Annotated in this window: 109 protein-coding genes, 1 tRNA gene and 1 pseudogene (2 of these 111 running past the window's edge); 70 read left to right on the top strand and 41 right to left on the bottom strand. The window is 47.5% G+C overall.

Going from position 1 to position 114,571, the window contains the following annotated elements; all coding sequences use genetic code 11:
• Positions 1-566: the beginning of an acyl-CoA dehydrogenase gene (locus JYJ62_RS01845; RefSeq protein ID WP_205340482.1), read on the bottom strand. 1,225 nt of this gene lie to the left of the window's left edge; 566 of the gene's 1,791 nt are visible here — the first part of the coding sequence; it begins with the start codon at positions 564-566; its stop codon lies beyond the left edge, outside the window.
• A 61-nt stretch (positions 567-627) separates the two neighbouring features.
• On the opposite strand from JYJ62_RS01845, the gene JYJ62_RS01840 reads away from it, so the two are divergent.
• Positions 628-969 (top strand): helix-turn-helix domain-containing protein, encoded by a 342-nt coding sequence (locus JYJ62_RS01840; protein ID WP_205340481.1) that lies wholly within the window; start codon positions 628-630, stop codon positions 967-969.
• Between the two features lie 29 nt (positions 970-998).
• Here JYJ62_RS01840 and JYJ62_RS01835 read toward each other — a convergent pair whose 3' ends face one another.
• Positions 999-1,577 carry a class I SAM-dependent methyltransferase gene (locus JYJ62_RS01835; protein ID WP_205340480.1) on the bottom strand — a complete coding sequence of 193 codons (579 nt, stop codon included), beginning with the start codon at positions 1,575-1,577 and terminating at the stop codon, positions 999-1,001.
• A 340-nt stretch (positions 1,578-1,917) separates the two neighbouring features.
• On the opposite strand from JYJ62_RS01835, the gene JYJ62_RS01830 reads away from it, so the two are divergent.
• From JYJ62_RS01830 to JYJ62_RS01815, 4 genes are all read left to right on the top strand, one after another.
• The gene (locus JYJ62_RS01830; RefSeq protein ID WP_205340479.1) at positions 1,918-2,388 is read left to right on the top strand and encodes an EamA family transporter; all 471 of its coding nucleotides are present in this window, start codon (positions 1,918-1,920) and stop codon (positions 2,386-2,388) included.
• Positions 2,388-3,512, top strand: coding sequence for a cell division protein ZapE (gene zapE / locus JYJ62_RS01825; protein WP_205340478.1), 1,125 nt, complete (start codon positions 2,388-2,390; stop codon positions 3,510-3,512). Before JYJ62_RS01830 ends, zapE begins: the two co-directional genes overlap by 1 nt.
• A gap of 50 nt (positions 3,513-3,562) precedes the next feature.
• Complete coding sequence (locus JYJ62_RS01820) at positions 3,563-4,093, top strand: C40 family peptidase (RefSeq protein ID WP_205340477.1); 531 nt, start codon at positions 3,563-3,565, stop codon at positions 4,091-4,093.
• A gap of 71 nt (positions 4,094-4,164) precedes the next feature.
• The gene (locus JYJ62_RS01815; RefSeq protein WP_205340476.1) at positions 4,165-5,106 is read left to right on the top strand and encodes a putative 2-dehydropantoate 2-reductase; all 942 of its coding nucleotides are present in this window, start codon (positions 4,165-4,167) and stop codon (positions 5,104-5,106) included.
• Here the strand turns inward: JYJ62_RS01815 and JYJ62_RS01810 are convergent.
• Entirely contained in the window at positions 5,086-5,706 is a 621-nt protein-coding gene (locus tag JYJ62_RS01810) for a DNA-J related domain-containing protein (protein WP_205340475.1), read from the bottom strand. The genes JYJ62_RS01815 and JYJ62_RS01810 overlap by 21 nt on opposite strands.
• A 108-nt stretch (positions 5,707-5,814) precedes the next feature.
• Here JYJ62_RS01810 and JYJ62_RS01805 point away from each other — a divergent pair, with 108 nt between their 5' ends.
• From JYJ62_RS01805 to JYJ62_RS01745, 13 genes are all read left to right on the top strand, one after another.
• Complete coding sequence (locus JYJ62_RS01805; RefSeq protein WP_205340474.1) at positions 5,815-6,198, top strand: MliC family protein; 384 nt, start codon at positions 5,815-5,817, stop codon at positions 6,196-6,198.
• Between the two features lie 74 nt (positions 6,199-6,272).
• The gene (gene ttcA / locus JYJ62_RS01800) at positions 6,273-7,097 is read left to right on the top strand and encodes a tRNA 2-thiocytidine(32) synthetase TtcA (protein ID WP_205340473.1); all 825 of its coding nucleotides are present in this window, start codon (positions 6,273-6,275) and stop codon (positions 7,095-7,097) included.
• Positions 7,098-7,232: 135 nt separating this feature from the next.
• Positions 7,233-8,648 (top strand): flagellar hook-length control protein FliK, encoded by a 1,416-nt coding sequence (locus JYJ62_RS01795; protein ID WP_232365690.1) that lies wholly within the window; start codon positions 7,233-7,235, stop codon positions 8,646-8,648.
• A 66-nt stretch (positions 8,649-8,714) separates the two neighbouring features.
• Complete coding sequence (locus JYJ62_RS01790; protein ID WP_205340472.1) at positions 8,715-9,224, top strand: flagellar basal body-associated FliL family protein; 510 nt, start codon at positions 8,715-8,717, stop codon at positions 9,222-9,224.
• A 23-nt stretch (positions 9,225-9,247) separates the two neighbouring features.
• Positions 9,248-10,219, top strand: a complete 972-nt coding sequence (gene fliM / locus JYJ62_RS01785; RefSeq protein WP_205340471.1) for a flagellar motor switch protein FliM — start codon at positions 9,248-9,250, stop codon at positions 10,217-10,219.
• A 32-nt stretch (positions 10,220-10,251) separates the two neighbouring features.
• A complete protein-coding gene (gene fliN, locus JYJ62_RS01780) occupies positions 10,252-10,713 on the top strand; it encodes a flagellar motor switch protein FliN (protein WP_205340470.1) in 462 nt (153 codons plus the stop codon).
• Positions 10,714-10,717: 4 nt separating this feature from the next.
• Positions 10,718-11,188, top strand: a complete 471-nt coding sequence (fliO, locus tag JYJ62_RS01775; protein ID WP_205340469.1) for a flagellar biosynthetic protein FliO — start codon at positions 10,718-10,720, stop codon at positions 11,186-11,188.
• Positions 11,185-11,946, top strand: a complete 762-nt coding sequence (gene fliP / locus JYJ62_RS01770; protein ID WP_205340468.1) for a flagellar type III secretion system pore protein FliP — start codon at positions 11,185-11,187, stop codon at positions 11,944-11,946. The genes fliO and fliP overlap by 4 nt, the downstream gene beginning before the upstream one ends.
• A 9-nt stretch (positions 11,947-11,955) precedes the next feature.
• Entirely contained in the window at positions 11,956-12,225 is a 270-nt protein-coding gene (gene fliQ / locus JYJ62_RS01765; RefSeq protein ID WP_205340467.1) for a flagellar biosynthesis protein FliQ, read from the top strand.
• A 12-nt stretch (positions 12,226-12,237) separates the two neighbouring features.
• The gene (gene fliR, locus JYJ62_RS01760) at positions 12,238-13,014 is read left to right on the top strand and encodes a flagellar biosynthetic protein FliR (protein ID WP_205340466.1); all 777 of its coding nucleotides are present in this window, start codon (positions 12,238-12,240) and stop codon (positions 13,012-13,014) included.
• 12 nt (positions 13,015-13,026) lie between these two features.
• Positions 13,027-14,163, top strand: coding sequence for a flagellar biosynthesis protein FlhB (gene flhB / locus JYJ62_RS01755; RefSeq protein WP_205340465.1), 1,137 nt, complete (start codon positions 13,027-13,029; stop codon positions 14,161-14,163).
• A gap of 154 nt (positions 14,164-14,317) precedes the next feature.
• Positions 14,318-14,995, top strand: a complete 678-nt coding sequence (locus JYJ62_RS01750; protein ID WP_205340464.1) for a response regulator — start codon at positions 14,318-14,320, stop codon at positions 14,993-14,995.
• Between the two features lie 17 nt (positions 14,996-15,012).
• On the top strand, positions 15,013-16,380 hold the full coding sequence (locus JYJ62_RS01745) for an ATP-binding protein (protein ID WP_205340463.1): 1,368 nt from the start codon (positions 15,013-15,015) through the stop codon (positions 16,378-16,380).
• An 18-nt stretch (positions 16,381-16,398) separates the two neighbouring features.
• Here JYJ62_RS01745 and JYJ62_RS01740 read toward each other — a convergent pair whose 3' ends face one another.
• Positions 16,399-16,896: a SprT family zinc-dependent metalloprotease gene (locus tag JYJ62_RS01740; RefSeq protein WP_205340462.1), complete on the bottom strand. Its 498-nt coding sequence runs from the start codon at positions 16,894-16,896 to the stop codon at positions 16,399-16,401.
• A gap of 155 nt (positions 16,897-17,051) precedes the next feature.
• Positions 17,052-18,686, bottom strand: coding sequence for a methyl-accepting chemotaxis protein (locus JYJ62_RS01735; RefSeq protein ID WP_205340461.1), 1,635 nt, complete (start codon positions 18,684-18,686; stop codon positions 17,052-17,054).
• Positions 18,687-19,057: 371 nt separating this feature from the next.
• Between JYJ62_RS01735 and JYJ62_RS01730 the strand changes: the two genes are divergently transcribed.
• The 5 genes from JYJ62_RS01730 to JYJ62_RS01710 all read left to right on the top strand — a co-directional run bounded on the left by JYJ62_RS01730 (position 19,058) and on the right by JYJ62_RS01710 (position 23,028).
• Positions 19,058-19,891 (top strand): undecaprenyl-diphosphate phosphatase, encoded by an 834-nt coding sequence (locus tag JYJ62_RS01730; RefSeq protein WP_205340460.1) that lies wholly within the window; start codon positions 19,058-19,060, stop codon positions 19,889-19,891.
• Between the two features lie 155 nt (positions 19,892-20,046).
• Positions 20,047-20,727, top strand: coding sequence for a TetR/AcrR family transcriptional regulator (locus tag JYJ62_RS01725; RefSeq protein ID WP_205340459.1), 681 nt, complete (start codon positions 20,047-20,049; stop codon positions 20,725-20,727).
• A gap of 24 nt (positions 20,728-20,751) precedes the next feature.
• The gene (locus JYJ62_RS01720) at positions 20,752-21,294 is read left to right on the top strand and encodes a L,D-transpeptidase (RefSeq protein WP_205340458.1); all 543 of its coding nucleotides are present in this window, start codon (positions 20,752-20,754) and stop codon (positions 21,292-21,294) included.
• On the top strand, positions 21,279-22,277 hold the full coding sequence (gene nagZ, locus JYJ62_RS01715; protein ID WP_205340457.1) for a beta-N-acetylhexosaminidase: 999 nt from the start codon (positions 21,279-21,281) through the stop codon (positions 22,275-22,277). Before JYJ62_RS01720 ends, nagZ begins: the two co-directional genes overlap by 16 nt.
• A gap of 10 nt (positions 22,278-22,287) precedes the next feature.
• On the top strand, positions 22,288-23,028 hold the full coding sequence (locus JYJ62_RS01710; protein ID WP_205340456.1) for an S-methyl-5'-thioinosine phosphorylase: 741 nt from the start codon (positions 22,288-22,290) through the stop codon (positions 23,026-23,028).
• Between the two features lie 49 nt (positions 23,029-23,077).
• Here the strand turns inward: JYJ62_RS01710 and JYJ62_RS01705 are convergent, their stop codons facing one another.
• A complete protein-coding gene (locus tag JYJ62_RS01705) occupies positions 23,078-23,800 on the bottom strand; it encodes a 4'-phosphopantetheinyl transferase family protein (protein ID WP_205340455.1) in 723 nt (240 codons plus the stop codon).
• A 123-nt stretch (positions 23,801-23,923) separates the two neighbouring features.
• Here JYJ62_RS01705 and cysB point away from each other — a divergent pair, with 123 nt between their 5' ends.
• The 3 genes from cysB to JYJ62_RS01690 all read left to right on the top strand — a co-directional run bounded on the left by cysB (position 23,924) and on the right by JYJ62_RS01690 (position 27,573).
• Complete coding sequence (cysB, locus tag JYJ62_RS01700; RefSeq protein ID WP_205340454.1) at positions 23,924-24,898, top strand: HTH-type transcriptional regulator CysB; 975 nt, start codon at positions 23,924-23,926, stop codon at positions 24,896-24,898.
• Positions 24,899-25,032: 134 nt separating this feature from the next.
• Positions 25,033-25,893: a polyamine aminopropyltransferase gene (gene speE / locus JYJ62_RS01695; protein ID WP_205340453.1), complete on the top strand. Its 861-nt coding sequence runs from the start codon at positions 25,033-25,035 to the stop codon at positions 25,891-25,893.
• Between the two features lie 201 nt (positions 25,894-26,094).
• Complete coding sequence (locus JYJ62_RS01690) at positions 26,095-27,573, top strand: carbon starvation protein A (protein WP_205340452.1); 1,479 nt, start codon at positions 26,095-26,097, stop codon at positions 27,571-27,573.
• A gap of 158 nt (positions 27,574-27,731) precedes the next feature.
• Here JYJ62_RS01690 and JYJ62_RS01685 read toward each other — a convergent pair whose 3' ends face one another.
• Entirely contained in the window at positions 27,732-28,046 is a 315-nt protein-coding gene (locus JYJ62_RS01685; protein WP_205340451.1) for an SCP2 sterol-binding domain-containing protein, read from the bottom strand.
• Between the two features lie 53 nt (positions 28,047-28,099).
• Positions 28,100-28,810, bottom strand: a complete 711-nt coding sequence (locus JYJ62_RS01680; RefSeq protein ID WP_205340450.1) for a histidine phosphatase family protein — start codon at positions 28,808-28,810, stop codon at positions 28,100-28,102.
• Between the two features lie 293 nt (positions 28,811-29,103).
• Here JYJ62_RS01680 and sohB point away from each other — a divergent pair, with 293 nt between their 5' ends.
• Together sohB and JYJ62_RS01670 are read left to right on the top strand one after the other, a co-directional pair.
• A complete protein-coding gene (gene sohB, locus JYJ62_RS01675; protein WP_205340449.1) occupies positions 29,104-30,123 on the top strand; it encodes a protease SohB in 1,020 nt (339 codons plus the stop codon).
• Between the two features lie 34 nt (positions 30,124-30,157).
• Entirely contained in the window at positions 30,158-31,141 is a 984-nt protein-coding gene (locus JYJ62_RS01670; RefSeq protein ID WP_205340448.1) for a YhdH/YhfP family quinone oxidoreductase, read from the top strand.
• A gap of 75 nt (positions 31,142-31,216) precedes the next feature.
• On the opposite strand, the gene fabB is transcribed toward JYJ62_RS01670, so the two are convergent.
• The 5 genes from fabB to JYJ62_RS01645 form a co-directional block, all read right to left on the bottom strand.
• The gene (fabB, locus tag JYJ62_RS01665; RefSeq protein ID WP_205340447.1) at positions 31,217-32,434 is read right to left on the bottom strand and encodes a beta-ketoacyl-ACP synthase I; all 1,218 of its coding nucleotides are present in this window, start codon (positions 32,432-32,434) and stop codon (positions 31,217-31,219) included.
• 12 nt (positions 32,435-32,446) lie between these two features.
• On the bottom strand, positions 32,447-32,962 hold the full coding sequence (gene fabA / locus JYJ62_RS01660) for a 3-hydroxyacyl-[acyl-carrier-protein] dehydratase FabA (RefSeq protein ID WP_205340446.1): 516 nt from the start codon (positions 32,960-32,962) through the stop codon (positions 32,447-32,449).
• A gap of 315 nt (positions 32,963-33,277) precedes the next feature.
• Positions 33,278-34,756, bottom strand: coding sequence for an ATP-binding protein (locus tag JYJ62_RS01655; protein WP_205340445.1), 1,479 nt, complete (start codon positions 34,754-34,756; stop codon positions 33,278-33,280).
• Positions 34,753-35,547: an ABC transporter substrate binding protein gene (locus JYJ62_RS01650; protein WP_205340444.1), complete on the bottom strand. Its 795-nt coding sequence runs from the start codon at positions 35,545-35,547 to the stop codon at positions 34,753-34,755. The genes JYJ62_RS01655 and JYJ62_RS01650 overlap by 4 nt, the downstream gene beginning before the upstream one ends.
• A 115-nt stretch (positions 35,548-35,662) precedes the next feature.
• Positions 35,663-37,798 carry a TonB-dependent receptor plug domain-containing protein gene (locus tag JYJ62_RS01645; protein WP_420042814.1) on the bottom strand — a complete coding sequence of 712 codons (2,136 nt, stop codon included), beginning with the start codon at positions 37,796-37,798 and terminating at the stop codon, positions 35,663-35,665.
• A gap of 137 nt (positions 37,799-37,935) precedes the next feature.
• On the opposite strand from JYJ62_RS01645, the gene JYJ62_RS01640 reads away from it, so the two are divergent.
• The 13 genes and pseudogenes from JYJ62_RS01640 to JYJ62_RS01580 all read left to right on the top strand — a co-directional run bounded on the left by JYJ62_RS01640 (position 37,936) and on the right by JYJ62_RS01580 (position 49,737).
• Positions 37,936-38,958: an NAD(P)H-dependent glycerol-3-phosphate dehydrogenase gene (locus JYJ62_RS01640; protein ID WP_205340442.1), complete on the top strand. Its 1,023-nt coding sequence runs from the start codon at positions 37,936-37,938 to the stop codon at positions 38,956-38,958.
• A 14-nt stretch (positions 38,959-38,972) separates the two neighbouring features.
• Positions 38,973-39,305, top strand: a pseudogene (locus JYJ62_RS15790) (DUF4389 domain-containing protein); the annotation flags it as partial.
• Between the two features lie 215 nt (positions 39,306-39,520).
• Entirely contained in the window at positions 39,521-39,982 is a 462-nt protein-coding gene (gene sixA, locus JYJ62_RS01630; RefSeq protein WP_205340440.1) for a phosphohistidine phosphatase SixA, read from the top strand.
• A gap of 48 nt (positions 39,983-40,030) precedes the next feature.
• A complete protein-coding gene (locus tag JYJ62_RS01625; RefSeq protein WP_205340439.1) occupies positions 40,031-40,894 on the top strand; it encodes an alpha/beta fold hydrolase in 864 nt (287 codons plus the stop codon).
• A gap of 55 nt (positions 40,895-40,949) precedes the next feature.
• Positions 40,950-41,612 (top strand): glutathione S-transferase family protein, encoded by a 663-nt coding sequence (locus JYJ62_RS01620; RefSeq protein ID WP_205340438.1) that lies wholly within the window; start codon positions 40,950-40,952, stop codon positions 41,610-41,612.
• A 2-nt stretch (positions 41,613-41,614) separates the two neighbouring features.
• A complete protein-coding gene (locus JYJ62_RS01615) occupies positions 41,615-42,430 on the top strand; it encodes a DUF4892 domain-containing protein (RefSeq protein WP_205340437.1) in 816 nt (271 codons plus the stop codon).
• A 26-nt stretch (positions 42,431-42,456) separates the two neighbouring features.
• Positions 42,457-43,509 (top strand): AI-2E family transporter, encoded by a 1,053-nt coding sequence (locus JYJ62_RS01610; protein ID WP_205340436.1) that lies wholly within the window; start codon positions 42,457-42,459, stop codon positions 43,507-43,509.
• 28 nt (positions 43,510-43,537) lie between these two features.
• A complete protein-coding gene (locus tag JYJ62_RS01605; protein WP_205340435.1) occupies positions 43,538-43,819 on the top strand; it encodes a hypothetical protein in 282 nt (93 codons plus the stop codon).
• 104 nt (positions 43,820-43,923) lie between these two features.
• A complete protein-coding gene (locus tag JYJ62_RS01600; protein ID WP_205340434.1) occupies positions 43,924-44,841 on the top strand; it encodes an AAA family ATPase in 918 nt (305 codons plus the stop codon).
• Complete coding sequence (locus tag JYJ62_RS01595; RefSeq protein ID WP_205340433.1) at positions 44,841-45,809, top strand: DUF58 domain-containing protein; 969 nt, start codon at positions 44,841-44,843, stop codon at positions 45,807-45,809. Before JYJ62_RS01600 ends, JYJ62_RS01595 begins: the two co-directional genes overlap by 1 nt.
• A complete protein-coding gene (locus JYJ62_RS01590) occupies positions 45,806-47,785 on the top strand; it encodes a transglutaminase TgpA family protein (protein ID WP_205340432.1) in 1,980 nt (659 codons plus the stop codon). The genes JYJ62_RS01595 and JYJ62_RS01590 overlap by 4 nt, the downstream gene beginning before the upstream one ends.
• Complete coding sequence (locus JYJ62_RS01585) at positions 47,785-48,492, top strand: SGNH/GDSL hydrolase family protein (RefSeq protein ID WP_205340431.1); 708 nt, start codon at positions 47,785-47,787, stop codon at positions 48,490-48,492. The genes JYJ62_RS01590 and JYJ62_RS01585 overlap by 1 nt, the downstream gene beginning before the upstream one ends.
• A 69-nt stretch (positions 48,493-48,561) precedes the next feature.
• Positions 48,562-49,737: an MFS transporter gene (locus JYJ62_RS01580; protein WP_205340430.1), complete on the top strand. Its 1,176-nt coding sequence runs from the start codon at positions 48,562-48,564 to the stop codon at positions 49,735-49,737.
• 441 nt (positions 49,738-50,178) lie between these two features.
• Here JYJ62_RS01580 and JYJ62_RS01575 read toward each other — a convergent pair whose 3' ends face one another.
• A complete protein-coding gene (locus tag JYJ62_RS01575) occupies positions 50,179-50,937 on the bottom strand; it encodes a YggS family pyridoxal phosphate-dependent enzyme (RefSeq protein WP_420042811.1) in 759 nt (252 codons plus the stop codon).
• A 439-nt stretch (positions 50,938-51,376) separates the two neighbouring features.
• Positions 51,377-53,431 carry a TonB-dependent receptor gene (locus JYJ62_RS01570; RefSeq protein ID WP_205340428.1) on the bottom strand — a complete coding sequence of 685 codons (2,055 nt, stop codon included), beginning with the start codon at positions 53,429-53,431 and terminating at the stop codon, positions 51,377-51,379.
• 230 nt (positions 53,432-53,661) lie between these two features.
• Between JYJ62_RS01570 and tusD the strand changes: the two genes are divergently transcribed.
• The 5 genes from tusD (at position 53,662) to JYJ62_RS01545 (ending at position 56,135) form a co-directional block, all read left to right on the top strand.
• The gene (gene tusD / locus JYJ62_RS01565) at positions 53,662-54,054 is read left to right on the top strand and encodes a sulfurtransferase complex subunit TusD (RefSeq protein WP_205340427.1); all 393 of its coding nucleotides are present in this window, start codon (positions 53,662-53,664) and stop codon (positions 54,052-54,054) included.
• Positions 54,054-54,413 carry a sulfurtransferase complex subunit TusC gene (tusC, locus tag JYJ62_RS01560; protein WP_205340425.1) on the top strand — a complete coding sequence of 120 codons (360 nt, stop codon included), beginning with the start codon at positions 54,054-54,056 and terminating at the stop codon, positions 54,411-54,413. Before tusD ends, tusC begins: the two co-directional genes overlap by 1 nt.
• Positions 54,413-54,715, top strand: coding sequence for a sulfurtransferase complex subunit TusB (gene tusB, locus JYJ62_RS01555; protein WP_205340423.1), 303 nt, complete (start codon positions 54,413-54,415; stop codon positions 54,713-54,715). The genes tusC and tusB overlap by 1 nt, the downstream gene beginning before the upstream one ends.
• Complete coding sequence (locus JYJ62_RS01550) at positions 54,712-55,053, top strand: TusE/DsrC/DsvC family sulfur relay protein (protein WP_205340421.1); 342 nt, start codon at positions 54,712-54,714, stop codon at positions 55,051-55,053. Before tusB ends, JYJ62_RS01550 begins: the two co-directional genes overlap by 4 nt.
• 116 nt (positions 55,054-55,169) lie before the next feature.
• The gene (locus JYJ62_RS01545; RefSeq protein ID WP_205340419.1) at positions 55,170-56,135 is read left to right on the top strand and encodes a glycosyl transferase family protein; all 966 of its coding nucleotides are present in this window, start codon (positions 55,170-55,172) and stop codon (positions 56,133-56,135) included.
• Between the two features lie 60 nt (positions 56,136-56,195).
• Here JYJ62_RS01545 and JYJ62_RS01540 read toward each other — a convergent pair whose 3' ends face one another.
• The 6 genes from JYJ62_RS01540 to hemN all read right to left on the bottom strand — a co-directional run bounded on the left by JYJ62_RS01540 (position 56,196) and on the right by hemN (position 62,805).
• Positions 56,196-56,900, bottom strand: a complete 705-nt coding sequence (locus tag JYJ62_RS01540) for an ABC transporter ATP-binding protein (protein WP_205340418.1) — start codon at positions 56,898-56,900, stop codon at positions 56,196-56,198.
• 3 nt (positions 56,901-56,903) lie between these two features.
• Entirely contained in the window at positions 56,904-57,671 is a 768-nt protein-coding gene (gene livG, locus JYJ62_RS01535) for a high-affinity branched-chain amino acid ABC transporter ATP-binding protein LivG (RefSeq protein WP_205340416.1), read from the bottom strand.
• Positions 57,668-58,921 (bottom strand): high-affinity branched-chain amino acid ABC transporter permease LivM, encoded by a 1,254-nt coding sequence (locus tag JYJ62_RS01530; RefSeq protein WP_232365689.1) that lies wholly within the window; start codon positions 58,919-58,921, stop codon positions 57,668-57,670. The genes livG and JYJ62_RS01530 overlap by 4 nt, the downstream gene beginning before the upstream one ends.
• On the bottom strand, positions 58,921-59,847 hold the full coding sequence (livH, locus tag JYJ62_RS01525; RefSeq protein ID WP_205340414.1) for a high-affinity branched-chain amino acid ABC transporter permease LivH: 927 nt from the start codon (positions 59,845-59,847) through the stop codon (positions 58,921-58,923). Before livH ends, JYJ62_RS01530 begins: the two co-directional genes overlap by 1 nt.
• A gap of 69 nt (positions 59,848-59,916) precedes the next feature.
• Positions 59,917-61,041: a branched-chain amino acid ABC transporter substrate-binding protein gene (locus JYJ62_RS01520; protein ID WP_205340412.1), complete on the bottom strand. Its 1,125-nt coding sequence runs from the start codon at positions 61,039-61,041 to the stop codon at positions 59,917-59,919.
• A 375-nt stretch (positions 61,042-61,416) separates the two neighbouring features.
• Positions 61,417-62,805: an oxygen-independent coproporphyrinogen III oxidase gene (hemN, locus tag JYJ62_RS01515; RefSeq protein WP_205340411.1), complete on the bottom strand. Its 1,389-nt coding sequence runs from the start codon at positions 62,803-62,805 to the stop codon at positions 61,417-61,419.
• Between the two features lie 173 nt (positions 62,806-62,978).
• Here hemN and JYJ62_RS01510 point away from each other — a divergent pair, with 173 nt between their 5' ends.
• The 7 genes from JYJ62_RS01510 (at position 62,979) to JYJ62_RS01480 (ending at position 73,141) form a co-directional block, all read left to right on the top strand.
• Positions 62,979-64,532 (top strand): phospholipase D family protein, encoded by a 1,554-nt coding sequence (locus tag JYJ62_RS01510; protein ID WP_205340410.1) that lies wholly within the window; start codon positions 62,979-62,981, stop codon positions 64,530-64,532.
• A 114-nt stretch (positions 64,533-64,646) separates the two neighbouring features.
• Positions 64,647-65,975 (top strand): trigger factor, encoded by a 1,329-nt coding sequence (gene tig / locus JYJ62_RS01505; protein WP_205340409.1) that lies wholly within the window; start codon positions 64,647-64,649, stop codon positions 65,973-65,975.
• Positions 65,976-66,095: 120 nt separating this feature from the next.
• Positions 66,096-66,737 (top strand): ATP-dependent Clp endopeptidase proteolytic subunit ClpP, encoded by a 642-nt coding sequence (clpP, locus tag JYJ62_RS01500; protein WP_420042810.1) that lies wholly within the window; start codon positions 66,096-66,098, stop codon positions 66,735-66,737.
• 106 nt (positions 66,738-66,843) lie between these two features.
• Positions 66,844-68,127 carry an ATP-dependent Clp protease ATP-binding subunit ClpX gene (clpX, locus tag JYJ62_RS01495; RefSeq protein WP_205340408.1) on the top strand — a complete coding sequence of 428 codons (1,284 nt, stop codon included), beginning with the start codon at positions 66,844-66,846 and terminating at the stop codon, positions 68,125-68,127.
• A gap of 144 nt (positions 68,128-68,271) precedes the next feature.
• Positions 68,272-70,674: an endopeptidase La gene (lon, locus tag JYJ62_RS01490; protein WP_205340407.1), complete on the top strand. Its 2,403-nt coding sequence runs from the start codon at positions 68,272-68,274 to the stop codon at positions 70,672-70,674.
• A gap of 140 nt (positions 70,675-70,814) precedes the next feature.
• A complete protein-coding gene (locus JYJ62_RS01485) occupies positions 70,815-71,087 on the top strand; it encodes an HU family DNA-binding protein (RefSeq protein WP_205340406.1) in 273 nt (90 codons plus the stop codon).
• A 185-nt stretch (positions 71,088-71,272) separates the two neighbouring features.
• Entirely contained in the window at positions 71,273-73,141 is a 1,869-nt protein-coding gene (locus JYJ62_RS01480) for a SurA N-terminal domain-containing protein (protein WP_205340405.1), read from the top strand.
• Positions 73,142-73,200: 59 nt separating this feature from the next.
• Here JYJ62_RS01480 and fabI read toward each other — a convergent pair whose 3' ends face one another.
• From fabI to gloB, 8 genes are all read right to left on the bottom strand, one after another.
• A complete protein-coding gene (gene fabI, locus JYJ62_RS01475) occupies positions 73,201-73,998 on the bottom strand; it encodes an enoyl-ACP reductase FabI (RefSeq protein WP_205340404.1) in 798 nt (265 codons plus the stop codon).
• A 32-nt stretch (positions 73,999-74,030) separates the two neighbouring features.
• Positions 74,031-75,659, bottom strand: a complete 1,629-nt coding sequence (locus JYJ62_RS01470; protein WP_205340822.1) for an ABC transporter ATP-binding protein — start codon at positions 75,657-75,659, stop codon at positions 74,031-74,033.
• A complete protein-coding gene (locus JYJ62_RS01465) occupies positions 75,637-76,656 on the bottom strand; it encodes an ABC transporter permease (RefSeq protein ID WP_205340403.1) in 1,020 nt (339 codons plus the stop codon). The genes JYJ62_RS01470 and JYJ62_RS01465 overlap by 23 nt, the downstream gene beginning before the upstream one ends.
• A gap of 1 nt (position 76,657) precedes the next feature.
• Positions 76,658-77,746, bottom strand: coding sequence for a microcin C ABC transporter permease YejB (locus JYJ62_RS01460; RefSeq protein ID WP_205340401.1), 1,089 nt, complete (start codon positions 77,744-77,746; stop codon positions 76,658-76,660).
• 2 nt (positions 77,747-77,748) lie between these two features.
• A complete protein-coding gene (locus JYJ62_RS01455; protein ID WP_420042813.1) occupies positions 77,749-79,524 on the bottom strand; it encodes an extracellular solute-binding protein in 1,776 nt (591 codons plus the stop codon).
• A gap of 41 nt (positions 79,525-79,565) precedes the next feature.
• Complete coding sequence (locus tag JYJ62_RS01450; protein WP_205340399.1) at positions 79,566-81,392, bottom strand: extracellular solute-binding protein; 1,827 nt, start codon at positions 81,390-81,392, stop codon at positions 79,566-79,568.
• A gap of 131 nt (positions 81,393-81,523) precedes the next feature.
• A complete protein-coding gene (locus tag JYJ62_RS01445; protein WP_232365707.1) occupies positions 81,524-83,098 on the bottom strand; it encodes a LysM peptidoglycan-binding domain-containing protein in 1,575 nt (524 codons plus the stop codon).
• Positions 83,099-83,181: 83 nt separating this feature from the next.
• A complete protein-coding gene (gloB, locus tag JYJ62_RS01440) occupies positions 83,182-83,964 on the bottom strand; it encodes a hydroxyacylglutathione hydrolase (RefSeq protein ID WP_205340398.1) in 783 nt (260 codons plus the stop codon).
• Between the two features lie 88 nt (positions 83,965-84,052).
• On the opposite strand from gloB, the gene JYJ62_RS01435 reads away from it, so the two are divergent.
• The 5 genes from JYJ62_RS01435 to nudC all read left to right on the top strand — a co-directional run bounded on the left by JYJ62_RS01435 (position 84,053) and on the right by nudC (position 88,058).
• Positions 84,053-84,835: a methyltransferase domain-containing protein gene (locus JYJ62_RS01435; RefSeq protein ID WP_205340396.1), complete on the top strand. Its 783-nt coding sequence runs from the start codon at positions 84,053-84,055 to the stop codon at positions 84,833-84,835.
• A complete protein-coding gene (gene rnhA / locus JYJ62_RS01430) occupies positions 84,825-85,265 on the top strand; it encodes a ribonuclease HI (RefSeq protein WP_205340395.1) in 441 nt (146 codons plus the stop codon). Before JYJ62_RS01435 ends, rnhA begins: the two co-directional genes overlap by 11 nt.
• A complete protein-coding gene (gene dnaQ / locus JYJ62_RS01425) occupies positions 85,262-85,978 on the top strand; it encodes a DNA polymerase III subunit epsilon (RefSeq protein ID WP_205340394.1) in 717 nt (238 codons plus the stop codon). Before rnhA ends, dnaQ begins: the two co-directional genes overlap by 4 nt.
• A gap of 311 nt (positions 85,979-86,289) precedes the next feature.
• Positions 86,290-87,102, top strand: a complete 813-nt coding sequence (locus JYJ62_RS01420; protein WP_205340393.1) for a crotonase/enoyl-CoA hydratase family protein — start codon at positions 86,290-86,292, stop codon at positions 87,100-87,102.
• Between the two features lie 128 nt (positions 87,103-87,230).
• Positions 87,231-88,058 carry an NAD(+) diphosphatase gene (nudC, locus tag JYJ62_RS01415; RefSeq protein ID WP_205340820.1) on the top strand — a complete coding sequence of 276 codons (828 nt, stop codon included), beginning with the start codon at positions 87,231-87,233 and terminating at the stop codon, positions 88,056-88,058.
• Here the strand turns inward: nudC and JYJ62_RS01410 are convergent.
• Positions 88,026-88,811 (bottom strand): TSUP family transporter, encoded by a 786-nt coding sequence (locus tag JYJ62_RS01410; RefSeq protein ID WP_205340392.1) that lies wholly within the window; start codon positions 88,809-88,811, stop codon positions 88,026-88,028. The two genes, nudC and JYJ62_RS01410, sit on opposite strands and share 33 nt — an antisense overlap.
• 236 nt (positions 88,812-89,047) lie before the next feature.
• Between JYJ62_RS01410 and JYJ62_RS01405 the strand changes: the two genes are divergently transcribed.
• A tRNA-Arg gene (locus JYJ62_RS01405) sits at positions 89,048-89,124 on the top strand.
• 171 nt (positions 89,125-89,295) lie between these two features.
• Here JYJ62_RS01405 and JYJ62_RS01400 read toward each other — a convergent pair.
• Positions 89,296-89,583, bottom strand: coding sequence for a DUF1330 domain-containing protein (locus JYJ62_RS01400; RefSeq protein ID WP_205340391.1), 288 nt, complete (start codon positions 89,581-89,583; stop codon positions 89,296-89,298).
• 467 nt (positions 89,584-90,050) lie between these two features.
• Between JYJ62_RS01400 and JYJ62_RS01395 the strand changes: the two genes are divergently transcribed.
• The 3 genes from JYJ62_RS01395 (at position 90,051) to JYJ62_RS01385 (ending at position 93,931) form a co-directional block, all read left to right on the top strand.
• Positions 90,051-90,707 (top strand): glutathione S-transferase, encoded by a 657-nt coding sequence (locus JYJ62_RS01395; RefSeq protein WP_205340390.1) that lies wholly within the window; start codon positions 90,051-90,053, stop codon positions 90,705-90,707.
• Between the two features lie 204 nt (positions 90,708-90,911).
• Positions 90,912-92,981: a TonB-dependent receptor plug domain-containing protein gene (locus JYJ62_RS01390; RefSeq protein WP_205340388.1), complete on the top strand. Its 2,070-nt coding sequence runs from the start codon at positions 90,912-90,914 to the stop codon at positions 92,979-92,981.
• A gap of 125 nt (positions 92,982-93,106) precedes the next feature.
• Positions 93,107-93,931 (top strand): Crp/Fnr family transcriptional regulator, encoded by an 825-nt coding sequence (locus tag JYJ62_RS01385; RefSeq protein ID WP_205340387.1) that lies wholly within the window; start codon positions 93,107-93,109, stop codon positions 93,929-93,931.
• A 151-nt stretch (positions 93,932-94,082) separates the two neighbouring features.
• Here the strand turns inward: JYJ62_RS01385 and JYJ62_RS01380 are convergent, their stop codons facing one another.
• Genes JYJ62_RS01380 through JYJ62_RS01365 form a run of 4 tightly spaced genes read right to left on the bottom strand, consistent with a single transcriptional unit; the run spans position 94,083 to position 97,913 of the window.
• Positions 94,083-95,318 (bottom strand): NnrS family protein, encoded by a 1,236-nt coding sequence (locus JYJ62_RS01380; protein ID WP_205340386.1) that lies wholly within the window; start codon positions 95,316-95,318, stop codon positions 94,083-94,085.
• Complete coding sequence (locus tag JYJ62_RS01375; protein ID WP_205340385.1) at positions 95,315-96,103, bottom strand: ABC transporter ATP-binding protein; 789 nt, start codon at positions 96,101-96,103, stop codon at positions 95,315-95,317. Before JYJ62_RS01375 ends, JYJ62_RS01380 begins: the two co-directional genes overlap by 4 nt.
• Positions 96,100-96,894 (bottom strand): ABC transporter permease, encoded by a 795-nt coding sequence (locus JYJ62_RS01370; RefSeq protein ID WP_205340384.1) that lies wholly within the window; start codon positions 96,892-96,894, stop codon positions 96,100-96,102. The genes JYJ62_RS01375 and JYJ62_RS01370 overlap by 4 nt, the downstream gene beginning before the upstream one ends.
• Entirely contained in the window at positions 96,891-97,913 is a 1,023-nt protein-coding gene (locus JYJ62_RS01365) for an ABC transporter substrate-binding protein (RefSeq protein ID WP_232365705.1), read from the bottom strand. The genes JYJ62_RS01370 and JYJ62_RS01365 overlap by 4 nt, the downstream gene beginning before the upstream one ends.
• 593 nt (positions 97,914-98,506) lie before the next feature.
• Here JYJ62_RS01365 and JYJ62_RS01360 point away from each other — a divergent pair.
• Together JYJ62_RS01360 and JYJ62_RS01355 are read left to right on the top strand one after the other, a co-directional pair.
• Positions 98,507-99,958, top strand: coding sequence for an MFS transporter (locus tag JYJ62_RS01360; protein WP_205340383.1), 1,452 nt, complete (start codon positions 98,507-98,509; stop codon positions 99,956-99,958).
• Between the two features lie 266 nt (positions 99,959-100,224).
• Positions 100,225-101,013: an IclR family transcriptional regulator gene (locus JYJ62_RS01355; protein WP_205340382.1), complete on the top strand. Its 789-nt coding sequence runs from the start codon at positions 100,225-100,227 to the stop codon at positions 101,011-101,013.
• A 43-nt stretch (positions 101,014-101,056) separates the two neighbouring features.
• Here the strand turns inward: JYJ62_RS01355 and JYJ62_RS01350 are convergent, their stop codons facing one another.
• The 5 genes from JYJ62_RS01350 to JYJ62_RS01330 form a co-directional block, all read right to left on the bottom strand.
• Positions 101,057-102,553 (bottom strand): CoA-acylating methylmalonate-semialdehyde dehydrogenase, encoded by a 1,497-nt coding sequence (locus tag JYJ62_RS01350; RefSeq protein WP_205340381.1) that lies wholly within the window; start codon positions 102,551-102,553, stop codon positions 101,057-101,059.
• 32 nt (positions 102,554-102,585) lie between these two features.
• Complete coding sequence (locus JYJ62_RS01345; protein WP_205340379.1) at positions 102,586-103,746, bottom strand: iron-containing alcohol dehydrogenase; 1,161 nt, start codon at positions 103,744-103,746, stop codon at positions 102,586-102,588.
• Positions 103,747-103,785: 39 nt separating this feature from the next.
• Positions 103,786-105,174, bottom strand: coding sequence for a GntP family permease (locus tag JYJ62_RS01340; protein ID WP_205340378.1), 1,389 nt, complete (start codon positions 105,172-105,174; stop codon positions 103,786-103,788).
• Positions 105,175-105,345: 171 nt separating this feature from the next.
• Positions 105,346-106,503, bottom strand: coding sequence for an iron-containing alcohol dehydrogenase (locus JYJ62_RS01335; protein ID WP_205340377.1), 1,158 nt, complete (start codon positions 106,501-106,503; stop codon positions 105,346-105,348).
• Positions 106,504-106,547: 44 nt separating this feature from the next.
• Positions 106,548-108,068, bottom strand: coding sequence for an aldehyde dehydrogenase family protein (locus JYJ62_RS01330; protein WP_205340376.1), 1,521 nt, complete (start codon positions 108,066-108,068; stop codon positions 106,548-106,550).
• Between the two features lie 321 nt (positions 108,069-108,389).
• On the opposite strand from JYJ62_RS01330, the gene JYJ62_RS01325 reads away from it, so the two are divergent.
• The 3 genes from JYJ62_RS01325 (at position 108,390) to JYJ62_RS01315 (ending at position 111,214) form a co-directional block, all read left to right on the top strand.
• On the top strand, positions 108,390-109,010 hold the full coding sequence (locus tag JYJ62_RS01325) for a hypothetical protein (RefSeq protein ID WP_205340375.1): 621 nt from the start codon (positions 108,390-108,392) through the stop codon (positions 109,008-109,010).
• Positions 109,011-109,383: 373 nt separating this feature from the next.
• Positions 109,384-110,184, top strand: a complete 801-nt coding sequence (locus JYJ62_RS01320; RefSeq protein WP_205340374.1) for a crotonase/enoyl-CoA hydratase family protein — start codon at positions 109,384-109,386, stop codon at positions 110,182-110,184.
• Positions 110,185-110,560: 376 nt separating this feature from the next.
• A complete protein-coding gene (locus tag JYJ62_RS01315) occupies positions 110,561-111,214 on the top strand; it encodes a DsbA family oxidoreductase (RefSeq protein ID WP_205340373.1) in 654 nt (217 codons plus the stop codon).
• A gap of 83 nt (positions 111,215-111,297) precedes the next feature.
• Here the strand turns inward: JYJ62_RS01315 and JYJ62_RS01310 are convergent, their stop codons facing one another.
• Positions 111,298-111,798, bottom strand: coding sequence for a nuclear transport factor 2 family protein (locus tag JYJ62_RS01310; protein ID WP_205340372.1), 501 nt, complete (start codon positions 111,796-111,798; stop codon positions 111,298-111,300).
• A 185-nt stretch (positions 111,799-111,983) separates the two neighbouring features.
• Between JYJ62_RS01310 and JYJ62_RS01305 the strand changes: the two genes are divergently transcribed.
• From JYJ62_RS01305 to JYJ62_RS01295, 3 genes are all read left to right on the top strand, one after another.
• Positions 111,984-112,868, top strand: a complete 885-nt coding sequence (locus tag JYJ62_RS01305) for an SDR family NAD(P)-dependent oxidoreductase (RefSeq protein ID WP_205340371.1) — start codon at positions 111,984-111,986, stop codon at positions 112,866-112,868.
• A 147-nt stretch (positions 112,869-113,015) separates the two neighbouring features.
• Positions 113,016-114,194, top strand: coding sequence for an MFS transporter (locus tag JYJ62_RS01300; protein ID WP_205340370.1), 1,179 nt, complete (start codon positions 113,016-113,018; stop codon positions 114,192-114,194).
• 91 nt (positions 114,195-114,285) lie between these two features.
• Positions 114,286-114,571, top strand: the 5' end (the start) of a protein-coding gene (locus JYJ62_RS01295; protein ID WP_205340369.1) for a methyl-accepting chemotaxis protein. The gene runs 1,751 nt beyond the window's last position; the window shows 286 of its 2,037 coding nt (coding positions 1-286); its start codon is at positions 114,286-114,288; its stop codon lies beyond the right edge, outside the window.

Genomic DNA, 114,571 nt, shown 5'->3' with positions numbered 1-114,571 from the left:
ATCCGATAGCTACCATCCTTTGCGAGTACAGCCTTACTACTGATATCGCCCAAAGATGAACCCACATCAGGCTCAGTTAATGCCATGGTTCCGGCAAAACGACCACTGAACAGCGCGGGGATAAACATGGCTTTTTGCTGGTCATTGGCAAAGGTGTGAATCACATTGGCTGCCGCGCTGGTAAGAAAAGGGTAACCCGCGCTGGCGGGGTTCGCCGACATAAAGAAGGTGTTCGCGGCCATCTGCAGCAGTGCGGGCAGTTGCATGCCACCTGCGGCGTAGTCGTGTTTGGCACAGAGCAAACCGGATTCGGCAAAGTGCCGCCAAGCGTCTTTGACTTCGCTAATGGTGGTGACTGTTTGACCATCAAACTGTGGCTCGTTCGCATCGGCTTTAGCGTTATGTGGCGCAAAGTAGTCAACGGCAATGCGTTCTGCGGTATTTAAAATGGCGTCAAACGTGCTGCGATCATGCTCAGCAAAACGCGGCAGTTCAGTCAGTTGTTCAGCGTTAAATACCTGATAGAGGAGAAACTCTAAGTCTTTATTGTTGATGATTTTTGACACTGTAAACTCCAATCAAGCAAAAGAGGTGGGCTTTACCTGAGTATCTTATTCATTGATGCGTATGGCTAGGCCACATAAAGATGAACTGGTTAAGCAGGTGCAGGCTTGGTTACAGGAAAACTATGCGCAGACGTTTACCCTAGACCAGTTGGCGCAACGTTTTAGTGCCTCGAAAGGTACTTTAATTCACCGTTTTAATGCGGCTTTATCTTGTCCGCCGAATGTTTATCTGCAGTCACTACGGATAGAAGCCGCGCAAAAGTTATTGGAAGAGACCCGTCTGAGTGTGGATTTGCTCGTGAACCAACTGGGTTATGAGGACGCCCGTTCTTTTCGACGCTTGTTTCGTCATAAAACCGGTGTAACGCCGACTGAGTATCGGCGGCGCTTTAGTCGGCGCTAAATTCGGCCCGTGAGCTGCATTCAATCAGATTATTGGGCGACCAGTAATGCATTAAGCCATTGATCATCCTCACGACCTAAACGTTGGTCGGTGCTGATCCAGAAGCTGTCTAAGGTTAATCCTGTACCTTTCAGAAAACCTTCTAAACGTTGTTCGCTGCAGTTAGTAAATTTACGACCATCGCGTTCGGTATCGTCTTCGCCATATTTAAATGAGACATAGATGACGCCTTGCGGCAGTAACAGTTGGCTTAAATGACGTAGTGTGGCGCTCATTTGTGCGGCGGGTACATGCAATAAAGAGGCGCATGCCCAAATGCCGGCAAAGAGTTGTTCACTCTCAAAAGCCAAAAAAGTGCTGTGTTGAATATCAATGCCGCTGACCTTGCGGGCAATCTCTACCAGCTTGGCGCTGGCGTCAAACGCCTCGACTGGGTAGCCGAGCTTTAAAAATGCAGCTGCATCACGGCCGGCACCGCAGCCGGCATCTAAAATTCGACCGGCTTGGGGCAATGCTGCTAAAAAGCTTTCATACAACGGACTCATATCGACATCCAAGGTATTGGCAGCAAATTGCTCAGCATTATCATCGTAGAATTTAAGTGTCATATGTGTTTTCCTAAATTACAGTCAGCATTCAATACGCTGGTGTCGGTGAGGGGTGCACAGCACAACAGCAGGTAACTTATTAAAAGCTAGGCAATGTTTATGTGCTGATATTGTAAACAGTTTATCAGCTTGTATAGCGAGTAGCTGTCTGTGTGTTGTTAAGTATGATTTATAACGTTAGCCTAATTAACCTTGCCGCGACGTGAGGCAGAACAAGTACAGGTTTGCTCTTATGTTATGCGGTCTGCGAACATAGCTGTCATCTGCTGAATAGACGTTGACAATAGGTTTAACGTTATAGCTCTGCTGCTCTGGCGTGTACGATTATAAGTGCGCGCTCATGCAGCCTAAACTGAATGATCAAGAGGGAGTTGCTGTGCCTTATCTGTTGCTGGGGTTGGCTGCGGTTATGTTTGGCTTATATAACGTATTTATTAAGTTGTCGGCCGATCATATTCAAGCGGTATTAGGTGCTGTAATTCTACAGTTTGTCGCGGCATTTTTAGGTTTAGGCTTATTGGTTTACTTTAAGCATGTCGATAACCTCACACTGCATGTTAGTCCGCGCGGTGTCATCTTAGCCGTACTCGCTGGCGCTGCGATTGGCGTGGTTGAGATACTCACCTTTATCATTTACGGACGCGGTGTGGCTGTTGCGGTCGGCAACCCCTTGATTGTCGGTGGCTCTTTAATTGTGACCAGCGGTATTGGCTGGTTATTTTTGCGCGAAGTATTAAACCCGTGGCAAGTTGCTGCGGTGTTTAGCATTATCGTTGGTGTTGCTATATTGGCTTGGCAGGCAGGACGTTGATGATGGCGGATACACAACACACACCGATGCAAGCCTATAGCCAGGCCCTGAACCGTGGTTTTGTTGATGATCCTGCTCAACGCCATGCCGTAGAGGCGTTAGAACAGTGCTACCAAGCGCTGCAGAAACGTTCAGCTATAGCGCGCGGTGTCTATTTATATGGGCGCGTGGGTCGAGGGAAAACCTGGTTGATGGATCAGTTTTATCGCAGCTTAACAGTGCCTGCGCGACGGCAGCATTTTCATCATTTTATGCAGGATGTGCATCAGCGCTTATTTCGTCTAATGGGCAGTGCTAATCCTCTGGCAAGGATTGCTGATGAGCTGATGAGTGAAATTCAAGTGCTGTGCTTTGATGAGTTATTTGTCAGCGATATTGCTGATGCAATGATTTTAGGCGGTTTGTTTCAAGAATTGTTTGCCCGTGGCTTAATCATCGTAGCTACCTCAAATCAGCCACCTGCCGAACTTTATAGTGAGGGCTACAATCGCCAGCGTTTTTTACCAGCGATTGCCGCGCTTGAGCAGTACATGGAATTGGTTAATGTCGACGGTGAGCAGGATCATCGTTTACACCAAGGGCCCGCCCTACAGCGTTATTGGGTTAAGAGTCCTGAGCATAATAGTATTATGCCTGAGTTGTTTGCCGAGCTTAGCAGTGGCGACACGAGCGAACATGGCAGCTTTAATGTAGGCGCACGCAAGTTAATAACCCATGCGTACAGTGCAAGGGTGCTGTGGTGTGATTATGCAGCGCTGTGCGAACAACCTTTTGCTGCAGTGGATTTTATGGCGTTATGTGACCGTTTTCAGCTGTTGTTGTTGAGTTCAGTACCGCGCTTAGGTGGACAGCAGCGCCTTGCTAAAATTGCTCGTGGTACTGAAGATGCGGTACATAGAGTGGATGCCGGCGATCGACAACTGCCGATGCTGGCGCAGAGTGATGACAGTGTGCGGCGTTTTATTGCTTTAGTTGATGAGTGCTATGATCGCCGCGTGCCGCTTTATATTGAAGCAGATGTGCCACTTGAAGCGCTTTATACTGAAGGCTATTTAGCATTTGCATTCCGACGTACTTACAGTCGATTAAAAGAAATGCAGCTCGAGCGTTTTGCAAAAGACTAAGCTATGCTTTGCGAAATAATTATTTATCATTTTATTAAGGGACGCGTCACATGCCTGTGAGTATCCGCCTACTGGGTTTAGTTGGTTTTATATTTTTAACCGCGTGCTCATCGCGTACTCCGATTATTGAGCCTGTTGCAGCGCCTAAAGCGCCTGCATCAGTCATGTTTAATCCGGCGGCTGATGATGTGTTGTTTCGTGCCATCGGCTTGGTGGGCACCCCGTACGTCTGGGGCGGCAATACCCCCTCTTCAGGGTTTGATTGCAGCGGTTTAATTGGTTTTGTATATAACGATGTAGCGGGCATCCGCTTACCAAGAACCACCCAGCAAATGATTGAAATGAAAGGACCGATTGTGCCACGCAGCAAGTTGCGCAGCGGTGATATTATTTTCTTTAGCACAGCTGGGCATGGTCGTGTCAGTCATGCCGGTATTTATGTCGGTGATGGTCGCTTTGTACATGCGCCCTCGAGCGGCGGCACCGTGCGCTTAGACAGTGTTAATGCTAAGTATTGGAGTAGCGCATATCTACAAGCTAAGCGTGTATTGAACAGTGAAACTGTAGTGTCTAACCCTTAACTATAAAGAGCTCCACGGCGCACTGCTAGTCATCAGGCCGGCGCTGGGCTAAACAATAATAGAGAGTTGATATGAGCGAGCAACAACCACCACGCATTGGTGTTATCGGTACTGGCGCCATTGGTGGCTTTTATGGTGTGATGTTAGCGCGGGCTGGCTTTGACGTGCATTTTTTATTGCGCAGTGAATATGCTGCGGTCAGCCAGAATGGTTTACGGATCAATAGCGCTGTGCATGGTGAGCTGCTCTTGCCGCACGTGCAGGCTTATAGTGACGCGGCGCAGATGCCAGCCTGTGATTGGATTTTGGTGGGCGCAAAAACCACCAGTAATGTTGAGCTTGCAGCCATTATCAATCGAGTCGCTGCACCTGGCGCTAAAGTGGTTTTGCTGCAAAACGGTTTCGCAGTTGAAGAGCAAGTACGTCCACTGCTAGATCCAGGTCTGCACTTATTAGGTGGGCTATGTTTTATTTATATCAATCGTATTGCGCCTGGTATTATCGAACATCAGGCCAGTGGTGCTGTTAATCTTGGTTATCATAGTGGACCGTCGAACGCCGAAGAAGGGTATGCCATTGCTCAACAAGGCGCGGCATTTTTTCAACAGGCAGGTCTCGACTCAAAGGCCTTACAGGCATTACAGCAGGCGCGCTGGCAGAAGCTGGTATGGAATATTCCTTACAATGGTTTGTCGGTATTGCTCAACAGTAATACCTCACAACTCATGGCCGAGCCACATAGCCGGGCACTGATTGTTGAGTTGATGCAGGAAGTGATAGCTGGCGCGGCCGCTTGTGGTTACCCTCTATCAGATAAATTGCTGAATGGCATGCTTAAGTCAACCGAGGCAATGCCGGCTTATTTACCCAGCATGTACCATGATTTTGCGCAAAAACGCCCTATGGAGTTGCTGGCTATTTATCAAGCCCCGCTGGAAGCGGCTCAAGCAGCGGGCTGTGCTATGCCTAAAGTTAGGATGTTATGGCAAATGCTAGAGTATGTGTCTGCTTAAAGCCTGATGTGTGCGCAATGTATCCATCGCTTGATTGATACGTTGTAAACGCTCGGTACAGCCGCCTCGATCAGGGTGATGGCGGCTGACGAGTTGGCGATAGTGATGACGCAACGTCTGAGCATCGAGGCTGTGTAAAGACTGTTTAATACCCAGCTCAGTTAACGCTTCGGTAACGTGTTGCGGCTGCACAACATGACTGAGCCCCTGATAGAGTAAGCGTTCAACCTCATTGCGATCGGTACCGCTCAGATGCTCTAAATTTAGATAGTACGTACGCAGCGGATCGTTGATGTCGATTGCTTGAGCTGCCGTTGCTGCTACTGCGCTGGTTGCTTGTAAGCGAATACACAGGGGGCTGATCTGCAGATCGTATTGTCGCGCTGAGCGCAGAGTATCACGTAGCGAATAGAGCAAATGAAATAGCACAAAATGGCTACGAAACAAGCTTAATGCATCGCTGAGATTAGCCTGAATAAACAATGGCCACTGTTGCTGTTTAAGCTGGGTGATTAACTGATACTCGCTGAGCCCTGTCGGGTGGTCCCGCAGTCGTTGCTCTAGGCTTACTAGGAGCTTGAATTTATCTAAGGTATGCACAGCACTAAACTCTGTATTTATCGCGAATGTTGAAACGAAAAAAGGCTCTGCGAGTCTATGTTGGACACTATGTTTAAGCAATTCAACAGACCCCGCTGGAGTATAACAATGCGCAAAACCATAACTCAGACAATTCTTTTATGTGCGTGCTTTAGCAGTCACTGGGCTATAGCAGAGACAGGTGATCAAGTACAACAAGTGTTGTATCAGTGTGAGCGTAATGTATCGTTGCCAGTGACTTATTTGAATACAGCCAATGGTGGTGCATATGCGGTGTTGCAGGTTGATGGCCAGCAGATAGCGCTGCGTAATACTGTTAGTGCATCAGGCGCTCGTTATCAATCCATTGACGAGACACGCGGTTACAGTTGGCATAGTAAAGGCGATAGCGGGGTTTTATCCTGGCAGCCTATACATGAGCCCGATAAAAATATGATTGTTTTAGCTGAGTGCGCAAGTGGTGAAGCAATGTTTGCTAAAAATACCGATTGAGTTGTAAGACACCGCTAGGGTTTGTTGGAGGCAACAGGTAAAATATTATTTTTTTATCTGTTGCGGATCATGCTATGAGTACTTTGTCAGTCGTTCAGAAGAAATTACAGAAGCGTTTATACCGGCTTGCGGGGGAGGCGGTCACTGATTTCAATATGATCGAAGAGGGCGACAAGATCATGGTCTGCTTATCTGGCGGAAAAGACAGCTATGCCATGCTCGATGTACTTCTACACTTGCAAAAAGTTGCTCCTATTCGATTTTCTTTAGTTGCCGTGAATATGGACCAGAAACAACCTGGTTTTCCTGAGCATGTGTTGCCCGCTTATTTAGAGTCTGTTGGTGTTGAGTATCACATTATCGAAAAAGATACCTACTCGGTGGTGAAAGAGAAAATTCCTGAAGGCAAAACGACCTGTTCGCTTTGTTCACGTTTACGTCGCGGTACGCTATACACCTATGCTGATGAGATTGGTGCGACCAAAATGGCGCTTGGTCATCATCGTGATGATATTTTAGAAACATTTTTCTTAAATATGTTTTTTGGTGGCACCCTGAAAGCCATGCCGCCTAAGCTGCTCTCGGATGATGGACGTAATGTCGTCATTCGGCCTTTAGCTTACTGCAAAGAAAGTGATATTGCTGAATATGCCGAGCTGCAAGGTTTTCCGATTATTCCGTGTAATTTATGTGGCTCGCAAGAGAACCTTCAGCGCCAAGTGGTAAAAGGCATGCTGCAAGAATGGGAAGAGAAAACCCCAGGTCGTTTAGATATCATGTTCCGCGCCTTACAAAATGTTGTGCCGTCACAATTAGCGGATCGGCAGCTGTTTGACTTCGCCAGTTTAACCATCGATAACCAAGCTCAACCGCGCTATTTAGATGTGATGAGCCTGTAACGGTCAAATTAATGGCAGTCAGCGGCATGTTTTGCTTGATTACTGTGCCAAAGTGCAGATAAAGCGAGCACTGCTTGTGTTGGCTTGAATATTGCTTTGAATATAGCAGTATTGGTTTATGGTAGGAGCAAGACTATGGCATCCACGGATTTTCTTTTGCGATCTTCTGCGCAACCCTCGCGTGTGCAGCCGGCTGTGCCAGAAAAAACGGTATCTCAACGTAGTGCTCCAGCAGCAGGGCCAAACTTTTCTGTGCTCTATGCGCAACAGCAGCAAACGACTAAGATCCAGCAACAGCAACAGCAACAGCAACAGTCACTGCAAGCCAAGCAGCGCCAAGAGGCTGTTCAGCAAAACAAGACACCAGCAGCATCGACACCCGCAACTGCACCAGCCGCAGTGGCAAGCAACACTGATCCGTCGAATAAAAATACGTCTGCCACGGTAAGTCAATCATCTGTGGATATTGAAAAGACAGAGACAGACGCCAAGCTAAGCGATCTAGAGCAACTGCACACGCCGACTGATGGCGATAGCGAAATCCTCGAAAGCGGCAATTATTTGCCGCAAGACGAAGCATCAGCGTTGGACGCACCTGAGGAGGATTTGCTCGATCCTTTACTGTTAATGGCGATGGCGGTTATGCCCCAAGAGCCCGTAAAGGACATGGCCGATGTCGAAGCAGCTATTGATACTGAGGCAGCAGGCACTGCGGTGATCGCCACATTACAATCTGATCTTGAAGCTGACGCTAAGCCGTTGCTCAGCACAATAAAAACTCATTTAGAGCTAAGCGGTACTGCCGCAGACAATGCTGAGCTGCCCGTGACTGAAGATGCTAGCGAGATCGAGCAGAAAAACATGACTAAGGACGCTACTTCGCCCGCAGCAGAAAAGGCTGCGGGGCTTTTGAATAATGTCTCCGAAAAAATTGCAGGGGAAGGTCTTGAGAAAGACGTCTCTAATAAAAACAAAATAGCCTCTGCGCTTGAGGGCACTAAGGTTGCTCCGGAAACCCTGCTTGACGCCAAAGCGGTAACAGCGCCTGAAAGTATTCGTACAGATTTACAGTCGCGTCCCGACTCTTTAATGGCTGCGCAGTCGGTGCGTCAAGTCCCAGGCGCGGCAGTCGCGATGCAACAGCCAGGCTGGACGCAAGACGTCACTGATAAAGTCATGTGGATGTCTTCTCAAAACCTAAGGTCTGCAGAAATCAAGCTTGATCCTGCCGAACTTGGGCGCTTGGATATTACCGTCAGTGTTAATCAAGAACACACTCAGATCACCTTTAACAGCGCTCATGCCGGTGTCCGAGAGTCATTAGAAGCGCAAATGTATCGCTTGCGAGAGCTGTTTGCCCAACAAGGTATGCAGAGTGTTGATGTGAATGTTTCAGATCAATCTCGGCAGCAGGCGCAAGCCCAAACGCACACTGCAGGGCAGGGTCGTAGCGGTTCAGCGCTAGAGAGTAACGATGAAGCACTGTCACCGCTGACCTCCATTCGAGAGCAGCACGATGGTCGTCTAGGTTTAGTTGATTATTATGCATAATCAATCCTGCAGAGCATGTTTAGACTGCTAAACTGTCGGATGTGATTTTTAAGTGATGGTAGGAACATGGCCAAACAAGCTGAGATGGCTGAGCAAGCAACAGTCGCACCAAAAAAAGGCAAGATGAAAGTGATCATCTTAGCCGTTACAGCCTTAATCGTTGCGATTGTATTATCTGTTGCAGCAACATGGTTTGTCTTAGGACGTTCGAATACTGACTCGAATGCTGAGCCGCTGCAAGAAAGTTTAGCCAAGCAGCCCGCTATTTATGAAGTGTTGACCCCAGCCTTTGTTGTGAATTTTAAAAGCCAAGGCAAGCCACGTTATTTACAGGTCAGTGTGGCATTGATGGCGCGTAATAAAGCTGATCTTGCTGCGTTGATCGTGCATATGCCGACGTTACGTAATCAATTAGTGATGCTGTTTTCCAGCCAAGCATTCGATGAGCTCAATACGCCGCTAGGGGTGGAGTTGTTGAAACAAAAAACCACTATAGCTGTGCAAGAGTTAGCTTTGATTGAAGTGGGTAAGCCGGTAGTAGAGCAAGTATTATTTACTAATGTTGTCATGCAGTAAAACCTTGATAGGAACGACTTAAAATGGCCGTACAAGATTTACTTTCACAAGATGAAATTGATGCGCTGTTGCATGGCGTTGATGATGGTCTAGTGGACACTGATGACGATGCTGTACCCGGCGCGGTTAAACAGTATGACTTAACCAGCCAAGATCGTATTGTGCGCGGACGTATGCCGACACTAGAAATGATCAATGAACGCTTTGCTCGCTACACGCGCATCAGTATGTTCAATTTGCTGCGTCGTTCTGCTGATGTGTCAGTAGGTGGCGTGCAAGTGATGAAGTTTGGGGAGTATGTGCATTCTTTGTATGTGCCGACCAGCTTGAATCTAGTCAAAATGAAACCTTTGCGTGGCACCGCGTTGTTTATCCTTGATTCACGTTTAGTTTTTAAATTAGTTGATAATTTTTTTGGCGGCGATGGTCGTCATGCGAAAATTGAAGGGCGTGAGTTTACTCCCACAGAGCTGCGCGTGGTACGCATGGTCTTGGATCAAGCGTTTGTTGATTTAGAAGAAGCGTGGCATGCCATTTTGGATGTGAGCTTTGAATATATGAACTCAGAAGTTAACCCTGCTTTAGCGAATATTGTCAGCCCCAGTGAAGTCGTAGTGGTCTCCACTTTCCATATTGAGTTGGATGGCGGCGGCGGCGATTTGCATATTACCTTGCCTTATTCAATGATCGAACCTATTCGAGAAATGCTTGATGCAGGCTTTCAGTCGGATGTCGATGATCAAGATGAGCGCTGGAGTAAAGCCATCCGTGAAGACGTTTTAGATGTGAAAGTACCGCTGCGTTCTACCGTCGTGCGTCGACAACTTAAACTGCGCGATATTTTAAATATGCAGCCAGGCGATGTGATTCCCGTGGAAATGCCGGAAACAATGTTACTGCGCGCTAATGGTGTGCCAACCTTTAAGGTTAAACTTGGTGCTCAGCACGGCAATCTTGCTTTGCAAGTGGTCGGTCCTGTGCAAAAAAACCGCTGATTTTTGGTTTTACTTGGTAGTTGAGAAAAAATATGAATGACGAAAATGAGCAGATTTCAGCTGAAGATCAAGCCCTCGCTGATGAGTGGGCAGCCGCTTTAGCTGAGGCAGATACCGCTACCGATCAAGATGATATTGATGCCATGCTGCAGCAAAGCAGTGGCCCGGCAAAAGCGCCGATGCAGGAGTTTCCTGATCAGCAGCGCACTGACGATGTAATGACCACCTTAGGTGGACCTAATTTAGATGTTATTTTAGATATTCCTGTCAGCATCTCGATGGAAGTCGGTAGTGCTGATATTAGTATTCGCAACTTGTTGCAGCTCAATCAAGGTTCTGTGGTTGAGTTGGATCGACTGGCTGGGGAGCCATTGGATGTTCTGGTTAACGGTACTCTGATTGCGCATGGTGAAGTCGTGGTCGTGAATGAGAAGTTTGGTATTCGTTTGACTGATGTCATCAGCCCAAGCGAGCGTATTAAGAAATTACGGTAACCCTATGCGCCTTTTAATCATCCTGATGTTGGCTTCCTGTCGTGCTTGGGCAGATGAAGTCGCGGTTGCAGCAAGCAACAGTACGCCTAAAGTGGCTGCAGCCCATTCAGGCATGCTGGAATCCAGTCAAGTGAGTGGCCAATTATTGCAGCTGGTGTTTGGCTTGCTGTTGGTGATAGCTTTGATTTTTTTGCTGGCTTGGGTGGTGCGCCGTATCCAACAAAGTTTGCCGGTCACAGGTTCACCGCAGGTGATTTCATTATTAGCCAGCCAAGCATTAGGACCACGCGATCGACTCTTGCTGGTGCAGGTGGGGAAGGAGCAAATATTGCTGGGTTTAACGCCTGGCACTATTGTGCCTTTGCATGTCTTGCAAGAACCAGTCGATATCCGTGTGCCGGAAGGCAATCTTTCTTCGGCTTTTGCTCAGCGTCTGGCTAAAGTGCTAAAAACGACAACAAAGGATAAGCCATGATCGCCTTGCTGGCACGTTTGGTCTTGGCGGTGGGCCTGCTGTTTTGCGCAACAGGGGTGTTTGCTGCAGATGACCCTTTATCCATTTCAGCGATTAAACTGACCACCGATGCCGCTGGTCAGCAAGAGTATTCGGTTAATTTACAGATTCTCTTGATCATGACTGCGCTGGGTTTTATCCCCGCTTTTGTGATGTTAATGACTTGTTTTACTCGGATTATTATTGTTTTTTCGATTCTTAGGCAAGCATTGGGCTTACAGCAGACACCCTCCAATCAGATCTTGGTTGGCCTGACTATTTTTTTAACCCTATTTATTATGGCGCCTGTATTTGAGCGCATTAATAATGATGCTTTACAGCCTTATATCAATGAGGAAATCAGCGTCCAGCAAGCATTAACTGCGGCAGAAGAGCCGATACGTGGCTTTATGCTGGCGCAAACTCGCGAGTCGGACCTAGAGTTGTTTGTCCGGTTGTCTAAGCGCACCGATATTGTTTCGGCAGAGCAAACACCGCTGGTGATCTTGATTCCTGCGTTTGTCACCTCAGAGTTGAAAACCGCATTCCAAATTGGCTTTATGATTTTTATTCCATTTTTGATTATTGATCTGGTGGTGGCCAGTATTTTAATGGCGATGGGGATGATGATGCTGTCGCCCTTGATTATTTCTTTACCGTTTAAAATTATGTTGTTTGTATTGGTGGATGGCTGGGCGCTGATTATCGGCACCTTAGCCAGTAGTTTTGGCACGCTATAGGATAATGATATGACCCCAGAAGTCGCTGTAGACTTATTTCGCGAAGCCTTGTCGCTGACCGCCTTAGTGGTCGCCGCTATTATCGTGCCGAGTTTATTGGTGGGATTACTGGTGGCAATGTTTCAAGCCGCCACCCAAATTAACGAACAAACCTTAAGTTTTCTACCGAGGCTGTTGGTCAGTTTTATGACCTTAATTGTGCTAGGGCCGTGGCTGGTGGCGCAGTGGATAGCCTTTACAACACGGCTGATCCATAGCATTCCCTTCGTCATTGGTTGAGCGGTGTAGCCCATGCTAGAGCTCAGTAGCGAACAAATTGCTGGCTGGATCAGCAGCTTTTTGTTGCCGCTGTTTCGCATCTCTGCGGTCTTAATGGTGATGCCCATTATAGGGACTCAGTTGGTTCCGCAGCGTGTACGCTTGTATATGGCGTTGGCGATCACTTTATTATTGGTGCCAGTCTTGCCTGACATGCCGCAAGTGGATGCCTTGAGTTTGCGTAGCATCTTGTTAATTGCTGAGCAAATCTTAATTGGCGCTATGCTGGGTTTTTCGCTGCAATTATTTTTTCATATTTTTGTTTTTGCCGGACAACTGATTTCGATGCAAATGGGACTGGGCTTTGCCTCGATGATGGATCCGGCCACAGGGGTATCAGTGCCGGTGTTAGGGCAGTTTTTGCTGATGCTGGTCAGTTTGCTATTTTTAGCGATGAATGGCCATTTAGTGGTTTTTGATGTGCTGGCAGAAAGCTTTGTGACCTTGCCAGTGGGCCAATCCCTAGAAATCGGCAATTATGTTATTTTGGCTGGACGTTTGAGTTGGGTGATTGGCGCCGCATTACTGCTGGCCTTACCAGCGGTCAGTGCGCTGTTGGTGATTAATATAGCCTTTGGCGTGATGACTCGCGCCGCGCCGCAGTTGAATATCTTCACCATCGGTTTCCCCTTGACTCTGATTATGGGTTTAATTATTTTTTGGATCTCCACCGCTGATATTTTGGCGCAGTACCACAGTATTGCCAGTGATGCGTTATTTATGCTGCGCGGCCTCGCGCAAGTGCCATAGGAGAAATAGGCTATGGCAGAAAATGAGAATGGTGCAGAAAAAAGTGAAGATCCTACCGAAAAGCGCAAACAAGACTCGCGTAAAAAAGGTGAAATAGCCCGTTCCCGCGAGCTCAATACCTTGGCCGTTGTTTTGGCTGGCACTGGCGGTTTGCTGATCTTTGGTGGGGCGCTGGGGCAAAGAATTATGCAAGTCATGCATAAAAACTTCAGCCTGCCGCGTGAACTGCTGCTTGATGAACGCTATATGGCGATTAGCTTATTGCAATCAGCGCAGATGGCCGGTGATGCCTTGATTCCGCTGTTTATTATGCTGTTGATGGCAGCAATTATAGGTCCTGTGGCGTTGGGCGGTTGGCTCTTTTCCATGGAAGCTCTCGCGCCTAAGTTTAGCCGGATGAACCCGTTTTCTGGTCTGAAACGGATGTTCTCAAAAAAGTCGATTGTTGAACTGTTAAAAGCCTTAGGTAAGTTTTTTATTGTTTTAATCATCGCTTTATTTGTTTTAGCGCGGGCGCGTGAAGACTTGATGAAGTTCGCCAGTGAGCCGCTGGAAATGGCAATCTTGCATAGCATGCAAGTGGTGGGCTGGAGTGCGTTATGGCTGGCGTGTGGCTTGATTATTATTGCTGCGGTGGATGTGCCTTTCCAAATATGGGAAAGTAAAGAAAAGCTAAAAATGACCAAGCAAGAAGTGCGTGATGAGTATAAAGACAGCGAAGGTAAGCCTGAAGTTAAGGGTCGTATTCGTCAATTGCAGCGTGAAATGGCTGAGCGACGCATGATGAGTGCTGTACCCGATGCGGATGTGATTATTACTAACCCCACGCACTTTGCTGTCGCACTGAAATATGATGCAGAAAACGGGCAGGCGCCGATCGTTTTAGCTAAAGGTGGCGATCATTTAGCATTGAAAATTCGTGAGATTGCTAACGAGCACAAAATTACCTTGTTGGAGTCGCCTGCCTTGGCACGAGCAGTGTATTACTCGACTGAAGTGGATCAAGAAATTCCTGCCGGTCTATATTTGGCTGTTGCGCAGGTGCTCGCCTACGTTTATCAAATGCGCCAATACCATGCGGGTAAAGGTAAAAAGCCTTCGCTGCTAAAAGATCCCGATATTCCCGTTGATTTGCGCAGGGATGAGTAGTTGGGACTGAATGCCATACAGGCCATCTGTCAGTTCAGCTGATGTTCAGATCGGGTTTGGCATGATAGTCAAGATAAGTGGCAGGTGTTATGCACAGGCATACCTTATTTTGCGGTTTTTTATAAAATCAATAATTTATAATTGAGGACCCTGCATGAAGCTGTTAGTCGTTGAAGATGAAGCGTTATTACGCCACCACCTTTCTACGCGACTGGGGGAGCATGGCCATGTTGTTGATGCAGTGGCTGATGCCGAAGAAGCACTGTACCGAATCCGCGAATACAATCATGATTTAGCTATTGTTGATTTAGGGCTGCCGGGTATGAGTGGCTTGGATTTAATTCGCGAGTTACGCAATCAAGGTAAGCAGTTTCCTATTTTAATTTTAACCGCACGCGGTAATTGGCAGAATAAAGTTGAAGGCTTAGCGGCTGGCGCTGATGACTATTTGGTTAAACCTTTCCAATTTGAAGAGTTAGAAGCGCGACTTAATGCGCTATTGCGCCGTTCTTCTGGGTTTGTGCAGCCAACTATTGGCGCGGGCCCTTTAATTTTAGATTTAAATCGCAAGCAAGCGACGTTGCTTGATGAGCCATTGGCCCTAACTGCGTATGAATATCGCATTCTTGAATATTTGATGCGTCATCACCAACAAGTGGTGTCTAAAGACCGCTTAATAGAGCAGCTCTATCCTGATGATGAAGAGCGCGATCCGAATGTGATTGAGGTGCTGGTCGGACGCTTGCGACGTAAGCTTGAAGGTGATTCAGGTTTTAAACCCATTGAAACGGTACGTGGTCAAGGTTACTTGTTCACTGAGATATGCCGTTAAACGAGCCTCTTTTCAACATGCGAACACGCAAAAAAAATAAAGCATCATCTTTACGCATGCGCTTAATGTTTGGTGCGGCAGTCACCGTATCCGTGTTTATGTTGGCTTTATTTCCAGCCTTACAGCAAGTCTTTACTGCAGCCTTAGAGGAGTCCATTGAGCAGCGTTTGGCGGCCGACGCCAGTGCTTTGATTTCTGCGGCAGGCATTGCTAAAGGGCAGTTGCGCATGCCAGAGAAACTACCCGATGAAGAGTTTGATATTCTCCCTGCGCGGCAACTGGGCTTTATTTATGATAATAATGGCGCCTTATTGTGGCGCTCACGCAGCTCCAAAAACGTCAAAATCAACTACCAGCCTAAATACGATGGGCGCGGTCATAAGTTTCTACGGGCCAAAGATAGTGATAACCGTGAGTTTTTTATCTATGACGTGGAGGTTGACCTATTAAGAGGGCAGAGCGCTCATTTTAGTATTGTCACCATGCAGCCGGTCAGTGATTATCAAGTGATGTATGACAATTTACGCCAGCAATTGTATGTCTGGTTGGGTTTGGCGCTATTACTGCTCTTGGGCTTTTTATGGTTGGGTTTAGGTTGGGGTATCCGCAGTTTACGCAGTTTAAGCGCTGAGTTAGATGATGTAGAGATGGGTAAGCGAGCCTCATTAAGCGATGAGCATCCGCGAGAGTTATTGCGCTTAACTCGCTCGTTAAACCGCTTATTAGAGAGTGAGCGGCAACAAAGTGAGCGCTACCGCCATTCATTAGACGATTTGGCACACAGCTTAAAAACCCCATTGGCAGTTTTACAAAGTGTTGGCGAAGTCTTATCAGCACAGCCCAGCAATACTGAACAAGCGCGCACCTTGCAGGGCCAAGTCAATCGTATGAGTCAGCAAATCAGTTATCAACTGCAACGTGCCCGTTTACGTAAAAGTGGACTGTTGCGCTATCAAGTTAAACTCAAGCCTCTATTGGAAAGCTTGCTTGAGGCGTTAGATAAAGTGTATCGCGATAAGCGTGTGCGCGTCAGCCAAGTATTTTCTGCTGAGTTACGTGTGCCAGTCGAGCAGGGAGCGTTGTTGGAGTTGTTGGGTAACGTATTAGAAAACGCCTATCGCTTATGCATCAATGAAATACGGATTAGTGCGCAACTGACTGAAAGCGGCTGCGAGTTGATTGTCGAAGATGATGGCCCTGGAGTGCCCAAGCATCAGCGTGAACGTATCTTACAGCGTGGTGAGCGCTTAGATACCCAGTACCCAGGACAAGGTATTGGTACCGCAGTGGTGAAGGATATTATCGATAGCTACGGTGGCGAGCTGTTTGTGGAAGACTCTGTATTAGGCGGTGCACAATTTCGTATTATCTTCCCGCTAAATTAGTTTTTACGTCATTGATAGCTAACGCTTAATATTTTTATTGGTATAAGTCAGCGTGGCGCGACAGGCTTTGCACAGATAGTGCATGCCTTTGTTGACCCGTGCATGACGCTGAGCACTGAGGGCAAAAGGCTCACGCTCAGGGCAGTGGCAGCGATACAAATAATGTGTTTTTGCCGTTCTGTTGACTGCATAGGTGTGACAGCGTTGCGCAGGTAACTTATACACAGTTTGCATGACTGCCTGCCATTCTGCGCCGTGCGCACGAATGCGATTGCCGTACAGCTGATAAGTGACTAGATGTGCTACTTCATGGGCGACGGTATGCAATAAAAAGTGTTCACGGTTTTCTTTATACAGCACAGGGTTAAAGCGCAGACGATTTTCACTAATATGCGCGACGCCAGCTTTTTGACCACGCAGCTGAAAACTGATCTCTGCTCGCTTGAAGACGCAATTAAAGTGGCGTTCAGCTGTTTGGTAGCACGCTTCAACGCGTTGTTTGAGAAGGTCTGGCATAGTTCAGTCAAAGAGTGCAGATGTTATCGTAGTATTTAGCGCTAAATACTAGCAGATTGCAGCAGAGGATAGTGATCCACAGATGACACAAAGCTAAGCCTGTAGCGCAAAAAAACCTCTTCTCTAGTGCTTTGCTAGAGAAGAGGGTGGATGACTTAAACTCTAAACTGCCCCAGTTGGCGGTTGAGGTCTAGAGCCAGTTGATTGAGCTGTTCGCTAGAATGACTGAGCTGGTGCGCCGACTCGTTGCTTGATTGCGATAACCCAGCCACCTGAGTGACGTTCTGATTGATTTCTTCAGCAACATGCGATTGCTCAAGTGTCGCGCTGGCAATTGAAGCGTTGAGACCATTAAGAATCTGCAGCGCATGACTGATGCTGGCTAAGCTTTGTTGTGCTTGATGTGCTTGTTCAACCGTTGCTTGCGCGGTGCTGCTGCTTTGACCAATCACTTGCACGGCTGCTTGTGAATTGTGCTGTAGGCTTTCAATCATTTTTTGCACTTCATCAGTTGATTGCTGCGTGCGTTGTGCTAGCAAACGAACTTCGTCCGCCACCACGGCAAAGCCGCGTCCTTGCTCGCCGGCCCGTGCCGCCTCAATCGCTGCGTTTAACGCCAGTAGGTTGGTTTGTTCAGCGATGGAACGAATAACATCCAGTACGCGGCCAACCTGACTGCTTTCCTCAGCGAGGGTTTGCATGACGTTAACCGCTTGCGCAATGGTCGACGACAATTTGTCAGTTTGCTGCAGGCTATTGTCGATATTGGCTTGGCCGGCAATGGCTTGCTCAGTGGCTTGCGATACTTCTGATGCTGCTTGTTCGGCATGCTTAGCAACATCTTGCACGGCGTACGTCACCTCGTTAATGGCGGTGGCTATTTGCTCTGTTTGTTGCGATTGATCTTCGCTAATGCTCAGTGATTGTGATGCTTGTTGTCCCAGTGCTTCGGCAGAGTGCTTGAGTGTTGCCGCGCTACTTAAGAGGTGGCTGATAGTGGTGCGTAGCTTTTGAGTAAAGGTATTGAAGTGCAGGCTGAGTTCGGTGATCTCATCTTTGCCGTCGCAGCTCAGCTCTTGCGTAAGGTCACCCTCAGAGCTGGAAATACTCTTCATCGCACCAACGATATGCTCCAGCGGCGCGACAATACTGCGCATAATGCCGATAATCAGCAGAGCAATAAAAATAATAACCACTAGGCTTATGATGCTGACATTAATCGCGGTCGAGCGAAATTCAGCATGGATGTCGTCGAGGTAAACGCCAGAGCCAATCACCCAATTCCATGGTTTAAACAGCTGCACAAAAGAGATTTTATCAACGGGTGCGCTGGCGCCCGGCATGGGCCAGCGATAGCTTAAAAAGCCTGAGCCTTGTTGTTTAGCAATATTGGCAAATTGGGTGAAGATGTCTTTGCCATCCGGATCTTTGTAACTGGAAAGGTCCTTGCCATCCAGTGCGGGAGATATCGGATGCATAATCATCGTCGCGCTGAGGTCATTGATCCAAACATAGTCATTACGATTATAGCGAAGCTTGCTTAATGCGTTTTTAGCCTGCTCTTGCGCTTGCGCAGTGCTCAGTTCACCGCTTTTTTCTAGTGCATGAAAGTATTCCAGCGTGCCGAAGGTGCTTTCGACAATGTGCTGCGTTTTTACCGCTTTTGCTGAGTGCATCAGATCATAGGATTGTTTTAGAGCCAGAGCGCCAAAAACAAAAAACATACCGACAGTTATCAGAAAAATCAGCCAAAGACGATTACTGATCGATATTTTACGAAGAAAGGACATCGTGCAACTCCTGAGAGAACACAATCGCAGTGTGCTGGGCGATTGCTATCAATATGCTGTGTGATTGTATGGCTGTATCGGACATATTAAGAAAATGTTTAGGGTCATTGTCATCAGAGTGATTAACTGGCTATATGCACGGCTGAATGTGGCCGTAATGAGCTGACTGTAACCCGCAACAAGCATCAACTATCTTGCATTATACTGTCGTACAGCGGTTTGATTTTAAGTGTTTTTGCTTAATTAAACCATGCGACTAAGCGCTGGAGTGCTGCGCTAAGTGATTCATTAGCAACAATATTCAGTGAAAAGACAGCAGCACAGCGGTAATATGCACGGCTGTGTTATAGATAAAAAATTAATGGGAATTTATGGATATCTGGTTAGCGGTACAAGCGTTTATTTTAGGTGTGGTTGAAGGATTAACTGAGTTTTTGCCTGTTTCCAGTACAGGCCACCAAATTATTGTCGCAGATGCGCTTGGTTTTGATGGGCAGCGCGCCAAAGCTTTTAATATTATTATTCAACTGGCCGCTATTTTAGCGGTGATGTGGGAATATCGACGCAAAATTATTGAGATTGTCGTGGGCTTGCCACGCGAAGCGAGCGCACAACGTTTCACATTCAATTTATTGGTGGCTTTTCTGCCCGCGGTGATTTTAGGTTTAAGCTTTGCAGATCTGATTGAGAAGTGGCTCTTTAATCCAATTACGGTAGCGACTGCTTTAGTTGTAGGCGGTTTGGTGATGTTGTGGGCGGAGAAACGCCCGCATAAGATAGCAGCAGAAACCGTCGATGATATGAAGTGGCAGCAGGCGTTAAAGATTGGTTGTGCGCAATGCTTAGCATTAGTACCGGGTACTTCACGTTCGGCTTCAACTATTATTGGTGGTTTGTTTTTTGGTTTATCGCGCAAAGCAGCCACCGAGTTTTCGTTTTTCCTCGCCATGCCGACCATGATCGGTGCAACGGTGTACTCAGTGTATAAGCACCGAGAACTCTTTGCAGGTGGCGAAGATTTGTATGTTTTTGCGATTGGCTTTGTGACCTCTTTTATTTTTGCCATGCTAGCCGTACGTGCTTTATTGAAGTTTATTGCTAATAACAGTTATGCGGTATTTGCCTGGTATCGTATTGTCTTTGGCATCTTGATTTTAGCGACTTGGCAACTGGGCTTTATCGACTGGACATCGGTCGGTGATTAATTCTTGTGACGGCATTTTAGTCGTTTTGTCAGCTCAGTAAAAACAAGGCACATCAGCGATGCTGTGTGGCAAGTGCTTTTGCTGGGTGAATAAGCTTGACAGTAAAGGTGTTTAAAACGTAAGTTTGAAACACCTTTACTTGGAGTGAAATTTGCATGGCTCAGTCAGACACCGTAGAACGAATTTTAGATGTAGCAGAGATTCTGTTTGCGGAGAAGGGCTTTGCAGAAACGTCTTTGCGTCTGATCACCAGTAAAGCCCAAGTTAACTTAGCGGCGGTGAACTATCATTTCGGCTCAAAAAAATCCCTGATTCAAGCCGTTTTCTCAAGATTTCTTGGGCCGCTGTGTGTCAGTTTAGACGAAGAGTTAGAGCGCCGTTCTGCCGCTGATCAGCCGGCGTGGACAGTTGAGTTGCTGCTGGATGTATTGGTTCAACAAACCCTCGCGGTAAAGCCGCGCAGTGGTAACGACTTATCTATTTTTATGCGTCTATTAGGTTTGGCTTTTAGCCAAAGCCAGGGCCATTTGCGTCGCTACCTAAATGATATGTACGGTAAGGTTTTTCATCGTTATATGTTGTTATTACATGAGGCCGCGCCTGAGGTCCGGCCGATTGAATTGTTCTGGCGTGTACATTTCATGATTGGTGCCGCGGCGTTTAGCATGTCGGGTATTAAAGCCTTGCGCGCGATTGCCGAGACCGAATATCAAGTGCACATGACCACTGAACAGGTGTTGCGCTTGATGGTGCCATTTTTAGCCGCAGGCTTACGCGCCGAAAGTGTGATTGATGTGGTGGGTATGCAACCGGCGATTAAAAAGAAAACACCTTAATCCTTAGCTCAGTGTGGTGAATTCATGTTTGATTATCTGCATGTGTCCATTGCAGAACAACGACTGTATGCTTTTTCTAAGCAGCAGTTGCAGCGCACCTATACGATTTCCACTGCCTTAAATGGCCCAGGTGAGCAAAATAACTCAGGATGTACACCACGTGGTATGCATTATATTCGAGCCAAAATTGGTGGTCATTTGCCGCCAATGGCGGTGCTGCGTGGTCGTCGTTGGACAGGAGAAATCTGGTCGCCTGAACTGCAGCAACGCTATCCACAGCGTGATTGGATTCTGAGTCGTATTCTATGGCTTAGCGGCTGTGAGCTGGGACGCAACCGCTTAGGCGATCGTGATACTTTTCGTCGCTATATTTATATTCACGGCACTGCCGATGAGGCGCTTTTAGGGCAGCCGTATTCGCATGGCTGCATTCGTATGCGTAACCAAGACATTATTGAACTCTATCAGCAGATAACCGATAGCTGTCCGGTAGAAGTCAGTGAACATGTTTTAGAAACACAAATACTGCACGCAACCCGTAAGGATTCGTTATGCAAGGCTCGTTAATGTTGGATATTGGTGGCACCTATCTAACCGCTGAAGACCGCCATCTATTACGTCAACCGCAAGTCTGCGGGATTATTCTATTTGCTCGTAATATTGAACACCCACAACAGGTGCGTGAATTATGCCGTGCGATTCGTGATGTACGCAGTGATCTATTGATTGGTGTTGATCAGGAAGGCGGTCGCGTACAGCGTTTACGCCAAGGTTTTACTACGTTACCAGCAATGGGGCTGTTACAGACCGCAGAGAATCCGGCCTATGTTGCCCAAGAGTGCGGCTGGCTGATGGCGTGGGAAGTGTTAGCCATGGGCATCGACTTTAGCTTTGCGCCGGTTTTAGATTTGAATTATGGCCGCAGTAGCGTGATTGGTTTGCGCTCCTTTGGCGCAGATGTCGAAACGGTTAGCAGATTGGCCGCCGCTTTTCTACAAGGTATGCAAGCCGCTGGCATGCCGGGTGTCGGTAAACATTTTCCGGGACATGGCTGGGTGACGGCTGACTCGCATGTGGATATTCCAGTGGATGAACGCAGCTTGGCAGAGATTCAGCGTGCTGATTTATTACCCTTTAAGCATTTACAGACGTATTTAGCTGGAATCATGCCGGCGCATGTTATTTATCCACAAGTGGATGCTGCACCAGCAGGCTTTTCTAAAGTTTGGCTGCAAGATATTTTACGTCAACAGCTCAACTACACAGGCGTGCTGTTTAGTGATGATTTATCCATGGCCGGTGCGCATGTGGCGGGTGATGCAGCGCAACGTGTGTTAGCAGCACTTACCGCCGGTTGCGATGTTGGGTTACTATGCAATGATCGTGCAGCAGCAGAGCAGGCATTAAGCACCTTGCAAACAGAGCAGGTGATACCCTGTACACAATTATCTGCTATGTATGGACGTTATACAGCGCAGCATGATTTTCAGCAGCATCCGCGTTGGCAGACTGCGCGGCAGGCGCTAAAAACCATTACAACCAACATATAAGAGGTGGTCAATGAATAAATACGCGATTATTGGCGGTACAGGATTAACTCAGCTGGAAGGTCTAACAATTCGCGATGCGATGTTTATTGACACCCCTTACGGTGCGACTTCTGCTGATATTTTGCGTGGTGAGTATGCCGGACGCGAAGTGTTATTTTTGGCCCGTCACGGTCATCCACACCGTATTCCTCCACACCAAGTGAACTATCGCGCCAATTTATGGGCGCTGCGTCAGGCAGGAGCCAATGCGATTCTGTCGATTAATGCCGTGGGTGGTATCACTGATAATTTAAAAACAGGTTGTTTTTGTATTCCCGACCAAGTGATTGACTACACCTCTGGCCGCCAACATACCTTGTATGAAGGCGAACTGGACCATGTGACTCATGTTGATTTCAGCTATCCCTATGATGACGCTTTACGCAAACGCTTAATTGCGGCTGTAGCAGCCTGTGGTTATAGCTGTAACAATCATGGGGTCTATGGTTGTACCCAAGGCCCACGTTTAGAAACCATTGCTGAAGTGAAGCGTATGGAGCGTGATGGCTGCGATATCGTTGGGATGACGGGTATGCCTGAAACTGTTTTGGCTCGTGAGTTAGGTTTGAGTTATGCCTGTTTGGCCTTGGTGGTCAACCCTGCTGCTGGTAAATCGAATGGGGTTATCACTATGGCGCAAATTGATGCTGCGTTAAACGTTGGCATGTCAAAAGTTAAAATTATTTTGGCGCGGATGTTAAGCCAAGCCTAAGTGTTATAAAGCCATAAGCCGCGTTGTGACGTGAGCTTATGGCGCAACCCTAAGTCGCAACAGCCACTAGGGTCAGAGCGCTGTTGTGCAGACGCGCAAACTGTCCTTCTAGTTCGCAACCGGCTTGCCAAATGGTCGATAAATCTTTGCACAAGCGCAAGCGTGCATGGCCAGTCTGCGCAACCTCCAAGTCCAGCACCTGGGCGTCGTGAAAACTAAAGTATGTTCCCGTCAGTGGATTGAGTGCTTTAAACAAACTCTCTTTAAATGAAAACACCAAGGTCAAGTACATGGCTTGCCGATTGTTATCTAAACGCAGGTAAGTGCTGTACTCCGCAGGCGTTAAAATAGTGTGTGCTAAACGCTGTGCACGCTGATTCGAGATTGGTTTTTCGATATCCAGGCCAAATCCTTGCCAGCAGTTGTTAGTACCGACAATCGCTGCGCAAATATTATGGCTGTGCGACATCGAACCACAACTGTGCGCTGGCCAACGAGGTATACGGCTCTTGTTTTGCGCAGTGGGTAGGTCCGCGTGACCGGTTTGTAGACGTAAAGCTTCGCGAGCACACAAACGCGCTGCTAAAAACTCAGCTTGACGCTTGATGGCTGCTTTAGGTGCAGTAATAGCGTAGTGAGTCAACAGATCCGGACTTAATGCTTGCTCGTTAAAGCGTGTCGATACCAACGTGCACGCGGCTAAGGGGGTAGGGAATGGCCAGTGTTGTTGGAAATCGTTTAAAAATTCTGCAGGTGGTGCTGCATTGATCATTAAATACACCTGATGTCAGCTTACTTTATAAATATATGGTTATAACGCTGGAATAAATTTACTGTTGCAGTTATAAGTAGTCGAATATTTTTAGGTTCGCTGCACTGACTGCTGAGGTGTTTAATGAAGCTACAACAACTGCGTTATATCTGGGAAGTCTCCAGAAACGGTTTGAACGTTTCTGCAACCGCACAAGCCCTTTATACATCGCAACCAGGCATAAGCAAACAAATACGTTTGCTTGAAGATGAGTTGGGCGTAGAGATTTTTGCCCGCAGTGGTAAGCATTTAACCCGAGTAACGGCGGCCGGTGAGCGCATTATTAAGACAGCAGGCGAAATTCTGCGCAAGTGTGAAAATATTAAGCAAATTGGTCAAGAGTTTTCCAATGAGCGCGTGGGTACGTTATCGATAGCCACCACGCATACGCAAGCACGTTACGCGCTGCCTACGGTGATCAGTAGTTTTATGCAAGAATATCCTGATGTTGCCCTGCATATGCATCAAGGTACGCCGACACAAATTGCTGAGATGGCCGCCGATGGCACAGTTGATTTTGCCATCGCCACTGAAGGTTTAGATCAGTTTGGTGATCTGATTATGATGCCCTGCTATCGCTGGAACCGTTGTGTGGTCGTACCTAAAGGGCATCCGTTAGCCAGTGTGGCAAAACTCACCCTAGAAGCGTTAGCTGAATACCCTATTGTGACCTATGTGTTTGGTTTTACCGGTCGCTCTAAACTGGATGAAGCTTTTAGCCAGATTGATTTAGAACCGAAAGTTATTTTTACTGCGGCTGATGCGGACGTGATTAAAACCTATGTACGCTTAGGTTTAGGCGTGGGGATTGTTGCGGGTATGGCGGTCGATGCACTGCAAGATCAAGACCTCGTTGCTTTAGATGCGAGTCATTTATTTGAGTCCAGCGTGACTAAAATTGGCTTCCGTCGCGGTACTTTTTTACGTGGTTTTATGAGCGATTTTATCGAGCGTTTTGCCCCGCACTTAGATCGCGAAATTCAAACTAAAGTGATTCAAGCGCGCAGTAAAGATGAAGTGGATGATCTGTTTAAAAATATTGAGTTACCGGTGTATTAGAAACCAATAATCAGCCCCATGTTAGTTGAGAAACGGCTTGCTGTCGGCCAGTCTTAATCGGCTAAACATGCCTTATTAGCCGATGATTGCCGTATAATCGTCGCAGGTTTTTATTTGACACATTGAGGATCACCATGACCGATTACCGCGAAACGTTGCATGATAATTATGGGCAGTTTTTTAAGATTGAAAAAATGCTACATGAAGTACGTACTGAGCATCAGCATTTAGTCATTTTTGAGAGTGCGCGAATGGGGCGCGTGATGGCACTCGATGGAGCGATTCAAACCACTGAAGCGGATGAGTTTATTTATCATGAAATGCTCACTCACGTGCCCATTCTCGCGCACGGTCTCGCGCGTAATATTTTAATTATTGGCGGTGGCGACGGTGGTATGTTACGTGAAGTGTGTCGTCACTCTAGCGTCGATCGCATCACTATGGTGGAAATTGACCAAGCCGTTGTTGATATGTGCAAAGAATACTTACCCAATCACTCCAGCGGCGCCTACGATGATCCACGAGTGAATTTGGTGATTGATGATGGCATGCGATTCATTGCCAACTGCACAGAAAAATTTGATGTGATTATCAGTGACTGCCCAGATCCTACCGGTCCTGCACAAGTGTTGTTCTCAGAAGACTTTTATCATGCCTGTCATCGTTGCTTAACCGATGACGGTATTCTGGTTGCGCAAAATGGTACGCCATTTTTGCAAATCGATGAAGTGCAAACCACAGCTAAAAATATTCAAGGTTTATTTGCTGACTGGCATTTTTATCATGCCGCCGTACCGACGTATATCGGTGGTAGCATGACTTTTGCATGGGCGGCTAAAAACCGTGAGACACGTCATACCAGTTTAGATGTTTTACGTCAGCGTTTTGCTGGCAGCGGTATTGTCACGCGTTACTACAATGCGGATATCCATCAAGCCGCTTTTGCTTTGCCACAATATGTGCTGCAAGCGATTGGTAAACCGAGCAACGATTAAAGCGTTCATCATAAAAAAGCCCCACTTTAGACGCTAAAGTGGGGCTTTTTTATGTGTTTATGTGGTTATCTTTCATTAGGCACAGGGCCAAGCATATAAAGCTATGTTGAGTTGATATTTAACATGCTATCTTGCCATCTGCGTGCAATGTCTTGCGACGACTTACATCAACATAACTAAAATAATTTAGGAATTTGCTCTATGCTAATTTTCTTTATCAGTATCACCATACTTATTCTCGGATATAAGTTCTACAGCCCATTTGTTGAAAAACAAGCGGGTATCGACCCTACAGCTATAACCCCACAGGAGCGTTTACATGATGGCGTGGACTACGTTGCCATCCATCCAGCTAAAGCGTTTTTAATTCAGTTCTTAAACATTGCCGGTGTTGGTCCCATTTTTGGCCCGATCCTTGGTGCTTTATATGGACCGATTGCCTTGGTCTGGATCGTTATTGGTAACGTGCTCGGTGGCGCGGTACATGACTACTTCTCTGGTGTGATGAGCCTGAAAGAAGACGGTAAAAGCTTGCCTGAAATTGCCGGACATTATTACAACGTGGTTTTCAAAGGCATTATGTTGATCTTTACCGCCATGCTGCTGTTTTTTGTCGGTGTGGTCTTTATTATGAGCCCTGCAGGGCTGCTGAGTAATTTATCCTACTTTGAGGGTACTTTTTTAGCAGGCAATACCTTTTGGGTGTTGGTGATCTTAGGGTATTACTTTTTGGCGACATTGTTGCCAATTGATAAGATCATCACCAAACTTTACCCTGCATTTGGTTTGTTGATGATTATCATGACAAGCCTTATTGCCGTTGCTTTATTGATGAATGCACCGCATTTGCCAGAAATAACGGATATTTTTGCTTACTTCGATGGCCACCATGAACATGATTTCTTAACCCCAAACCCTGGTGGATTACCAGTCTGGCCACTGTTGTTTGTAACTATCACTTGTGGGGCGATCAGTGGTTTTCACTCGACGCAATCGCCGATGATTGCGCGTTGTCTAACCAATGAAAAATATGCGCGTCCAGTGTTTTATGGTGCGATGGTCTGCGAAGGTATCGTTGCTTGTGTGTGGGCATTGGCAGGTATTGCAGCCTTCCCAGAAGGTTATGTCGGCTTAAAAGCGATGCTCGACTTAGGTGGGCCTGGTTTAGTGGTCAATCATATTGCCACCAGTTATCTTGGTGTGTTCGGTGGTGTGATGGCGATTCTTGCTGTAGCAATCTTCCCGATCACCTCGGGTGATACAGCATTCCGTTCGTTGCGTTTAACGATTATGGATGCGTTTAATATCTCACAAACAACCTTACACAGACTGGCATTGTCAGCGCCAATATTGGCTATTGCCTATTTAATGACGTTCCTCGACTTTGCGTTGATTTGGCGATATTTCGCCTTCTCAAACATGTTGCTGTCAACCAGTGTGCTGTGGTTAGCCACTAAGTACTTGTTCGATCGAGGCACTTTCCACTGGATTGTTAGTATTCCAGCGGTGATCGGTACAGCTGTCACTGTGTCGTATATTGCTACAGCGGGCATAGGTCTGAATTTACCGATGGAATACAGCAAGATAATTGGTGTTGTCACGGCTGTTATTTGTTTAGTCGGATTGGTATTGCAGAATCAAAAACACATTGCCAAGATTAAAATAAAACCAGCAGTATAGTAAAACTGGACGATTGCTATTCTGACTGAATATAAATGGGCACTTGGTGAATAATGCTGGGTGTTCCGTTTAGAATTAAGAAAGACTATCTCTAGACAATTTTATGAGACAAAAAAAGCCGGATAACAATCCGGCTTTTTTTGTTGCTAGCTTGTCGCTTAAACGGGGAACAGTTCGCTGAGTTTCATCGCTAACATCATGTCGCCTTCAGTGCGCAGTTTGCCGCCCATAAAGGCCTGCATACCATCAGTCTCGCCTGTAGCGATACCTTTGAAGGTTTCGCTGTCCATGATCAAGGTGACGTTAGCATCATCATTGTCACCGGCTTGTACATCGCAGGTACCGTCTTTAACAGTGACGTAGTAGTTTTCAGCATCTTCAATATTGAACTGAAATACTAAATCTAAGCCAGCAGCAGCTGTAGCGTTAAATTTAGCGGTTAGAGTATTAATGATATCGGCGGTAGAAGACATAGTAGGTCCTTTTTAAGGTTTTTGTGCGGTGTAGACCGCGTGATATTAATAACTCAACGGTAGGTGATGAGTTTTTTATTCTTTAACAGGTCAAGGTGTGCATGACTGTTAAAAGAAGTCAGTACCACTGAGTCGTTGCGAAACTTTAGACGACTCAATGAAGTGTTTACAATTTGCCAATTAAGATCAAAGGCTCTATCTGCGCTGATGCCCGTCAGGAGGTGTAGAAAAGCAGTAATGGTGCCACCTGAGGTGAAAATACCGATCTGCGCATCCGCGCCTGCATTGCTGAGCACACGCTCTAAGCCGGCCTCTACATTCTGGATAAATCTCGACCAGCGCAAGTACTCAGGAATATCATCAATATCTGCGGCCCAGCGCTGCATAATCATCGCAAATAAACGCTGAAACTCTGCTCTATTTTGTAAAGGGTTGCGCAGGCTGTTAATCGCATTGGGCTCTTGTTCGATAATGTGCGGAACAATTAAACGAATTACACGGTCGGCATCAATTTCATTAAAGGCGCTATCAATATTTAGAACAGGTGCAGATAAGTTGGCCTCAGAGTAACGACTGAGCGTGGCCAGAGCAGTATCTTGCTGGCGTTGCATCTCACCACTAAAGCACGCGGTAAGAGTAACCCCAGTCTCGATTAAATAATCGCCAAGGATCTCTGCTTGCTGCATACCAAGGGTGGAGAGTACATCGTAGTTCTCTGCACCAAACGAGGCTTGCCCGTGTCGAATTAAATAGATGCTGCCCAAATCAATACACACCTGTTGCTATGCGAACCATGGAGATTATTGTGAAGCTGCTAAGCTGTCAAATGAAATTCATACGATTGTTTGAAAACGCAGTAAAAAAATATCTGTTTAACTTAAATTTATGTGCCCGTGCTTATGCTGCAGCGAAGTCTAGTATTGTGCCGGCATCGTGTGCTGACAGCGGTTGTTGCTGGTCTAGTAATGCGGCTGGTGCTGTGCATGTTAGATAAACGTTATGAAGGCGGGTGCAGGCTCAGGTAAGATAACAATCACTATCGTTTAAGGAGTTTACAGTGGATTTTTTACTTGAATATGCTGGTTTTCTAGCACGCGCCGTAACGGTGCTGGTTGTTATTGTGGTGGTGCTGTCTGTGGCTGCGTCTTTACGTTCGCGCGGTCGTAGTAAAGGTGGTGAGTTGCTGGTTAGCAGCATGAATGAGTTTTACGAAGAGCTGAAACAAACTGTTGAATATAGCGTATTGGATAAAGCTCAATTAAAAACATTAAAAAAAGCCAATAAAACCAAGTTACAGCAAGATAGAAAAGCTGGCATTGAAAAAAACCGCGTTTATGTTTTAGATTTTGATGGCGATATTAAAGCCTCTGCAGTAGAAAACTTACGTCATGAAATTACTGCGCTGTTAGGCGTCGCTAAGTCGACTGATGAAGTGGTGCTCCGTTTAGAAAGTGGCGGCGGTATGGTCCACAGTTATGGCTTGGCATCATCACAGTTAGCACGTATTCGAGATGCGCAGATTCCGTTAACTGTCTGTGTTGATAAAGTTGCTGCCAGCGGCGGTTATATGATGGCTTGCATTGGCGATAAAATTTTGAGTGCGCCTTTTGCGGTACTCGGTTCGATTGGCGTGGTGGCGCAACTACCTAATATTCATCGTCTACTGAAGAAAAATGATATTGATGTAGAGGTACTCACCGCTGGCGAGTACAAACGGACGATGACCGTGTTAGGTGAGAATACCGAGGCTGGGCGACAGAAATTCTTGCAAGAGTTACAAACCACGCATGACTTGTTTAAGCAGTTTGTCGCACGTTTCCGCCCGCAGTTGAATATTGATGCCGTTGCCACCGGTGAGGTTTGGCTGGGTAGCGATGCGCAAGGTTTAGCGCTGGTCGATGTGCTGCAAACCAGCGATGAGTATTTGTCAAAACGGGCTGAAGAAGCAGATGTTTATCTGCTAGAGTTTATTCAGAAGAAAACACTGCAAGAGCGTATTGGTTTAAGCGCTGGTGCAGCGGTAGAGCATATTGCTGATAAGGGCTGGGAACGTTTACAGCAGCGCTTTATGGGCTAACAGACGATAAAAAACATCTATTGAGGGGATTTTAATGAGTACATACCAAGCATTATGGGTCACTGAAACACCACAGTTTGCGCAAAAGGTGATTGAGCGCTCGCTGGATGATTTACCCGAAAACGAGGTGTTGATACGGGTACATTATTCTTCCTTGAATTATAAAGATGCATTGTCCGCCACCGGTAATCGTGGCGTCACACGCCAGTTTCCACATACGCCAGGGATTGATGCGGCAGGTGTGGTTGAGCAGTCCAATGTGGCTGAGTTTGTTGCGGGCGATGAGGTGATTGTTACCGGTTATGACCTCGGGATGAACACTTATGGTGGTTTGGCACAATATATACGTGTCCCCGCCAGTTGGCTGATTAAACGGCCCAGTGGTTTATCGCTGCGTGAGTCGATGATCTTAGGCACTGCAGGCTTGACGGCGGCATTATGCGTCGACAAGCTACTGTGTGCAGGGGTTGTTCCAGAAGACGGGCCAGTGTTGGTTACAGGTGCCACCGGTGGCGTTGGTTCTGTGGCGGTGGTGCTATTGACTAAGCTTGGTTTTCAGGTAACTGCTGCGACTGGTAAAGCCGAGCAAGAAGGTTTTTTACGTCAGCTCGGCGCGAGCGATGTGATCTCTCGTGCAGCGTTGTTGGAAGGCATGGATAAAGCGTTGCTTAAACCTAAGTGGGCAGGGGTTGTTGATACGGTCGGTGGCGATCTGCTGTTCAATACACTGAAAGCCTTGCAGCCAGGTGCGAGTGCTGCGTGTTGTGGATTAACGGCAGGAGTTGACTTTAAGGGTAGCGTGTTGCCCTTTATTTTACGCGGAGTGAACTTGCTGGGTGTTGACTCAGTGGAGTTGCCTTTGGTTAATAAGGCTTCGATGTGGGACAAGCTGTCGCTACAGTGGAAGCTCGATTTAGAGGCCTTGGTGCATGAAATAAGTTTAACTGAGGTGCCTGAGGCGATTATTGCGATGTTGGCCAGCCAGCAAGTAGGCCGCACCTTAGTGCGTATTGATTAGGTTGATCTATTTATAGGCAATAAAAAACGGCCGCGCAATCTCTTGCAGCGGCCGTTTTTATTAACGGAAGCTAAATTACTTGGTAAAGCGCTTCAGTACTAAGGTGGCGTTAGTGCCGCCAAAGCCAAAGCTGTTGCTCATTACGGTATTTAGAGTCACGTTTTCTTGAGTTTCCTGCACGATAGGTAAGCCTTTGGCTTCTTCGTCCAGCTCATCAATGTTGATTGAGCCAGCAATAAAGTTGCCTTCCATCATCAGCAGTGAGTAGATGGTTTCTTGTACGCCAGCAGCGCCCAAGGAGTGGCCTGACAAACTTTTCGTTGAGCTGATCGGTGGTGCCTTATCGGCAAACACTTCACGTACTGCACGAATCTCAGCCACGTCACCAACCGGTGTTGATGTGCCGTGGGTGTTGAGGTAGTCGATAGGGGTGTCAACCGTGGCTAAGGCTTGCTGCATGCAACGTACTGCGCCTTCACCGCTGGGTGCGACCATATCGTAGCCGTCAGAAGTGGCGCCGTAGCCAACGATTTCTGCGTAGATTTTTGCGCCCCGTTTTAGCGCATGCTCGAGTTCTTCAACCACGACCATGCCGCCGCCGCCAGCAATGACAAAACCATCACGTTTACTATCGTAAGCGCGTGACGCTTTTTCTGGGGTGTCGTTGTACTGAGTCGACAAGGCGCCCATCGCATCAAACAGGCAGCTTTGGCTCCAATGTTCTTCCTCACCACCACCGGCAAACACAATGTCTTGTTTACCCAGTTGGATTTGCTCAAGCGCTTGACCAATACAGTGAGCACTGGTTGCACAAGCAGAAGACACTGAGTAGTTCACCCCTTTAATTTTAAAAGGTGTGGCTAAGCAGGCTGATACGGTACTGCCCATAGTACGGGTCACGCGGTACGGGCCAATACGCTTAACGCCTTTTTCGCGCAGGATATCAATGGCCTCCATTTGGTTAAGCGTGGATGCACCACCGGAACCGGCAATTAAACCTGTACGTGGGTTAGAGACATCTTCTGGGCTAAGGCCGCTGTCTTCTATGGCTTGTTGCATGGATAGATAGGAGAATGCCGCTGCTTGCCCCATAAAACGTAAAAATTTACGGTCAATTAACGCTTCTAGATCAATATCAACAGTGCCTGAAACCTGACTGCGTAAGCCCATTTCAGCGTAAGACGGATTAAAACGAATACCAGTACGGCCTGCACGTAAATTAGCAGCTACGGTATCTTTGTCATTACCTAGGCAAGAAACAATGCCCATTCCGGTGATTACAGCACGACGCATACTGGTCATCCTTTAGAAAGAGTCTGTGGAAGTAAATAAGCCGACACGTAAGCCTTCGGCGCTATAAATTTCGCGGCCATCAACGCTAACGGTACCGTCAGCAATCGCTAAAATTAAAGAGCGATTGATGGTGCGCTTAATGTCAATTTGGTAAGTGACTTTTTTGGCAGTAGGTAACACTTGACCAAAAAACTTCACATCCCCTGAGCCGAGTGCACGTCCACGCCCAGGGTGACCTTGCCAGCCGAGGTGAAAACCGACCAGCTGCCACATGGCATCAAGGCCTAAGCAACCAGGCATTACCGGATCGCCTTCAAAATGGCAGGCAAAAAACCATAAATCAGGGGTGATATCCAGCTCGGCAGTGATTTCGCCTTTGCCGTATTTACCGCCTGTCTCACTGATGTGCACAATGCGATCGATCATAAGCATATTCGGTGCGGGCAATTGCGCGTTACCTGGTCCGAAGAGCTCTCCTCGACTGCATTTGAGCAAATCTTCGTAGGTGAAGGCGTTTTGTTTGGTCATGCGGGCTCCTCAACGTGCCTAATCGTGTACTGCATGGACGATGGATATCCATCTGACTAATGGTTTTGTTTAATGTATTGCTGTGTTTTTAACACATTTAATAACGCTTAACAAAAAAACTCTATTCAACTTAAGCCTTTTATCAAGCTGCGCTACTCAACACTGCTGCAGGATAAATGGACGCTTTAAGTGTAATTGCATGGTTAGACAGCACTAACTACCCGCAAGTCACAGCTGTAAAGGGTTGAAATACGGTCTAACAGTGAAATATACCCTATGGTACTGCTATTACGCGTGTCGCGTCGCTCAATCTACTTATAAATGATGCAAGGGGATTTGTAGGGTAAATATAGAACCTTGCTTGGCTTCGCTGATAACGCTCAATTGGCCACCCATCTGCTCGGCTAATGTATGGGCAATAGATAGGCCCAGCCCTGTGCCACCGTAGTGTCTTGAAATACTTTGATCTGCTTGATGGAATGCATCAAAAATAGAACTGAGTTGTTCTGCTGGGATACCGATGCCTGAGTCGATAATCACACACTTTAACAGCAATTGTGAGGCGCTTAGTAAAGACCAGTCGACCTCTAGGCTGATTTTTCCCTGGTCAGTAAATTTCAAGGCATTGGCTAATAAGTTGACTAAAATTTGTCGTAACCGTGTTGGATCCCCTTCAACCTTTAAGCAGGTCAACTCTACTGGCAGAACAAACACCAGTTCGATGCCTTTTTGCTCGGCGCTGTATTTAAAAACGTTGTGCAGAGACGAAAACAGTTCGTCTAAAGAAAAAGGTATGCATTCAAGTTGTAATGCATCGTGCTCAAGACGAGCGAAATCTAAAATATCATTAATTACCCCAAGCATTTGTAGGCTCGACGTATGGGCGATATGGGTGTATTCGGTTTGCTCTTTGCTCAGCTCCGTTTGTTCAAGTAGCTGCAACATGCCCATGACACCATTCATGGGCGTGCGTAACTCATGACTCATCATCGCTAGAAAGTCTGATTTAGCGTGGTTGGCACGTTCCGCATCTTGCCGTGCTTGTTGCAGTTCTGCTGTGTACTTTTGCTGTGTCCACTGCGCGTGTTGTAGGGTTTGGCTGAGCAAGTTGATATGTTTACCCAGCTCGCCTAGCTCGCCAGTCTTGATGTCAGTAAGGACGGGCGTGTGGTAGATGCCTTTGTCGAGGGCTTGCAGTTTTTGCCGCATTTCTCGGATAGGGGTGGATAAGCTACGCGCTAGAAAGTAAGCCAGTGTCCAAATTAAAATCAGGGTTAGAAAAACCAGCCAGAGCGCCCTAAATAAAACATGCAATTGTTGCTTTTTCAGGGTGCTGTCGGTCATACCAACCAGCACATGGCCGATCACATCTTCTTGATTTTGTGTTTGTGCAAGAACGCTAGAGGATAAAAATAGCGGATCAAGCTCAATGATTTGCCGAGTTATTTTAGCTTGGAAAGACGGGCCTGAGCTGATCCTTGAGCTGTTTTTTTCGCTGCGCGTTAAACGTTGCTGTTGATAGTCATAAATTTCAATAAAAGCAATATGCGGATGCTTTAGTAAGCCTTGTAATAAAGGTTCTAATACCTCCAAATTACCGGAAATAACACTGAACTCTGCTGCGGGGGCCAGCTGATTGGCAATCAGTTGACCGGCATTTGCCAGTTCCTCTTGTAAAATTTGTAAACGCGATAAGGTAAAGTAACCGGTCAGTAAAAAAGCGATCAGCACTGCAGGCAGTAGGCTGACAAATAGAGTGTGGCGATGAATGCTGCCGCCCAGTATCTTTTTCATGGTTCAGGCCTGTTCTGTTGAAGTTGTTCAGTTAACTCGCTGGGACGACTTTTTTGGATGCCGAGTGAACGCGCGACTTGCTGATTAACGATGACTTTAAAACCATCAGGATAAAGACTTGCAGGCCAAGTGTTAACTGGCGTTTGTAAAAGTTTTTGTAACGTGTTGATCCAATTATCTTGGTCAGTATAAGTTGAGGCTAGACTGCCTGCTTTTATAAAAGCTGCAGTTGGACCAATCAATGATTGTTTGCGAGCATAGCTGCTGAGCAGGATACTTTTAATGGTGGTGGGGTTGTAAATTCGCGCATCATCCACTCCGAGTAAAGCATCGGTTTGATTTAACAAGTTGGCCAGGCTGCGCGCATCATAGCTGTTAGGCCAGTAATATTTATGCAAGATCAGTTGTTCAGCTTGTAGGGCCTGTTCGATCTCTTTTAATAGGAATTCGCTGTGATCGCCGTACAGTACACCAATATGCTTTACGCCTGGCAGCATGGCTTTTAACAAGGCGATTTGCCGATCAAGTGGTGGATCGCTCCACAAAAAAGTCAGGTGCTCGGGTTGTCGATTGCTAAAGCGCTTATGCGCTTGGACGCGACTGACTTGCATAATTAATGTGGGTGGGGCGCTTTGTGTCAGCTGTAAACGCCAATCCAGCAACTTTGGTCCGAGCAAAATAAGTTGTGTATCTTCCGCAAAGCTGGTGTGTGTTTCTAGCTGAGAGCGGGGCATATAGTGAATGGCGTGTTGAGGCAGCGCTTGTGCCAGTTGTTGAGCAAAATTACGCACTGCAGGGCTATCTTGTTCTGCGCTGAGAATAACTTGCGCATAGACAGGCAGATTAAGGCAGCAAAGTAAGCTGCATACGCATATTAGGCGCCATCCGTAAGCCAGCATATTCCGTTTAAAACTCCAGCTGCACAGTAGCGTAAGCAGTGTCATGGGAGTTGTCCTTATTGTTGGTGCGTCCTATTGGCTGGTTATTTAGCGTTTTTTGTAAATGACCCGCCACTGTCAGGCGTTTGTCAGCTAAATCAAATTGTTTGGCAACACGTAGCGTCATCAGCTGCAAGTCATTGCTATTGAGCTGCTGCGCGGCAAAATACATCAGACTGCTGTTCCAGTTGTTCTCCCAGTTGCGTAACCAAGCAAACGAGCCGCTATGGGGTGGTGTGACCTGTTGATCGAGCGTATTGCTGGCACGGTCTTGAATATAAGCATAGCTAAAACGCAAACGGTCCTTACTTGAGGCTTGCCAATTCGCTTCAAGTTCACTGCCGTAGAATTTTATATGATCATTGTTGTTCAAATTGAAAGATTCTAAGCGCGGTGTATGACTGATCATACGACTGATTTTCTCTTCGAAGACCTTGAGATCAAACGAGATACGTTGTTGGGCGAAGTGGCCGTTATAGCCAAGCTCATAGGCACGAATCTTTTCTTGTTGAAGCTTGCCGCTGCTTTGGGCACTGATAAAAAAGTCACCTGTGCTGTTTTGGCCAATCGTTGGGCGCAAATCATGTACGCGATAGCGCCAGTCTGCACTGTTTTCAAACATATCAGGTGAGCGCACTGCTTCACTGTATACCGCACGCAAACCATGCGCCGGAGTAAATAAGTAGTTGACTGCTAAACGAGGCGAGAACGAGTCACCATTGCTGCTGTCGTGTTCGAGCATACCGCCACCTTGTAGTAGCCAATGCTCGGTTGTGTACCATTCAAATTGGCTAAAGCCTCTGACAATATCTTTGCGCTGGCGGCCATTTAAAAAAGTTTTCGAGCGAGCTTGGTCGTAGCGGTAGCTGAGGCCACTGATCAGGCGTAAGCGCTCAGAAATGCTGTAGGTGTCTTGTAACTCGAGATCAGCCCGTGATTCACGACTGTTTTCGTTAATTAAGCCACAGCTATGTTCTATAAATTGTGGTGACAAGGCATTAGCCAGCCACCTTTGTAAGTCCAGTTGACGAGCTGTGGCATTGTTGAAAAATTTGCCCCGACTCAATGCTGCACGTTGTGCGGGAGAGGAAATATCCCATAATTCATTTAACTCAGCACTAAAGCTGATTTGTGCTTCACAGCCACGCCATTCACGTAAGCGTTGCCACTGCTGTGCGTTGGCTTGTAAAGAAAGACTGTGTTGCGAATTGACTGCTGTAGTCCAACGCAAACTGGCGGCGTAGTCTTTGGCTTGCCCATCTGAGTTAGGGTCTTGCTCGCTAGGCTTGGGCTGGATTTTATTGGCAAAAATTGAGTGGTAGTTATTGTTAACTTGGTTGGTGCCTTCTTTAAATGCCAGTTGCCAATCAATACTGCTTTTTTCATTCAGTTGGTGATTGGCACGTAAGTTAAAACGGCTAAGACGGCGGCCATCACGAAAATGTGTGCCATCCGTGCGGGTGTCAAAGCCATCATCCGCTAAGCCTGACAATGATAAACGCATATCTGAACGATCACTGTGCCAAGCCTGTCTAGCATACCAATCGCGAATTCCGTTTTCACCTAGGGTGCTTTTTAACAGGGTGCCGTGTGTGTCTTTAGGACTCTCAGTGATGATATTTATTACGCCTAGTAACGCGTTGGCACCATAGCTGACGGTATTCGGGCCACGAAACACTTCAATACGCTGAATATCTTCGATAGCCACAGGTAGATCAGACCAATCCACTTGAGCAAAACCGGCACGGTACACTGAACGGCCATCAATCAACACTTGTAAGCGCCGCGCTTGGCCAGGGCTGCTGCCGTGGTAGTTGACTGTGCCAAGATTGGCACTATCGGGAACCACCAGCATGCCGGGTACTAAACGCAATAGATCGGTAATATTACGAGCACCACTGGCGGCAATTAACTCTTGGTCAATTGTGCTGATGCTGCCTGGTACTGCCGCAGGAGGCTGATAGAGGTGTGTCGCAGTCAGCACTTCGGGCAAGGCAAGGTCACTAATAAATAGGTCGTCTGCATGGGCAAAGTGGCTCAAGCTTAGCGTCAGTATGGATGGCAACAGTATGCTGAACTGCACACGCGACGGCTTCAAATCTATGCGCTGCAAGAGCTCACCTCATAATTTGATAAATAAAAATAGGCGATAGTTTACCCGAAAATGTTAAACACTGGTTATGCTTGAGTAGCCCCGTATAATGGCGCAATCGCCGACCTGCGGCAGAAGAGAACAGAAGCATGCTGATGAAAAAAACAATCGCTGTATTAGGGGGAGGGAGTTTTGGTACTGCCGTAGCTAATTTATTGGCCAGTAACCAATACCCTGTACGTTTGTGGATGCGTAATGCAGAGCAAGCGCTAGCGATTAATGACAATCGACAAAATCCGCGTTATTTAAAAGGTGTGCCGATTCTTGAGGAGGTCGTTGCGGTCACTGATTTAGCCGCGACCTTGGCTGAGTGCGAGTTGGTTTTTGTCGCGTTGCCATCGACGGCGCTACGCTCGGTGCTGAGCCCTTATGCCGAGGCGCTGAGCGGTAAAATGTTAGTGAGTACTACCAAGGGTATTGAAGCGCAGACCTTTATGCTCATGAGTCAAATCCTAGAAGATATTGCACCTTTGGCTCGAGTGGGTGTGTTGTCGGGGCCTAACCTCGCGCGTGAAGTCGCTGCGCATGCGTTAACTGCGAGCGTCGTGGCGAGTGAAGATGAAGACTTGTGCCGTACGGTGCAAGCTGTCCTGCATGGCCCAACGTTCCGAGTGTATGCCAGTCGCGATCGCTTTGGTGTGGAGTTGGGTGGTGCGTTAAAAAATGTCTATGCCATTATTGCCGGTATGGCTGCGGCGATGGGTATGGGTGAAAATACTAAAAGCATGCTAATTACCCGAGCACTAGCAGAAATGACCCGTTTTGCCGTTAAGCTAGGTGCTAATCCTATGACGTTTTTAGGCTTAGCCGGCGTTGGTGATTTAATCGTTACTTGCACTTCACCGAAAAGTCGTAATTATCAGGTTGGCTTTGCTTTAGGTGAAGGCTTAAGTCTTGATGAGGCGGTTGAGCGTTTGGGCGAAGTGGCTGAAGGGGTCAATACCTTAAAAGTACTGAAGGCTAAATCACAAGAATTAGATGTGTATATGCCGCTGGTTGCAGGGTTGCACGCTATTTTATTTGAAGGCCGCACGCTAGAACAGATTATTGGCGGACTAATGACTGGCGAGCCAAAAACCGATGTTGATTTTATTTCAATTGATGGCTTTTAAAAGAGGATTAGACAATGGCAACACCTGAGAAAATTATCCGCCGCGAATCATTGGTATTGCGCGTGCTATGGATGCTGTTGTTTTTATTAGTATGGCAAGTTGCTGTGCCGCTGCTGGGTATTCTGGCGGTAGCGCAACTGTTTTATCGTTTGTTTTATGGTGCGCCCAGTGCTCACTTTATGAATTTTGGTGACAGCTTAAGCCAGTATTTAGCACAGATGGGTCGATTTGCCGTTTTTCATACCGATGAAAAACCCTGGCCGATGGCTGATTGGCCGCAAGCGCGTGCTGCTGATGGTGAGGCTGCGCACACGCCTAAAAGCACCGCGCCGGTTGCCGCTCCAGTTAATACAGCCGCGGCAGCAGTTGCTCCAGCTGAATCAACGCCTGACACTGAACAAGTATCAGAGGTATCAGAGGTATCAGAGGTATCAGAGGTATCAGAGGTATCAGAGGTATCAGACGTAGTGGAAGTAGTGGAAGTAGTAGAGTTACAGGATGCTCAAGCAGGAGAGAACACACCTGTTACGCTTGATCAATCGCAGCCTGATGAGCCTAAGCTATGAAGCTGTGGTTGTTAAGGCATGGTGCAGCAGAACCCTACCAGCGTCATGATGCAGAGCGTCAGTTGACTGAACAGGGCCGTCAGCAAGTTGTGCAGGCGGCTAAGTTATTGCGTAACGAGCGATTTGATCGTGTCTTATCCAGCCCCTATATACGTGCGCGACAAACGGCTGAACTGCTCTGTGCAACTTTACAGCACTCTGGATCTATCAATATTGTGCCTTGGCTGACACCTGAGGACGATGTCCGCGAAGTAACGCGTAAATTGGATGGCTATGCTGATGAGGATTTATTAATTGTCGCTCATCAGCCCTTACTGGGCACTTTAGTCAGCTGGCTCACCGATGCGGACCGTTCACACGGTTTACCGATGGATACTGCTAGCGTAGCGTGCTTGGAAGGTGAGTTTATTGGCGCGGGCACGATGCAGCTCTGTTCCGTGCAGCATGTACAGTCATAATTAATACACTCGCCCTTATAACAACATTTAAAACTTAAGGAGTACAGCGTGTCTGCTTTTGCTCAAGAAATACGTATACAACTGCCTCACATTGATTTGGCCGCACGAATCTACGGGCCGGAAGATGGCAAGCCGGTACTAGCGTTGCATGGCTGGTTGGATAATTCGATGACCTTTGATTTGCTGGCGCCAAAGCTGCAAGGGTTACGTATTGTCGCCATTGATATGGCTGGTCATGGTCATTCAGGCCATCGCGCACCTGGTGCAGGCTATCAACTCTGGGATTATGCCTTGGATGCGTTAATGGCCACGCAGCAATTGGGTTGGGAAAAATTCTCTCTGCTAGGGCACTCATTGGGCGGCATTATCAGTGTGTTAATTGCTGGCGCGGTACCTGAGCGCGTTGAGCGTGTCGCTTTGATTGACGGGTTAGTGCCAGAGACTGGTGAGGCAGATAAATCACCACGAAAGTTGGGAGAGGCGTTGCTGGCGCATATTGATCTAGCAGCAAAAAAGAAAAATATTTACACCTCGGTTGAGCAAGCAGTACACGCACGTATGCGTGGTTTTATGCCGGTTAGTCAGTTGGCCAGTGAGTTATTGGCACAGCGTGGCTTAAGCCCTGTGGCGGGTGGTTATTGCTGGAATAGCGATTCACGTTTAACCCTGCCTTCGCCATTGCGTTTGACTCGAGCGCATGCCTTGGCTTTCGTACATGCGGTGCAATGTCCGATGAGCTTGGTCTTGGCTGAGCAAGGTATCTTGGTTCAGGAGCCTGAGTTTATAAAGTTTTTAAGCACTTTAAAGCTAGATGTGCAACGCTTACCGGGCGGCCACCACTTGCACCTTGATGATGAGTCAGGTGCACAAGCGGTCGCGCAATGCGTGCAAGAGTTTTTCTCTAGGGGTTAAATACTATTAAGCAGCGTCACAACGTACGCTAAAGCTGTCATTCACAGGAGTCATTATGATTGATTTATATACTGCAGCCACACCCAATGGCCATAAAGTATCCATCGCTTTAGAAGAGTTGGCGTTGCCTTACCAACTGCATGTTTTATCGTTTGATCAGCAAGAACAAAAATCTGCTGACTATCTGAAAATCAATCCCAATGGTCGCATACCGGCCATTGTTGATCGTGATAATGATAACTTTGCAGTGTTTGAGTCAGGGGCCATTCTTTACTACTTGGCTGAGAAGACGGGGCAACTGTTACCCCAAGACGCCAAAGGTCGTTCAGTGGTATTGCAGTGGCTGATGTTTCAAATGGGTGGCGTGGGCCCAATGCAAGGTCAAGCGAACGTGTTTTACCGTTACTTTCCAGAGAAGATTCCAGCGGTGATTACTCGCTATCAAAATGAAACTCGGCGCCTGTATGAAGTATTAAATACACGCTTAGAGCAGGTTGAGTACTTAGCAGGTGATTACAGTATTGCTGATATTGCCACCTATCCATGGCTGTCCGTGCATGATTGGGCAGGCGTAAGCGTTGAAGGTTTAAGCGCTTTACAACGTTGGATGCAAGCGATGTCTGCTCGTCCTGCAGTACAAAAAGGCTTACAAATACCTGTCCGCGCTGATGCGGATGAGCGCTCCATACAAACTGCACAGACTATGTTGGTAAAGTGATAATGCACAATTGGATGTTAAAAACGGCGCTGACCGTGTTACTCACCACGTTAGGTTCTGTGGCTTGTGCTGATGATTTTTCAGCACTACTAGGTCTTGAGTCTTTGCATGATGCGAAGGTTGTTACTCAGGAACATCATGACAGTCTGGAGAAAATCTATCCGCAAGGGTCGGTACGCCGTATCAGTGGCAAAATGCGCTATAGCGGTGAGGTGTTGGTACGTGGCTCAGTGGATGTGTTGACTGTGCAATTGGCGTCAACTCATGATGCTTTAGATGCATTTTCAGCTACTCGCAAACTTTTGCAAAGCCAGCATGCGGAGATGTTGTATTGGTGTGCAGCGCGCGAATGTGGTCCAAGTAATCTCTGGGCCAACCAAGTTTTTGCTAATGCTCGACTCTACGGACCCGATGATCGTCAAGCGTATGCGCTATTTCGTTTAGGGGGCGACGCGCAGTCAAGTTTAATGGCTGTGTATGCGATCACTCGTGGCAATGGCCGAGGCTTTTTGCATGTTGAGCAATTTCAAGCTGAACAGCTGCCCAGTGATTTGCTACCGACCGCGACGACTTTAGAGCGCCAGTTACGCACCGATGATCAGTTGTTTTTACCACGCTTAACGGGTCTGCCTGATTCGGTTTGGACTCAGCGACTGGTGCGAGCTTTAAATCAGAACAGCACCATGCGTGTCAGTATGGCGGGTGAGCAGGCTCAAGCTTGGCGCGATGCAATGGTTGACAAAGGCGTGCGAGCGTCTCGTATAGAACTTGAAGCTGACTATGCTCAACCTGGATTACTGTTACAGCGCTTACCTTAGTGACGCTTTTTAAATGGATATAAAGCATGTTCAGTAATGATCGCTTATTAGGACAAATTTTACTGTTGACCTTACTGGGCGCCTGTTTATGGGTATTAACGCCTTTTGTAACCGCATTGTTTTGGGCTGCGGTACTGGCTTTTGCCAGTTGGCCGCTGATGCAGTTCTTAACCCGAGTGCTTAAGGGCAATGTCTCCTTAGCTGCGGGATTATTAACCGCAGGTTGGGTGTTGATTGTTGCAGGACCTTTAGTGTGGTTAGGCTTTAATATTGCCGACAATATTAAAGCCGGTACTGAGTTGATTAAAGACTTACGTATTACCGGTCTGCCTGCAGCGCCAGAGTGGTTGATGAATGTGCCAGTGCTGGGTGAACGTTTGGTTGAGCTCTGGCAAACCATTGACCAGCAAGGGGCGGCATTGCTGGTGGCGATAAAGCCTTATATGGGCGATATGGGTAATTGGTTGTTGGCACGCAGTGCCAGTATAGGTGGGGGCATTCTTGAGCTGGCGCTGAGCTTAGTGCTGGTATTCTTTTTTTACCGTGACGGCCCACGTCTTGCTCTTTTTGCTAAGGATTTAGTCCAACGTTTGATTAAAGAACGGGCTGATTATTACATTGATTTAGTGGCTGGTACGGTGCGTCGCGTAGTCAATGGCGTCATTGGTACGGCGGCGGCACAAGCAGTTTTCGCGTTATTTGGCTTTCTAGTGGCAGGTGTGCCTGGCGCTTTACTGTTAGCTGCGTTGACTTTTATGTTGAGTTTGATCCCAATGGGCCCGCCTTTAGTGTGGGGGCCTGCTGTCGTTTGGCTGTTTTTTCAAAATGAATATGGCATGGCGATCTTCCTCTTGTTATGGGGCTTTTTGGTGATCAGCAGTGTTGATAACTTCCTCAAACCTTATTTGATCAGCCGTGGTGGGAACTTACCCCTTGTCGTGGTTCTAATGGGGGTGTTCGGTGGTTTATTTGCGTTTGGTTTTATGGGGCTGTTTTTAGGCCCGACCTTGTTGGCGGTCGCTTACAGTTTAGTCAGCGATTGGATTGCAAGTAATCATCCGAGAATCGAACGGCTTTAATTTACAATCAATAAGAAGGATAGAAAATATGCGCTTATCATGGTTGTGTTTGCCTTTAATGGCAGTGATATTGGTGGGTTGTGCTGCTAAAACTAATCACCGCAGCAGTTGTGGACAAGAGTTGGATGCCGCTTGGGCTGAGTTGGATTTGGCTAAAGCAGAAGGTTTTGCAGGTACAGTCAGCTATTCAAAAGCTTTAACGTTAATTACCGGTGCAAAAACTCAACAACAGTTTGAGGCCTATGAGGGTTGTACCCGTAAAGCTAAAAAAGCACGCTTTTATATTCGTGAGTCACGCGCCGGACGATAAAACCGATACTGCGCAGTATCTTATTGCGCAGACTTCTAGTTTTGGCTTTGCGTACTGAGTCATTGCTGGCTAGCATAGCCATACACTAGAAATGGAGTTTGACCATGCGCAATCAGTTAGAAACCTGCATTGATGCAGTGAATCAGGTTGTCTTAGGCAAAGAACATGCCGTGCGGCTTGCGATGGCTTGTTTGTTAGCACGTGGTCATTTGCTGATTGAAGACTTACCCGGTATGGGTAAAACCACTTTAAGTCATGCGCTGGCGCAGGTGCTTGGCTTAAACTATCAGCGTATTCAGTTCACCTCTGACTTATTGCCTGGTGATATTCTGGGTACTTCAGTGTTTGATCGCGAGACCGGGCAGTTTGTTTTCCATGCTGGGCCGATATTTACTGAACTGCTACTGGCCGATGAAATCAATCGGGCCATGCCTAAAAGCCAAAGTGCTTTACTTGAGGCCATGGAGGAAGGGCAGGTGACCATTGAGGGTGCGACGCGGCCCTTACCCGAACCTTTCTTTGTGATAGCTACACAAAATCCAGTCAGCCAAGGCGGTACGTTCAACTTGCCTGAGTCGCAGTTGGATCGATTCTTAATGCGCCTTTCGTTAGGCTACCCCAATGCCAACGCTGAACGGCAATTGCTGCAGGGCGGGGCACGTAGACAGTTGCTCAACCAGTTACAACCACTGATTGAGCGCGCAGTTTTATTAGCTGCGCAGCAGCAGGTCAGTGAGGTGCGTGCCAGCGAGGCCTTAATCAGTTATGTGCTGCGTTTGGTGGAAGCGACGCGCACGCATGCGCAACTTGCTTTTGGTTTATCCCCGCGTGGTAGTTTGGCATTACTGGCTGCGGCTAAGGCTTGGGCATTTCTAGCTGGCCGTGATTATGTTATTCCAGAAGATGTGCAGGTGGTTTTGCCCGCTGTCGTCAGTCACCGCTTACGTGAGCAAAACGGTCCACCGGGTTTAGCCAGTGCCGCGGTGGTACAAAGTTTACTGACTGACGTACCGGCGCTGTAATGCTGGAAAAGCTATCGAGCAAACCTCGACAGTGGTTTGCCACATGGCTCGCGCGACGTTTACCGCCTGTACAACGTATTCGTTTACAGCAGCGGCATATTTTTATTGTGCCCACTCTAACCGGTGCAGCGTATGCGGGCTCCTTAGTATTGATGTTGTTGGTCGCGATTAATTATCAAAACAGCTTGGCCTATGCGCTAACTTTTCTATTAGCCTCGTTGGGGCTGCTGACTATGTTTCATACTTGGCGTAATCTGGCTGGCTTAACTTTATCGGCGGCCGGCAGTACGCCGTGCTTTGTCGGTGAGCAGGGTAGCTATCGACTGCGCTTAAACAGTCATAAAAGAGATTATCAAGCCATTGCTGTGGGCTGGACTAGCACACAATTACAGCTGCTTGATGTGCCTTTTGATACTGAACAGTACGCTGAGTTAACTGCGCAAGGACTGCGTCGAGGTTGGCAGCAGGCACCGCGTTTACGCATTGAAACACGCTTTCCATTAGGTTTATTTGTCGCTTGGAGTCAGATTGATTTGGCGCAAACCCTGCTGGTCTATCCGCAGCCATTGCACGATGTTGTGTTGGTGACTGCAGGTCAGGGTGATAACGATGAGAGTGAGCACGCAAACATGTCAGCTGGCGTCGATGATTATCAAGGTTTGATTGCTTGGCAGCCAGGGGATTCGTTGCGGCGTATTCATTGGAAAGCGTGGTCAAAAGGACAAGGTTTATTGGTTAAACAATTTACCGAGCAACAAGGGCAGCAGCTGATATTGGACTTTGACCAGTTACCTGGGGCTGTGGAGTGGCGTTTATCAGTACTGTGCGCGCAGGTGCTTAAAGTCAGTCAAACGGATCAAAGCTATAGTCTGCTGCTAACAGGGCAGACAATCGGACCAGGTGTTGGCACTGAACACCTCAAACACTGCTTACGCGCTTTAGCATTGTACGGGGTCAGTACGCCATGAATGCTGCGCATATTCGTAAGGTCGCTGAAGATATCCCGCGTATCAGTCTTGTGTGGTTATTAGTCGCACAAGTACTAGTAATTATTCCTCATGTGTTGCATGTGCCGTTGTGGTTGCTTGGCCTTTGGCTCGGATGTGCTGTCTGGCGTGTGCAAGTGTTCCGGATGCGTGTGCCATTCCCTAACAGTTGGGTGAAAGCGGCGTTAATGCTCAGCAGTGGCTTTGCCGTGTATTTAAGCCGAGGCAGCTTGGTGGGTTTGGATGCGGCTGTGGCGTTATTGATTACCGCATTTATTTTAAAGCTGTTGGAAATGCGTACACGTCGCGATGCGTTGGTGCTGATATTTCTAGGCTTTTTTGCGGTGGTCACCAGCTACTTATTTGCTGATGGCTTGCTTGCTGCCCTGTACAGTATTTTACCGGTGATCGCTCTGCTCGCAGCGTTGTTAGGTTTACAGCAAAGCAGTTTTGCCGCGCAGCCTTTGCTCACTTTAAAGTTAGCCAGTCGTTTATTTGCTCAAGCCATACCCTTGATGGTATTGCTGTTTGTGTTATTTCCACGTTTGGAGCCGCTCTGGAGTTTGCCGCAAGCGAAAGAGCAAGGCACCGTTGGTTTATCGAGCAGTATGACACCCGGTGACCTCGCTGACCTTGGACAGTCGTCAGCATTAGCGTTCCGTGCTCGATTTGATGGTGCTATTCCGGCGCAGTCACAGCTGTATTGGCGAGCGCTGACTTTGCCGCATTTTGATGGGCGTAGTTGGTCGATCAGCCAGCGATTAGCGACGCAGGAGCCGCAGTGGCAGGCACAAGGTGAGGCTCTGAGTTATAGCATTATTATGCAGCCCAGCACGCAACCATGGTTATTTGCTTTAGATGTTGGCAGCAGTGAGCAGGCTGATATTCGCTTGATGAGTGATTTTCGCTTGCAGCGCAGCACACCGGTCAATCGGGCGTACCAATACCAAGCCACTTCGTGGCCAAAGGCGTTGCGACAACCGCAATTGAGTCAGATGCAGCAACACGAGTTTTTACAGTTACCGCGCGCAGGAAATCCACAAACCAGAGACTGGGCGCAAACGTTGCGTCAGCAATATCCTGATGACAATGCTTTGGTTGCAGGGTTGCTGCAGCACTTTAATCAACAGCCATATCACTACACACTCAAGTCACCCTTGCTTGGTAAAGACAGTGTCGATGAGTTTCTATTTAGCAGCCGACGTGGTTTTTGTGCACACTATGCTGGTGCTATGGTGTTTACTTTACGCGCGGCAGGCATTCCTTCACGAGTCGTGGCAGGCTATCTAGGTGGCGAAACCAATCAGGCTGGGCAATTTGTGCAGGTTCGTCAATTTGATGCCCATGCTTGGGTTGAGTATTGGCAACTCGGGCAGGGGTGGCGCAGTGTCGATCCAACCTTTCAAGTGGCGCCAGAACGTATTGAGCGTGGCGTACAAGATGCTTTAAAAGATGAAGTTGATCTGTTTCAAGGTGATTTTTTATCGCCTTTACGCTACCAGCATATTGCTTGGATTAATCAGCTACGCATGAGTTGGGAGCGTCTTAATCACAGTTGGCAAACGCAGATCCTTGGTTATCAGCGCGAACGACAACAGGCTTGGCTCAAGCAGTGGTTTGGTCAGGTTGATTGGCAGACGATAGGGCTTTTTCTAGTGCTCAGTGCTGCATTGATTATTGCGTTATTGGTTTTATGGATGTTCAAACCTTGGCAACGGCAAAGCGATCCGCTACAGCGTATTGTTAATGAGTTTCAGCGCGTGCTGCAACGTCGTGGTTTTACCCGGCAGACGGGTGAAGGTTTACGCAGCTTTTGGCAACGTATTCGGACTGATCTGCCCGAAGAGCAACAACCAGCGGTTATCCGTTTTATCGAGCTTTATGAACAGCAACAATATGCCCAGCAGTTGCCTGATTTAGTCGTGCTGCGCAGAGCTTTGGCTGAGATTAAAAAGTAATGCGCGGTACCTTGATATTAATGGCTTTAGCACCGGTTTTGCTCTGGCAAGGGCGCCAGGTGCGACGCAGCACGTTGCGTTTGCCAGAAGCGGCAGGTTCTCGGCATGGCTGTCTTGGGCGTGGCCAACCTTTACGGTTACTGGTTTTGGGTGATTCAGCGGCGGCTGGGGTGGGTGTTGCGAATCAAGATCAGGCGTTAGTCGGGCAGTTGATCGCGCAGCTGAGCACAGATTACCAAGTCAGTTGGCAACTGTTGGCAAAAAGTGGTTTAACCAGTCAGCAATTGCTGCATACTTTGGACAGTTTATGCGGGCAACAGTATGACAGCGTTGTGCTCTCTATTGGTGTCAATGACGTCATTGCAGGTACGTCAGATACACTCTGGTTGGCACAATTACAGTCACTGCGTGATAGATTGAACACAGAGTTTAAAGTGCAGCATATTATTATTTCAGCAATTCCACCGATGCAGCACTTTGTTGCGCTGCCATGGCCTTTAAATGATTATTTGGGGCGGCGCGCGCGGCGCTTAAATAGACTGACTGAGCAGATGGCTGATAATTGTGGTGATCTAACCTTTCTGTCGGTCGACTTAGGTATCAGTTCGCAGATGCTCGCTGCTGATGGCTTTCATCCCAGTGCGCTGGCTTACAGCGTATGGGCGGAACATTTAGCGACACAGATTCTAAATTTCTCACCGCAGTAAGCGATTAATACTGGGTGGTATTTTCATATAATATGTTGGCGCATATTCATTGGGTTTTGGAGGCTTTACATGCCTATTAGCGTGTGGGGGTTAGCCATTGCACAAGCATTGCTCACCACCGGAAATATTTTATTAGTGGCGGTTTCAGCGTTAATTGGTAAGCAGTTGGCCAGTCATCCAGCGCTCATCACTCTGCCCGTTGCTCTGCAGTTTTTAGGTCTGGTTATGGCCACCTTGCCGGCTGCGCATTTGATGCAAAAGATGGGGCGCAAGGTCGGCTTTATTTTAGGTAACTGCATTGGCTTGGTGGGAACCTGGGTGGCGTTACAAGGTTTAGAGGCCAATAGTCTGATGCATTTTGCCAGCGGCACATTCTTGATCGGGATGGCGATTGGTACGGGTCAACAATACCGTTTTGCTGCTTTGGATGTCTGTTCAGTTGAGCAGCGCCCACGTGCCATTAGTATGGTCATGGCCGGCGGTATTCTGGCAGCGATTCTGGGGCCTAACTTAGCGATTTGGTCACGCCAGTGGTACGACGGTAACGTCTTTGTTGGTGCGTTTTATGGGCTCTTTGTTATCTATGTCTTGGCGTTATTGCTGATCAGCAGTTTACCATTAGCTGTCCCCGCTAAAAGCACTGTTGCACGTGTTACGCGCAGCTACCGTGAGTTGTTTCAGCAGCCGTTATTAGTGGCTGCTATAGCGTCCGGTGCGATTGGCTATGCGGTGATGGTGTTGTTAATGACGGCTACACCGATCGCCATGCAGAACGATGACTTTCCATTTAAAAACATTGCTTGGGTTATTCAGTGGCACGTGTTGGGTATGTATGTGCCGTCATTTTTTACCGGTGGGTTGATTCGACGTTACAGTTCGCGCCGAGTCATTTTATGGGGCTGTGCGGTATTAGCTCTGTGTGTGCTGGTCAATGTGCTGGGTAATAGCTACTGGCATTACTTACTTGGTTTGCTGTTACTGGGTGTGGGGTGGAACTTTACGTATATTGGCGCCACGCATTTACTGACCTTTACCTACGAGCCAGCTGAGCAAGGTAAAGTACAGGGCATCAATGAGTTCATGGTGTTTACTGCTGCAGCAATGGGTAGCTTATTGGCCGGAGTAGGGGTCGATAAGTTGGGATGGACATGGCTAAACTTGGTTTCTTTACCGCCGATCATCTTCGTGGCGTGGTGGATTTTGCATCTGGCAGACCATCGTGCTCGAGTGCGTGAAAAAAAGTAATCGTTTAATCTAACCCTATGCTGGGTGATGGTCTCAACGGCATAGGGTGTTTGTGATATGAGTGATATCTACGCTGGCCCACAGCATGCTGAGCCTCCACTTGATCCAGCGCTGCGGGATATGCGCTTTATTGAAATCCCGTAGGAAAACTACCGAGTGCAGGCTTAATTATCACCATTGATACAGCAGTGTTTTAAACCATCATACAGCTATGTGTAGCAATAATTAAACCAAACATCTCCTGCAGACCTCAGTCATTAAAAGTTGGGGCACGTTATGGTCAGCAACAGGTTATTGCAGAGGGAAAGATGAGAGGGTGGGCGTGCAATGCGCATGGCTTCACGCATTGCAGCTTTGATATCAACGTAGCAACAACATTTTTGAGGGCGATAACAACCGTCTAACTGTCGATGTTTTTGCTGGTTAAAGTGGACGAGGCTGTTAGCTGGGCCAGTAGTAGCTGTCTGGCTGTTCACGTGCGCCGAAGATGGCTTGGCCAATGCGAACAATAGTTGCTCCTTCAGCAATGGCCAATTCAAAGTCGCCTGACATCCCCATTGATAGCTCAGTCAGTTGCATGCCTTCGGGCGCTGTGGCTTGTAAGCTATCGCGCAGTTCGCGTAATCGAATAAAACAGCCACGTACCGCTTCGTTATTCTCTGAGTTCATCGCTAATGTCATTAAACCGCGCACGCGTAAACGTGAGAACTGTGCCAGTTGGGCAATCAGCTCAGGTGCCTGTTCAGGGATGATGCCGTATTTGCTTTCTTCTTCTGAAGTGTTGATTTGTACCAACACATCTAAATAGCGGTCTTCTATTGCTAAACGCTGATCAAGCGCTTGCGCTAAACGTACGCTGTCGAGCGCATGAAATTCACTGGCAAAGCGTGCGACATATTTGGCTTTATTGGTCTGTAGGTGACCGATAACGCTCCATTCTAAGTCGTTTAGATCTTCTAGTTCTTGCCACTTTTGGTAGGCTTCTTGTACTTTGTTTTCACCGAGCATGCGACAACCAGCGGCATAAGCCAAACGTAAAAACTCAGCAGGATGGGTTTTACTAACCGGCAATAAACGTACCTCTTTTGGATCGCGTCCGGCTTGCACGCAGGCTTGATCAATACGCGCACGCACGCTAGCTAAATTCTGACGCAATTGTTCGATGGTTTCGGCTTGAGGAAAAGTGCTGCTGTCGTTCAAGGTAGACTCCTGTAAACACATAACAAATATGCCAAGCAGTCTATCAGGCTTGGCGGGTTTAGTGATGTGCAACTGACTCGTGTTGCTTTAGCGCAGACCCTGCATAAGGTCAACGAGTACTTCGGGGTAGGTGTGACGAGCGGAGCCATGGATGGCGCAGCGCCGGAGTTGAACCGCGGATGGGTTCATCGACGGATAAACACCTACTTCGAAGCACGACATGCACTCATACTGACGCTTTTAATAAAGCAAAGCATCTAGGACGCTTTGCGCATGTCGCAGCTTGTTCGTCTCGCTTTTCCCTCAACGAGGCATCCTGCCTCGATTCAGGCGCTGCGCTATCCCTAGCTACGCTTGTCGCGACACGAACAAGCTGCTCATTGAGCGGCTGTGTTGTCTTTTAGTACAGCATGCGCAAAATTAAAGTTACGAGAGACTGTTAAAAGCTGAACTTAACACCCGCAGTCAGATTACGGCCGGGTAATTGCACATCATCTTTAATAAAAGAGCTGTGCTCACGCGCCTTAACGTTTAACAAGTTATCGGCACGCAGATACAGGGTGTAATCACTGCTGGACAGCTGGCCTTGATAGGTCAGTGCGGCACCCAGCATGTTATAGCCTGACGTTTGAGTCTCGTAATCAGCAGTATTGTTTTGCTGTTGTACCCGCCAAAATTCAACCTGAGCATCGAGTGCAGAGGTAAAGGCTTGCTGTAAACGTAGACCCACTCGATCAGCAGGGATACGTGCTAAATCACCACCTTTACCGCGTAATTTTCCGCGTACATGGTCAGCCAATACTGTACCAGTGAAGCCATGCTTGAATTGATAGGCCATTTGACCTTCGGCACCACGAAACACTGCATTGTCTTGCTGGTAGGAAATAACTCGATAATCAGCACCGGGGCGTTCTCCGGTATCTTTGCCGTAAATATAATCATTGATACGGTTTTGATAGAGACTCAAACTATAGGTTAAAGCGCCTTGGTGTTTGCGTAGAGTCAGCTCAATGTTGTGCGATGTTTCTTTCTCAAGCTGGGTATTTCCTTGTTCAATAGTACGACTCGCTGCGTGCGGACCAAAGGCATATAACTCTTCAGCTTCAGGTAAACGTTGTGAACGAGAAAAAGAAACACCGAGGTTGTAATCATCAGCAAAATCCCAAACTGCACCTAGAGAGGCTGAGGTTCCATTATGGTTTTTATCAGGCTTGCTACCTTTGCGCACGTCAATGCTTTGCCATTCATGACGTAAACCCAACTCATAACGTAAGGTATTCCATTGATATTCCTCTAAAACAAACAACGCATGGTTTGTGGTTAAGGTGGCGGGCACATAGGCTTCTTCACCCGACGCTTTAAAATCACGTCGATTGCTTTGTCCACCGATGGTGCCACGCCAGCCAAACAACGGATCATGGGTCAGCTCTAAACGCGCATCAGTGGCTTTGTTATCAAAGCGAGTGGCGACATCCTGACCTTCAATTTCTTCGTGCTGATAATCGCTGTGCGCTAAACGCAATTTAGCCAAGCTAAAACCAGCAACAGGATTGTTATATTCACCACGCACATCCCAACGTTTTTGCACCATATCAATATAAGGTGTGCCGTGCTCATGCTCATCATCGTGTCCATGCCCGCCGTGGCTGCCGCAATGCCAGCTTAGCTTTGCGCCATGTCCGTGCGTGTGACAATGACCTTCTTCGTGAGCGAGTAAGCCGTACTCATTAGCTTGACGTGTATAGGCCACCCCTAAATAACCCTCATCACCAATCCAACTTAAGCCTAGAGTGCCGGTACTGGTGTCGTTGTACGATCCCGTTTGTTTTTTCGAGCGTGAACCGTCTTCATGACTGGCTAGACGATAGGGATCAGCATCGCGTTTTAAGCCCTCGACTCGCAGAGCAAAATCACCTAAGCCTAAGGTTGCACCAGCGATTGCCGTACTTTCCTTAGCCACCGTATTACCTTGCCATGCGAGATCGACTTGATGGCCATTTTCCGGTTGTTGGGTAGGAATTTTTTTATCGATCAGATTCACTACGCCGCCAATTGCACCGCCACCATAGAGTAGAGTCGCAGGACCTTTAAGGACCTCGATGCGTTCCAGTAACAACGGTTCGGTAGTCACCGCATGGTCAGCGCTTAGGGTTGAAGCATCTAGCATGCCTACGCCATCCGACAGCACTTTGACACGTGCGCCATCCATACCGCGTATCACCGGACGGCTGGCACCGGCACCAAAGGAACTGCCACGCACACCCGGAATATTTTTCACGGTGTCACCTAAGGTGGCTTGACGCTGCAGTAAGAGTTGCGAGCCTTCGAGCACTTCTGAAGCGTTGACCATTTGTGTGGCCGATTGAGCCAGCGGGCTTGCACTAACAATAGTGGTCGGCAGTTGTGCTGTGTTGTCGTTTTGCGCATGAGCTTGAGCTAAAGGGAGCGACGCTAGACTGATAGCGAGCACAAGAGGGTGTCTATTTAGCAACATCTTAAAACCTATGTGATTTTTATAAGAGAAAGGATGTTTCTGGCCAGAAACTGCGTAATGATCAATATGTTATACTATAACGCTTATGTTTGAGTAGTTTTTGTTGTGAATAAATTATTAGTATTGAAAATGCGCCTAAGTCACTTTTAATAAGACTGACTTAGTGCCGTGAGCGGACTGTGCTTTAGCTAATCTGCTAAACTTCAGAAAATTTAGCATGATGACCAGCTATGAAATTTGTAATCAGTGTGTTGTCTTCAAGTCACGCGCCTTCGACACGACGAGCGTTGCGCTTTGCCCAAGCAGTGCTGGCAGCAGGGCATGAAATTATTCGAGTGTTTTTTTATCAGGACGGTGTTTTAACCGCATCGAATAATCTTGTGGTCGCGCAGGATCAGCAGGATATTGCCCAGCAATGGCAGGCATTTATTGCTGAAAATGAACTGGATGCTGTGGTGTGTATTGCCGCAGCTTTACGTCGTGGTGTGCTTGATCAAACAGAAGCCCAGCGCTATGGCCGTGAGGCTGCGAATCTAGCTGAGGGTTATCAATTGTCTGGCTTAGGGCAATTGCATGATGGCTTGCAGCAAGCCGAGCGCTTGATTAGTTTTGGAGGTCAATGATGGCTAAGTCAGTGTTATTGATCAGCCGCCAAGCACCTTGGGCCGGTATTGCCGCTGCGGAAGCGTTGGATATTGCTTTAGCTGCTGGGGCTTTTGATTTACCGCTGAGTATCTTATTTATGGATGACGGCGTGTTGCAGTTGTTAGATCAGCAACAGCCACTCGCGCTGCAACAAAAAGATCTGTCGGCTAATCTACAAGCGTTACCCATGTTTGGGATTGAGCAGCTGTATGTCGCTCAGCACTGCTTAACGGAACGTGGTTTAGCTGAGAGCACTTTAGTTATGACTGCAGAACGCTTAGATGATCAGCAAATACAACAACTTATCCGTGAATATGATTATGTGGTGACGCTTTAATGACGACCCTACACATTTTAAACGCCTCACCTTCGACTGCAACACAGCTAAAAAGCTGCTTACGAGTAGTATCCATCGGTGATGGTATTGTCCTCTGCGGTGAGGCTGTGCAAGCCTTGCGGCCAGGCAGTGCAGCTGCTGAGCAGTTGCTCGCTTGTCAGCAGACGTATCATTTGTACGCTTTACAGGAAGATGTACAAGCGCGAGCCATTGACACCACAATGGTGTCAGTTACTCTGCTGGATTACCCCGCTTTTGTTGCCTTGTGTGTCGATTATGCGCGAGTGAACAGTTGGACATGAGTGACGAGAAACTAGTGATTGATGGGCGTGAAATCGCTCTCGATCAAGATGCCTGTTTGTGCTGTCTGGATGATTGGTCGCCGCAGGTTGCACAGGCATTGGCCAAACGTGAAGGCATTGAGTTAACTGAGGCTCACTGGGAGATTTTGTCTCTGGTGCAACAGTTTTATACAGAGTTTCAATTATCACCGGCGAATCGAGCCTTGGTTAAATATGTCGCGCTTAGCTTAGGCAAGGACAAAGGTAACAGCCTGTACTTAAATGGTTTGTTTAACGGCATGCCAGCTAAGTTGGCCGCGCGCTTAGCTGGATTACCCAAACCGGCTAATTGCTTTTAAACAGCCCTTTGCGTAAGAACACTGGATCTATGTTAAGAGGCAAGTGCCTGCTGGCCGCTGACAAACAACGTATGCTGCATCAATAATAATTAATTTTACCGGTTTGGAGTGCTGTGATGAGCGAATCAATGGAACACCCTTTTGCCCCTTTTGTGCGTATTTTAGGTAAAGGGCAAAAAGGCTCACGGGGCTTAACTGAACAAGAGGCTTACCAAGCCATGGGTATGCTGTTGGATGGTCAAGTTGAAGACACGCAACTGGGTGCTTTTTTGATGTTGCTGCGTTTTAAAGAAGAAACTCCTGAGGAGTTGGCTGGCTTTACTCGAGCAGTGCGTGAACGGGTGACGGCACCGGCCATTGCGGTTGATCTTGATTGGCCGGCGTATGCCGGTAAGCGTCGGCAATTACCTTGGTTTATGTTGGCCGCCAAAGCGTTGGCCAATAATGGTATCCGTATTTTGATGCATGGCGGGGGACGCCATACGGCAGGGCGCATGTACGCTGAAGACGTTTTGGACGCCTTAGCTATCCGTTCTTGTGCGTCTTGGGATGAGGTTGCTACGCATGTGGATAGCGACAATATCGCTTTTATTCCATTAGCCGTATGGATGCCACGCCTGCAGCGCATGATTGATTTACGTAATACCTTGGGTTTGCGTTCGCCCGTACATTCCTTGGCACGCTTACTCAATCCGTTAGCTGCGCGTTGTGGCCTGCAGAGCATCTTTCATCCGGGTTATCAGCTGGTGCACCAACAAGCCAACGTTATCCTTGGTGATCATGCTTTAGTGATTAAAGGCGATGGCGGTGAAATTGAGGTACGCCCTGAGGTGACTGATCAGCTACTCGGTGCTACTGACGGCCATGCATGGAGCGAAGAGTGGCCGGCGCAAATTGGCCGACAGGTCAAAGCACCGACTCTAGAAATCGAACGTTTAATGGCGGTCTGGCAGGGTATCGAGCAGGATTTATATGGCGAAAACGCTATTTTAGCGACGATGGCCTTAGCCTTACGTGGCTTAGGTCGCGAGCGTGAAGAGGCGTTTAGCGAGGCGGCGAAGATGTGGGCAAACCGCCACTAACATTGAGCGATAGCGCTGCGCAATCAAGATAAGCTTGTGCAGCGCTATAAAGCCTCAAGGCTAGCCGCCCAAGTAGGCCTGACGCACGGCTTCATTGCTAAGCAAGTTCGCCCCAGTATCTTCCAAAACGATACGACCATGCTCCATCACATAACCACGATCTGCCAGTTTCAAGGCTTGGTTAGCATTTTGCTCAACCAAGAAAACCGTGACGCCATCATTACGCAATTGCTCTAGGATTTGGAAAATTTGCTGGATGATAATAGGAGCCAAACCTAAAGAGGGTTCGTCCAGTAACAACAAACGCGGCTCGCTCATCAACGCACGACCAATCGCTAACATCTGTTGTTCACCACCACTCATAGTCCCAGCGCGCTGCTGAAAGCGCTCATGTAAGCGTGGGAATAACGACAAAACACGATCCAAGCGCTCTTCACGCATATGCTTGTCATCACAGAAAAACGCGCCCATTGCGAGGTTTTCTTCTACGGTTAAACGGGCGAAAACCCGACGACCTTCTGGCACGATAGCCATACCCATACGCATAATTTGCGCGGTGGTTTTACCTCGTAAGTGCTGACCTTCATAAATGATATCGCCGCTGGCTGCTTGTGGATCACCGCAAAGTGTCATCATTAAAGTAGTCTTTCCTGCACCATTGGCACCAATTAAGGTGACAATTTCTCCGCGATGCACCTTGATTGAGACGTCATGCAGTGCTTGGATTTTACCGTAGTAGGTGCATATATTGTTCATCACCAGCATGAGTTATTCCTCTCCCAAATAGGCTTTAATCACCGCTGGATTATTACGCACTTGTTCAGGCGTTCCGCTGGCTAAAGGTGTGCCTTGATTGATCACGACAATATGATCAGAAATATCCATCACCAGTTTCATATCATGCTCAATCAATAAAACACTGATGTTATGGTTGTCGCGCAAATCATTGATCAACTGCTTCAGTTCATCCGTTTCACTGGGATTAAGACCGGCCGCCGGCTCATCTAACATGAGTAAGGATGGACGGGTTACCATGCAGCGAGCAATTTCTAAACGACGTTGCTGACCGTAGGCGAGGGTGCCGGCTTCACGATTAGCATCATCCAGCAAACGCACTTTTTCCAACCAATAGACAGCGTTATCCAGCGCTTCTTTTTCGGCTTTACGGTAGCTGCGAGTTTTAAATAAACCGGCCAGTAAGCTGTTATTTAGGTGCTGATGCTGAGCCACGAGTAAGTTTTCCAGCACTGTCATCTCTTTAAATAGACGCACATGCTGGAAGGTGCGAATCATTCCTTTACGAGCAATTTGATAGCCAGGCAGGCCTTGTATCTCTTCGCCAGCAAAGATGATTTTTCCTGCGGTGGGCTGATAAAAACCCGTTAAACAGTTAAATACCGTGGTTTTTCCAGCACCGTTTGGACCAATCATGGAAACAACTTGACCTTGTTTAATGGTCAAACCAACCCCGTTTACCGCCAGTAAACCACCAAAACGCATGCTTAAGTCAGACACTTCTAAAATATTGCTGCTCATGGTTTTAACTCCACATGCGGACGTTTCATCGGCAACAAACCTTGCGGTCGCCAAATCATCATCAATACCATCATCAAGCCGAACAACAACATGCGGTACTCGTTAAATTCACGGGCCATTTCTGGCAGTACAGTCATCACAATGGCCGCTAAAATAACGCCAATTTGTGAGCCCATTCCACCTAAGACTACAATGGCTAAAATGATTGCTGATTCGATAAAGGTAAAGGATTCTGGACTGATAAAACCTTGACGTGCGGCAAAAAAACTACCTGCGAAGCCTGCAAAGGTGGCGCCAATAGTAAAGGCGCTGAGTTTAATATGGGTGGGGTTAAGACCCAGCGCACGGCAAGCAATTTCATCTTCACGCATGGCTTCCCAAGCACGGCCAATTGGCATACGGATTAAACGATTGATCACAAATACGGTAATCAGGACTAACACCAACGCCAACAGATATAAAAACATCACGCGGTGATTGGAGTTAAAGGCAATCCCGAAATACTCGTGAAACGTCTGCGCACCGTCGCTTGCACGTTTACTGAACTCTAGGTTAAATAAAGTCGGTTTAGGAATATTGCCAATGCCGCGTGGACCACCGGTAATGTCTGTGAGGTTATTAAGCAAAATGCGGATGATCTCACCGAAACCCAAGGTGACAATGGCCAGATAGTCGCCGCGTAGTCGCAGTACTGGGAAGCCGAGAATAAAGCCAAAGAACGCCGCCATAATTCCTGCTGCGACTAAACCTGTCCAAAAACCAACGCCAAAATACAAAGCGAGCATGGCATAGGTATAGGCACCCACCGCGTAGAAACCGACATAGCCAAGGTCCAGTAGGCCGGCCAAACCGACGACAATATTGAGGCCTAAACCCAGCATCACGTAGATCAATACTAGGGTGGCAAGGTCAATTTGGCTACGCGAGCCGAGGAAGGGGAAAATTAACGCGGCGGCAATTAAAAAGCACCAGATGAGGCGCTGTACAAATTGACGTTGGCTTAAGTCACGTAAACCCGCGGAGAGGGTCGGCTTGGGTATGAGGCCGAGAACACGTTCAATGGGATCGCGAAATAGGTTGTAGACAAAGATCAGTGCGGCGGCGGAAAAAACTTTCCACAGCACATCCGCTTCAGCGCCGACTAAGGTCAACTCTGTGCCAACTTGAGTTAAACGTATACCAAGCAATATACCGCTTAAAATCAATACAACAATTGCGGAAAAAATCGCTGATTTAATATACAAACGCATCAGACTTTCTCCACTTCTGGTCGCCCCAAAATACCGGTCGGACGAAATAACAGAATTAGAATTAGCAGGGCAAAGGCCACTGCGTCTTTATATTGACTACTGAAATAACCTGAGGTCATGGCTTCAGTGACGCCGAGTACTAAACCGCCAAGTACGGCCCCTGGAATACTGCCAATGCCACCCAGCACTGCTGCGGTAAAGGCTTTGAGGCCGGCCATAAAACCAATATAAGGATTGACTACACCGTAATACAAACTCAATAGCACCCCAGCAACGGCAGCCAGCATGGCACCAATTACAAAAGTAATACCAATAATGGCGTTGCTATTAATACCCAGAAGCCCCGTCATTTTAATGTCTTCAGAGCAGGCACGGCAGGCACGACCTGTGCGCGAGCGAGAAATGAAAATAGTCAGCGCAATCATTGCGATAAAAGTGGTGACAAAAATAATAATCTGCATATAAGACAAGCTGGCGTGGAAGCTGGCCTCATCGCCGATGGTCACGCCGCCGGTAACTAAACGTGGCATTGCCACATCACGTGCACCTTGGGCAATACGAACAAAGTTTTGCAGTAAGATCGACATACCAATGGCTGAGATCAAAGGTATTAAGCGATTGCTGCCACGTAATGGCCGATACGCAACGCGTTCAATACTGTAGCCGTAAGCGCTGGTGACAATAATACTCAGAGCAAACGCGCCGAAAATCATCAGAGGCAGACTTTCTAAGCCCAGCATCGCCAGACCAGTTAGGGCTATAAAGGTGACATAGCTACCGATCATATAGACTTCGCCGTGAGCGAAATTAATCATGCCGATAATACCGTAGACCATCGTGTACCCAATAGCGATTAGCGCATAGGTACTGCCTACAGTAAGACCGTTGAGCAACTGCTGCAGAAAATAAAAAAAGGCTTCGTTCATAAGAGTATCCGGACAACAAAACAGCCTCGCGCACTTAGATGGTAAGTGGCGAGGCGTGAGACGGTTAAATTACTCGGTTAGAGCTGTTTTGCTGCCGTCGGCGTGCCATTCGTAAACGACAAAGCTGAAGTTTTTCAGATCACCTTTGTCGTCAAACTCAAGTACACCCGTTGGCGTATCAAAGCTGTTATTACGCAGTGCTTCAGCTACTTTTTCTGGGTCTTGTGATTTACTGATAGTCATCGCATCGGCCATCACTTGTACTGCAGCATAAGCCGGGAAAACAAAGGCACCGCGAGGGTCTTGTTTCTTCGCTTTAAACGCGGCAACTAAATGGGCGTTTTTAGGGTCTTCATCGAACGCTTTCGGCAAGGTTACTAACATACCTTCTGACGCATCACCGGCAATTGCTGAGATGTCACTGTTGCCGACGCCTTCAGGACCCATAAAGCGCGCGCTGAATTTGTTTTCTGCAGATTGGCGCAGCAACATGCCCATTTCTGGGTGGTAGCCACCGAAGTATACAAAATCAACGTTCTCTTTTTTCAGCTTAGCAATCAGTGCTGAGAAGTCTTTATCGCCAGCAGTAACACCTTCAAATAAGGGAACTGGAATTTTCGCATCATCCAGTGCTTTTTTAACCGCAGTGGCAATGCCTTCACCATACTGCTGCTTATCATGCAAAATAGCAGCGCGTTTCGGCTTTAGCTGATTAATCACATAGTCGCTAGCGGTAGGGCCTTGCATGCTATCGAGGCCAATGGTGCGGAAAATAAGAGTGTAGCCTTTCTGAGTCAATTCTGGCGTAGTTGAGGCCGCGGTAACCATCATGATGCCTTCTTCATCATAGATGTCAGCAGCTGGCTGACTTGATCCCGAGCACAGATGGCCGACGACAAAACGAATACCATCGTTAACAATTTTGTTAGCTACAGCAACGGCTTGCTTAGGGTCGCAAGCATCATCATAGGTCACAGCTTCTAGCATGCTGCCATTCACGCCACCCGCTTTATTGATTTGCTCAATGGCCATCAAGGCACCCATCGATTGCATATCACCATATTGGGCGACAGGACCGGTAACTGGGCCGGCGAGGGCAATTTTAATGGGCTCAGCAGCCAGTGAGTAGCTCGCTGCACTCACTAAAGCCATAGCGGCGAACAGTTTGCTGATACGTTGAGTTGTTTTGCTCATAAAATTAGCACCTTTTAATAGTATTCTTATAGTTCCATCGCCTAATCGTAATTAAGTGATGGCTTTCGGCAATCATCAGTGTAGTGAACTTCTCGGGTAAGTGGAACTGGCTAATATAGCCTTTAAGTCATAGAAAAAGAGCTTAACCGGCGATCATTTAGAGATTGGCAACAAAAAACCGTAGTAGGTGTCATAACTGACTTGCTAGTCAGGTTTTGTTGGGTATGGACTGTTGTTTGTAACTGCGCTAGCTATTGTTTTTATATGGGTTGCGCATTGAACCCTGTATACCTTGGATTGGCCTGCAGATAGCGCTCTGTCTACATACTGCAGTAGACAAGCCATCGCCCGTCTATTGCAGTTAAGGTTGAGATGTTACACCGTGCGAGAGAACTCACCTCGCTGTTTTACCCCAAGATAAGCATCAAACGCCATCGCTACGCTGCGCATCATCAAGTTACCTTTATCGAGCAGGACAATGGTTTGATCGCTGATCGTCACTAAACCATCTTCGACGTGCTCTTGCAGTGCCGTCAGAGCATCGGCAAAGTACTGATTGAAAACAATACCGTGCTGTTGCTCAATAGTCGCAATATCAATACGGTTATGGCACATCAAGGTGCTGATCACATCCCGACGCAAACGGTCATCAGCATTCAGTTGGTAGCCGCGATGCAGTGGTAATTCGTCTTTGTTTAAGTAGGCATAGTACTGCGACAACTCTTTAACATTTTGACTGTAGGTGTCACCCACCTTACCAATTGAAGACACGCCTAAACCGATCAAGTCGCAATCAGCATGCGTTGAATACCCTTGGAAATTACGCTGCAGGGTATCGTTGATGCGCGCTTGCGCTAACTCATCTTCAGGTAAGGCGAAGTGATCCATACCGATATAGACATAACCAGCACTGCATAAACGACGAATGGTCAGCTCTAAAAGTTCCAACTTGCGTTCCGGAGGCGGCATGTCTTCGGGACGAATCAAACGCTGTGCACGAACCAGCTTAGGTAAGTGTGCGTAGCTGTAGGCGGCAATGCGATCGGGACGCAGGGCGATGATTTTATCCAGCGTGGTATTAAAGCTTTCTACCGTTTGTAGTGGTAAGCCATAAATCAAGTCAACACTGATCGAGCGGTAATCCGCCTTACGTGCTGCAGTCATTAATACTTCAACTTGCTCATCGCTTTGAATACGGTTAACCGCTGCTTGCACTTTAGGATCGAAATCTTGCACGCCAAAACTGACACGATTGAAGCCTAAATCATGCAACAGTTGCAGCTGTTCTGGAGTAATAGTGCGCGGGTCAATTTCTAAAGAAAACTGGCGTTGCTCTGTATCATCCAAATTAAAGGCACTATGCAAGGTGTCCATTAAGTCAGAGAGTTGCTCTTGGGTCAGGTAGGTCGGCGTACCACCACCAAGGTGTAGCTGAGTCACCCTACGTTTCTTATCAAACAAGCTGGCCTGTAAATGAATTTCCTGCTTTAAATACTCAAGGTATTCAACTGCGCGACTGGTTTTTTGCGTGATAATTTTATTGCAAGCGCAGTAATAGCAAAGGCTTTGGCAAAATGGGATATGGATATAAATAGATAAGGGTTTAGCGTCTACCTGCTGGTTACTGCATTCGGCGGCCTGTTTGTAATGATCTGCAGCAAAAGCGGTATGGAACTGTGGTGCAGTTGGGTAGGAGGTATATCGTGGACCAGGACGGTCGTATTTTTCCACAAGTGCTCTGTTAAAGCTTGGCATGTGCTCCATTGGCCAGACCCCTATTATAAAAAACGAATTAGGCGATCAGCTTTGCCGATCATTATTGAATAGCGATAGACTACATTAACTGCGTAGCATTGCGGTAAAAGACCTGCAAGATCTTGATTTAGGGCAATTTTTCCTATCCCGTTAGATAAAGAAAACCACATAATAGGCAGATTATGAAAAGTAAAGTTATTCGATGGGGATTGATTGGTTTGAGCTTTTTAATAACCGGCTGTCAAAGCCTGCCGAGCTTAGACGGACGAACCCAGTCGATCGCTTACTCGAAGCAACAGGTGGCTAATACTTATTTTGCTAAGGCACTGGTGCCGCTTGAACAGCAATATGGTGCGGATAAAAGCGGTGTTTTCCCGCTGATTGAAGCGGATGAAGCTTTTGCTGCACGAATGATGCTGGCTAAGTATGCGCAGCGCAGTTTGGACGTGCAGTATTATATTTGGCGCAACGATATGACCGGTACCATGCTGTTTGAAGCCTTGCATGAAGCGGCTGATCGCGGTGTACGTGTACGTTTATTGCTGGATGATAATAATACCAATGGCTCTGACCCTATTTTGTTAGGGCTCAACAGCCATAAAAATATTGAAGTGCGCTTGTTTAATCCGTTTATGTTGCGCAAACCGCGTTGGTGGGGGTTTCTGACCGATTTTTCCCGTCTCAATCGGCGTATGCATAACAAATCATTCACCGCCGATAATTCATTGACTATTATTGGTGGGCGCAATATTGGTGATGAGTATTTTGGCGCCACTGATGACGTTTTGTTCGCTGATTTAGATATCCTCAGTGCTGGGGCCGCAGTGCAGGATGTCTCTAATGATTTTGATAAGTACTGGCGTAGCGCCTCGTCTTATCCGTTGGAACGAGTAGTACGCAGTAAACACAGCATGCCATTGTTTGAGTTGCGTAAAAAATCTGCAGAAATTGCTGCCAGTGCCGGCGCTCAGCAGTATGTCGAATCGCTACGAGAGTCACCATTTATCACTCAGCTTGAGCAGCGCAATATTGATTTTGAGTGGTTAAATGTACGTATGGTCAGCGATGATCCGCGCAAAGGGCTGGGACAGGCGCAAAAAGAATCCTTATTGATTCAGCAGTTGCAAGACATTATCGGTGATCCAAACATTGATGTGGAGTTGATTTCCCCATATTTTGTACCCACCGAAGCAGGAGTAGAAGCCTTTGCTTGGTTGGTGCGTAAAGGTGTTGAGGTTAAGGTGCTAACCAACTCCTTATCGGCTACTGATGTGGCTGCAGTCCATGCGGGCTATGCTAAACGTCGTAAAGCACTGCTGAAGTCGGGTGTTACCTTATATGAGATGCAGCGTCATCCCACTCAAGCGAAGCGATTGAAGCGTAAAAAGCGCTTTTTAGGCAGTTCTGGCTCCAGTTTGCATGCCAAAACCTTCTCTGTGGATCGTAAACATGTGTTTGTTGGCTCGTTTAACTTCGATCCGCGCTCTGCAAACTTAAATACTGAGCTGGGTTTTGTGATTGATAGTCCGCGTCTGGCACAACGCATTAATCAAGCTTTTTATGATGAAATACCGGCCCATGCCTATCAGGTCAAACTGACTGATAATGGCCGTATTTACTGGACTGAGCAGCGTGATGCTGGTGTACAAACCTACACTTCGGAACCAAACAGCAGTGTCTGGCGTCGGATCAGTGTGCACATGTTTTCATGGCTGCCAATTGAGGGATTATTGTAATACTGCAAATTCTCTGTCGGATTGGATGGATATTTCCGTTCGACACCTCTAGAATGCATGCCCTTGATTCTAGGGTCGGTATGTCTGGCCACGTCTATTCAACGAGGAATAACCATGCAAGTTTCCGTAGAAAGCACTTCCGCCCTTGAGCGCAAAATGACCATTAGCGTTCCAGATGAGCGTATTGAAAGTGAAGTCACCAAACGTCTTCAGCAAACTGCTAAGCGCGCTAAAGTATCAGGTTTTAGACCGGGTAAAGTGCCAATGAACATCATCCGTCAGCGTTATGAAGCTGATGCGCGCCAAGATGTTCTAGGTGATGTGATCCAAGCCACTTTTTATGAAGCAGTGGTTGCTGAGAAACTTAATCCAGTCGGTCAGCCGGCGATTGAGCCAAAAGTATTTGAAAAAGACAAAGGTCTTGAGTTCATTGCGACATTTGAAGTGTTTCCAGAATTTGAAGTGCAAGGTTTAGACAGCATTGCAATTGAGCGTCAGAGCGCTGAAGTGGCTGATTCTGATATCGACAACATGCTGGACATCTTGCGTAAGCAAAATACTCGTTTTGTTGATGTAGAGCGTGCGGCTGCAACTGATGATCAAGTGACCATTAGTTTTGTGGGTAACATTGATGGTGAAGTGTTCGCCGGTGGTACTGCTGATAACGTACCTTTGGTGTTGGGTTCAGGCCGTATGATTCCTGGCTTTGAAGAGGCTTTAATCGGCTGCAAAGCAGGCGACACTAAAGTGATCACGCCAACCTTTCCAGAGGACTACCAGAACCTGGACTTAGCCGGTAAAACTGCTGAATTCAACGTGATTGTGAACAAGGTTGAAGCTCCAGAATTGCCAGAGCTGAACGAAGAATTCTTCGAGATGTTCGGTAACAGTGAAGGCGGCTTAGAAGGCTTCCGCGCTGAAGTTAGCAAAAACATGCAGCGTGAGCTGAAGCAAGCGATCAATGGCAAAGTAAAAAGCCAAGTGATGGATGGTTTGTTAGCCGCTAATGACATTGAAGTACCAGGTGCTTTGATTGCTAGCGAAGTGGATCGTTTACGCGTACAAGCTGTGCAGCAGTTTGGCGGTAACGTTAAACCTGAGCAATTGCCAGCGGAGCTGTTCACTGAACAAGCGAAGCGCCGTGTTGCACTGGGTTTAATCGTTGCACAAATGGTTAAGCAGTTTGAAATCAAAGCGGATGACGAACGTGTACGTAGCACCATTGAAGAAATGGCTGCTGCTTACCAAGAACCACAGCAAGTGATTGAGTGGTACTACAAGAACCAACAGCAATTAGAAGATGTACGTGCGGTTGTGCTTGAAGAACAAGTTGTAGATACTGTTTTAAGCAAAGCAAAAGTAACAGACTCTACTGTCACTTATGAAGAAGCAGTAAAGCCTGCAGCAGCGCCTGACGTTGCTGAAGAAGCTGAGGCTGAGTGATTTCACTCTGCAAGCCGCTAAATATTAATGGGTTAATCGCCTGTTAATTCACAAGCCAGCCCTAGTGCTGGCTTGTGTGTCTTTATGACGATGACCAATAAACTGGGAGCTACGGCAGATATGTCAGACACTATATTTATGCAAAATCCGCACGATATCCAAGCTGCTGGCGGTTTAGTGCCGATGGTAGTTGAGCAGTCAGCACGTGGTGAGCGCGCCTATGATATTTATTCGCGCTTGCTAAAAGAGCGTATTATTTTCTTGGTCGGCCCAGTCGAAGACTATATGGCCAACCTTGTAGTCGCGCAGCTTTTGTTCTTAGAAGCAGAAAACCCTGATAAAGATATTCATTTGTATATCAATTCACCAGGCGGCTCAGTCACTGCGGGTATGTCGATTTACGATACGATGCAATTTATTAAGCCTGATGTATCGACCATGTGTATCGGACAAGCGGCCAGTATGGGTGCGTTGTTATTGGCCGGTGGTGCTGCAGGTAAACGCTATTGCTTACCGCACTCACGCATGATGATTCACCAGCCATTGGGTGGTTTCCAAGGCCAGGCGTCAGATTTTGAGATTCATGCGCGCGAAATTTTAACCATTCGTGATCGCTTAAATAAAATCTTGGCCGATCATACCGGTCAACCGATTGAAGTGATTGCCAAAGATACCGACCGCGATAACTTTATGAGCGGTGACGAAGCAGTTAAATACGGCTTGATTGATCACGTGGCAACCAAGCGGAACATGCCTGTTTAATCAATGTTAAGTAATGCTGTATGTGTTTTATGTGGGTGCATGGGGTTGAAAAAGCCGACTGAAGGCTTCATCTTGTGTTCATAGCCTACCAAACTGGAACGAACGAATGACTGATACGCGTAGTGGCGAGGACAAAGGCAAATTATTGTATTGCTCCTTCTGTGGCAAAAGCCAACATGAAGTGCGCAAGCTAATTGCTGGCCCCTCGGTTTTTATTTGTGATGAATGCGTTGACCTGTGTAATGACATTATCCGCGAGGAAGTGCAGGAAGCAGAGTCTGATAGCGCAGCACATAAACTGCCTTCTCCAAAGGAAATCAGCGGCATTCTTGACCAGTATGTGATTGGCCAAGAACGTGCGAAAAAAGTGTTAGCGGTAGCGGTCTATAACCACTACAAACGCTTAAACAACCGTGATAAAAAAGATGACATCGAGCTGGGTAAAAGTAATATTTTGCTGATTGGTCCAACCGGATCAGGTAAAACTTTACTAGCAGAAACTTTAGCGCGCTTGCTCAATGTGCCTTTCACCATCGCTGACGCAACCACCCTGACCGAAGCGGGTTATGTGGGTGAGGATGTTGAGAACATCATTCAAAAGCTGTTGCAGAAATGTGATTACGATGTTGAAAAAGCACAGATGGGCATCGTGTATATTGATGAGATTGATAAGATTACTCGTAAATCTGACAATCCATCGATTACCCGTGATGTTTCTGGTGAAGGTGTCCAGCAAGCGTTACTGAAGCTGATTGAAGGCACTGTGGCTTCAATTCCTCCGCAAGGTGGACGTAAGCACCCACAGCAAGAGTTCTTGCAAGTGGATACCAAAAACATCCTGTTTATTTGTGGTGGTGCGTTTTCGGGCTTAGAAAAAGTTATTCAAAATCGCTCAACCAAAGGCGGTATTGGTTTTTCTGCCGAAGTGCGCAGCAAAGAGCAAGAGAAGAAAATCGGTGAGGCGTTACGTGACGTTGAGCCTGATGATCTGGTTAAATTTGGCTTGATTCCAGAGTTTGTTGGTCGCTTACCAGTGATTGCAACTTTAGAAGAGCTGGATGAAGCAGCATTGGTACAAATCCTAACTGAACCGAAAAATGCGCTGACTAAGCAATACGGCAAGTTGTTCGATATGGAAGGGGTTGAGCTGGAGTTCCGTCCAGATGCGCTCAATGCTGTGGCTAAGCGTGCCTTGTTGCGTAAAACAGGTGCGCGTGGTCTGCGTTCAATACTTGAAGGCATCTTACTGGATACCATGTACGATATTCCTTCGGAAACTGATGTCACTAAAGTAGTGATTGATGAGAGTGTTATTGAAGGCACATCCAAGCCGTTGCTGATTTATGCAGAGCAAGAAACTGTAGAGAAAAAAGCGGCACCTAAAGCTTAAATATCTGTCGCTGTTAACAAGAGGGCCTAAGGGCCCTTTTGTATTTTATAGCACCCACCTTGTAATTGTTGTTAGACATCCCCATCTTTGATCACAGGCTTAGCCAATATTTTACGGCCTGCGTGCCGCATGTGAGAGAGAAGAATGAAGACAATCATCGAATTGCCGTTATTGCCATTGCGTGATGTTGTAGTTTACCCGCATATGGTCATCCCCCTGTTTGTAGGGCGTGAGAAATCCATTGCCGCGCTTGAAGCTGCGATGCAAGGTGACAAAAAAATCTTGTTGATTGCTCAACGCAGCCCTGCCGACAATGATCCAGACATTGATGCCCTCTATCAGGTGGGCACCGTTGCAACTATCCTGCAGCTGCTCAAGCTGCCTGACGGCACAGTTAAAGTACTGGCTGAAGGTGGCCAGCGTGGCGAAATCCTGAAGACGCTGACTGATGCTGATGCCGATTACTTAAGTGCAGAAATTCAACTTGAAGCAGAAGAGCAGACGAGCAGCACTGAAAATGAAGTCTTGCGTCGTACTTTGTTTGAGCAGTTTGAATCCTTTGTCCAGCAAAGTAAAAAAGTGCCTGCGGAAGCGTTAGCTGGGTTAAGCGATATTGAGGATGTTGGTCGTTTAACTGACTCAATCGCTGCACAAATGACTCTTAAGCTTGAGCAAAAACAATCCATACTGAGCTGCAGTGATATTGCTGAGCGAGTGGAGCTGCTGCTAGGTCTTTTGGATACTGAGCTTGAGCTGCTCACTGTCGAAAAGCGTATTCGCGGTCGGGTTAAAAAGCAAATGGAGCGCAGCCAGCGCGAGTACTATTTGAATGAGCAAATGAAAGCCATTCAAAAAGAACTGGGCGAAGGTGAAGACGGTCATAACGAAATGGATGCGTTAAAAAAACGCATTGATGAAGCCGGTATGTCCGAAGAAGCTTTAGCTAAAGCCACCTCTGAGTTGAAAAAGCTGCAACAGATGTCACCCATGTCAGCTGAGGCGACAGTCGTACGTACTTATATTGACTGGTTGATTAGCACACCATGGACTGCCAAAAGCAAAGTGCGTGCAGACCTGCAGCGTGCTGAAGAAATTCTTGACGCCGACCACTTTGGTCTGGAAGAAGTTAAAGAGCGCATCCTTGAGTACTTAGCGGTACAAAAGCGGGTGAAGAAACTTAAAGGTCCGATTCTGTGCTTGGTCGGCCCGCCAGGTGTGGGTAAAACCTCGCTGGCAGAGTCGATTGCGCGCTCAGTGAATCGCAAATATATCCGTATGGCTTTAGGTGGAGTGCGTGATGAAGCTGAAATTCGTGGGCACCGCCGTACCTATATTGGTGCAATGCCCGGCCGTATTATTCAGCGCCTAAGCAAAGTTGGTGTGCGTAACCCGTTATTCTTGCTCGATGAAATCGACAAAATGGGCACAGATATGCGCGGTGATCCTGCGTCTGCCTTGTTAGAAGTGCTGGACCCTGAGCAAAACCATAACTTTAACGATCACTACCTTGAAGTGGATTACGACTTATCCGACGTGATGTTCGTTTGTACGGCCAACTCAATGAATATTCCTGGTCCCTTACTGGATCGTATGGAAATCATTCGTCTGCCGGGCTACACCGAAGATGAAAAACTCAATATTGCGAAGAAATACTTGGTTAGCAAACAACTCAAAGCCAATGGCCTCAAAGAAGCTGAGTTAACCTTTGAATCGGATGCGTTACTGGGTATTATTCGCATGTACACCAGCGAAGCCGGTGTGCGAGGTTTAGAGCGCCAAATTGCTAAAGTATGCCGTAAGGTAGTTAAAGAGCAGGCGGCAAAGAAAGCTATCCAGGTGCTGGTAAAGGCTGATGATCTTGAACATTACTTAGGCGTGCAGAAATACACCTATGGTTTGGCTGAACAGGATGATCAAATTGGTCAAGTGACAGGTTTGGCGTGGACACAAGTTGGTGGTGTCTTACTGACCATCGAATCAGCAGTGATTCCAGGTAAAGGCCAGCTAATTAAAACCGGTTCACTGGGTGATGTCATGGTTGAGTCGATGACCGCTGCTTTAACCGTGGTGCGTAGTCGGGCACAGCGCCTAGGCATCGCTCCAGACTTCTATGAGAAGAGTGACGTGCACTTGCATATGCCAGAGGGGGCTACCCCTAAAGATGGCCCTAGCGCGGGCGTAGGTATGTGTACGGCCCTTGTTTCTGCGTTAACTAAGATCCCAGTGCGTGCTGATGTGGCGATGACCGGCGAAATCACCTTGCGTGGACAGGTGCTGGCAATTGGTGGTTTGAAAGAAAAATTACTGGCTGCACACCGCGGTGGAATCAAAACCGTTATCATTCCTGAAGAGAATGTGCGTGACTTGAAGGAAATTCCAGATAATATAAAGGCCGATTTAGACATCAAGCCAGTAAAATGGATTGACGAGGTACTGCAAATTGCGTTGCAATACATGCCTGAGCCTTTGCCTGATGTCACATCTGAACTGTTGATGAAGGATGAGTCGCGTGATACTGAGGTGAGTGATTGTCTCAGAACGCATTAATGCAGTTGCGGTTGACATGCTTTTTGACACCTTGCTATAAAGCTTGGTGTCTGTGTCGTTTAATTGCATAACAGAGTTGTTTTGTTTGCATCGAAATTGCAATTATAATTATTTTTTGAAAAACCTAAGGGGACTTACGAGTGAACAAGTCAGAGTTAATTGATAAAGTTGCTGCTTCGGCAGATATTCCTAAAGCAGTTGCTGGACGTGCACTAGACGCCGTTATCGAAAGCATCACTGGTGCACTTCAAGAGGGAGACTCAGTCGTATTGGTTGGCTTTGGTACCTTCTCTGTTAAAGATCGTGCTGCCCGTACTGGTCGCAATCCGCAAACCGGTAACCCAATTGAAATCGCTGCAGCAAAAATCCCTGGCTTTAAAGCAGGTAAAGCACTTAAAGACGCTGTTAACTAAGCGCTTGTTAAGCATCAGTCTTAGGGCTGATGCACTTGGTACGTCCTAAGAGGTTCTTGCTGATCGAAAGACGCAGGCTTGTTACACGTATAAGTACATGCAAAGGCGCATCATTCGGTGCGCCTTTATTTTGTTAGACCTACCCATAATGCACAGCTATTTTCAATGGCGACATCGGGGGATGCATGCTGCAGAATATTCGAGATAACTCTACGGGGTGGATCTCTAAATCAATTGTTGGTTTGATTGTAGTGCTTTTTGCTTTTACTGGTTTTGATGCCATCTTAGGCTCAACCAGTAACCGTAATAACGCTGCTAAAGTAAATGGCGAAGAAATTACCCTTGATGCACTGGCTGAGGCGAAAAATCTTCAGCGCCGTCAGTTGATGCAACAATTTGGTAAAGATTTCGATACCAACCTCATCGATGATGCCCTGTTATCAGAAGCAGCACTGAAAGGGCTGATTTCTCGTAAATTATTGGTACAAGCAGCTGATCAGGCAGACTTTGCTTTTTCAAGTGCTTCTATTGATCAATTTATCTTACAGGCTCCAGAGTTTCAGGTTGATGGCAAGTTTAATGCCGACCGTTTTGACCAAGTGGTTCGTCAAATGGGTTACAGCCGTTTACAGTTTAGAAGCATGATTGAGCAGGAAATGCGTACCAGCCAATTGCAAGCAGGTATTGCTGGTAGTGCCTTTGTGACTGAACAAGAAGCACAAGCTTTTGCTCAATTGGAGCGTCAAACACGTGATTTTGCCATGCTGACTATTCAGCCTGATGCGAAACAAGTTACCGTTACTAACGCTGATGCAGAAACCTATTACAATGAACATAAGGCGGATTTTATGACCGCTGAAGAAATCGTTGTAGAATATATTGAGCTGGAAAAGTCAGCCTTTTTTGATCAGGTTGCAGTGGATGATACTGAGCTTAAAGAGCTGTATCAGGAAGAAATTGCCAATCTGACTGAGCAACGTCGTGCTGCTCATATTCTTATTGAAGTCAATGATCAAACGACCGATGAGCAGGCTCGCTTACAAGCAGAACAAGCCGTTGAGCGCTTAAATGCTGGTGAAGAATTTGCCGTCGTGGCTAAAGAACTGTCTGCTGATTTGGGTTCTGCAGAGCAAGGCGGCGACCTTGGTTTTGCTACGCCTGGTGTGTATGAGCCTGAGTTTGAAGAGGCGTTGTATGCGCTGAATAAAGACCAAGTGTCTGAGCCTGTGCGTACCGATTACGGTTGGCACGTGATTAAGCTGTTGGATGTTAACGCTGCTGATATCCCAAGTTTTGCTAGCCTTAAAGATAAGTTAACGCAAAGCTTACAAGCGCAACAGGTTGAGCAACGTTTTGTTGAAGCGGTTAAAGATTTGGAAGGCTTAGCTTATGAGTCAGCTGACTTACAGCAGCCAGCAACTGAGTTGAACTTAACCGTTAAAGTCAGTGAGCCGTTTGGTCGTGACGGTGCAGAGGGTTTATTTGCTAACCGCCAAGTACTTGATGCCGCCTTTAGCCCGGAAGTGCTAGAAGAAGGTGCTAATAGTATGGCCATTGAGCTTGATCCTGAGACGACCCTTGTGCTGCGTGTTAAAGAACATCACCGTCCTCAGCAGATTGTTTTTGCAGAGGTCAGCAAGCAGATTCAACAGCAGTTAACCGCCCAACGCGCTATTGAGCAGGCAACAAGCAAAGGCGAGACTTTATTGGCCAGCTTAAAAGAAGGTAAAACGTCTGTAGAACAAGCTAAAGAAACGGATTGGCAAGTTGTTGAGGCCGCTACTCGCGCTCAAGAGGGTATTGATCCGCAAGTACTGCAAAGGCTATTTAAAATGCCGAAACCAGCAATGGATTCTGCACAGTTTGCAGGCTTGAACTTAAGCTCAGGTGACTATGTAGTGTTGCGTTTGACCGGTGTCAATGATGCGCCAAAACCTTTAAATGCTGAAGAACTCGTTCAATACCAGCAGGGTTTAGCGTCACGTACAGGTCAGGCTGACTTTGCTGCATTAATGCAGCAACTTGAGGCGGATGCAAAAATACAGCGCTTCTAATTGGCTGATGAAAATAAAAACCCGCTTAAAAAGCGGGTTTTTTTGTGACAGGCAAAGACTTATTCTTCGTCTAGGTTGCCCATCGCTGTGGTATTAAAACCACCGTCTACATACATGATTTCACCGCTGATGCCTGAGGCTAGGTCAGAGCATAAAAATGCCCCAGCATTACCCACTTCATCAATGGTGACATTACGACGTAATGGGGTTTGTTTTTCATTTGCAGCCAGCATTTTACGGAAGCTTTTAATACCTGATGCCGCTAAGGTGCGGATTGGGCCTGCAGAGACTGCGTTAACACGTGTACCTTCTGCACCTAGGCTGCCTGCTAAATAGCGCACACCGGCCTCTAAGCTGGCTTTAGCCATACCCATTACGTTGTAGTTCGGCATCGTGCGCTCAGCACCTAAGTACGACAGGGTCAGCAAGCTACCATTACGGCCTTGCATCATGCTACGACCTGCTTTAGCTAAAGCGATAAAGCTATAGGCACTGATATCGTGAGCAATTTTAAAGCCTTCACGGGTGGTCACTTCAGTAAAGTCACCATTGAGTTGATCGCCTGGGGCAAAACCAACGGAGTGAACGATGCAATCTAATCCGTCCCATTTCTTTGCCAGTTCAGCAAAAACTTGTTCGATCTCTTCGTCATTGGCGACATCGCATGGAAAGCACAGGTCTGCAGATGAGCCCCAGCTTTCGGCAAAGCCTTCAACACGGCCTTTGAGCTTGTCATTTTGGTAAGTGAAAGCCAACTCAGCGCCTTCACGGTGCATGGCCGCCGCGATACCTGAGGCAATGGACAGTTTGCTGGCCACGCCAACGATTAAAACGCGTTTACCGGTCATAAAACCCATGGTTTTTCCTCTTCTTGAGTCAATTATCGTAATCACAATTGTGCTGGGCTATTTATAAAAGCTGCGGCTAACAACTGCTGTGTGTAATCCTGTTGTGGTGCGGCAAAAATATCTTCCGCTGCACCTTGTTCAATCACTCGCCCTTGACGCATCACCAGCAATTGGTGACTGAGCGCTTTAACTACCGCCAAGTCATGACTAATAAATACATAGGTTAAATTGTATTTCTGCTGTAAATGACGCAGCAATTCCACCACTTGGCGTTGTACGGTACGGTCCAACGCTGAGGTTGGTTCATCCAAAATAATCAGCTTTGGTTTAAGTACCAAGGCGCGGGCGATAGCAATCCGCTGACGTTGCCCCCCAGAAAACTCATGAGGATAGCGATGCCGTGTTTCTGGATCGAGGCCCACTTCATGCAGCGCCGCAATAATGGCCAGCTCTTGTTCCTCAGCATTCCCCATCTTGTGGATGCGTAACCCTTCACCAATGATATCTGAGACGCTCATTCTTGGGCTCAGGCTACCAAATGGGTCCTGAAAAACCACTTGAATGTCACGGCGCAGCGGGCGCACCTGTTTTTGCGAGAGACCATCAATGGCGTTTCCGCCGTAAAAAATACTGCCTTTACTATGAATTAAGCGCAAAATCGCTAAACCGAGCGTCGATTTACCCGAGCCACTTTCGCCTACTACGCCCAGTGTTTGTCCGCGCTGCAGGCTAAAACTAATGCCATCCACCGCTTTAACGTAATCAACCGTGCGTTGTAATACCCCTTTTTTAATCGGAAACCAGACGCGTAAATCATTGGTCTCCAGCAAAGTGTCGCTGGCCGTATGCGGTACCGGTAAGCCGCTGGGCTCTGCGCCGAGTAACTCTTGGGTGTAGGGGTGCTGTGGGGCGCTAAAGATCTGCGCACAAGGTGCTTGCTCGACAATTTCGCCATTTTGCATGACGCAAACGCGGTGGGCGACGCGGCGCACCAGATTCAAGTCATGGCTGATCAATAGAATTGACATACCTAGACGGACTTGTAAGCCTTTGAGTAACTCTAAAATAGTCAGCTGCACTGTGACGTCCAGCGCCGTAGTCGGCTCATCGGCAATCAATAGCTCTGGCTCATTGGCCAAGGCCATTGCAATCATAACGCGTTGGCGCTGGCCGCCAGAGAGCTCATGTGGATAAGAACTCATGCGTTGCGCTGGATTTTTGATTTCAACCAAGGTCAGTAGCTCTAACGTGCGGGCTGAGGCTTGTTTAGTTGTCATGCACTTGTGCAGGATCAGAATTTCATTGATCTGCTTTTCAATAGTATGCAGCGGATTAAGAGAACTCATCGGCTCTTGGAAAATCATGGCAATGCGGTCACCGCGTACTTTGCGTAGATACTCGGGCGCAGCGCTGAGTAGATCTTTACCTTGGTAGATAATCCGACCACTAGGATGACGGGCCAACGGATAAGGCAGTAAGCGCAAAATCGAGTGCGCGGTGACTGATTTACCTGAGCCACTTTCGCCCACCAGCGCTAGCGTTTCACCTTTATTGATGGCGAAACTGATGTTATTTACCGCGCGCGTGACATTTTCACCGCTGATAAACTCAACCGATAAGTTCTCAATGCTGAGCAGTTGCTCTGTCTTATTTTCTTGGATCGAATGCATCACGAGCAGCCTCACCAATAAATACCAATAAACTGAGCATCAATGCCAATACCGTAAAGGCGCTAATGCCCAACCAAGGTGCTTGTAAGTTGGATTTGCCTTGCGCGACTAATTCACCGAGTGACGGCGAGCCGGGCGGTAAACCAAAGCCTAAGAAATCCAACGCGGTTAAGGTACCGATCGCACCGGTTAAAATAAACGGTAAGAAGGTAATGGTCGAGACCATGGCGTTGGGCAAAATATGCCGAAACATAATTGCGCTGTTTTGCATGCCTAAGGCTCGCGCAGCGCGCACATATTCAAGGTTACGGCCGCGCAGAAATTCAGCGCGAACTAAATCCACTAAACTCATCCAAGAGAACAGCAGCATAATACCCAGCAGCCACCAGAAGTTCGGTTGAATAAAACTGGCCATAATAATCAACAAATAGAGCACTGGCAGCCCTGACCAGACCTCTAAAAAGCGCTGACCAATTAAGTCGACCCAGCCGCCATAAAAGCCTTGTATCGCACCGACAAACACACCAAACACCGAGCTGGCCAAGGTTAGAGTCAGGGCAAATAATACCGATATACGGAAGCCATAAATCACTCGAGCGAAGACATCGCGACCTTGATCATCGGTGCCCAGCCAGTTTTGCCTAGAAGGAGGCGCGGGTGCCGGGACTTGCAGATCGTAATTGATACTGGAGTAGTTAAACGGGATCACTGGCCAGAGCATCCAGCCTTGTTTTTCCGCAATCAACTCTTGGATATAGGGGCTCTTATAGTTAGCTTGCAATGGAAACTCACCGCCAAAGGCGGTTTCGGGATAACGTTTGAGTACAGGAAAGTAGAGCTCACCGTCATACTGCACCACCAGCGGTTTATCGTTAGCAATAAACTCAGCGCCCAGCGATAAAACAAATAAGATTAAAAACAGCCACAAGGAATACCAGCCGCGTTTGTGGGACTTAAAGCGAGCGAAGCGTCGTTGATTAATCGGAGAAAGGGCCATCTCAATTCCCCCGACTGCTGAAGTCGATACGTGGATCGACCAAGGTGTAAGTGATATCGCCGATCAATTTGACCACTAAACCTAGCAAAGTAAATAAGAATAACGTGCCAAAGACGACAGGGTAGTCACGGTTAATTGCCGCCTCGAAGCTGAGCAAACCTAAGCCATCCAGCGAGAAAATCACTTCAATCAGTAGCGAGCCAGTAAAAAACATACCAATAAAAGCAGCAGGGAAGCCGGCAATAATAATCAACATGGCATTACGAAACACATGACCATACAGCACTTTGTTTTCCGGCAAGCCTTTGGCTCGTGCCGTCGTCACATACTGTTTATTGATTTCATCTAAAAAACTGTTTTTGGTCAGTAAGGTCAAGGTAGCAAAGTTGCCTATGACTAACGCTGTAACCGGTAGAGCTAAGTGCCAGAAATAGTCGCCAATCTTGCCGAGCAGGCTCAGCTCTTCAAAGTTATTCGAGGTTAAACCACGCAGAGGGAACCAGCTTAAGTAACTGCCTCCGGCAAACACCACCACTAACAAAATCGCAAATAGGAAGGCGGGGATGGCGTAGCCTAAAATAATTGCTGAGCTGGTCCAGACATCAAACGAACTGCCATGCCGCACCGCTTTACTGATCCCCAGCGGTATGGAAATCATGTACATCAATAGCGTGCTCCATAATCCCAAGGAGATGGAGACCGGCATCTTTTCAACAATTAAATCAGTGACTTTGGCATCGCGGAAAAAACTACTGCCAAAATCAAAGTGAGCATAGTTTTTCAGCATAATCCAAAAACGTTCAATGGCTGGCTTATCAAAACCATACATCTTCTCAATTTCCAATACCAACTCAGGATCAAGCCCTTGCGCGCCACGGTAGTTGGCGGAAGAGCTGCTTGACACTTCAGAGCCACCCCCGGAAATACGTCCCGTTGCACCGCCGGCCGCTGCATCAAAGCCTTCTAATTTAGCAATCATTTGCTCAACAGGTCCGCCCGGTGCGGCCTGAATAATAATAAAGTTCACTACTAAAATACCCAACAAGGTGGGAATAATCAGCAGTAAACGTCGAAAAATATACGCCAGCATAATTATTCGTCCGCCGCAGTAGTTGGGCCGGCTACGTCGGGTTTAATCCACCAAGTCATTAAGCCATAGTCATAGAGAGGTGCCACTTCAGGCTGAGCCAAATGTTGCCAGTATGCTGTACGCCAAGTATCAATATAATAGTTCGGAATCACATAATGGCCCCAGAGTAAAACCCGATCCAGTGCACGCGCATAGTTGATTAAACTGGCACGACTGGGGGCATTGATTAAGCCTTCGACCAAGCTATCAATAGCTGGGTCTTGTAGACCGATAAAATTACGACTGCCGGGGTTTTCTGCGCTACTGGAATGCCAGAAATCGCGCTGCTCATTACCGGGAGAATTGGATTGTGACCAGATACTGGAGGTCATATCAAAATCCCTAGAGCGCATGCGATTGATATATTGTGAGACATCAGTACGACGAATCGTCATTTCAATACCAAGTTCGGCTAAATTACGCTTAAAGGGTAACAGCACGCGTTCGAGGTTCGCCTGAGCAATAATAAACTCAAACTCTAACGGCTCACCTTCAGCGTTGACCATGCGATCATTGTCGATGCTGTAACCCGCATCTTGCAGTAAACGCCACGCTTCGAGGCGACGCTCACGAATAATGCCAGTGCCATCGCTAATTGGTGTTTGGTAAGACTTGGTAAAAACCTCATCTGGAATCGAGCCGCGTAATGGCTCTAAAAGTTCTAACTCTTCTGCAGAAGGTAAACCTTGTGCAGCCAATTCAGAGTTGGCAAAAAAGCTCTGTGTGCGGATGTAAGAGCTGTAGAACAACTGTTTATTGGTCCATTCAAAATCAAATAATAAGCCAATGGCTTCACGTACCCGTGGATCTTGGAACATTTTTTTACGGATATTAAAGGTAAAACCCTGCATACCTACCGGGTTGTGGTTTTTGATGTCTTTTTTGATGATTTCCCCGTTACGCAGCGCCGGAGAGTTATAACCGGTGGCCCAGTCTTTAGCCGAGTATTCTAGGTTGAAATCAAATTGGCCGGCTTTAAAGGCTTCTAAAGCGACCGACATATCGCGGTAATAATCGATATGAATGGTGTCGAAGTTGTAGAGACCGCGCGATACCGGTAAATCTTGGCCCCACCAATCCTTGACCCGCTTATATTCCAAGCTGCGGCCCGCATCAACTCGAGTCAGGCGGTAAGGGCCGCTACCCAGTGGGGTCTCTAAACTGGTTTTGCTAAAGTCACGTTCAGCCCACCAATGTTTGGGCAGAATTTGTAGCTGGCCGAGAATCAGCGGTAACTCTCGGTTATTGCTGTGCTTAAAGTCAAAGCGTACCTGCAACGGATTTTCTACCACCACTGCGGCGACATCAGCATAGTAATGACGATACAGCGGGTGGCCTTTTTCTAATAGTGTATTAAAAGTAAACAGCACATCTTCAGCGGTAACCGGCTCGCCATCATTAAAGCGCGCTTTAGGGTTCAAATAAAAGCGTACAAAGCTATTGTCGACGGCTTTTTCAATGCGTTCGGCTAAGAGACCATACTCAGTAAAAGGCTCGTCGGCTGAATGATAGGTGAGGGTGTCGTAGAGCAGACCAATCTGGTCGGCTGCATTACCTTTGGGAATGAACGGATTGAGGCTATCAAAGCCATTCAGTCCGGCTAAACGTAAGGTGCCACCCTTCGGGGCGTCTGGGTTGGTGTAATCAAAGTGACTGAAGTCGCTGGGGTACTTAGGCGCTTCATCGTATAGGGTCATTGCATGTTGCGGCTGGGCCTGCACACCAGCACTACAGAGCATGATAAACAGTGATAAACAGCCACGGCGCAGCACAGTTAGCATTAGTGAATCTCCGAAGGTTTTAACCACCAAGCACGTAAGCCTAAGGTGTAGGGCGGAATGCGTACAAACTCAAAACGGTTCTGGTAAGCAATACGATGATGGCTAATATACCAGTTTGGGATACTGTAGTAGTTCCACAGTAATGCGCGATCCAGTGCACGTGCGGCGTCACGCTGCTCGCGGTAGGTTTTTGCATTGAGTAAATTTTCAAGTAAGTCATCAATCACAGGGCTGTTGATGCCAGCATAATTCTTGCTGCCCTTAATCATGGCTTGCGATGAGTGAAAATACTGCCATTGCTCTAGTCCAGGGCTTAGAGATTGTGGCAAGGTCAATAGGGTTAAATCAAAATCAAAGTGATCCAAACGCTGCTTATATTGAGCGCGGTCGACAGTACGCATACGAGCGGCAATCCCAACTTCATTGAGGGTATTGACATAGGCTTGGAGAATTCGTTCTAAGCTGGGGTTAACTAAGAGTATTTCCAGCTCCAACTGCTGACCGAGCTTGTTTTTTAAACCTTTGGTAGTACTGCGCCAGCCAGCTTGAGCCAGCAAGCCTAAAGCGTTGCGCAGCGTCTCACGCGGAATGCCACGACCTTCGGTAGGTTCCAAGCTAAAAGGTTCTAAAAATAAAGCTAACGGCAGTTCTTCTCGCCATTTTGACAACAATAACCATTCCGCACCTTTAGGTGTACCACGCGCAGAAAAGTCACTGTTGGGGTAGTAACTGTTGGCGCGTTGATAGGCGTTATTAAATAAAGTTTTATTGGCCCACTCAAAATCAAACAATAGAGTGAGCGCTTGACGGGTGGCGCTGTCATGAAATGGCGCACGACGTGTATTGATAAATAACGCTTGGGTTTGCGTGGGGATTTCATGGGCAATCTCCGCACGGATCACACGGCCCTTGGCTATATCTGGAAAACGATAATTATTGGCCCAATTTTTCGCTTGGTGCTCGATATAAAAATCAAAGCTGCCCACTTTAAACGCTTCAAAGGCCACATCTTTATCACGGTAAAAATCAACATAGACTTTATCGAAATTGTACTTACCACGATTGACTGCGAGGTCTTTGCCCCACCAATCTTTAACCCGCTCAAAGACCAAACTACGACCGGGTTTAACCGAGGTGATTTGGTAAGGACCGCTGCCCAATGGAGGCTTAAAGGTGGTTTGACTGAAGTCTTGATCCCGCCAGTAGTGTTCAGGTAATACCGGTAAGTCGCCAATGCGTAGAATCAGTAAAGGATTACCTGAACGTTTAAAGACAAAGCGAATACGATGGCTGCTAAGAATATCCACGCGCGAGACTTCTTGCAGGTAAGTACGGTATTGCGGATGACCTTGTTTTAATAAAGTGCGGTAAGAGAAAGCCACATCTTTACTGGTAATTGGCGTGCCATCATGAAAACGCGCTTCTTTACGCAGATTAAATACCACCCAGCTACGGCTGGCATTGTACTGCACAGTTTCTGCGATCAGGCCATAAGCACTGGCCGGCTCATCACCAGATGGATCGTAGATGCCACTGCCCACCATCAACGGTTCGTTCAGTTCGCTGATACCGTAGCTGGCAAAATCCGAAGTACCAATCGGACTGGTGCCTTTTAAGGTATAGGGGTTGAGCGTGTCAAAGGTGCCGAAAGCCATTAAACGGATCGAGCCGCCTTTTGCTGCCTGCGGGTTGACCCAATCAAAATGCTTGAAATTAGCGTCGTATTTGAGCTTTTCAAATTGAGCATAGCCATGACTGCTGACTAAACTGGCACACGCCTGCTGACTGAATATAAGCACGCTGATAAAAAATAAAAATACGCGCATAGAGACCATCAACCCTTAATTAACAAACGGCAACACAACAACCGCACAGTTTACTCGATTAATAAGCAAAGCGTGAGTATACATTGAGCTGCAATAAGCAGTGAGCTGTCAATTCGATTGAGCGGGTAAGGTTACAGGTACAGAGATAACGTTTGCCCAGGTTTTAATGCATTAGATGTTTTTGGATTCCAGTTTTTTAGTTGCTTTAAGCTGACTTTATGGCGCTTAGCAATAACGTACAATGAGTCACCTGGGCGCACCTTATACACAGTGGCTCTAGAACGCTGGGCTGTTTGTCGAGCTGCGGCAGTGCTTGTCGAAAGTGTCAGATTTTGTCCAACTTTTAAAGCATTAGAGGACAATTTATTCCAACGTTTAAGCTCTGTTACCGATACTTTTTGTTGTGCAGCAATTTTAGATAGACTGTCGCCACGACGAACGGTATAGCTCTGCTTAGCCCGTGTTGCTGCTGGACGCGTGTATTGAGCTAAATTGCTGGTGGCACCCCTTGGGCTTTTAGGAATATTGAGAACTTGACCAATACGCAAACTGTTAGAGGCTAATTTGTTGATATCTTTGATCAGGGCGGTGGAAACATAGTGTTGATTGGCGATGGTTGATAAATTGTCACCACCGCGCACAGTGTATTGCTCCCATTGCACCTGATCGCTGGGCTTTATCATCGCTAACTGTGCAGTCAGTAACTCAGCGTTTTGGGTCGGTACTAAGATGTGTTTAGGCCCATCAAAAGTAATACCTTGCTTATAAGCTGGGTTCAGCTGTAACAACTCATCTTCCTTAACATCGGCGAGTTTCGCGAGGCGCGTAATTTCCATTTGCTGCTTAAGCGGTATTTGAGTGAAATAGGGCTCGTTAGCGATTGGACTGAGCGCGATGCCATAACCTTGCGGAGCGCTAATGAGTTGTGCAACAGCGAGCAATTTAGGCACGTAGGCTTGAGTTTCTGCTGGTAAGTTCAAGTTCCAGTAATCAGTCGGTAAGCCGCGATCGACATTGCGTTTAATCGCTCGTGAGACAGTACCTTCACCCGAATTATAAGCAGCCAAGGCCAGCAGCCAGTCATTATTAAACATGTTGTGTAGGTATTGCAGGTAATCGAGCGCTGCTTGCGTGGAGGCCATAATATCGCGACGGGCATCATACCAATGGGATTGCTTAAGTTTAAAGTGACGACCCGTAGACGGAATAAACTGCCATAAGCCTGAGGCATGTGAAGGCGAGTAGGCGAGAGGGTTGTAGCCACTTTCAATCATCGGTAGCAAGGCCAGCTCCAGCGGCATCTTGCGTGCCTCTAAACTTTCTACAATGTAGAACATGTAGGGGCTGCTGCGTTCTGAGATGGATTCGATAGTCTTGCCGCGGCTGGCGAACCACAGGCGCTGGTGATCCACGCGCGGGTTGTTATCTAAGTAAGATTGCAGCTGATAACCCTGGCGAATACGTTGCCAAATATCAACTTCTTGGCCAATCACCACGTCATACATCAAGCTGGGCGTGTAGTTTGGTCCTGAATTAAAGCCATTGTCGTAGGTGTAGGGTTGCAGAGGGGGGCGTGGCGGATGCACTGTTTCTTCGAAGGATAGACAACCAGAGTTTAATGCTGCTACAAAAAGTACCGCGCTTAGGCAAATGGCGCGGCGAATAGAGGCATAAATAGAGTTTTTCTGGTGATCGATATCAGGCATCAACACAGGTGCTTTTCAAAAAATTTGCCCGATTTTAGAAAGCCAACCCCTGTGGGTCAAGCTGATTGGTCAAATCTGGTCAATTAAAATGTATCTTTCCATGACCGTAAGGCAGCAAATACCGCATGTTCTCTATCGAGTGCGCTCCCCACTTTTTGTTCTGCCGCTTGAATAACCTCGACCTGCTCACAGCGTAAAAACGGATTCGTGCGCTTCTCTAACGCGATGCTACTGGGTAGCGTAATTTGCTGTTTATCACGTAATTGACGCACATCAGCAAGTCGAGTTGTGAGCTCTGCATTATTAGGCTCAACAGCTTCGGCAAAAAGTAAGTTGCTGAGGGTGTACTCATGGGTGCAATACACTCGGGTGTTATCCGGCAGCGCCGCGAGGCGAGTGAGAGAGGTATACATCTGCTCAGCAGTGCCTTCAAAAATCCGCCCACAACCGCCAGCAAATAAAGTATCACCACTGAGCAACCAAGGAGAATTGGCATCCGCTGGACAAAAGTAGACAACGTGACCTAGGGTATGTCCGGGCACTGCAAAAACCTGTACCGTATAGCCCAATAGCTCGACTGTTGCACCCTCATCGACCGCAAGGTCTAGGCCGGGAATGGTTTCCCGAGCAGGACCAATGACACGGGCTTGCGTGGCTTGTTTTAACCTATTCACTCCACCAACGTGATCATGGTGATGGTGAGTGATCAGAATATCGGTGAGCTGCCATTCTGGGTGCTCAGCCAACCAATTTAGTACAGGTTGCGCATCGCCAGGATCAACGACAGCACATAATTGTCGCTGTGCATCTTGCAGCAGCCAGATGTAATTATCATTAAAGGCAGGTAAAGCAGTAAAGGTCAGCATGTCATGATCCTCCGCAACAGATAAAGCAAGCTTAACATGTTCGAATTAAGTGTTTGGCGATTGCAGCATATCAAGCAGGTATGGGCGTATGAAATTACAACGATTTTCAGCTTTTTTATCACGACCTCGTAAAATCTTAGCAAGGCCATTGGCGCAATGGTTTTTAACAGACAAAGGGCAACAGCTTGATCGTATGGAGCAAGAGTTGCTTGAGCCACAATTGATGCGGCACTTTGGCAGTTATATTGTCCATTATAATCCACCGGTAGCGATGGCGGCTGCGCCCAGTATTCGTCATCAAGTCAGTTTGGGTGATCAACAACTGAGTGTCGAGATGCACTGTATCGAGAATAAATGGCCGATTGCTGCGGATGCTGTGGATGTTGTTGTGCTGCAGCACAGTTTGGATTTTGCTGTTTCACCGCATGATGTCTTGCGTGAAGCTGCACACTGTGTGCGTCCTGGTGGGCATTTAATTATTATCGGTGCACATGCTTGGAGTTTTTTTGGTCTGTATCGATATTTTACTGGTAGCGTCTGGAAAAATGCCTATTGCTTACCACCGGCACGGATTACTGACTGGCTGGGAGTTTTAGGCTTTAGCTTAGAAAAACGCAGCTTTGGTGCCTACCGTCCGCTGTTGAACTCTACGAGGCTGCAAGATAAGTTACGCTGGTTTGAGCGTTACGCGAGCAGGAAAAAAGCACCGATAGGTGGCTGTTATATGTTGGTTGCCCGTAAAATGGTGCATGGCGTACATCCGCAAGCGCAATCATTGAAAATAAACATGCAAAAATTACGCCCTAATGCAGTGGCGGCACAAACACCTCATCAGAATAAACTTAAACATAGCGAAGAACATGACAGATAAAGTTGATATTTACACTGACGGTGCCTGCAAGGGCAATCCTGGCCCTGGCGGCTGGGGTGCATTGTTAGTGTACAAAGGTAAAGAGTTGGAGTTGTGGGGCGGTGAGCGTGATACCACCAATAATCGGATGGAGTTGACCGCGGCCATTCGAGGCTTGGCTGAGCTGAAAACCGCCTGTGCTGTGCGTTTAGTGACTGACTCTAAATATGTGATGCAAGGCATTCAAGAGTGGATGCCGAATTGGAAAAAACGCGGCTGGAAAACCGCTGCAAAACAGCCGGTGAAAAATGTTGATCTATGGCAGCAACTGGATCAACAAGTCGCGCGTCACGAGATTGAGTGGCAGTGGGTACGTGGTCATACCGGGCATCCCGGCAACGAGCGTGCAGATCAGTTGGCTAATCGTGGTGTAGAGGATATTTTGGCATGAGATATGTCGTTTTAGACACAGAAACCACCGGTATGCCGGTGACTGATGGCCATCGTATTATTGAAATTGGTTGTATTGAACTCGAAGGCCGTCAGCCCACGGGTCGACATTATCATGTGTACTTGCAGCCAGATCGTCAGATTGATGCGGGTGCAATTGCGGTTCATGGTATTACCGATGACTATTTAAAAGATAAACCACGATTTAAAGATATTGCCGATGAATTCTTTGAATTTATTAACGGTGCTGAGTTAGTTATCCATAACGCACCCTTTGATATCGGCTTTATGAACAATGAGTTTGCGTTGTTGGGTCAATCAGACCGTTCTGATATTAATGCCTACTGCACTGTTTTAGATACGTTGGTGATGGCACGTGGACGCCATCCCGGACAGCGTAATAACCTCGATGCTTTGTGCAAACGTTATGGCGTCGATAACTCCGGTCGCGACTTACACGGCGCGTTGTTGGATGCGGAGATTCTCGCTGAAGTTTACTTAGCCATGACCGGCGGCCAAACCAATTTATCGCTGTCGGGTGACAGTGGTGATGAGGGCAATGGTTTTGTCAGCGCCAGCGCGGTGCGCCGTATTTCAGCAGAACGCCAACCTCTCGCAGTATTGCCAGCCTCGGCGCAAGAACTGGAGGCGCATCAGAATTTTTTAGCTCGAATAAAAAAGGCCAGCGGGATTGAGTTGACTTGGAATGACTGACATTAAGTCAGCAGAAAATAACCTCAAAGGCTGCTGATCAATCGGTAGGCTAAGATATATTGGATCACCGCAACCACAGCAAAAAACACCACCAATAGAGCCATAAAGGGGGAGGGTATCTTGAAAGGTACGACCGGTTCGATGCTTGCGCTCCTCCTTATCGAAGTCAGCCAGCACAATCATAAAAATTGCTCTTTAACTAGAATAATGAGCAATTAGACGAATATCGACATTTTATATGACCTGATGTAGTGTGTTTGTAGTAAAAGTGACTAAAACTAACAAAAGCGACTTAATTAGGATGTTGATGTATGAATGTTTACCGCGCCTTCAATGTTGAGCTAAACGATAAAGTTGCCCATGTGCAAATCAACCGCCCTGAAAAAATCAATGCGATGAATGCTGATTTTTGGTCAGAAATACGCGATATTTTTGCTTGGATTGAAGACACTGCTGAAGTGCGCGTTGTGGTCTTATCCGGCGCCGGCAAGCATTTTTCATCCGGTATCGACTTAATGTTATTGGCACAAATCGGAGCTCAACTGGGTAAAGAAGTCGGTCGTAATGCACGAGCATTAAAACGTAAAATTGAAGAGTTACAGTCATCCTTTAATGCAGTTGATCAGTGTTCCAAGCCTGTTTTAGCCGCTATACAAGGGTATTGTTTAGGCGGTGCGATTGATTTGATTAGCGCCTGCGACATGCGTTACTGCACCACAGATGCGCAGTTTGCCATTAAAGAAATTGATGTAGGTATGGCTGCTGACGTGGGGACCTTACAACGTTTACCGCATATTATTGGTGACGGTATGATGCGCGAGATGGCCTATACCGGACGTACGGTTGAAGGCGAAGAAGCGCAGCGCATTGGCTTAGTCAATCGCACCTATGCGGATCAAGACACCTTGATGGCTGGTGTTCTAGCCATTGCTCGTAGCATTGCTGATAAATCACCGATTGCCGTACAAGGCAGTAAGGAAATGATCCGTTATATGCGTGATCACAGTGTTGCTGATGGCCTTAATTATGTTGCTACATGGAATGCGGCGATGTTGCAGTCGGAAGATTTGCGTGTCGCCATGGCGGCGCATATGAGCAAACAATCGCCTGAATTTAAAGATTAAGCTGTTAACTCACACAGAAACGTCGTTAAGTATTGCATACTAAGCCACTCACAGTACGCTGTGTGAGTGAGTGAAACTTTAAGTGGCTTAGGTATGTCGATTAAATGAATATACACGAACAAACACCGATGATTTGGCAACAAGGTATGCCCAGCCTGACAGAAGTGGATGGCTTAGCTGTGGCGCATTGTCGGTTGCATTTTTTGGCTGATCAGCAAGGGATGCTGTTTCCGCGCGAATGGCTGCGTGCGCAACTCGCTGAGCATATTATTGCTGAACAAGGCATTGGTCATCTCAACGGTGAGCCGGTTTTTGTCTATGAGTTGGCGTATCCACTTGAATTACCGCACCTTCATTGGCAAAGCATGCGCAACTTTATGCTAGAAGGTGAGTTGCTACTGTTTCGTTTATTGGCCTTTGCCAGCCAAATCGGCAACTGGGCCCGCGAGCATCGTTTTTGTGGCAGTTGCGGACAGCCGATGCAGCAAGCTGAAGGTCATCGCATGAAACGGTGCGATGTCTGTCAGTTGCAACAATACCCACGTTTATCACCCAGCATGATTGTCGTCGTCACCCGCGCTGATGAGATTCTGCTCGCACGTTCGCCACGCTTTGTGAATGGCATGTACAGCGCCTTAGCCGGTTATGTTGAGCCTAATGAAACTGTTGAGCATTGCGTGCAGCGTGAAGTACGCGAAGAAGTTAGCATTGAAGTTGAAAATATTCGTTATATCGCCAGTCAAAACTGGCCATACCCCTATTCATTGATGCTGGGTTATCTCGCTGACTATACCAGCGGCGATATTATTCCGCAGCCTGACGAGATCGAAGACGCACAGTGGTTTAGTATCCATGACTTACCACGACTACCAGCCCGCAATTCGATTGCTCGTTACTTGATCGATCTCTACGTTGCCCAGCGCTTAGGCCACGCCGAACCAGTGTTGCCAAGCTAAACGCGCCGCCAGCGCCATCACCACCAGAATAAAGATCGGACGGATTAAGCGATTGCCACCACCAATCGCGACCCGTGCACCTACTGCCGCGCCCAGCATTAATGCCGCGCCCATGCCAATACCCAAGGCCCAAGCCACATTACCGCTGATTATAAACATGCTCAGTGCTGCGGCATTACTAACAAAATTCATCGAGCGCGCGACACCGCTGGCACGTAACAAATCCAGTGGGTAGAGCAATAAGGTGCTTACCGTCCAAAAGGCGCCTGTACCAGGGCCAGCCACACCATCATAAAACCCCAAGGTTAAACCTTGCGGCACTTGGCGCTTAGTCTTGATTACGGGTGTGCTGCTCTCACTGACTTGCGGCGTGCGCCCAAACAGCAGATAAACAGCGCAAGCAAAGACCACCACAGGCAACATTTGATTGAGCCATGCTGCCGGCAACTGCTGCGCCAATAACGCACCTAGTACCGCACCAACCGCCGTCGCCAGTAAACCGTTGCGCCATTCTTTGGGCTTAAATAAACCTTTGCGGTAAAAAGCAAAACTGGCGGTGGCCGAACCAAAGGTCGCGCAGAGTTTATTCGTGCCGAGTACCAAGTGCGGTGGCAAACCTGCCATCAACAGCGCAGGAATGGTCAACAGTCCTCCGCCACCGGCAATGGCATCAATAAAGCCGGCAATAAAAGCCACGACGACTAAAATGAACAAAACTTGAGGATCGGCAACCAGATTGAGGGTCAGAGACATGGAAAACCTTAAGCAGTGAGATAACGCAGCACGCTCAGTGGTGAACAATTGCTGATGATTTTCGTACGCAGAAGCATGACAATTTAAACGTGGCTAGGTATTATGCAGCGCGTTGGAAGGATTATATGGCTTGCTTGATCAATAAGAAACGAACAAGCGCTTGTTAAAACTGGCCTACAGTTATTAACAAAGACATCCCTTGCAGACTCTTTGCCAGTTTTACTGGTTTTCTCCAACCGCCCTTAGCTCATTTGGATAGAGCGGTCCCCTCCTAAGGGACAGGTAGCAGGTTCAAGTCCTGCAGGGCGGACCATTTTGATCTTTCCCCGTTTTTCGCAAAAGCTGTTTTTTTGGTTTGAGACTAAACTGACTACTTGTTGCGCACTCCCCGGATAAGAGCATGCACTGTCACGGCACTGCTGCATCATTTACGTTGGCTGTTAGATTGCATAGCTTCCTTGTCTTGCGCTTACTCGCCTTCAGCCTACGCCTCATAAGATAGCAAATCGACATGTGCTGCCAATTGTCTGAGAGGCACAAGTGACTGGTATTGCGCAGATGAATGCCAGTCATTGAGTGCCTTCATATTTGGGAATTTTATAACTACGGTTTGAGTGTGCTGATGGTCACCAGAAAAAACGGAAGACAGCTTACCTCTAAATACCAATTCTCCACCCCAAGGTTCTAAAGTCGCTGGCACATTGGTTTGGTACTCCAACCATTTTTTTTCGTCTTTGATAGTGATGTGTCCAATAGCGTATGCGTGTGTCATTTTAGCTTAGTTCCTTTTGTTGTTATTTTTGGCAGCACTAGCAGCAGGTGTGGCTGCGGTATAGCAATGAAACCGCGATGCAGTAGCACCAGAGCCATTGAGTCGCATTATCTTGAGCAGCAGCAATACTCTCAAATAAATACTGGACTAGCCAGTCATAACGAACAATGTAGCTGTCGCATTCGATATAAGCATTGTGCTGTTTTGTATATGTTTACGTGCTGCTATCTAGTGGTCTATGCGTCAGTTCACGGTTGCTAGCGATTAAGCGCAAGTCCAATCTTTTAGCAAAGGCTCGCACATCGATATTTTAAGAACTTAGAGCGGCCAGCGCTGGGCGATCACCTTACTCAGAAATATAAACATTCAGCTATAGTCAGTGGTTGAGTTAATTGAGTAGGAAACACACTATGATCGTCTTACCAAAAATACAAAAAGCTCCTTTTTTTAGGGCGCAGAGGATATCAATGCATCGTTTGTACTCTTTTCGCCGTTGCCCTTATGCGATGCGCGCTCGACTCGGTATTTTGTTTGCCAACCTAGAAGTGGAGCTGCGGGAGGTCGTGCTGAAAAACAAGCCGGCGCCGATGCTGGCTATCAGCCCTAAGGGCACTGTTCCTGTTCTGCAGCTGGCTGAGGGTGATAGACGGGTTATCGAGGAAAGTAGAGAAATACTCGAGTGGGCGCTTGAGCAGAATGATCCGCAAGGATTGTTAAACAGCGATTTAATCAGCGCCAATGCTCTGATCGAACAGAACGATAATGAATTTAAACACTGGCTTGATCGCTATAAATATACCGATCGTCATCCGGAATTGACTCAGCTCGAGTACCGACAAAAGGGCGAGGTGTTTTTGCAGCTGTTAGAAAGGTTACTCACTAAGCATACGTATCTACTGGGGGAGAATATCAGCATCGCTGATATCGGCATCCTGCCTTTTGTGCGCCAGTTCGCCCATGTCGATCGTGAGGCATTTTACAGTTTGCCCTATCCGAACCTACAGCAATGGCTGAGTGATTGGCTGGAACAGCCAGTATTTCAACAGAGTATGGTTAAATTCCAACCCTGGCAGGAAGGCGATGAGGTTGTGGTATTTTCAAGGAGCAACGGATCAGTTACTTAATTAACACTTAGAGAGTTGATAGCAGATTAAAGAAATTTTTACTCAAAATTCTTCAGTCCACTTGACTGATATGCCGCCGTTGGTTTTTTACAGCAATAGAGATCAGTTGATAATTATCAAACGGTAATGATTATTATTTGAGTTATGCTGCTGCGCATTCATTAATCAGTTTTTCTGATTTTACCCATGCGGAGTATCTGTTTTATGTCGTTTCCTTTATCTCGATTAACCTTGGCCTGTTTAGCGGCTTTGAACGTGTCTGCGTATGCTGCGGATTTGCAACTCGATGACACTGTTGTTACCGCGCGGGGCTACGCCAGTGACAGTTTTGACACACCACAAGCCATTAACGTCATCAAACCGCACGCGACCAGCCAAGGCCCAGCCGGTAACTTGCTGCGCGGCCAGCCGGGGATGGCGCTACAAAGTGATGGGGCATGGGGACAGAATCCAGTGTTACGTGGCTTAAAACGCGAAAGTGTCGTGGTCATGGTTGATGGTATTAGAGTTAATTCAGCTCAGCCGCAAGGTGCTTTAGCCTCATTTTTAGATTTAGGACTACTAGACCGTGCTGAGGTGGTGAAGGGGCCGGGTTCTGTACTCTACGGCAGTGGTGCGATGGGCGGCGTAGTAAATTTGTTAACGCCAGAGCCACGCTTTACTGAGCAAGCAGAGCTGGGTGGCCGTTTTGGTGCGTCTGCCAGTAGCATTGATCACGGTTACAGCGGTGCACTGTTATTACAAGGTAGCAATGCCACACAAGGCTTTGTGGTTGGTCTAGCAGGGCGAGATGTGGGTAACTATAAAAGCCCCAATGGCCGTGAGAGAAAAACCGGCTATGAATCCGATACGTTATTGCTGAAATATCAGCACAAGCTGGCTGGTGACTATGTGCTGCGCGTTAACCTGCAACGCCACAATGATGAAGATGTCTGGTACCCCGGTTCTGCACGAACTGGCGGTCAGCCAGGCGGGGCAGGCTTACCACCAGTCTTAGGTAAAGTTACCATTCATTCGCCCAAGCAGCATCGTGAGCTGTATGCGTTAGGATTAGATGCTCCGTTGCTCGATGGGACACTCTCAACTGATGTGTATCGTCAAGAGGTGTACCGTGAGATCCGCGCCTACTCTGCCAATCTAAACCGTAACTATGTGCGCAATGACGTCAGCTTTATCACCCATGGTTTGCGCAGCCAGTGGAATGGTGCGCTGAGTGATGCACATTGGTTCACTGCCGGTGTGGAAGGCTGGAAAATGACCGGTGATCCTGAGCGTTATATGAATAACAATCCACCATTTTTTAATAATAATATGCGCAATGATCCCTTTAAGGATGGTGAGGTTTCATCCGTAGGTATCTTTGTGCAGGATGAGTTTTCGGTTGGTAGCACGCTGTTAACGGCAGGTTTGCGCTACGATCACACTCAAGGTGATGCAAAAGTTAAAGGTTCAGGACTCGCTGCAAAAACATCGGGTTTAAGTCATAGCGATAACAACTTGTCATGGTCGCTGGGTGCAGTGCAACCGCTCACAGATACCCTAAATTTGTATGCCAATATCGGACAGGCCTACCGCGCGCCTGATTTGCGCGAGCGTTTTGAGGATTCAGCACGCGGTGATGGTTATTACCATGTGGGTAATCCGCAGCTCGATCCTGAGCGTTCCAGCAGTGTTGAACTGGGCTTAAAAGGCCGTGATGGTTTGCACGCGTTCCAGTTAGCCGCTTTTTATACGCGCATTGATGATTTTATTGCCGGTCGTGTAACGGGTAGCAATCATCCGCAAAATGGCTTAGCGATTAAACAAAGCGAAAATCTTAGCAAAGTGGTGACTTATGGCCTTGAGGGTAACCTTGAGGTGCCACTCAGTGTCTTTGTTGTTGATGCAGGATTTACCTGGATGCGAGGAAAAAACAAACAAGACAATGAGCCTCTTTATGAAATGCCTGCCAATGAATTGCGCTTAGGTATTGGTCAGCCGGCTGAACGTGGTTTCTCTTGGCACACGGGTTTGCGCGCAGTGGCTAAACAGGATCGTATTGCTCAGCGTTTTAGTAATGGCAGTGAAGATAAAACCGATAGCTTTATCACTGCAGATGCACGCGTGGGTTATGGTTTTGGTGTGATGGCAGGCTTAAAAAGCAGCCATATTGATCTGCAGTTGAGCAACTTAACCAATAAGAAATATCATGAGCATCTGACTGATGGCATCAGTGGCCAAGAGCTTAAGGCGCCAGGTCGCGGTGTGACACTGGCGTTTAGCGGTGCGTTTTAGCTATAAGCAGACTGATAATTGACCTGAGAGTGCTCATGCTTTATTGGTGAGCATCGTTCAGCACAGTGGGACATGTGTTCGATACTGAATATTGCGCATTGGTAATCTAGTAACTCTGGCGTAGAATGATTCTCATTAGTGATTGTTTTGGTCAGTTATTTGAGTACATTATGGATAGCGCATTGGCTTTTACTGCCAAAAATAAAACCTCTATTGTTACGCAGTTTGATAAAAATATACTGGGCATCTTGCTTAATGACGCGAAGCTTATAGTGCTTGCTGAACATGAGCATTTGTTTTGCTTCGGTCAACCTGCCACACATTTTTATTGGATAAAAAGTGGTGAGGTCGCTTTATATCGACCTTGTTACGACGGTGAAGAAAAGATTTTTCGCACCGTGGGTGCTGGCGATACAGTGGCTGAAACAATGATGTTTATTAACGATGCGCAATACCCTCTAGCTGCGCAAGCGTTGGGTGATGTCATCGTGTATAAGATTCCTAAACAAAGCTTACTGACCCTTTGTCAGTGCACTCCAGCTTTGGCCATGCAGTTATTAGAAAGTATGGCGGTCGCTGTTTCACAGTCGTTGAATCGAATTGACTTACTGACCATAGGTAATGCCGCGCAGCGCCTAGCGAGTTATTTGTTGGATTTATATATTGAGCATCGCTCAGCGTGGTTTAGTTTGCCGGTTCGTCAGGCTATTCTTGCGAGGCAGTTGAATATTACCCCAGAAACATTCTCTCGACAGTTGACGCAGTTTCGACGTGCCGGTTTTATTGGTGGCCGTAATCCAGAGATTGTCTTGCTCGACATTGATGGTTTGTGCCGCAGTGTTAACTTGCCAGTACCCCAATTGGATCTGAAAAAACCACGAGAGCGTAGTGCCTCGCTCGGCGATGGTTTGTTTGGATGCTGCAGTTATTTTAAACAAATACTGGCTTAACAAAAGACTTTATCGGGCCATGGGTGTGCAGTGTCTCATGCGTTTTAAGCCGTTACAAATCAAGACTTATGGTGTCATTATTCCGGTTTTTAATCGTGGGTCAGTGAGCTGTAGAGACCCTGCAATGTACATATAACTTTAATCAAGTTGCTCAATGGCTCTCAGCTATTGGCTCCGCACAACCGGCTTGTCCATCTGTGCGCGCTGTACTTAAGGTTTTAAATAAGTACACAGCATACAGCAGAAAACCACCGACCCAGAGTAAACCGGCGGCTATCAGTAGCTGACTAAATGATGTTGCAGCGCTATAAAAACTGGCATAAGCACGTACTAAAGCAGCGGTGATAAAGAGCAGTGCTGCACTTGGGATCCAGGGTCTGCGATCCAGCCATAAGCCCGAATGGATGCGTGAAACAATGCACATAATGGTAAAAATCGACAAGGTCATCGCGCCTACTGTCAGTAAGTGACGACCTGCTGAAGGTAACAGTGGGGCACCTAAATACGCCGCACCCAGCAGTCCATAACCTAGCGCCATTAACCAGTAACTGGCGTAGAGCATTAACGCCAATCGAGAGAGTAGAGGGCGACCTACATGCCAGTCATTAAGTAAGTTGAAAATAGCTGCCATAGCTGCCAATGCTGTCCAACCCGTCACAGGATGAGCGCCTAAGGTAAATTCCGCAAGGGCACAGATGGCAATCATGGCTATAGCTAAATAACGGCGTGGTGGCCGAGCCAAGTAAGGTGTTGCATCGGGATCACTGGTGTTTTCTTTATGTTCAACTCGATTATTGACCACACTCATAGAGACGCGGCTGGTGGCAACAATAATCAACACCATTAGCGCGTGAATACCCATATACAACCACTTTAGCGCGGAGCCGGGTTCAGATAAAAACACGAAAAAGCCCGTTTGCAAAGCAGCTAAGCCGGCAACTACTAAGGTGAAGCTGATATGTTTACGCTGTGGATCGCGCCATACCGGCGGACTGATATACAGCAACAGCCCGAGCCAAAATATTAAATTGAAGAACAGCGCTGGCCATGGAGTGACCCAGAAGGCGAGCAGATAACTTAAACGTGCAGCCAGCCATAAGCCCACGAGGTTCATTAGTGGTAGCTGACCCAAAGGTTTAGTGTTGGTGAATTCAGGAATTGCGGTTAAGGCAAAACCTGCAGTCGCTGCCGCTGCAAAACCAAAAATAAGTTCGTGAGCATGCCACAATAACCAACCGCCAGCGATCGGCCATGCTTCGATCCAGCCCTGCAACGATAACAACCATAAACCCATAAAAACTATGGCGCTGCTGGCCGTTAGCAGAAAAAAAGGACGAAAGCCGCATAATAGCAGTGGTGATTGTAAACAATGCCTTAGCAGGTTCATATACTGCATCCCGAATGCTGTGTATGAAGGTGCTCGGTAAGATTGAGTGAGCCCTCGGCTAAGCCAAAACCAATACGAATTCTATCGTTTGCCATCAGTTTGGCAGTGGTCTGATAAATCCAAGTCTCGCTTCGCTCAGCGTGTGACTGTTGTAGGGTAAATTCACCAATTAAGCGTCCCGGTTCTGGGATCATCATCACGATTCGATCGGCTAAACGCACCGCCTCCATTAAGTCGTGGGTAATCATTAGCACGCTGCTACCTCGTTCGGTGATGTGCTGACGCAACAGCCGGTACAGTTCCAGCTTTAAACCAATATCTAAAGCTGAAAAAGGTTCATCCAGTAAGAGCAGATCAGGTTTAATAATTAAGGCACGACCCAGCGCGATCCGGCTTTGCATCCCGCCAGATAATTCGTGGGGGTATTTGTTCAAATCATCGGCAGTTAAACCTAATGTTTTGGCAATGTTTTGTGCTTGTTGTCGGCATGCTTGCTTAGGTACATGTAACGCTTTTAAGCCTAGAGTGATGTTGTCCTCTGCAGTTTTCCACGGCAGTAAACGTGGTTCTTGAAACATACATGCGGTACCACGAAAATCATTTTTAATCACAGCTTCACTGGGGGTTAACAGTCCAGCGATAATATGTAATAGCGTGCTTTTTCCGCAGCCAGAAGGACCGACTAAGGCTAAAGTTTCTCCAGCGGCTAAATCCAAATTAATATTACTGAGCACCTCGGTTAAAGCATACTTGTGCTGTAAGTTGCGGATCTGTAGAGCGCTCATTGACTCACTCCCACGCGCCAGCGTTCCAGATGCCGTTTGATGGGCTCCAGCAGTAAGTATTCGGTAGCCAGCAATACGCCCAATACCGCAACAACCCAAGCCAGAGTGGTCGATGTGTCGAGTTGTGCACGAGAAACAGCCAAAGCAGCGCCAACTCCGTCAGAGGTACTGAGTAGTTCAGCCATGACCACAACTTTCCATGAGGTGCCCAAAGCGGTAATCCATGCTGGAAATAAGTAAGAGGCTAAATGCGGTAGATAAATATCGGTGAGGCGCATGTGCCAAGGCAGTCGGTACACCTGCGCCACTGCTTTGAGATGGTTGTCGAGAGTACGAGTGCCTTGCATCGCGCCGGCAAACACAATCGGCAAGCACGCGATGAATACGGTAAACACCGGCGTGGCATCGCCAAGACCAAACCACAACATGGCCAGCACCAACCAAGCAATGGGCGGCATACCTAACAATAAAGTAATTAACGGTCTAGCCAGCATGGACGTGGTCATTGAAAAGCCCGCAAGCATGCCTAATAGGCTACCCACAGCTAAGGCTAAGAATAAGCCATACAAGGTGCGGCGGCCGGAAATAATCAGCTCAGGGCCGGCGATACCGCTATTAAACATCAGCTTTAGTTGGCCAATAACCTCTAATGGGCCAGGCAGAATTAGGTCACCATAATACTCACCGACCAGCTCCCACACGGCACAAAATAATAGCAAACTTGCCAGTGCGCCCCAGCCACTCCATAGGTAGCTGAGGGTATTGGGTAAAAGATTTCTCAGTCGGTTCATTGAGCTTGGCTATTAGGATTGGCGTAAAAGTTTATATCAGGGAGTTTGCCGCCCACTGAGGCAGGCTGTTTGTCTAATAAGATTTGCAGAAAATCTTGCAGTTCTTGTTGCGCATCGAATGCTGTCGCGTAGTGATTGACTTGTGCGGCTAATGCATCGCTAACAGCTTCTGCTGATAGCATGGGTACTTGTGCTGCGACTTCTTCGCCACACTGCTGTTGGTTGTCTTGGCACCATTGCGTGGCTTTTGCGTAAGCTGTTTCAAAACGTGTAACCAGCTCGATGTTTTTACGTTGGTCTCCCACGACTGCGATACCCGCTTGTGGAATACGCGCCTCAGTACCCATTACTCGCGCCCACTCGTGTTGTAAGTCCACGCTGCGGTGCAACTCAGGAGCAATAACCGAAAGCGGAAAAGATTTCGTTTTGCGTAAGGCCATGGATAGTGCAGGTTCAGCCAGTAGGGCGTGATCAACACGGCGCATAATTAATAACTGCATCGCATCCATCGGTGTCGCGGTGTAGTTGAGCTGAAAGTCTTTGCTCGGTATTAAGCCTTGTCTTTCGGCAAGGTGAGTAAAAACGATATCTGGCATGTCGGCACGAAAAGGGATGGCGATTTCTTGACCCTTAAAATCGGCCAGTGTTTTCATATTAGGATCGCGCGAAATCATCCACAGCACGCCCCATTGTGAAACGTTGAGTAACGCCAGTGGTGCGCCACGGTTATATAAATTAGCGGCAACGTTGGTCGGCATCGCAATAAAGTCGACTTTGCCGTTCAATGCTAATGCGCGTAATTGATCGGGATTGCTCCAAAGGATAAATTCTACTTCCTCGGCGATCTCAGCAAAGCCATCGCTGGCCAGAAGATGAAAGAGGCCATTAGAGACGCCAGCGGGTGGCCCAGCAATGACCAGTTTTTTCACCGGCAATGAATCTTGAGCTGCATATGCGGTACTTAACAAGCTAAAGATAGCGAACAGACCGAGGCCGATAGAGGTCATTATTTTAGTCATGGGTTTCACGCTAATACTCCAGATTGCTGTGCATGCAAATTGTCACCAAGTAAGATTTAAATGATAATCACTCTCGTCCATGCGCTAGATTAAAGAATCCCTCCTTGAAAGGGCAATGATAATTATCAAGAACCCGCCAACGGATCGACTATCAAGTTCCGTTCGGCCTGTTTTAGTGAGGATGAGCGTGGCTGCTGTTCTTTTAATTACGTACGGTTTTTCTGAGTATCACAATAAATGAATCATTGTATTAATACGATGGCGAATAATTTGGTGCTGCCCTAGGGGACTAAAGCAAGTTATAGGTGGTTGAGCTGCTCGTTTTAGAGGTTACTTTATCTTGAATTTTCAGATCGAAATCTGAGGCGTATTGATCTTTTGCCTGAAACACGCAGTATGTTTGCAAAAGAGCACTGTGCTGCAACCTAGACATAGTGCCGACTTTGATATGCAACATACAACGCTTGTGCTTGCTACACTGCCTGCCTGCCTGAGTCGCTTACGCTATAAGCCCATAACCAGCTGTGTGTGGATACTGTGACCTCGGCTCAGTTTATCTACATGACTTCTATTCATGGTTTTTAGGATTTTATATGACGCAACTGGCCGTGCCGCAAGATATCACCAGCGATACCAGCAGTGATCCTGTGCGCTGGCGGGTTCTTGCGGTGTTGCTGATGGCGATTTTTATGTCGCTGATGAGTGTCAGTGTGGTGAATGTGGCTTTGGCTTCGATCCAAGAGTCACTGGCTGCCAGTCAATCGGCTATTCAGTGGGTGCTCGCCGGTTATGCGCTGACCTTTGGTGTGGTCTTGGTCAGTGCTGGGCGCGCGGGTGATCTGATGGGGCGCGGCGGAATTTTTATTCTGGGCGTGATCATTTTCACCCTTGCATCGATTGCCGCAGGCTTAGCGCCGGATGCACAGTGGCTTAATGGCGCGCGCTTTGTGCAGGGGGTGGGTTCAGGGCTGATGAACCCGCAAGCCGTGGGCATGATTCAACAGTATTTTAGCGATTCAGAGCGCGGTCGCGCCTTCGGTTTTTTTGGTACCACTGTGGGGGTTTCCGTTGCGATTGGCCCTGTTATTGGTGGGCTACTGATTCAATTGGGTGGCCTTGAGTTCGGTTGGCGCCTGACGTTTCTGATTAACGTGCCGATAGGGTTATTAACCATAGTGTTGGCGTTACTCTGGTTTCCACGGCCCTTAATTCACAAACCTAAATCACAGGAGCAGCAGGGCTTAAGCTCCCTCGATCCAATCGGCGCACTGTTACTGGGCTTAGGGGTGTTGGCTGTCCTTTATCCCTTTGTTGGCGCGAATGCGTCGGCACTGATGTGGCTGCTATTGCCGGCAGGCTTGCTCTTATTTTACCTTTGGGCGCGTTGGGAGCGTTGGTATACCGAGCGCGGCTATAGTCCTATGGTGGATTTAAAGATTTTCGCCACCTCAAGCTACCGCAACGGCAGCATTATTATGACTTTGTACTTTCTGGGCATGACCAGTGTTTGGGTGCTGATTCCTTTATATGTACAGCAAGGCCTTGGTTTCTCCGCATTTGAAGCGGGTCTGGTTGGCGTACCTTCGGCGCTGCTCTCTGCCTATTCGGCGAACTGGGCGGGCCAACGCGTCAATCACTATGGTCGCAAAATTGTGATTGGCGGCTTGATTTTGGCTGTTTTAGGGGTGCTTTCCAGTGTTGCCGTGGTGCTGTTACATGAGTATCTGGGCGTAAGTATTTGGTGGCTGCTGTTGTCCTTGGCTTGTTTTGGCCTAGGCCAAGGCTCGGTGATCAGTCCTAACCAAACATTGACTCTGGCTGAAGTGCCGTTGGCTTACGCTGGTAGTTCTGGCGCCATTATGCAAACCGGGCAGCGCATTGGCACTTCGGTGGGGATTGCGGTGATTACGGCCATTGTGTTTAGCGTGCGCCCCTATAGCTCGTGGCATATTGCCGTGAGCTTGGGTTTATTAACGATCACCCTGATTATTTTGTTAGCCTTAGCCATGGCTTTTAAAGACTTACGCGACCGGCGCGAGTTTTAGCATTAGCCCGCTTGCTGTGCCTAGGGACGGATGGTGAGAGTCAGACGCAGCTTGAGGCGCGCGAATACCTCACTCCCATGGCAATTGTCATCGTTTTAAAGCGATGAGGTGGGAAAATCTTTGTTTGTGCAAGCTAAATACTGCTCAGCTTGGTATTGTGACACCCTCATTTGCGCTGAATGATGATGTTATTCGATTGACCAATCATTCTTTTGGCAACGCCCTCACACTCTATTTTATATTTATTAGATGGATTTTAAGCCCTCATGAGCGATTCAGCTAAACGTAGCAAAGGTTCTTCAATCAATCGTGTGCTAGAGATTATTGAATTGGTGTCCATCAGTGAGCGTCCACTATCACCTGCAGACTTGGCGTTTAGCTTAGATATTCCAAAACCTAGCATCCATCGCTTGCTGCAGCAGTTGGAAGCGGATGGCTTTGTGCAGACGGACTGGCGCGGTTTGATTGTTCCGAGTGCTCGATTGGTGAAAACGGCTGTGGGCGTATTAAGCAGTCACTCACTCAAAAGTTTGCGCTTATCTGTTTTGCAACGCCTAGCGGCAGAGGTGGGTGAGACCTGTGGCATTGCTATCCCGAATGATTTAGAAATGATGTACACCGATCGTGTGCAAAGTAACTGGCCCTTACAGATTTACTTGCCCATTGGTGGCAACGTTCCTGTGTGGTGCACTTCCGGCGGTAAATTGTATTTAAGTTCGCTGCCTCAAGCGCAGCGTAAGCGTTTGCTTAACAATATGCCGTTACAAGCGCTGACTAATAATACCTTGGTGGATAAGGCAGAGTTGGAAGCCAGCTTAGAGCAAATCGCAACAACCGGTGTAGGGGTGGATAACGAAGAGTTTATTGCGGGGATGGTTGCCTGTTCTGTACCAATTTTAAGCCCGGACGGACAGTATTTCGCCAGCTTATTTACCCATGCACCGACAGTGCGCAAAACATTAGCTGATCTGCTCACTTTTGTGCCACAACTGCAGGCGGCGGCACAAGAGTTGAGTCTCTTGTTAAAAGAGGCCACGGTTTTAGACCCACAATAAAAAACGGCCCATTGCAGTGGGCCGTTTTTCTATCAGGCTTAACTTAGTTCAGTGTCGGCATTGAGAATTGCGCGCCTTCACGCACATTGGCGCTAGGCCAGCGTTGGGTAATGGTTTTACGGCGGGTGTAAAAACGCACGCCGTCTGGACCATAGGCATATAAATCGCCAAACAGCGAGCGCTTCCAGCCACCAAAACTATGGTACGCCACAGGCACGGGTAAGGGCACGTTAATGCCGACCATACCGACCATAATATGATCAGTAAAGTAACGCGCAGCTTCACCGTCACGGGTGTAAATGCAGGTGCCGTTTCCATACTCATGGTCATTGATCAGTTGCATGGCTTGCTCCATGCTTTGCACGCGCATGACCTGCAAGACTGGACCAAAAATTTCTTCTTGATAGCTGGTCATCTCGGCTGTGACTTGGTCAATTAAGGTTGCGCCCACAAAAAAGCCTTGCTCGTAGCCCGCGGGTTGTAAATGGCGGCCATCGACCACGATTTTTGCCCCTTGTTGCTCAGCACTATCAATATAACCAACGACTTTTTCTTTATGTTGCTGGGTGATCACCGGGCCAAAATCATTGCTCATTTCTGAGTAAACGCCAACTTTCAAGCCTTGCATGGCCACTTGCATGCGTTCAATCAATTGCTCAGCAACCTCATCACCCACGGCAACAGCCACGGACAGTGCCATGCAGCGCTCGCCCGATGAGCCAAAGGCTGCGCCGAGTAAGGAGTTCACCACATTATCCAGGTCGGCGTCTGGCATCACAATGGCGTGATTTTTCGCACCACCGAGTGCTTGGCAGCGCTTGCCATTTGCTGCAGCGGTGGAGTAAATGTACTCAGCAATAGGGGTTGAACCGACAAAACTCACCGCTTGAATGCGCGGGTCGTGCAGTAAGGTATCAACCGCTTCTTTATCGCCATTGACCACATTCATCACGCCATCAGGCAGGCCGGCTTCTTTGAGCAGTTGCGCAATAAATAAGGTTGAGCTTGGGTCGCGCTCAGAGGGTTTCAAAATAAAGCAGTTACCGCAGACAATGGCCATAGGGTACATCCACAGGGGTACCATGGCCGGGAAGTTAAAGGGGGTAATCCCCGCAACCACACCTAAAGGTTGAAACTCGCTCCAGGAATCAATATTCGGGCCTGCGTTTTTGCTGAATTCACCTTTGAGAAACTCCGGTGCACCACAGGCGTACTCGACATTTTCGATACCGCGCTGCAGTTCGCCCGCTGCGTCGTGCAGAATTTTACCGTGTTCTTCACCGATCAAACGGCAGATTTCATCAGCATTTTTTTCCAGTAATTCTTTAAAGCGAAACATCACTCGCGCACGTTTGATCACCGGGGTATTGCGCCATTCTGGAAAGGCGTGCTGGGCTGCGGCGATGGCTTGCTCAACCGTTTGCTTGCCCGCCAAGGCGACCTCTTTTGTGGCTTGGCCTGTCGCAGGGTTAAATACCGCTTGAGTGCGTACATGATCGCTCACGTTTTGTCCGTTAATGAAGTGTCCAATTAAGTTCATGCTGTTATCCTCTGATATAGATAATTAAGTGTTTAGGCCCACAGTTGTTGGTAGATGCTGACCATTTGCGCAATGCTGGGGACGCGTGGGTTATTACTGGGTGAGCCTGAGGCTAAGGCCTGCTCAGCCATGGTTTCTACCAAGCTGTCAAAGCGTGCTCGGTCGGCTCCAAACGCGGCCAAGCTCGGCACCTGCAATTCGCGATTAAAGGTTTCGAGCGCGGTCAGTAATTTTTGATTGGCCTGTTCTGTGCTATCTGCGGCACTGGCTACGCCAATCGCTCGCGCGCAATCGGCGTAGCGTTCAGGTGCCGCTGGAATTGAAAATGCGGTGACACTGGGCAGCAACATGGCATTGGATAAACCGTGCGGCACATGAAAAAAAGCACCAATCGGGCGGCTCATGCCATGCACTAAAGCCACCGAGGCACTGGAAAAAGCAATACCAGCTAAAGTTGAACCCAACATCATGGCTTCTCGTGCTTCAACATCACTGCCGTCGACATAGGCACGTTTGAGGTGCGGGCCAATTAAACGCATTGCCGATAAAGCCTGACTGTCACTGAATGGACTGGCTTTTTGGCTAACGTAGGCTTCAATGGCGTGGGTTAAGGCGTCAATGCCGGTATCAGCGGTGATACGTGGCGGTAAGCTTAAGGTTAAATTGACATCGACAATCGCCGCCAGTGGCATAAAACCAATACCGACGCAGAGCATTTTCTCATCGTTTTTTTCATCGGTAATGATGGTAAATCGCGTGACTTCGGTACCCGTGCCAGCGGTGGTCGGAATCGCAACAATTGGAATGCCGACCTCATTGACTTGCCGCGGAAATTTATAATCCCGAATATTGCCGCCATGCTTGCCTAAGATGGCGATGGCTTTAGCGCTATCAATGGGACTGCCGCCGCCCAAAGCAATAATCACATCGTAATTGTTGTCCAGCACACACTGCAGGCCCGCTTCAATGGATGCGGCGGTGGGTTCAGGCTCAGTGCCGTCAAACACATCGGCATTAAGCCCTGCGGCAGATAACAAGTCTTGTAATTGCTGGATATAGCCCAGTTGCACCATCATTTTGTCAGTAATGATCAGCGGTTTACTGCCACCTAAGGACTGCACGATGCTGGGTAGTTTGCTGATGGCTCCAGCGCCAATTTCCATGATTCGAGGTAAAATAACTGTTATGGACATAGGTGTTTCCTTGATGAATTAAAGTATTGTTTTTATGGGTTAAAAGGAGCCAAAGATCGTACCCAAAGTAATCACAACAGCGAGTGCAACCAAAGGAATAACCACCGCAACCATGCCAATATCGGGGTATGACTCACGATGACTTAAGCCGCAAATTACCAGCAGGGTAATCACTGCGCCATTGTGTGGTAGTGCATCAAATCCACCAGAAGCCATTGATGCAATGCGGTGTAAGAGCTCTGGAGAAATATTGAATTGTGTTCCCAGGTTTAAATAGGTGTCACCCATGGTATTTAGCGCAATACTTAAACCACCCGATGCCGATCCGGTAATGCCTGCTAAGACGTTGACGACGATTGCTTCAGAGATAAGGGGGTTGTTCGGTGATAAACTCACTAAAAAATCTCGTACAACTATAAAAGCAGCCAAAGAAGCAATCACTGATCCGTATCCCACTTCAGATGCGGTATTAAAAATCGGCAGTAAAGAGCCTAAAGTACCTTTATTGATGGTGTTTTTAAGGTCTTTCCAGCGCTTCCAGTTAGACAAGATCAGAACCATGCAGGCGATTACCAGCGCACAAATAATGGCCCAGGTGCCGATCACTGAATTGAGAGAGGTTGCGCCATATTTCGTATCAGCTAAATAGGTTGTATCCAATAATGGCAATAAGTATTTTGATAATACAAAGTTGGTGCTGATCACCAAAATAATGGGCAACAAAGCAATGCTGATACTGGGGTCATTTGCAGTATCAATATCTATAATTTCGTCTTGATGGTTGCCGTAGCCTTCACCTGCAGCGGTGGCATTGTTGACTCGGTAGCTGAGCCACCACATGCCGCCAAGTAACATAATTAAGCCACCAATAATGCCTAGAAAGGGCGCAGCAAATGCATCAGTGCTAAAAAATGGCATTGGAATCGCGTTTTGAATCGCAGGCGTACCGGGCAGTGCGGTCATGGTAAAAGTCAGTGCGCCTAAAGCAATGGCGCCGGGAATAAAACGTTTAGGCAGGCTTGCCTCACGAAATAAGGCCGCAGCAATGGGGTAGACGGCAAACCCCACGACAAATAAAGAAACACCACCATAGGTCAAAATACCGCAGGCTAAGACAATGGCCAGCAAGGAGCGCTGCTTGCCTAATTTAGCCACCAACCAACGTGCAATACTGCGTGCTGCACCAGAGTCATCCATTAACTTGCCAAATACTGCGCCGAGCAAGAAAAGCGGAAAGTACTTAATCACATAGCCACCTAGGCTTTGCATAAACACTTGAGTGTAGGTGCCCAACAGTACTGCACCTTCTCCACTAAAAATGACCGCGACGAGCGCCAAAATAGGCGCCAAAATTAATACGGTTATGCCTCGATAGGCTAAATACATCAGTAAGCCGAGCGAGAGAAGAATGCCGAATAATCCAACCATAATGCGTTACCTTTCTTGTTTTATTATCTATAACGATACGATCCTTATCATTATAGATATTTTGTGATTTTGCAAATGGTTTTTTTATAACTTTGGTCTTGCTTTGAACATAAAAAAGCCCTTATCCACTGAAATGGATAAGGGCTGATATTAAGCCTGGCTTGGTTTGAGTTAATAAGCGGCTTTAAAAATCGCAATAATGTCCTTTTGAGTACCTTTGCGAGGGTTACTAAAGGCGTTGCCGTCTTTTAATGCATTGTCTGCCATCAGTTCAAAATCAGCCTCTTTAACACCCATTTCACTTAAGTGCGCTGGAATGGAGAGCTCTGCCGACAGCCTAAATATCGCATCAATGGCTTTGTCGGCGGCTTCCAGTACAGAAATGCCTTGAATGTTCTCACCCATAAACTCAGCAATATCAGCAAACTTTTGTGGGTTGGCAATCAGGTTATAGCGACACACATGTGGTAGCAGCATGGCATTAGCCACGCCGTGAGCCATATCGTAGAGTCCGCCCAATTGGTGAGCCATGGCATGCACATAGCCTAAGTTGCCATTGTTAAAGGCCATACCCGCCAGCAAGGAGGCATAAGCCATATTTTCGCGGGCTTTAAGGTCAGCACCGTTGGCTACAGCAATGCGCAAGTTTTTCGCAATAAGTTTAATTGCTTGAATCGCTGCAGCATCGGTGACTGGGTTGGCATCCACTGACACATAAGCCTCGATGGCATGGGTCAAGGCATCCATACCTGTGGCGGCCGTTAATGCACGCGGTTTACCTAGCATTAATATGGGGTCATTAATTGACACCAAAGGCAGGTTACGCCAGCTGACAATCACATACTTTAAATGGCTTTTAGTATCCGTAATCACGCAGTGGCGTGTGATTTCACTGGCCGTGCCTGCGGTGGTGTTGACGGCAACAATCGGCGGCAGCGGGTTAGTTAAGGTATCGATGCCGGCATAGTCGCCAATCTTGCCGGGATGGGTGGCCATAATGCCGATGGCTTTACCGCAGTCATGGGGTGAGCCACCGCCAACGGTGACCAACATATCGCAGTGATTGTCTTGGTAACAAGCCAGCCCCGCCGTTACATCGGTATCTTTGGGGTTGGCTTGCACCTCTGAGAAAATCGTGGTTTTGATGCCTGCTTCCTTTAAATAGCGAACTGCCTGCTCAACAGCACCATCTTTAAGTGTGGCTAAAAATGGGTCGGTGACAATTAAAGCATGCTTGCCGCCGAGTAATTGACAGCGCTCACCTAAGACCGAAATGGAATTAGGGCCGAAAAAGTTAACGCTCGGTAATAGATAGTCGTAAAAACGCATGATAAAAACCTCTTAAATTAAACACTTAGATGCTCAGATTAGAACTAAAAGAAACCCATGGGTTTGCTGCTGTAGCTGACCAGTAAATTCTTAGTTTGTTGGTAATGATCCAGCATCATTTTATGGGTTTCACGGCCCACCCCAGATTGCTTATAGCCGCCAAAAGCAGCGTGAGCAGGGTGTAAACCGTAGCAGTTGGTCCAAACACGACCGGCTTTAATCGCACGTCCCATGCGGTAGGCTAAGTTAATATCGCGGGTCCAGACTCCAGCGGCAAGGCCGTATTCTGTGTCATTGGCAATAGCTAAGGCTTCAGCTTCATCCTTAAAGGTGGTGACTGAGACCACGGGGCCAAATATCTCCTCTTGGAAGACACGCATTTTGTTGTGGCCTTTGAGCAGGGTGGGCTGAATATAAAATCCAGAGCTCAAATCACCACTGAGTTGCTCAATGGCACCACCGGTGAGGATCTCAGCACCTTCTGCTTGGGCGATATCCATATAAGACATAACTTTTTCAAACTGCTGGGATGATGCTTGCGCACCCAGCATGGTTTCTGTATCCAGTGGATTGCCACGTTTAATGGCTTTAATCTTCTTCATCACTTGAGCCATAAAAGGCTCGTACATGGATTCTTGAATCAGTGCTCGAGAAGGACAGGTGCAAACTTCGCCTTGGTTAAAGAAGCCCATAACTAAGCCTTCAGCGGCTTTTTCAATAAACTCAGGCTCGGCCTGCATAATGTCAGCAAAGAAGATATTCGGTGATTTGCCGCCCAACTCCATGGTGCTGGGGATAATATTAGCGGCTGCGTGTTGCATGATATGACGGCCAGTAGCAGTCGAGCCGGTGAAAGCAATTTTGGCAATACGTTTACTGCTGGCTAATGCTTCTCCGGCTTCACGACCAAAACCATGCACTACGTTTAAAACGCCGGGCGGCAATAAGTCACCGATCAGTTCCATAAGTACGGTAATGGACAATGGCGTTTGCTCTGCCGGCTTAAGAATAACTGTGTTGCCGGCGGCTAAGGCCGGTGCGAGCTTCCAAGACGCCATCAGTAGAGGGAAGTTCCAGGGGATGATTTGACCCACCACGCCCAAGGGCTCATGAAAGTGATAGGCGGCGGTGTCGCTATCAATTTCTGCGGCGCCGCCTTCTTGCGCACGAATACAGCCAGCAAAATAACGGAAGTGATCAGCCGATAAGGGCACGTCCACAGCCAACGTTTCACGGATGGGCTTACCGTTATCCCAGGTTTCCGCAACGGCTAATAGCTCAAGATTGTCTTCAATACGGTCAGCAATTCTTAATAGTACCAGCGCGCGATCTTGGGCTGAAGTTTTTCCCCAAGCATCAGCCGCTGCGTGCGCTGCATCGAGGGCATGTTCAATATCTTCAGCGCTTGAACGCGGGAACTGCCCGCAGTCTTCATTGGTGATGGGGGTGGTATTGCTAAAGTACAGGCCCTTAACAGGGGCTACAAACTCACCGTTAATGAAGTTTCCATAAGAGGGTTTAATAGCTAATAAAGCATCTTTGTTACCAGGTTTAGAGTAAATCATCTGCACAGCCTCACTTTTTTATTAATGTCGGTAGTCATCCGCTAGGGTTTGGCATTGTTGCAAATCTATAATTGCACGTATAAAGATACAAATCATCTCATTATTGGTTGTTTTTAAAAGTGATGTTCGACAGCCGTTAAAGACAGCTAAGGTGCTTAGTCTTTAAATATATTATTTTAAGGCTGCTTGAGAGGGTGCACAGGGGTGGCGAAGTGTATTGTGCGAATTCATCCTAATAGTTGATGCCAGATAGTGATCAACCTGGCTTAGCCTGCTAATCTCAAACCCTTACTTACAATGCGATTCATTAAGGAGAACACCATGATGTTTCCCGATTTTTTCGATAAAGCCCCCGTTATTCGTGTACACGACGCATTGGCTCAACTACTCGGTACCACTGCCAATGGCATCATGGAGTACCGTTATGCCGATGCAGTTCGGCTGGCTGGGCATTCTTGTCCTACCGTGGCAGGTGCGTTCCTGACAGCACGAGCGGCGCTAAAGGCGCTGTATCCCGATACGCTGCCTGAGCGTGGTGGCATATCCGTACATATGCCGTCACCGGAAACCGATGGCACCACTGGCGTGGTCGCGCAGGTGCTGACGCTCATTACCGGCGCGGCAGGACAAGGAGGCTTTAAAGGTATTGGTCAGCGTTTTGCACGCCACGGATTACTCAGCTTCGCGACTGAGCAGAGTGAACATAATGCGCTTGTGCGCTTCCAGCGGCTGGACACGGGCGCCGCTGTTATGGTGAGTTTCGATGCTCACAGAATACCTGCCGATGCTTCTCAGCGTGAACGCATGCAGGCGGTGATTCAGAATCGAGAGACGCCAGAGCAACAGGCAGATTTTGCACGTCTCTGGCAGGCGCGCGTGGAGACGATATTATTGGCACATGCCGATGATCCGGCGCTGTTATCCATTGTTGCGCTTGGCTAATACCTCGACAGTAGTTTGGCAGATGAGGCATGCAATAGCATGCCTTTGAGGGAATGGCGTAGCAGTGCTGGGTGCTGGTTGGTAAGGCCCGCTGCAAACCCTAAGTGCATAACTTCCAATCACGCGCTTGGCGGTTGCGGTAGCTGAGTGAGTGCCCCAACGATCATAATCAGGACGCAAATAAACACTGTCATTCCATTGCCATTTCTGCTGGTTGCGCCTTAGCCTTATCCTGGGCTAATGATGTCCCGATATTAAGCCCCCCCTATTGCATCTTCTAGACGGTGCAGCAATAGTGGATATGCGAGTGTGTTGATCAATAATTAAAAACTGACAAAATGTCAGTTGCTGTTAGCTGAATAAGGATCTTTTAATGAGTGCTTTTCTCCAACGGGAGCGATACGGCGCTGTTCTGATGGTGCGTATGAACAGCCCAGAGACCCGCAATGCTTTAACAACACCTGAACAGTTTCAGGAGCTGGTAGATTTATGTGCTGAATTACGCCAAGACCATAGCGTGAAAGCTGTTGTATTGACGGGCAATGGCAAAGCCTTCTGCTCGGGAGGGAATATTAAGGATATGCAAAACCGTGAGGGGATTTTTGCTGGCTCGCCTTATGAGTTGCATAATAACTATCGCCACGGTATTCAGAAGATTCCGCTGGCACTCTATGAGTTGGATGTTCCCATCATTGCCGCGGTTAATGGTGCTGCGATTGGGGCAGGTTTGGATCTTGCCTGTATGTGTGATATTCGCATCGCGAGCAATACCGCCTTGTTTGCAGAAAGCTTTGTCAAGTTAGGCATTATTCCAGGTGATGGGGGTGCTTGGCTTTTACCGCGTATTATCGGTATTCCTAAGGCCAGTATTATGGCGTTTACTGGCGACGCGATTGATGCGCAAAAAGCTCTGGAGTGGGGGCTGGTTGAACAGTTGTGCTCGGAGGACGAACTCGAGGCACAAGCGCTTGAGATGGCGCAGCGTATCGCCAAGAATCCAGGCCATGCCTTGAGAATGTGTAAGCGTTTGCTGCGCGAAGGACAGCATATGCGACTGGATTCTCTGCTTGAGCTCTCTGCCGCTTACCAGGCGTTGGCACACCATACACAAGACCATGCTGAGGCGGTGGATGCCTTTGTCGAGAAGCGTGAGCCAAACTTTAAAGGTCAATAACGCGTCGTTTAGGGGGAGTGATCGAGTGAGCCTGGTTGTTATGCTTTTGCTGCCTAGATGAATATCATACCTTGGATTGTGTTCAGAACCAGCGCTGGACGCAAGGCCAGCGTGGCAAGGTGATGAGCATATTGCTGAGGGCGACGCCAATGGTTGGCTGCCCATCACTCATTTGGCGAGCGCCTTTGGTTAAGGGTCGAGCCTGTAGAAATGACGCTTGAGGATAGTGTTCGGGATCAAAATGGCACTGTTGTCGCTGCACACTGGGCGCAGACTTTATCAGCGCTGGTCAAAAGGCGTGCCTAATTGGCTTATCAGTAAGCGCTCAGATAGGTATGCTGTTAACCCGTCAACGCAATACAATTTAGGAAGCAGTATGAGCACATCAGATCAGCCATTACGTATCGATATAGTGTCAGATATCGTTTGCCCTTGGTGCGTCATTGGTTACCGGCAGTTGGCCGAGGCCTTAAAAGCAACAGGCACCGCGCATGAAATATTTTGGCAACCCTTTGAACTGAATCCTGATATGCCAGCCACAGGTCAGAATATGCGCGAACACCTCAGCGAGAAATATGGTTTAAGCTTGCAAGAGTCTGAGGCCAATCGTCTGCGTCTTAGTGAAGCGGGTGCTAAGGTAGGTTTTGAATTTGCTTTTCGTGATGACAGTCGAATGCACAACACCTTTAACGCACATCAATTGTTGCACTGGGCCGATCAACAGGAGCGCATGCATGATTTAAAACAGGCGTTATTTAGTGCGCATTTCAGCCATAACCGGAATCTATCGGATAAGGCTGTGCTAGTGGCGATTGCCGCAGAGATCGGCTTGGATTCTATTGAAGCACGGGCTGTGCTTGAGGATCAGCGTTTTGCTGAGGAGGTGCGCAATGCCGAACACATCCTCCAAAAACGCGGCGTTCAAGGTGTACCCGCGATTATTTTCAATCAGCGCCATCTGGTGTCTGGCGCGCAAGGAGTTGAAAATTTCACCCTGATTTTACAGCAGTTGGCTGTTGCGCAAGATTAATCCAAAGCGCTAGGGTCGCGCGGGCTGACTCGGCTGACAAGCAGTGCTGCGCCGGATGAAATAATGACTTTCTCAGTCATTATTTAATGTGGCATACAATTACCACTGTAAACGATCTTGCTGCACTCGCCAGAGAAGTCACTGATTTTAACTGAGTTCACCGTGAATGAGCTTTTGCTAATAAGCCACTGCCCATCCTCTGTTTTTTGAAACTCATCGAGGTAGTATCCACCCAGTTGCGCGATGCTTTTGTCTTGGGTGTTGATGCTTTGAAAGCGTAAATTTATTTTGGTTTTGGCTGAGCTTTCTGTGAGCTCAAGAAAAATAGGGTTTTGTGCGTGGTGCATATCAACAATATGCTCATGGCAACCCAGTTTTTTAAAAATATCAACAAAATCTTCGCGGTTATCAAACTGGCCGATATGGCCAAAATTGATATCAATTTTGCCACTCATAAAGCAGCGGGTGACTAGGTCGGGATCTTTTTCATCGCAAGCGTTGAGGTAGCAGTATTTTAATTCGAGAATCGCTTGTTTATCTTCAAGTTCTTGTAGGCGCTGCTCAGTGCTTTTTGTTTGTTTCATAGCGAACCTTTTGTTTGGTTATTTTTATTTGATAGTCATTGATGTTAATGCTTTGGTCACTGATTTCAATATAATTTTATCTTTATGAGGTTTCTATTGAAGTTTTGTTTTTACTGGGTCACGCTGTTTGGCTGATATTAAATAGCGGCTCTTATAAAGTACCGCACTTTTAAATGAGGTTAACAATGCAGTCAGAACAAAAACAAGTCGCCATTGTCACTGGGGCCAGTCGTGGAGCAGGTCGTGGAATTGCCTTAGCTTTAGCAAAAAAAGGCATGATTGTTTACGTCACGGGACGTAGCACAACAGTGGGTAGTGCTTTCGGTTGGGATGGATCCGTCTTGCCTGGCACAGTGTATGAAACGGCGGAGCAAATAAACCAAGCCGGTGGGACAGGTATTGCAGTGGTCTGTGACCACAGTGACGATGCGCAAACAGCTGAACTGTTTGCTCAGGTCGAGAAAGAGCAGGGCCGTTTAGATATCTTAGTTAACAATGCTGCGTTTATTCACGAACAGTTAATTGAACAAAAACCCTTTTGGGAAAAAGACTTAGACGCCTGCAAAATTTTAGATGTCGGTTTGCGCTCCGCTTATGTTGCCAGCTGGTATGCCGCAAAAATAATGACCAAGCAAAACAGTGGTTTAATCGTCTTTGGTTCGTCATTTGGTGCCAGTTGCTATATGCATGGACCGGCATATGGCGCACAAAAAGCCGGTGTTGATAAGCTGGTGCATGATATGGCTGTCGATTTTAAAGGAACCGCTGTGCGTACGGTTTCTATTTGGATGGGACCGCTATTAACTGAGCGCTCAGCGCTTGCTGGGGACGTGAGCAAAGACGAGCAGTATGAGCAATTTATGGCAACAGCAGAATCACCGGAGTTTATTGGCGATATTATCTACGCCATTGCTCATGATCCCAAAGGGGATGAGCTCAGTGGCCATACCGTTATTTCTGCAGAAATTGCTCAGCGTTTTAATATTACCGATCGAGATGGGCTACAACCGCCGTCTTATCGAGAGATGTTAGGTTCACCTAATCCGCCAAATCCAGCGGTTGTTTATTAGTCCTACGCTATAAAATCATATGGGTAATGACAGGTTAAGATGTTTTGAGCGCCTGTCATCTGCCTTGTAAGTTGTGTAGCCGTTTAGCTGCGATCAATTAGAGATAACTTCTATACGCGTGGCATGGGTAGGGCAGGAAGAAATCGAATGCATAAAAAACTATTGTTCCAAGTGGCTATGGCTCATTTAGTTAGCCATCTGCATATCATGACGATTCCTGCCTTACTGCCTTTGCTACCTCAAGTGATGAATGTCAGCTTTATGCAACTGGGTCTGGCTCTTGGGGTGTTTAATATCGTCTCGGCTGTCGTGCAGGCTCCGTTGGGCTTTATGGTGGATCGTGTCGGCGCCCAGAAAATGTTGATCGGTGCACTGGCGGTAGGTTCGATGAGCTTTGCTTTGCTTGCGCTATGGCCTGTTTTCTCGGTGTTGTTATTGGCGATGTTTTTTGCTGGACTGGCCAATGGTGTTTATCACCCCGCCGATTACGCATTGCTCTCGCAAGGTATGCAATCTGACAAAATGGGTCAGGCGTTTTCTATCCACACCTTTGCTGGGTTTCTTGGTGCTGCGCTTGCGCCGCCGATTTTATTAGGCTTGGCACAAGTGGTCGATATGCGCTGGGCTTTTGTGGTATCCAGTACAGTTGGTGTTGCCGTGTTGTGTCTGTTGCTCTTTAATCGAGTAAATACGCCTGTGGCAGCGGTTATTAAAAATTCTACTGCAAATGAAAAACGCCCTATAAAAATACCAATCGCGGGCTTATTCGGCTTTGTTTTCTTATTTATGCTGCTCAGTCTTAGTACCGGATCGATTGAGAAATTCTCTGTTTCCGCTTTGGTTGAAGGTTTTGCCGTTCCTCTGTCGACAGCGAACCAAGGTCTTACCGTATTCTTATTTATGAGTGCCTTTGGTGTTTTAGCCGGTGGCTATTTAGCTGACCGAACCACTCAACATGGCTTCTTAGCTGCCGGCGCTTTTGCCTTAGCGGCCTTATTTGTCTTGCTTATTACCACTGTGGCGCTGCCGGCAGTGCTGTTAGTTTCTGTTCTTGGCATGGTGGGGTTTTTAACTGGAGTGGTTGCACCGTCGCGAGATATGCTCGTTCGCGCGGCGTCACCTAAAGGCGCAGAAGGACGTACTTTCGGTATTGTTTCAACAGGATTCAATATTGGCGGAGTGATAGGCCCGATATTTCTCGGTTATCTATTGGATCAACACTTAGCCAAAGGAGTGATGTGGGCGACCGTTGTCTTCATGGTTTTAACTACGGTTGTGGTGTTACGCCAGGAGTTCAACAGCAAAAAACAACGCGCTATTTCATAGGCGCAACTGCCAACCAAAGTCACACCGAGTGTTATTGTCAGCGTCTTATTCAATTAACATCTTATCAACCCATTATAAAAAGGAAAGGATCATGTTGAATCGCCTCAGTATGAATCGAAAACTCTTGGTCAGTTTGCTGCCAATTACGATCATCATCTTGGTTGTCATACTGCTGTTTATTCGATCTGCGGTTCAACACACAGTCAGCGAAGCCGCCAAACACAGCACTGAGGGCTTGGTGCAAGCAGATGGCGAGCACTTAGTGAAGGCGCTCACTAGACACATCAATGAAATTAAAGCTTTCAGCATAGTTATGCAAAATATCGAGCACGTTCATGAGTTTGAACGCCGTGATTTTCTTAAAGAGCTGTTGCGCT

Source organism: Denitrificimonas caeni (assembly GCF_905120345.1).
Classification (GTDB): Bacteria; Pseudomonadota; Gammaproteobacteria; order Pseudomonadales; family Pseudomonadaceae; genus Denitrificimonas; species Denitrificimonas caeni_A.
Note: the sequence above shows the minus strand (reverse complement) of the source record. Positions and strands in the feature narration are given on the sequence as shown.

What these genes read in the sequence shown, in the direction of transcription:
- JYJ62_RS01745 (WP_205340463.1), top strand. Translation starts at nt 15,013, where the DNA reads ATGCGAACACGCAAAAAAAATAAAGCATCATCTTTACGCATGCGCTTA.
- JYJ62_RS01570 (WP_205340428.1), bottom strand. Translation starts at nt 53,431, where the DNA reads ATGTTGCTAAATAGACACCCTCTTGTGCTCGCTATCAGTCTAGCGTCG.
- JYJ62_RS01670 (WP_205340448.1), top strand. Translation starts at nt 30,158, where the DNA reads ATGAGTACATACCAAGCATTATGGGTCACTGAAACACCACAGTTTGCG.
- JYJ62_RS01725 (WP_205340459.1), top strand. Translation starts at nt 20,047, where the DNA reads ATGGCTCAGTCAGACACCGTAGAACGAATTTTAGATGTAGCAGAGATT.
- JYJ62_RS01510 (WP_205340410.1), top strand. Translation starts at nt 62,979, where the DNA reads ATGAAAAGTAAAGTTATTCGATGGGGATTGATTGGTTTGAGCTTTTTA.
- JYJ62_RS01595 (WP_205340433.1), top strand. Translation starts at nt 44,841, where the DNA reads ATGCTGGAAAAGCTATCGAGCAAACCTCGACAGTGGTTTGCCACATGG.
- ttcA (WP_205340473.1), top strand. Translation starts at nt 6,273, where the DNA reads ATGAGTACTTTGTCAGTCGTTCAGAAGAAATTACAGAAGCGTTTATAC.
- flhB (WP_205340465.1), top strand. Translation starts at nt 13,027, where the DNA reads ATGGCAGAAAATGAGAATGGTGCAGAAAAAAGTGAAGATCCTACCGAA.
- JYJ62_RS01840 (WP_205340481.1), top strand. Translation starts at nt 628, where the DNA reads ATGGCTAGGCCACATAAAGATGAACTGGTTAAGCAGGTGCAGGCTTGG.
- JYJ62_RS01390 (WP_205340388.1), top strand. Translation starts at nt 90,912, where the DNA reads ATGTCGTTTCCTTTATCTCGATTAACCTTGGCCTGTTTAGCGGCTTTG.
- JYJ62_RS01620 (WP_205340438.1), top strand. Translation starts at nt 40,950, where the DNA reads ATGATTGATTTATATACTGCAGCCACACCCAATGGCCATAAAGTATCC.
- JYJ62_RS01375 (WP_205340385.1), bottom strand. Translation starts at nt 96,103, where the DNA reads ATGAGCGCTCTACAGATCCGCAACTTACAGCACAAGTATGCTTTAACC.
- JYJ62_RS01690 (WP_205340452.1), top strand. Translation starts at nt 26,095, where the DNA reads ATGCTAATTTTCTTTATCAGTATCACCATACTTATTCTCGGATATAAG.
- hemN (WP_205340411.1), bottom strand. Translation starts at nt 62,805, where the DNA reads ATGGAGCACATGCCAAGCTTTAACAGAGCACTTGTGGAAAAATACGAC.
- JYJ62_RS01460 (WP_205340401.1), bottom strand. Translation starts at nt 77,746, where the DNA reads ATGCTGGCGTATATTTTTCGACGTTTACTGCTGATTATTCCCACCTTG.
- JYJ62_RS01805 (WP_205340474.1), top strand. Translation starts at nt 5,815, where the DNA reads ATGCGCAAAACCATAACTCAGACAATTCTTTTATGTGCGTGCTTTAGC.
- JYJ62_RS01385 (WP_205340387.1), top strand. Translation starts at nt 93,107, where the DNA reads ATGATTCTCATTAGTGATTGTTTTGGTCAGTTATTTGAGTACATTATG.
- dnaQ (WP_205340394.1), top strand. Translation starts at nt 85,262, where the DNA reads ATGAGATATGTCGTTTTAGACACAGAAACCACCGGTATGCCGGTGACT.
- JYJ62_RS01365 (WP_232365705.1), bottom strand. Translation starts at nt 97,913, where the DNA reads ATGACTAAAATAATGACCTCTATCGGCCTCGGTCTGTTCGCTATCTTT.
- fliO (WP_205340469.1), top strand. Translation starts at nt 10,718, where the DNA reads ATGCGCCTTTTAATCATCCTGATGTTGGCTTCCTGTCGTGCTTGGGCA.
- JYJ62_RS01520 (WP_205340412.1), bottom strand. Translation starts at nt 61,041, where the DNA reads ATGAGCAAAACAACTCAACGTATCAGCAAACTGTTCGCCGCTATGGCT.
- JYJ62_RS01815 (WP_205340476.1), top strand. Translation starts at nt 4,165, where the DNA reads ATGAGCGAGCAACAACCACCACGCATTGGTGTTATCGGTACTGGCGCC.
- JYJ62_RS01615 (WP_205340437.1), top strand. Translation starts at nt 41,615, where the DNA reads ATGCACAATTGGATGTTAAAAACGGCGCTGACCGTGTTACTCACCACG.
- fabA (WP_205340446.1), bottom strand. Translation starts at nt 32,962, where the DNA reads ATGACCAAACAAAACGCCTTCACCTACGAAGATTTGCTCAAATGCAGT.
- nudC (WP_205340820.1), top strand. Translation starts at nt 87,231, where the DNA reads ATGATTTGGCAACAAGGTATGCCCAGCCTGACAGAAGTGGATGGCTTA.
- JYJ62_RS01360 (WP_205340383.1), top strand. Translation starts at nt 98,507, where the DNA reads ATGACGCAACTGGCCGTGCCGCAAGATATCACCAGCGATACCAGCAGT.
- JYJ62_RS01450 (WP_205340399.1), bottom strand. Translation starts at nt 81,392, where the DNA reads ATGCGCGTATTTTTATTTTTTATCAGCGTGCTTATATTCAGTCAGCAG.
- JYJ62_RS01480 (WP_205340405.1), top strand. Translation starts at nt 71,273, where the DNA reads ATGCTGCAGAATATTCGAGATAACTCTACGGGGTGGATCTCTAAATCA.
- sixA (WP_205340440.1), top strand. Translation starts at nt 39,521, where the DNA reads ATGAAGCTGTGGTTGTTAAGGCATGGTGCAGCAGAACCCTACCAGCGT.
- gloB (WP_205340398.1), bottom strand. Translation starts at nt 83,964, where the DNA reads ATGCTGACCTTTACTGCTTTACCTGCCTTTAATGATAATTACATCTGG.
- JYJ62_RS01610 (WP_205340436.1), top strand. Translation starts at nt 42,457, where the DNA reads ATGTTCAGTAATGATCGCTTATTAGGACAAATTTTACTGTTGACCTTA.
- JYJ62_RS01470 (WP_205340822.1), bottom strand. Translation starts at nt 75,659, where the DNA reads ATGCATTCGATCCAAGAAAATAAGACAGAGCAACTGCTCAGCATTGAG.
- JYJ62_RS01820 (WP_205340477.1), top strand. Translation starts at nt 3,563, where the DNA reads ATGCCTGTGAGTATCCGCCTACTGGGTTTAGTTGGTTTTATATTTTTA.
- JYJ62_RS01345 (WP_205340379.1), bottom strand. Translation starts at nt 103,746, where the DNA reads ATGTCCATAACAGTTATTTTACCTCGAATCATGGAAATTGGCGCTGGA.
- JYJ62_RS01605 (WP_205340435.1), top strand. Translation starts at nt 43,538, where the DNA reads ATGCGCTTATCATGGTTGTGTTTGCCTTTAATGGCAGTGATATTGGTG.
- fliR (WP_205340466.1), top strand. Translation starts at nt 12,238, where the DNA reads ATGCTAGAGCTCAGTAGCGAACAAATTGCTGGCTGGATCAGCAGCTTT.
- JYJ62_RS01370 (WP_205340384.1), bottom strand. Translation starts at nt 96,894, where the DNA reads ATGAACCGACTGAGAAATCTTTTACCCAATACCCTCAGCTACCTATGG.
- clpX (WP_205340408.1), top strand. Translation starts at nt 66,844, where the DNA reads ATGACTGATACGCGTAGTGGCGAGGACAAAGGCAAATTATTGTATTGC.
- JYJ62_RS01655 (WP_205340445.1), bottom strand. Translation starts at nt 34,756, where the DNA reads ATGAAAAAGATACTGGGCGGCAGCATTCATCGCCACACTCTATTTGTC.
- JYJ62_RS01305 (WP_205340371.1), top strand. Translation starts at nt 111,984, where the DNA reads ATGCAGTCAGAACAAAAACAAGTCGCCATTGTCACTGGGGCCAGTCGT.
- JYJ62_RS01530 (WP_232365689.1), bottom strand. Translation starts at nt 58,921, where the DNA reads ATGCGTTTGTATATTAAATCAGCGATTTTTTCCGCAATTGTTGTATTG.
- JYJ62_RS01830 (WP_205340479.1), top strand. Translation starts at nt 1,918, where the DNA reads ATGCAGCCTAAACTGAATGATCAAGAGGGAGTTGCTGTGCCTTATCTG.
- JYJ62_RS01465 (WP_205340403.1), bottom strand. Translation starts at nt 76,656, where the DNA reads ATGGCCCTTTCTCCGATTAATCAACGACGCTTCGCTCGCTTTAAGTCC.
- tusC (WP_205340425.1), top strand. Translation starts at nt 54,054, where the DNA reads ATGGCTAAGTCAGTGTTATTGATCAGCCGCCAAGCACCTTGGGCCGGT.
- fliP (WP_205340468.1), top strand. Translation starts at nt 11,185, where the DNA reads ATGATCGCCTTGCTGGCACGTTTGGTCTTGGCGGTGGGCCTGCTGTTT.
- JYJ62_RS01355 (WP_205340382.1), top strand. Translation starts at nt 100,225, where the DNA reads ATGAGCGATTCAGCTAAACGTAGCAAAGGTTCTTCAATCAATCGTGTG.
- JYJ62_RS01380 (WP_205340386.1), bottom strand. Translation starts at nt 95,318, where the DNA reads ATGAACCTGCTAAGGCATTGTTTACAATCACCACTGCTATTATGCGGC.
- JYJ62_RS01420 (WP_205340393.1), top strand. Translation starts at nt 86,290, where the DNA reads ATGAATGTTTACCGCGCCTTCAATGTTGAGCTAAACGATAAAGTTGCC.
- JYJ62_RS01735 (WP_205340461.1), bottom strand. Translation starts at nt 18,686, where the DNA reads ATGTCCTTTCTTCGTAAAATATCGATCAGTAATCGTCTTTGGCTGATT.
- fliQ (WP_205340467.1), top strand. Translation starts at nt 11,956, where the DNA reads ATGACCCCAGAAGTCGCTGTAGACTTATTTCGCGAAGCCTTGTCGCTG.
- JYJ62_RS01545 (WP_205340419.1), top strand. Translation starts at nt 55,170, where the DNA reads ATGAGCGAATCAATGGAACACCCTTTTGCCCCTTTTGTGCGTATTTTA.
- fliM (WP_205340471.1), top strand. Translation starts at nt 9,248, where the DNA reads ATGGCCGTACAAGATTTACTTTCACAAGATGAAATTGATGCGCTGTTG.
- JYJ62_RS01795 (WP_232365690.1), top strand. Translation starts at nt 7,233, where the DNA reads ATGGCATCCACGGATTTTCTTTTGCGATCTTCTGCGCAACCCTCGCGT.
- rnhA (WP_205340395.1), top strand. Translation starts at nt 84,825, where the DNA reads ATGACAGATAAAGTTGATATTTACACTGACGGTGCCTGCAAGGGCAAT.
- JYJ62_RS01740 (WP_205340462.1), bottom strand. Translation starts at nt 16,896, where the DNA reads ATGCCAGACCTTCTCAAACAACGCGTTGAAGCGTGCTACCAAACAGCT.
- JYJ62_RS01435 (WP_205340396.1), top strand. Translation starts at nt 84,053, where the DNA reads ATGAAATTACAACGATTTTCAGCTTTTTTATCACGACCTCGTAAAATC.
- JYJ62_RS01720 (WP_205340458.1), top strand. Translation starts at nt 20,752, where the DNA reads ATGTTTGATTATCTGCATGTGTCCATTGCAGAACAACGACTGTATGCT.
- JYJ62_RS01315 (WP_205340373.1), top strand. Translation starts at nt 110,561, where the DNA reads ATGAGCACATCAGATCAGCCATTACGTATCGATATAGTGTCAGATATC.
- tig (WP_205340409.1), top strand. Translation starts at nt 64,647, where the DNA reads ATGCAAGTTTCCGTAGAAAGCACTTCCGCCCTTGAGCGCAAAATGACC.
- speE (WP_205340453.1), top strand. Translation starts at nt 25,033, where the DNA reads ATGACCGATTACCGCGAAACGTTGCATGATAATTATGGGCAGTTTTTT.
- JYJ62_RS01300 (WP_205340370.1), top strand. Translation starts at nt 113,016, where the DNA reads ATGCATAAAAAACTATTGTTCCAAGTGGCTATGGCTCATTTAGTTAGC.
- fabI (WP_205340404.1), bottom strand. Translation starts at nt 73,998, where the DNA reads ATGGGTTTTATGACCGGTAAACGCGTTTTAATCGTTGGCGTGGCCAGC.
- JYJ62_RS01395 (WP_205340390.1), top strand. Translation starts at nt 90,051, where the DNA reads ATGCATCGTTTGTACTCTTTTCGCCGTTGCCCTTATGCGATGCGCGCT.
- JYJ62_RS01710 (WP_205340456.1), top strand. Translation starts at nt 22,288, where the DNA reads ATGAATAAATACGCGATTATTGGCGGTACAGGATTAACTCAGCTGGAA.
- JYJ62_RS01330 (WP_205340376.1), bottom strand. Translation starts at nt 108,068, where the DNA reads ATGATTTACTCTAAACCTGGTAACAAAGATGCTTTATTAGCTATTAAA.
- JYJ62_RS01320 (WP_205340374.1), top strand. Translation starts at nt 109,384, where the DNA reads ATGAGTGCTTTTCTCCAACGGGAGCGATACGGCGCTGTTCTGATGGTG.
- JYJ62_RS01590 (WP_205340432.1), top strand. Translation starts at nt 45,806, where the DNA reads ATGAATGCTGCGCATATTCGTAAGGTCGCTGAAGATATCCCGCGTATC.
- lon (WP_205340407.1), top strand. Translation starts at nt 68,272, where the DNA reads ATGAAGACAATCATCGAATTGCCGTTATTGCCATTGCGTGATGTTGTA.
- livH (WP_205340414.1), bottom strand. Translation starts at nt 59,847, where the DNA reads ATGAACGAAGCCTTTTTTTATTTTCTGCAGCAGTTGCTCAACGGTCTT.
- JYJ62_RS01335 (WP_205340377.1), bottom strand. Translation starts at nt 106,503, where the DNA reads ATGCGTTTTTACGACTATCTATTACCGAGCGTTAACTTTTTCGGCCCT.
- JYJ62_RS01400 (WP_205340391.1), bottom strand. Translation starts at nt 89,583, where the DNA reads ATGACACACGCATACGCTATTGGACACATCACTATCAAAGACGAAAAA.
- fliN (WP_205340470.1), top strand. Translation starts at nt 10,252, where the DNA reads ATGAATGACGAAAATGAGCAGATTTCAGCTGAAGATCAAGCCCTCGCT.
- zapE (WP_205340478.1), top strand. Translation starts at nt 2,388, where the DNA reads ATGATGGCGGATACACAACACACACCGATGCAAGCCTATAGCCAGGCC.
- JYJ62_RS01550 (WP_205340421.1), top strand. Translation starts at nt 54,712, where the DNA reads ATGAGTGACGAGAAACTAGTGATTGATGGGCGTGAAATCGCTCTCGAT.
- JYJ62_RS01580 (WP_205340430.1), top strand. Translation starts at nt 48,562, where the DNA reads ATGCCTATTAGCGTGTGGGGGTTAGCCATTGCACAAGCATTGCTCACC.
- fabB (WP_205340447.1), bottom strand. Translation starts at nt 32,434, where the DNA reads ATGCGTCGTGCTGTAATCACCGGAATGGGCATTGTTTCTTGCCTAGGT.
- livG (WP_205340416.1), bottom strand. Translation starts at nt 57,671, where the DNA reads ATGAGCAGCAATATTTTAGAAGTGTCTGACTTAAGCATGCGTTTTGGT.
- JYJ62_RS01705 (WP_205340455.1), bottom strand. Translation starts at nt 23,800, where the DNA reads ATGATCAATGCAGCACCACCTGCAGAATTTTTAAACGATTTCCAACAA.
- JYJ62_RS01540 (WP_205340418.1), bottom strand. Translation starts at nt 56,900, where the DNA reads ATGCTGGTGATGAACAATATATGCACCTACTACGGTAAAATCCAAGCA.
- JYJ62_RS01730 (WP_205340460.1), top strand. Translation starts at nt 19,058, where the DNA reads ATGGATATCTGGTTAGCGGTACAAGCGTTTATTTTAGGTGTGGTTGAA.
- JYJ62_RS01685 (WP_205340451.1), bottom strand. Translation starts at nt 28,046, where the DNA reads ATGTCTTCTACCGCCGATATCATTAATACTCTAACCGCTAAATTTAAC.
- JYJ62_RS01310 (WP_205340372.1), bottom strand. Translation starts at nt 111,798, where the DNA reads ATGAAACAAACAAAAAGCACTGAGCAGCGCCTACAAGAACTTGAAGAT.
- tusD (WP_205340427.1), top strand. Translation starts at nt 53,662, where the DNA reads ATGAAATTTGTAATCAGTGTGTTGTCTTCAAGTCACGCGCCTTCGACA.
- JYJ62_RS01445 (WP_232365707.1), bottom strand. Translation starts at nt 83,098, where the DNA reads ATGCCTGATATCGATCACCAGAAAAACTCTATTTATGCCTCTATTCGC.
- cysB (WP_205340454.1), top strand. Translation starts at nt 23,924, where the DNA reads ATGAAGCTACAACAACTGCGTTATATCTGGGAAGTCTCCAGAAACGGT.
- JYJ62_RS01410 (WP_205340392.1), bottom strand. Translation starts at nt 88,811, where the DNA reads ATGTCTCTGACCCTCAATCTGGTTGCCGATCCTCAAGTTTTGTTCATT.
- JYJ62_RS01585 (WP_205340431.1), top strand. Translation starts at nt 47,785, where the DNA reads ATGCGCGGTACCTTGATATTAATGGCTTTAGCACCGGTTTTGCTCTGG.
- clpP (WP_420042810.1), top strand. Translation starts at nt 66,096, where the DNA reads ATGTCAGACACTATATTTATGCAAAATCCGCACGATATCCAAGCTGCT.
- JYJ62_RS01350 (WP_205340381.1), bottom strand. Translation starts at nt 102,553, where the DNA reads ATGAACTTAATTGGACACTTCATTAACGGACAAAACGTGAGCGATCAT.
- JYJ62_RS01835 (WP_205340480.1), bottom strand. Translation starts at nt 1,577, where the DNA reads ATGACACTTAAATTCTACGATGATAATGCTGAGCAATTTGCTGCCAAT.
- tusB (WP_205340423.1), top strand. Translation starts at nt 54,413, where the DNA reads ATGACGACCCTACACATTTTAAACGCCTCACCTTCGACTGCAACACAG.
- JYJ62_RS01640 (WP_205340442.1), top strand. Translation starts at nt 37,936, where the DNA reads ATGCTGATGAAAAAAACAATCGCTGTATTAGGGGGAGGGAGTTTTGGT.
- JYJ62_RS01790 (WP_205340472.1), top strand. Translation starts at nt 8,715, where the DNA reads ATGGCCAAACAAGCTGAGATGGCTGAGCAAGCAACAGTCGCACCAAAA.
- JYJ62_RS01325 (WP_205340375.1), top strand. Translation starts at nt 108,390, where the DNA reads ATGATGTTTCCCGATTTTTTCGATAAAGCCCCCGTTATTCGTGTACAC.
- JYJ62_RS01600 (WP_205340434.1), top strand. Translation starts at nt 43,924, where the DNA reads ATGCGCAATCAGTTAGAAACCTGCATTGATGCAGTGAATCAGGTTGTC.
- nagZ (WP_205340457.1), top strand. Translation starts at nt 21,279, where the DNA reads ATGCAAGGCTCGTTAATGTTGGATATTGGTGGCACCTATCTAACCGCT.
- JYJ62_RS01750 (WP_205340464.1), top strand. Translation starts at nt 14,318, where the DNA reads ATGAAGCTGTTAGTCGTTGAAGATGAAGCGTTATTACGCCACCACCTT.
- JYJ62_RS01340 (WP_205340378.1), bottom strand. Translation starts at nt 105,174, where the DNA reads ATGGTTGGATTATTCGGCATTCTTCTCTCGCTCGGCTTACTGATGTAT.
- JYJ62_RS01455 (WP_420042813.1), bottom strand. Translation starts at nt 79,524, where the DNA reads ATGCTCTGTAGTGCTGGTGTGCAGGCCCAGCCGCAACATGCAATGACC.